Source organism: Pseudomonas sp. AB6, assembly GCF_034314105.1.
Lineage (GTDB): Bacteria > Pseudomonadota > Gammaproteobacteria > Pseudomonadales > Pseudomonadaceae > Aquipseudomonas.
Map to the genome: position 1 here is coordinate 3,637,843 of NZ_JAVIWJ010000001.1, position 115,343 is coordinate 3,753,185.

The window sequence follows — 115,343 nt, forward strand, 5'->3', positions numbered from 1 at the left end:
ATTGAGCGGCTATGTGACGAAAACCTTGACCGCGCTCAAGGAAAGCATTGATGGCGGACCGCTTGAACTGCGTTGAATATTTACCCATGAAAAACACCCCGGTAGTTGGATGGGTGTCCAACATTTGGGGCGCAGTTCATTCTGTGGGAGCGAATTCATTCGCGACGCCTTTTAAGCGATTCTCAACTCCTTGCGGATCAACTCCAGTAACCGCTGGTTATCAATCGGCTTCAGCAAAAAATCCACAACGCTCAAATGCATTGCCTCAATGGCATCTTTAACGTCGGCTTCGCCAGACACTATGATGATTGGCAACCCCGCCCTTGGCGATTCCCTAACCTGACGGATCAGGTCCAGACCACTGCAAGGCGCCATACGCAAGTCAGTGATCAACAGCCCAATGGACCTGCGGTGTTCAAGCAAACTAAGTGCCGACGTACAATCGCTAGCGGTAAGGCAACTAATGCCATTCAAATTAAGAAATTCGGCAAGCAGCCCCCGTTCGTCTTTGTTGTCATCGACGATAAGCACTCGTTGTTGCTCGAGCGGATCGGACGTTTGCATCGCCTCGTTGATCGCTTCGCGCTCTTCTTCACTCAACAGGTCGAGCTCAGTCATACAGGTCTCATTGATTCCTCGCACTTATAGGACAGCGAATCAAAGATGATGCGCTGTACGCTTCGCCCGCTTTGTACCTGATCTTCACTCAAAACTCACGCAAAAATCCAAGCACACGAGTCAGGTATTCATACTCTAGCCCATTACTCGACCCTAGACTTACGTCCAATGGGCACTTGCCCGCTAGCGGTCGACCATGAGTGTCGAAAACCGACTCTAAAAATTGTTCTACATAAGCGGTCATGGTCATGAGCAAGGCAGATGCTTTCACCCAGGCAGGAAAGACAGCGGTGCTGCAAAACATACACGGCACCATTCAATTCCTGCAAAAGTTTCCACCGTTCAACCAGATGGAAAACGCCCATCTCGCGTACTTGGTCGAACAGTGCCAACTGCGTTTTTACGCGGCTGATGAAAGCATTATCAAACCCGCAGACGGCCCGGTAGAGCATTTTTACATTGTTAAAACCGGCCGGGTCGTAGGCGAGCGTACGCACCCTGCGAAAAGCGGAACCGAGACCACATTCGAGATTTCCACCGGGGAGTGCTTCCCGCTGGCTGCGTTGCTAGGCGAACGCGCCACCCGCACCGAGCATCTGGCGGCTGAAGACACCTTTTGCCTACAACTGAATAAATTAGCGTTCATCAAATTGTTCGCACTTTCCAGCGTGTTTCGTGACTTCGCTTTACGTGGCGTCAGCAGCCTGCTCGATCAGGTCAACCAACAAGTTCAGCAACGCGCCGCAGAAGCACTTGGCACTCAATATTCGCTGAACACTCGACTCGGCGAACTGGCCATGCGTCACCCCGTGACGTGCAGTCCGGGCACCCCGCTACGCGAAGCGGTCAAGCTGATGCACGAGCAACAAGTCGGCAGCATAGTGATCGTCGATGAACGCAAGGCGCCGCTGGGTATATTCACTCTGCGCGACCTTCGCCAAGTAGTGGCCGACGGCACCGGCGACTTCGGTTTGCCCATTGAAAAAAACATGATTCAGAAACCGTTTTTTCTGAGCCCCGATGCCAGCGCATTCGACGCCGCTATCGCGATGACCGAGCGGCATATCGCACATGTCTGTCTGGTCAAGGAACAGCGCCTGTGCGGCGTGGTATCCGAGCGCGATTTGTTTTCTTTGCAACGTGTGGACCTGGTGCATTTAGCGCGGACTATTCGTAACGCACCGAAAATTGAAAGCCTGGCCAATTTGCGGGGCGAAATTGTTCAACTGGTCGACCGTATGCTGGCCCACGGCGCTTCGTCGACACAGATCACCCAGATCATCACACTGCTAAACGACCACACAGTGTGCAGAGTTATCGAACTGACGGTGTTGGAAAAAGGCGACCCTGCAATCCCCTTCAGTTGGTTGTGTTTTGGCAGCGAAGGTCGCCGCGAGCAAACGCTGTTCACGGACCAAGACAACGGCATCCTATTTGAAGCCAGTGACGCAGCAGAAGCTGCGGCCATACGCGCGAAATTGCTGCCCTTGGCGCAACAGATCAATCAAAGTCTCGCGCAGTGCGGATTTACCCTGTGCAAAGGCAACATCATGGCCGGCAACCCTGATTTGTGTTTGTCGCGCTTAGAATGGTCACGGCGGTTTGCGGCGTTTATCCGGGAGGCGACACCTGAAAATCTGCTGGCCTCCAGCATCTATTTTGATCTGCGGGTGGTGTGGGGCGATGAACGCAGCGTTGATCAACTGCGCAGCGCCATTCTTGACCAGGTGGCTGACAACAGATTATTTCAACGCATGATGGCCGAGAACGCGCTCCGCCAGCGGCCGCCAGTCGGGCGCTTTCGTGAATTTGTGCTCGCTCGTAAAGGCAGTGAAAAAGCCACACTGGACCTCAAAACCCAAGGTTTGACGCCGTTTGTCGACGGCGCCCGTCTGCTCGCGCTGGCCAATGGCATCGAAGCCAACAACACCCTCGAACGCCTGCGCCAGTTAGTCGACAAAGAAGTCATTGAGCCGCTGGACGGCGCGGCCTATGAAGAGGCGTACCATTTCATTCAGCAAACCCGGATGCAGCAACACCAACTGCAAAGTCGGCAGAACTTACCCTATTCCAATCGTGTCGACCCGGACATTCTCAACCAGCTGGATCGGCGTATTTTGCGCGAGTCGCTGCGTCAGGCTCAACGCCTGCAGAACAGTCTGACGCTGCGCTATCAGCTATGAATTTATTTGCGTGGCTACGCGGTGCTACACCTTCTCTCGACGCCCGCCAACAACAGCGCCTGGAGAATCTGGCGACCTGTGCAACCGTCAATGATCATCCCTTGCGCCAACAACGTTGGGTCGTGCTTGACCTGGAAACCAGTGGCCTGAACCTGAACCGTGACGTGGTGTTATCCATCGGTGCAGTGGTAATCGAGGACGGCGCCATTGATTTGGGCCAGCAATTCGAACGCACGATTCTGCGGTCGGATCACAAGCTCAGCCCCAGCGTGCTGCTGCATGGCTTAGGCCCCAGCGCTATCGCGGCGGGGAGCGACCCTGTCGATGCTTTGTTGGACCTTATGGAGTTTGTCGGCAACAGCCCGTTAATGGCCTTTCACGCCTCATTCGACCAACACATGCTAGGCCGTGCGTTGAAAGATAGTCTTGGGTATCGCTTGCAGCACCGTTTTTTTGACGTGGCGCAAATGGCACCGATGCTGTTCCCTCACGCGAATATCCGGCAAGCAGGCCTTGATGACTGGACCGCATTTTTTGGTTTGCACGCGGGCGAACGTCACCACGCCAGCGCCGATGCGTTGGTCACTGCCGAATTGGCATTGATCCTGTTCAGCCATGCTCGCAAGCAGCAAATGGACAGCTCTGCACGCTTGGAACAAAGCCTCAGCCACTGGCGCAGACGTCAGCAATCGCATTCGTTTTAGGCCCCGCACTGGCGGACAGGAAATTTCCTACGCAACCTATCTGACGCGCCCGATATACATCTTCGACATCGCCTCGCAAAGTTGCCGCATCTTTTCGACACGAAGAAATGCGTATGTCCCAGGCCACCGCTCCAACCTTCACCCTAAGCATCAAAGGTCTTGAAGATCCTCGCTTGCAGGTGCTTGCGTTCGAGGGCGCCGAAGCCGTCAGCACGCCCTACGCCGTTACCGTCGAACTGGTCAGCCGGGCGGGGGATATTGAGCTTTCAGACCTGCTGCACAAGGCCGCTTTTCTCAGTTTCGGCCCGGACGGCGAAGGTCTGCATGGGCACATCCACTCGATCCATAAAAGCAACTCCGGCGCGCGGCTGACGCACTACGTCGCGGTGTTGAAACCTTATCTGGCGTACCTGGAACACAGCAGCCATCGCCGCTCGTACCAACAGATGAGTGTGCCGGACATCATCCTTGAAGTGCTCAAGGAACACGGCCTGTTTAGCGGCTTGGATGTGCAGTTCCACGGGGACGTGAGCCGCGCCACGTCGCGTGAGTATTGCGTGCAATACGATGAAAGCGACCTGCACTTCGTGAATCGACTGTGCGAAGAAGACGGCTGGTTCTATCGTTTCGAGCATTCGGCTGACGGCCATCGGTTAATTTTCGCCGATGACGAAGGGATGTTTCCCCATAAAGCAAAGGTGGCGCTGCCGTTCAAACCGCTTAGCGGCATGGTGCCCGAAACGTATTCGATCCATGAGTTTGGCGTGCGCTTGGCGGCGCGCACCAGCCATGTGGTGCATCGGGATTACGATTTCCAAAAAGCCGGTTCTCTACTGGAAATCTCGAGAAAACCCTGGCCGACCCAAGCCCAAGCGCAAAGGGGTGAAGCCCTGCATGTCGAGCCGAAACTTGAGCATTACGTCTATCCCGGGCGCTTTCTGGAGGACGATCACGGCAAAAAACTATCCACCCACGACCTGCAACGCCACCGCACCGACTTTCAACTGGCTGACGGCACCAGCGATCAACCGCTGTTGCGCAGCGGGACGGTGATCCAGCTAGAAAAGCATCCGCAGTTCAAATGGAATAACCCGTGGGTGCTGATTTCGATCCGACACGAAGGGCGCCAGCCGCAGGTGTTGGAGGAATTGGGCGCGGATGTTCCGGTCGCCGCCGGAAAAATCACTCAGGGGTATCGGAATTCCTTTACCGCCATCCCGGAAACGATCCAGTTTCGTCCCGCCCTGCGCCATCCCAAACCGCGGATTCACAGCACCCAAACCGCCAAGGTCACGGGTCCTGAAGGCGAAGAAATCCACTGCGATAAATTCGGCCGGGTGAAGGTCAAGTTTCACTGGGATCGTCTTGGGCCGGAAGACGAAACCAGCAGTTGCTGGGTGCGGGTGGCATCAAGCTGGGCAGGCAACAATCATGGCGCGGTGACCCTGCCTCGGGTCGGCATGGAGGTGTTGGTTTCTTATCTGGAAGGCGACGCCGACCGGCCAATTGTCATGGGCTGTTTGCCGAACAGCCGAAATCCAGTGCCTTACGAGTTACCGGCGAACAAAACCAAAAGCGTGTTCCGTAGCCGCAGCTCCAAGGCCAGTCAGGGCTTTAACGAAGTCTCCTTTGAAGACCGCAACGGCGCTGAGTTGGTCTACCTGCGTGCCCAGCGCGACATGCAGCAACTGGTCCAGAACGACAGCCGCTTGGAAGTACGTGGCCAGCGCTTGGAAACGATCAAGGGCAACAGCGTTTCAGTGCTCGAAGCCGAACACCACCAAACCATCAGCAGCGACCGCAAAGTGCAGTTGTCCGCGGGGGATCATTTGCAAGTCGCAGGCTCCAGCCATACCCGCGTGGCCAGCGCTTTGGTGATCGAAGCCGGGCAAGACGTGCATTACAAGTCTGGCGTCAATTTCATCGTTAACGCCGGGGTCACCCTGACCTTGGCGGCGGGTGGGCAGCATCTGGTCATCACGCCGGCGGGCATTTTCTCCAGCGTGCCCATTATGCTGGGTGGCGCGCCGCTGCCGGGCATGCCCGCGGCTCCAATGGCGCCGGGCGGTATAGATGGGTTGGAGGCTGCAGTACTTGCCCCAGTCGCTATGCCCGATCCGGCTATTCAGCAAAAGCTGTCTGGCACAGACACGATGATCGAATTGTGCCAAAAGCCCAAAGACGGCACGCCGATGGACTGCCCGCTTGCAGACTGTCCTTGCCGAGAAGCCATGAGCAAGGGGGCGCACGCATGAGCATCTGGATGCTGCTGGAACCTAGAAAATCGCTGCTGGCCGAGCTATTTCGGCAGGTCGACCATCCGCAATTAACGCCACTATTTGCTTCGACAGAGATGGCTGCATACGTGGATTCAAGCCCACTGTTAGTAACGGACGACGCTAAACAGGCACTCTCGCACTCAGTGCGGCAGGCGCCTTGTGATTGGCCAGGGCTGATTATCGAAAGCGAAAATTCCCACGACGCGTTGCTGGCGCACTTGCGACACCTCCTCATCGTCCGCTTTGAGCAGACCCGCATAGGCATGTTGCGCTACTGGCATCCCGCTGTTGCAGAGCGGCTCTTTTCAGCCTGTACCGATGAAAATATTGCCGACTGGCTCGGCCCAATTGACCGTGTGCATTGGTACTCGGCCGACGCGACCAAATGGCAAACCCGCAACAACCCTCATGCCGCTCATTGGCTCCCCGCCAACACCCCCTCCTGGTTATCGATCAGCGTCGAGCAAAGCCAATCTTTGAATCAGCCACTTCAATCAACGATTTCCAACGGACAGGAGTCCTGACATGACGCAGAGCACACTGAGCAGCGGCCCTTGCTGCGAAGTCAACAAGCTGATCGTGCAGGTCACCGGCAACGGCCATCCCGATACCCAGCGGCTGGCGTTTTATGAGCACGACAGTTTGAAACGACTGGATGCCCTGACTGATTCGGACCGCCCCGAAACCCTCACCGGCGAGTATTTACTGAACAGCGCTCTGCACGTCTGGAGCTGGTCCAGCACCTTCAAACACCGCGTGTGGCTGGAGATCGCCAGCGTCGAAGGCGCACCGATTCGGGTGCCGCTGCCCCCGGTCTCAATCACTCCACGTCAGTTCGACGGCCAGTGGAATCAGATCGTCCCGGTGGTGCCCTTCGTCGCGCTGCCCGGTGTCAACAGCACCCACGATAACGGCACCCCAGTGTTGTGCCGCGCGGGTTTCATCTACGTGTTCCTCAACGGTCGAGTGTGGCGCGAGCTGGAAGTGCGGGTCGACGATGAACGGACCACCTACCACGACGTCGATTTCAATGAATACCGCATGGGGGACGAAATCGAACCCCGTTCACGGCTCGCGACTGGCCAAGCGCTGGAAGATATCTGGCTGCCGTCTAGCTGGAATAACCTGCCGGTAGCGCCTCAACTGTGCTTCAGCGAAATCCAATTGTCCGGTCCGCGATTGCGCTGCCTGGAGAACGACTCGGCGCTGCGCAGACAACGCTGCCAAAGCCCGAACCTGCGAAGTTCTCTTGCCACGTTCGAGCGGCTTTTTCACAACAAACCCGATGGCACTGCAATGCTTGAGGCATTGGGTGCACTTAACGCTCACGATAACGTGCGCCCTCAAGCAGCCGCCGATGCCCACGTCAGTTGGCTACATTACGACACTCACGCATTTCCAGTCAGCAGGGTCGCGCCACAACGGGCACGCCAGCCAGGTTATGAGTGGCTGCTGGACCAACCGGCGCGTTATCTGTGCGACTTGAGTGGACAGTTTCCGGTTATTGCGCTGAGCGAAGCGCACGCCCACGTCACCCGCTCTGAGCGCGGTGAGGCGGCCTACCAAGCGACAGCCCTCGAAACCGGTGCGTGGGCGCATTGGATGGGAGAACTGTGTACGCCGCAGCTTGGCGACGAGCTCTGGCACGAACAGCCCGAAGTCCCGGACGTGCTACACCGCGCACGCCAACGCAATCTGTACGGCGTTATGCTGCAAGACCCGCATTATCGGCTGCGCCACCTGCACACCCGAATCAATGATCAACAGAATCTGCTGCAACTCTGCGCCGCCCGCGCCAGCCGCTACGCGCATCACGCCAGCGCCTTGCTGGTGCAACAACTGGTCGTACCATCCACCCTGGGCGGCGGTATCAATCCGCTGCATAAAAACCTGAATGCACTGAAGCTTCAAGGTCGGATCGACGTCAATCGGTTCACCGCCAGCAGTGAACGCCAGCAGCTCTGGCGGTCGCTGGAGATGAGCCAGGCACTGCTGAGCGAATGCCTGACAACCCGGCGAACCCAACAGACCCTTGCTGATCACCTGAGCATGGAAGGCTTCGATTATGTCGCCGCGCTGCATTTTGTCAGCCAACTGTTTGCCAGCTTGGCGACCCGGCCCTCTCAGACCGACCCCCTGGCAGTCAATGGTGAGGTCGGCGACGCCGTGACGGGTCTGAGCAAAAGCGACTCAGACCCCAGCGACGGACAACGGCTAATCCAACACATTGCCAATGATGAAACCCATCCGCTGCATCGGATGTTATGGCCAGCGCTTGAGTCCCAGGATACGAACGCGCCGTATGTTCAATCCGCCGTCCCAGACATCAACAGTGGCGATGGGCTGTTTCGGCCCAATGCACTGCTGGCCGCTGTCAGTTGTGAGGTCATTGACCCGAAGCAACTCAATACGCTCGACGCTTATTTACTGGCCGGTCTGGTGGAAAGCGGCAGCCTCAACAACACCCTCACCGGCACCCTAAAAGCAGCGGCCGCCGCGCTGGGAAATCTTTTTGAAAACCTGCAAGGCTCGGTGGATACCGCAGAGCGCGCGGTGCAGGCAGCACGAAATATTCCAATATCGACCACATCCCCAGCCCCAGTAGTAAACCTGACGCAGCAAAAGCGAGCCGTGGCGCAATTGCGCAGCATGCTGCCGGGTGGTTTCGGTGCCCTGCACTTCCTCACCCATCAAGAGGCCAGAAACAAGAATCTGTACATCTTTGGCTTGACCGACCTGCCGGAAATCCCGGAGCGCCTGCGCAGGCCGAGCCTTGACTATCGATCCGCGTCCGACATATCGATGGTTGAACCTCAGCACTATCGCAACGGCGGCGACCTACGCCCCAACACGATCGTCATTGCCATGCCCCGCGAGCATCGGGTTGCCCAGCTGGTTAGTAGCGTGAACCAACGAGTAAATGCGGCGTGGCAGGAGAATATGGCCGAACAAGAAAAGGTCAGGGGCAATGCGATTCAGCAGGCGGTTAAACACCAACAGGCATTGAAGAGCGAGTGGATGTACAAGGCGCTGAACTCCACACCGTTTGCCGCGATGGTGGGGATGTTAGAGGTTTGGAATTTGAGGAATGAGTGGGTAGCGTGGGATGCCGTCGAGCGAGAAAAGGGACAGTTGAGGGCTGTAGGTGGCGCAGCCGGAGCGGGATTGGACTTATTAATCGCTATGGAGGCGTTAACTGTAAAGTTAGCAGGTAGCCAACTCATTCTCTCAGCGGCCAATAAAACCCTATTTGTCATTCCCGAAGCATTTGGCACCCGAGTACTGGGTGCAAAGCTCGCCCAACGTCTGGTCAAAAATATAACCGCCAGTCTGCTCGGTAGAATTACAGCCGGATCAGTCTTCGTCGGCCTCAACCTGTATGACGCATGGTATGCCCATCAATGGGGAGATGATGCCAAGTGGGGCCACCTGCTGATGGCCGCCGGGGGACTAACCGGTATCGCAAGTACGATGACCGTCGGTGGCGCCACGCTCCTTGGATTAGGCCCTTTGGGCTGGATTACCCTGATATTTGTCAGCATCGGTCTCAGCTTGGTGTACTGGCTGGGTTCGACCCCCATCGAAGACTGGCTAAGCGCAGGCCCCTTCGGTCCAAACGCTGATCGCGCACCCCATCTCCAATCGCCGGAACCGGCCTTCTACTACTTGGTCAGCCTAATCGCCGACATTCGTATCACCGTTGAACGCAACCCGGAATACACCGTCCCCGCCTACAGCGAACACTACAATCCGGTACCCAAGTATGTGCGTGAGGCAGACACGCGTATTCGAATAGAAAGCAACTTGCCCGGCCTCCTGACGGGACCGGGCGACCTCAGCACCAAAGCATCGTGTGCGCTGATGATGGTCCGTCGATTCCAGACTCGTTTTGATGGCTCCCCTCGCGTAGAAACCCAGCTATATCCCGAGACCAAACCGATTACGTATCGGCGGACAATTAACGGCTTAGAAATCTTTATCGTGACACCGTGGGAGAGGTACGCCGAAACAGCTCGCTCTAACGATGCAGTGTCGGCGCATATCGAATGGCAAGTCCGTGCCCAACTGACATTAAGCGATGGCGATTCGTCGTGGGTATTCCCGGCGCCAAAGCCTAAAGACCCGACGCCGTTCAATTCCACCCACGCAGCACCTAACTTCAAGGAAGTTGGACAACTCTACTGGGCTGATGAAACCACCCATAGGGCAAGGGGCGACAATTGAAGTCGCTCAACTCGCCTTACTACGCGGCGACAGCGTATCGAGTAGATTGCATCCCCAAGCAACAACCATCAGCTGAGCGTTCGTGGATACGGCGCTTTTCCAAGGTGCGTTTGCCGTGGGGACTAACTCAACAAGTCGCACCCGATGATTTTTTGACAGAGGCGTCACCTGAGGATCTCCGACGGGTAGAAAAAGGCTTGCAGGAAAAAAAGGAAAAGGTGGCTTTAGGTACTTATGTACCAGCGCCATACGAACACGTGGACTTCCATGATCGGCACGATAATGAACGCTTCAGGTTTTCGTTGTGGTCAAAAAGATCTCAGTTTTGGATCTATCTAAACCTATTCGGAAAGTGGGGATTCATTATCGTACTTCCCGTGTATTTAATGACTATCTTCGCTGGTGCCACTAAATCTAGAGAACCCTATCTAGACGCATTAGTTTCGTTATTCGAAGCATCAGCGCATGTACTTCTACTGCCGCAACTTTTCTGCTGGGCAATCGCCGCCCTAGTCATTCGCTTCCTCCCCCACCTCTGGGTCAAACCCTCCCGAGGCCCCATCTGGGAAATTAACCGCCGTACCGGTCTCGTCACACTCTTCGATTACGACAACAACGGCGAGTACAAAAACAACGGCACCATCGGTGAACTCACTGCGCCGTTTTACGAGTTCGACGCCTACATCGCCACCATCCCGGACCGCCAAGGCTTAGTGACGAACGTGCTGTATATCGCCCACCGCTACCGCGACATCGTGATTAACTTTCGTCCTTTGCTGGCACCCGGCGAAGGTCAGTTGTGCTGCGCGTTATGGGACTTTTTACAAAACTACATGGACACCAGCCGGCCGCTACCGGACTTGCCGCGCTATGAACAATACCGCCACCTCGATCCAACAACGGCTGAATACGACCGCAAAATCGGCCGCGACCCAAGGTTTTGGATCGATATGGACGATGCCGCATTCAAGCAAGCACTCTACGACATGCGCGGCAAGATCGATCAGATCGACACCTTCCAGCGCCCGAACTTGATGGCGCGGTATGTGGAGTATGTGGATTGAGTCCCTCGAATGCCATGTGGATTAGTGCGGGGCCCTTCGGCCCTAACAGTGACCGAGCGCCCCATCTGCAAGCCCCGGAAAATGCGTTCTACTACTTGGTCAGCCTGTTTGCCAACATTCGGATCACCGTTGAAGCCAACCCGGAATACTGCCTCCCGGCCTGCATCGAGAACTATAATCCGGTGCCCATGGATATACGCGCATCTGATACCCGCATCCGAATCGAGAGCAACCTGCCCGGCCTATTGACCGGACTGGGCGACCTCAGCACCAAAGCCTCGTGTGCACTGCTGAAAGTTCGCCGATCCCGCGTTCGCTTTGATGGGCCGCCTCGCGAAGAAACCCACCTATTTCCCGAGGCCAAGCCTAAGGCGTACCGGCCGAAGCCCGATGGAATGGAAATATTCTTGCAAACACCTTGGGAAACGCTGGTTGAAGTTTCACGCTCAAACGACACCGTGTCGGTTCACACACAATGGCAAGTCCGTGCCCAACTGACACTAAGCGATGGCAGTTCATCCTGGGTATTTCCCGCACCTAGGCCCAGAGACCCAACCCCTTTCGGCGCAGCCCACGCCGCACCCAACTTCAAAGAAATCGAACAACCGTTCTGGGCAGATGAAACCACCCATAAAGCGCATGACGACCAATGACTGCAATAAATTCGTCCTATTACGCCGTCACCGCATACCGCTCTGACCGGATGCCCAAACAACCACCTTCAGCAGAGCGCTCGTGGATACGGCGCTTCGCTAAATTTCGCCTCCCTTGGGGGCTAACGCAAGAAGTTGCGCTGGACGATTTTTTGAGCGAAGCAGCGCCGGTAAAATTACGTCGTGTGGAAAAAGCCGAGCAGGTAAAAAAGGAACAATTAACCCTTGGTACCTATGTGCCAGCGCCTTATGAGCATGTAGATTTCCATGACCGGCACGACCACGAACGCTTCAGGTTTTCTTTATGGTCAAAGCGATCGCAGTTCTGGGCTTACCTCCTAGTATTTGGAAAAGGAGGTTTTTTGTTTCTTCTGCCGATAAGCGTACTTTCATACGTTGTTCTAGGGTTGGTCTTAGACATGTCTTGGGGCGACTTGGCAATAGACGGATTTATTGGCGTTTACTCATGGTTTTTAGGAATCCCATTATTTTCTTGGGCAACCGCCTCCCTAATCATGCGCTATTTCCCTAAACTCTGGGTCAAGCCCTCCCGAGGCCCGATCTGGGAAATAAACCGCCGTACAGGTCTCGTCACCCTTTTCGATTACGACAACAACGGCGAGTACAAAAAGAACGGCACCATCGGTGAACTCACTGCGCCGTTTTACGAGTTCGATGCTTACATCGCGACTATCCCGGATCGTCAGGGTTTAGTGACGAACGTGCTGTACATCGCCCATCGCTACCGCGACATCGTCATCAACTTCCGGCCCTTATTCGCTCCCGGCGAAGGTCAGTTGTGCTGCGCGCTGTGGGATTTTCTGCAGAATTACATGGACACCAGCCGCCCGTTGCCAGACTTGCCGCGCTACGAACAATACCGACATCTCGACCCGACAACAGCTGAATACGACCGCAAGATTGGCCGCAATCCAAGGTTCTGGATCGATATGGACGACGCTACCTTCGACCAAGAACTCTACGACATGCGCGGCAAGATCGATCAAATCGACACCTTCCAGCGCCCGAACCTGATGGCGCGGTATGTAGAGTATGTGGATTGAGAATTTGGCCATTCCAGATTGCCACCCACTCCGGCGCCAATTAGTCTACTCAACTGTCTCGTCTGAGGATTTTCCATGTCCAGTCCCAGCACCACGCTGTTCTACAACGTGGCATCGCCTTTCGCTCGCAAAGTTCTGATCTTGTTGCATGAGACAGGGCAGTTTGAGCGCGTGACGTTGCTACAGACGCTTCCTACCCCGGTAAGCCCCGATGCTGTGCTCATTCAGGAAAACCCAACAGGTAAGCTCCCGACCTTGCGCCTGGCGGACGGAAATGTGATTGATGACAGTCGGGTGATTCTCGACTATTTCGATCATCAACATGCGGGCAATCCGTTGATCCCGCGTGATGGCTCTGCGCGCTGGAGAAGGTTGACCCTGGCGTCGCTAGCAGATGCCGTGCTGGATGCAGCGCTGCTGATTCGTTATGAAACCTTCTTGCGTCCGCCAGAAAAGCACTGGGATTTATGGCTGGATAATCAGGCAGAAAAAATCCAGAGGACGCTCGCCTATTTTGAGCAGGATGCGGTCGCTGAGCTCAGCTCGCAATTCGATATCGCCAGCATCGGCGTGGCCGCGGCGCTGGGCTATTTAGACTTTCGCCAGCCAGATTTAAATTGGCGCAGCAGTTACCCACGCCTGGCCAACTGGTACGCGGACGTAAGCAAGCGGCCGTCGATGCTGAGCACACAACCAAGCGTTTAGGCGCTCAATGGAAATAAACACCTATGCGTGCTGGACCGTGCGGGCTCCTCGCGGGCAAGCCTCCCAAATTATCCGTTGGCTTGCCGACGAAAAAAGTTCGAGCAGACTCAACAATCTGGCTTATCTGCGGTGTAACGCCGAGCCGGATTAACCGCCGCGCCAAACTCTCGCAGGGCTTTGGCGCCGATTAGTAACGGAAAGTTGAAATTACGACGGTCTACCAAATTGACCTCTACCGTTCGCTTGGCCTTGCCCAGGCATAGCTCAAGATCTACAACCGGACGCTTGGCTGGGTCGACCGACTCATCTTCCTCGTCGCCATCAAGACGGCCTTTGATACGGCTGATTCGTGCGACCTTATGTTCGTAAACTTTATCGCTGGCATCCTTGGTCGCCAGGCGGAAACGCACCCAGTCTTCGCCATCTCGCTTGAACAGTTGAATGTCTTTGGCCGACAACGAAGCGGTCAACGCGCCAGTGTCCATTTTGCCCTGGAGCACGACGCCGAATTCCGGCACACCGATGTACTCATAGCGACCATATAACGTTGGCTCCGCAGCCATTACAGGCAGCGCGAGCAAGGAAAACAGCGCCAGAATCGATTTCACGTAGGGGGATTCTCAAAATGAAGACAGCGTGCGGGCCGCCACCGTTAATAGACATCAGCATAAACATGCCGACGTGAAACATTCGTAAACAACGGCATTAATACTCCGCAACATCATGCGTTAGGCCTTTAGCTACCGACGCCCCAGATGCTGCTTAGACTTTTCAAAACCGTGCCGCTGGTGCCTTGGTCACCCAAGTATTTCAGGATCACTGGCGCAAACTGGCTCGCTGTGTCGCCACTAATGCCCAACTTGCTGAAGGCCGAGTTTACGTCGGTCATGCTCTTAACGTTATCTAACGTGCCTGAGACAGATGAACCGCCCGCATTGCCCAACAAACTGCTGAGTGCCCCCGCACCAGAGAGTTGATCGAGGCCCGGAACTGACTTGGTCAGCGCTGAGTAATCTCCACTGCTCAATTTGTTTTGGGCTAGTCCCATTAAAGCGCCCGTGCCGCCGACGGCTTGCGTCGGGGTCACGTTCAATTGACTGCCCAATGCACTCAGCAGACCGGAAGCTTGAGGCGTAGAGGCCGCGTTCTGATTAACTCCGGTGGAACCGGCAACCGCGCCAGCGACGTCACTCAGGTTGAAGGCGAATACCGGGGTCGCGGCCGAGACCATAAGCGTAGCGAGTGCAACAGCGCGTGTGATTTGCATCGATGTAACTCCTTGATTCATGTCCGGCCATGCCGGTAGAAAACTGCCGTTTTGACCGCAGCAGTTCCAGAATTGTTCCCTGGTGCCGGCGATGCCCTATTCCTTAAGTGCAAGAAAAATATAGTTCACGGGTATGCATCCATATCCGCAGGCGCTGCGTATATCAAGCACGGACAGACCTCTGGCCGATTTTCCAACCAATTAATAAGGATCACTCACATGACACGCACTTCGATTAAGGCGCCAATGATTGCCAGCCTCCTAACACTGGCGTTGTCCGCCGGTTTTATGTTTTCAACCGTGCAAGCGGCTGATATGTCGCACATGGTAATGGTTGGCGGCATGGGTATGTCGCCCAGCAAAACTATTGTCGATAACGCCGTCAACTCCGCAGACCACACCACTCTTGTCGCTGCAGTGAAAGCCGCAGGTCTTGTCGACACCTTGAAAAGTAAAGGCCCATTCACTGTGTTCGCCCCGGTCAACTCGGCGTTCGCCGCTTTGCCAGCAGGCACGGTAGACACCCTGCTAAAACCTGAAAACAAAGCCACGTTGACCCATATCCTGACCTATCACGTTGTCGCCGGTAACCTTGACATGGAGGAACTCGCCAAGCGTATCAAGGCGGGCGGCGGTAAAACCGAATTGACCACCGTCAGCGGCGGCAAGCTGATCCTGATGATGAACGGTCCGCATAACATCATCATCAAAGATGAAAAAGGTGGCGTTGCCGACATCAGCACATACGACGTTACGCAATCCAATGGCGTGATTCACGTCATCGACAAAGTGCTGATGCCTAAGAGCTAACGCCCCACTTTGTAGGAGCTGCCGAAGGCTGCGATGGGGTCGGAAACCGGCCGTTTTTTTAACAGCCGAACGTAGTGCCGACCTTATCGCAGCCTTCGGCAGCTCCTACATATCCCGTTGTTGAGGCACGGCCGCACTGCTTCGAAGACGGGACGACATCTCCTACAGGTCACGGATGCTTAGCCACAGCGCGTAAACCGTCCTATGAAGTGAGCATAAAAGGTGAATGGAACAGCGAAGAAACCTGAACTACCCTGCCATGAAGTTGCCAAAAAGCATGGTCAGCACCTTTATCTTGTTTGGAGAGCCACTATTTCTTCTGTCGATGCCGATGAACTCAGGCAATTATTGGCTCAATGTTCGCTGGGCAACCGCCGATCTTTTGAGAACCTGTACCGCAGCGTTTCCGGACGCTTATTCGCTGTCGCCTTGCGTTGTATGAGTCGCAACGATTTGGCCGAAGAAGTCCTGCAAGAAGCCTTTGTCCGTATTTGGCATCACGCCTCGCGTTACGATTCCAATCTTTCGGCTCCAATGACTTGGATGGTCAACATCACTCGTAATATGGCCATTGACCAACTGCGCAAGCACCGGGAAGTCCCGTTGACCGACGACCAAGCCGCTGCGCTTATGGACGACGGCCCATCCGCCCATGAACAACTCGACAGCCAGCGCGAAGCCAATGCATTGCAGCGCTGTCTAGATACCCTTGATGGGATGCAGCGCAAATCGATTATCACGGCGTATTTCCATGGAGTGTCCCACGCTGATCTCGCCACGCAATTGGCCGCGCCATTAGGCACGGTCAAATCGTGGATTCGCCGAGGCATGGAGCGCCTGCGCAGGTGTCTTGAATCATGAATTATCAACAACCCGCACTGCGCCGCGCCCTCGCCGCTGACTACGCCATCGGTTTGATGTCCACTGCCGCGCGCCTTCGTTTCGAGCATTTACTGTTGGATGATCCAGCATTGCGTGCTGAATTGGCTCATTGGCAAAAAACGCTTGCCAGCCTCACTGATCCATTGCCCGAGCAAGCCGTGCCAGAGCGCGTCTGGCTGGCCATTGTGGCGCGGATCAACCCGCAAACGCTGCATGTGCCGCACAAGCGGCCGCTCTGGAGTTGGCTGCGTATCGCTGCCGTCGCCTGCTCGCTGATGATCGCGATTGTTGTGGGTGTGCTCTACAACCGTGACACCCTCACTTACAACGCCACGTTGATGGCCTCAAACCAACAACCGGCGATCAGTGTCAACGCTTACAACCGACATCTGGAAGTGGAGCCATTGACACTGGCATCCGTCAATCCAGACCGCAGCCTTGAACTGTGGGCCATCCCGGCAAACGGCCAACCGGTTTCCCTCGGTGTTTTGCCAGCTAACGCTAAAGGTCGGCTCGACTTGAGCGAAAGCCAACAACGACTGCTGGACAAGCCAGTCACCTTGGCGGTCACTCTTGAACCTACAGGTGGTTCGCCGACCGGGAAACCGACCGGACCGATCTTGTATAAAGGGGCATTGGCAGGGTTGTAGAATTACCTGTAGGAGCCAATTGGTTGGCTCCACAAAAACCATCACTCACAAAAAAGGGCGCCTTCAGGCGCCCTTTTTGTTACCGACAAATCATTACGCCGCACTAAACAACTTATGCGGATCAATCACAAATTTCTTCGGCACACCGGCATCAAATTCGCCATAACCACGTGGCGCCTGGTCCAGGCTGATCACCTCAACGCCGACGATGTCAGCGATATGGATGCGGTCCCACATGATGGCTTGCATCAGTTGGCGGTTGTACTTCATGACCGGAGTTTGGCCGGTGTGGAAGCTGTGAGATTTAGCCCAGCCCAGACCGAAGCGAATGCTCAGGCTGCCCATTTTCGCAGCGGCATCGACGGCACCTGGATCTTCGGTGACGTACAAGCCAGGAATACCGATCTTGCCAGCCACGCGAACCACGCCCATCAGCGAGTTAAGTACGGTAGCCGGAGCCTCGTGCTTCGCGCCGTCATGGCCATGACCGCGAGCTTCGAAGCCAACGGCGTCGACGGCACAGTCGACTTCCGGCTCACCCAGCAGTGCGACGATCTGCTCGTGCAGTGGCGTGTCCAGGGACAGATCGGCGATTTCGAAGCCCTGAGCCTTGGCGTGGGCCAGGCGGACCGGGTTGACGTCACCGATGATCACCACCGCAGCACCCAGCAGACGCGCCGAAGCAGCGGCCGCCAGACCGACCGGACCCGCCCCGGCGATATACACCGAGCTGCCTGGGCCAACGCCCGCCGTGACAGCGCCGTGGTAACCGGTCGGCAAAATGTCGGAGAGACAGGTCAAGTCACGGATCTTTTCCATGGCCTTGTCGCGATCCGGCAGCTTGAGCAGGTTGAAGTCGGCATACGGCACCAGCACATACTCCGCTTGGCCACCGGTCCAGTCGCCCATGTCGACGTAACCGTAGGCACCGCCGGGGCGGCCCGGGTTGACGCTCAGGCAGACACCGGTGTGTTGCTCCTTGCACGAGCGGCACAGGCCGCAGGCTACGTTGAAAGGAACCGATACCAGGTCGCCGATCTTCAGGTTTTCGACGCCGCTGCCCATTTCGATCACTTCACCGGTGATCTCATGGCCAAGGACCAGGCCGACCTGGGCAGTGGTGCGGCCGCGTACCATGTGTTGATCGGAACCACAGATGTTGGTGGATACCACGCGCAGGATGACACCGTGCTCAATCTTCTTGCCGCGCGGATCCTGCATTTTGGGATAGTCGATTTTCTGTACTTCGACTTTGCCGCCGCCGAGATACACCACACCACGATTACCAGACATGCCGTCACCTCTGTATTTGTTGTTGTGAAGAGGAAGGGGGTGAGCTGCAAGTGCAAGCTCACCTCGTACTGCTGTTCTCTTATTGCTTGCAGCTTAAAGCTGCACCTAAAGCACCACCGTCCTGCTTGCGTTCAAAAACACCCGTCGTTCAATGTGATAACCCACTGCCCTGGCCAATGTTTGCGCCTCGATGTCACGACCTTTGGCAATCAGGTCTTCGGGGTAGTGGCTGTGATCGACCGTTTCGACGCCCTGAGCAATGATCGGGCCTTCGTCGAGGTCGTTGTTAATGTAGTGCGCGGTTGCGCCGACCAGTTTTACGCCTTTGTTGTAGGCCTGATGATAGGGTTTTGCACCTTTGAAGCCCGGTAGCAACGAGTGGTGGATGTTGATCGCCCAGCCATCGAGACGACGGCACAGCTCGGGCGACAGCACTTGCATGTAGCGCGCAAGCACCACCAGTTCGGCGCCGGCTTCCTGAATTACTTGCCACACCTGACGCTCTTGTGCGGATTTATCATGGGGATCAAGGGCGAAATGGTGATAAGGGACATCATGCCAGCGTGCCAAGGGTTCCAGGTCAGGATGGTTGGACACCACAGCAACGACATCCATGGACAGTTGCCCGATGCGTTGACGATAAAGCAAGTCATTCAAGCAGTGATCAGCTTTGGAAACCATGATCACCACTTTAGGCCGGTAGTTGGGCGCTGTCAGTTCGAACGCCATCCCGAAAGCCTCACCACGCGCCGCCAAACCTGCGCGGAATGCCTCTTCATCAAAGCCCTCCGGTTGGCGAAACTCGACGCGAATGAAGAACCGGCTCGACAGCCGGTCATCGAAGGAGTGGTGCTCGGTCACGTAACAATTCTGCTCGTACAGATAGCGGGTCACCGCGTCCACCGTACCTAAAACGCTCGGGCAATCGGCAGTCAAAATCCATGTGTCGGGGGCGCGGCTCATTTTCTGTTCCTTGTTTGCAAATTGACCCGTGGGACCGAATTCATTCGGAAGTGGAGCGCCGCGGTGCATCAGTCCAACCCAATTGCCCGCTTCCCGAATGAATTCGGTCCTACAGTGATTAGCCTTGGATACTCAACCCATACTCCGCACTGGCATCTTGCAGCCACATCCACCAGTAATCGGAGAACGAGCGGCGGATGACTAATTCCCAGGTCTGCTCGCCGGTACGACGAATCACCAATTGCGATTTGGCGAATACAGTGCCGATCGCCTTACCCACCGGGAAATTATTCGGGTGCACGTCGTAGCTGGTGGATTTCATCAGCAGTTCGCGAACCTTTGGTCCGGTGAGTTCCAGCAGGCTTTGTCCGCCGCTGACGTTGATGACGGCGATGTGATGCCCGACCAATGCGTCGCGCAAACGCTGCTCAGCGCCCATTTCTTCGCCGCTCGGAACAATCAGCAGCCATTCATCCGGACCGAGCCACTGCAATGAGCTTTCGCCGCTGATCACAACCTTGAGTGCGCCCGGTAACTCCATGCCCAAGGCTTTATGTACACCTGCGGCGAAGGCTGCGTCATGACCATCGCCACGAAGTGTCAGATGGCCCAACAATTTTTTCTCGCGCAGCGTCACGCCAGGGTTGTTGCGGCCCTTGCCGACCAAGCTGCCGAGGTCGGCGTGAAACAACGGTGACTCGGCTTTTTCACCGGTCGTTGGCCGTTGTTGGTAAACGTTGGCTGTGGTCATAGAGCACCTGTTTGAATTCTGTATTGTTGCCAAAACGCGCTCTGTAGAGCCAACTTGTTGGCGAAGCGGTAGATCTGGATTACCGCGTCAAACCTCTCGCCAAAAGTTAGCTTCTACAGGTTAAGCAACCCGCGTCAAACGTTCTGCTGTTCGCCTTTGGGATCGAAGAACACCGAGGAGCAAATTTCGGCTTCGATCACGCTGCCATCGGCCAACGGTGCGAACACCCTTTCACCCATGCGCTTCAAGCCGCCTTTGACCACACCCAGCGCAAACGAATAACCCAGCGTGCCGTTGGTGTAGCTCGACGTCACGTGTCCAACCATCGTCATCGGGATCGACTGTTTAGTGTCGAACACCAACTGCGCACCTTCCGGCAACCATTTGGTCGGATCAATCGGCTTGAGGCCCACCAACTGCTTACGTTGATCACGCACGCAATCTTCACGGTTCATGCCACGCCAGCCCAACCACGAGAACGGTTTGGTCCGGCCAACACACCAGCCCATGTTCAAGTCATCCGGAGTCATCGAGCCGTCGGTGTCTTGGCCGACGATGATGAAACCCTTCTCGGCCCGCAGCACGTGCATGGTTTCGGTGCCATACGGGGTCAGGTTGTACTGCTTGCCCGCTTCGATGATTTTTTCCAGAACGCCCATGGCGTAGTTGGCCTGGATATTCACTTCGTAGGACAGCTCACCGGTGAACGAGATACGGAACACCCGTGCCGGGACGCCGCCGACCAAGCCTTCTTTCCAGGTCATGAACGGGAACGCGTCCTTGTCTAGATCGATGTCGGTGACTTGGCTGAGCAGCTTGCGGCTATTCGGGCCGGATAACGTCAAGGTTGCCCAATGGTCAGTCACAGAAGTGAAGTACACCTTCAGGTCTGGCCATTCGGTCTGTTGATAGATTTCCAGCCATTGCAATACGCGTGCAGCGCCGCCAGTGGTGGTGGTCATCAAGAAGTGGTTGTCGGCGAGGCAAGCGGTTACGCCGTCGTCGAAGACCATGCCGTCTTCTTTACACATCAGGCCGTAACGCGCCTTGCCCACGTCGAGTTTGGTCCAGGCGTTAGTGTAGATGCGGTTGAGAAACTCACGGGCATCCGGGCCTTGAATGTCGATTTTGCCCAGTGTCGAGGCATCGAGCAGGCCGACGCTGTCGCGCACGGCTTTGCATTCACGGCTGACGGCTGCGTGCAGGTCTTCGCCGTTTTTCGGGAAGTACCACGGACGCTTCCACTGACCGACATCTTCGAATTCGGCACCGTTTTTAACGTGCCAGGCGTGCAGCGCCGTGAAGCGCACAGGCTCGAAGATGTGACCGGCGTGACGACCGGCGATGGCGCCGAAGGTGACCGGGGTGTAGTTCGGGCGGAACATCGTAGTGCCCATTTCGGTGATCGACATGTTCAACGAGCGGGCAGCAATCGCCAGACCGTTGACGTTGCCGAGCTTGCCTTGATCGGTACCGAAACCCAGTGCGGTATAGCGCTTAACGTGTTCAACCGACTCAAAGCCTTCGCGGGTCGCCAGTTCAATGGCGGCGGCGGTGACGTCGTTTTGCAGGTCGACGAATTGCTTGGGCGCCCGTGCCGTGGCTTTTTCGTGCGGCACCTGGAACAACGCCAGGGTCGGCTCTTCCAAACGGGTCAGCGCTTTGGGCAATGTGCCTTCAACGATCTTGAAGCCCGCTTCATTGGCTGCGCGAGCGCCGCCTTCAAAGCCATCGGCCAGGGCATCAGCCAAGCCGAACACACCATTGATACCGCCAACGCACACGCGTTTCTGCGGTGCTTCGCCCGGTACGAAACCGAGGATGTCTTCACGCCAGATCGGCTTGCCGCCCAAATGGGAGGCCAAGTGAACGATGGGGCTGTAACCACCGGAGCTGCCGACCAAATCGCAATCGAGCCACTCGCCAGGGCTGGTAACGCGATGGCCTTTGACGTCGATGGCGGCAATCCGCGCGGCAGTTACGCGCTTGGTGCCACGCGCTTCAACTACGGCGCTGGAGGTCAGAATCCGAATGCCTTTGGCCCGTGCTTCTTCAACCAACGCACCGCGTGGATTGCTCCGGGCGTCAGCGATAGCCACCACTTGCAGGCTAGCGTCGAGCCAATCCAATGCAACGCGGTAGGCGTAATCGTTGTTGGTCGACAGCACCAGTTTTTTACCCGGTGCCACGCCGTAACGACGCACGTAGGTGGAAACAGCGCCAGCCAGCATGTTGCCCGGCACGTCGTTGTTGCCGTAAACCAGTGGACGCTCGTGAGTACCGGTCGCCAGCACGACACGCTTGGCGCGAACCCGGTGCATACGCTGACGTACTTGGCCGATTGGCGCACGGTCACCGAGGTGATCGGCCAGGCGCTCGTGAATGGTCAGGAAGTTATGGTCGTGGTAGCCGTTGACCGTGGCGCGGGGCAACAGGATTACGTCCGGCAGGGTCTTCAGCTCAGCCAGCACCGTCGCAACCCATTCGGCCGCCGGTTTGCCATCCAGGCTTTCACGGCTGTCGAGCAGGCTGCCGCCGAACTCTTCCTGTTCATCGGCGAGGATGACCCGAGCACCGCTGCGACCAGCAGCCAATGCAGCAGCCAGGCCAGCAGGGCCGGCGCCCACAATCAACACGTCACAGTGATGGTTCATCGCATCGTAGGTGTCAGGGTCGTTCTCAGTCGGCGAACGGCCAAGACCCGCGGCCTTACGAATGTACTTCTCGTAGGTCATCCAGAACGATTGCGGGTACATGAAGGTTTTGTAGTAGAAGCCCGGCGGCATCAGCTTGCCGCCGACCTTACCGAGAATCCCCATCACGTCAGTGTTTACGCTCGGCCAGCCGTTGGTGCTGGTGGCGACCAAACCCTGATACAGCGCTTGTTGCGTGGCGCGCACGTTGGGAATTTGCGTGGCTTCGGTCGAACCGATCTGCAATACCGCGTTCGGCTCTTCGGAGCCGGCGGCGAAAATCCCTCGAGGACGCGAATACTTGAAGCTGCGGCCAACAATGTCGACGCCATTGGCCAGCAATGCAGCGGCCAATGTGTCGCCTTCATAGCCCTGATAGCTCTGGCCATTGAAGGTAAAATTCAGCACCTTACTACGGTCGATACGGCCACCGTTAGGCAGGCGATTGTTCTGGCTCATGCCTTGTCTCCCAATACCGGAGTAGCCGCTTTAGCGGTGAACTGCGGTTTCTCGCCGATCAGGTAAGTCTCGAGAATTTCGTAGGTCACGGTGTCACGGGTCGCATTGAAATACTGACGGCAACCGGCAACGTGGTCCCACAACTCGTGATGTAGGCCGCGTGGGTTATCGCGGAAAAACATGTAATCGCCCCACTCAGCATCAGTGCAGGTGTTCGGGTCCAATGGACGCGGGATATGAGCCTGCCCCGAAGCGTGAAACTCCTCTTCAGAGCGCAACTCGCCACAGTGAGGACAGAAGATGTGCAACATAGGGATTTCTCCTGTTAGTGGGCGACAGCCGCGGCGCCGTGTTCGTCGATCAGCGCACCGTTGTGGAAACGGTCGATGGAAAATGGTTTTGCCAAGGGGTGCATCTCGCCTTTAGCAAGGCTTGCGGCAAACACGTTGCCCGAACCCGGAGTGGCTTTGAAACCACCGGTGCCCCAACCGCAGTTGAAGAACATGTTGCCCACCGGGGTCTTGGAAATGATCGGACACGCGTCTGGCGTGGTGTCAACGATACCGCCCCACTGACGGTTCATGCGCACACGGGACAACACCGGGAACATCTCGACGATGGCCTGAATCGTGTGTTCGATCACCGGGTATGAACCGCGTTGACCATAGCCAACCCAACCGTCGATACCGGCACCGATCACCAAGTCGCCCTTGTCGGACTGGCTGATGTAGCCGTGAACCGCGTTGGACATGATCACGCTGTCGATAATCGGTTTGATCGGCTCAGACACCAGTGCTTGCAGCGGGTGTGATTCGATCGGCAGGCGGAAGCCCGCCAGTTTAGCCATGTGCCCGGAGTTACCAGCAGTGACGACGCCGACGCGCTTGGCGCCGATGAAGCCTTTATTGGTTTCCACACCGATGCACACGCCGTTTTCTTTACGGAAACCAATGACTTCGGTTTGTTGAATCAGGTCAACGCCCAAGGCGTCAGCCGCGCGGGCAAAGCCCCAGGCCACAGCATCGTGACGCGCAACGCCGCCACGGCGTTGAACGGTGGCGCCGATGATCGGATAACGGGTGTTTTTCGAGCAGTCCAGGTACGGGATTTCTTCTGCGACCTGTTTCTGATTGAGCAACTCGCCGTCCACGCCGTTCAGACGGTTAGCACTGACCCGGCGTTCTGAGTCGCGCATGTCTTGCAGGGTATGGCACAGGTTATAGACGCCGCGCTGAGAGAACATCACGTTGTAGTTGATGTCCTGCGACAAGCCTTCCCACAGTTTCATGGCGTGCTCGTACAAGTGCGCCGATTCGTCCCACAAGTAGTTGGAGCGCACGATGGTGGTGTTGCGCGCGGTGTTGCCGCCGCCCAACCAACCTTTTTCGACCACGGCCACGTTAGTGATGCCGTGCTCTTTGGCTAAATAGTAAGCCGTGGCCAAACCATGCCCGCCGCCGCCGACGATAACCACGTCGTAGACTTTTTTCGGGGTCGGCGTGCGCCACATCTTCTGCCAGTTTTCATGATGGCTGAGGGAGTGCTTGAAGAGGCCGAAGCCTGAGTAATGCTGCATGGATCTACTCCTGACTCAGCGATAAACCGGAAAATCGGTGCACAGCGCGGCAACTTGGCTGGCAACATTGGCCTCGACATCGGCATCGCCGAGGTTGTCGAGAATGTCACAAATCCAGCCCGCCAACTCGACGCACTGGGTCACTTTGAAACCGCGTGTCGTGACAGCCGGGGTGCCTATACGCAGGCCCGAGGTGACGAAGGGCGATTGTGGATCATTCGGTACCGAGTTTTTGTTCACGGTAATGTGCGCGCGGCCCAAGGCGGCGTCAGCTTCTTTACCGGTGAGGCCCTGACGAATCAGGCTGACCAAAAACAGGTGGTTGTCAGTACCGTCGGAAACGACATCGTAGCCACGGTCCATGAACACTTGCGCCATAGCTTGAGCATTGTCGATCACTTGTTGCTGATACACCTTGAAGCCTGGCTCCATAGCTTCTTTGAAACACACCGCTTTGGCGGCGATAACGTGCATCAATGGCCCACCTTGGCCACCCGGGAATACCGCCGAGTTGAATTTTTTCTCAAGTTCTTCGTTGGCTTTAGCCAGAATCAAACCGCCACGTGGACCGCGCAGGGTTTTGTGGGTGGTGGTGGTCACGACGTCAGCGTACGGCAGCGGGTTCGGGTAAAGACCCGCAGCGACCAGACCGGCAACGTGGGCCATGTCGACGAACAGGTAAGCGCCCACTTTGTCGGCGATGGCGCGAAAACGCGGGAAATCCAGAGTCTTCGAATACGCCGAGAACCCGGCGATGATCATTTTCGGCTTACATTCCATGGCGATGCGCTCGACTTCGTCGTAGTCGATCAAGCCCGTGGTGGTGTCGATGCCGTATTGCACTGCGTTATAGAGCTTGCCGGAGAAGCTGACCTTGGCGCCGTGAGTCAGGTGACCGCCATGGGCCAGGCTCATGCCCAATACCGTGTCGCCTGCATTCAACAGGGCCAGATAAACAGCGGCGTTCGCTTGGCTGCCGGAGTGCGGCTGAACGTTGGCGTAATCGGCGCCGAACAATTGCTTGGCGCGTTCGATGGCCAGCGACTCAACTTTATCGACGTGTTCACAGCCGCCGTAGTAACGCTTGCCGGGGTAGCCTTCGGCGTATTTGTTGGTCAGGCCGCTGCCTTGAGCTTCCATTACACGCTTGCTGGTGTAGTTTTCCGAAGCGATCAGCTCAATGTGGTCTTCCTGGCGTTGCTCCTCGGCATTCATCGCTGCCAACAGTGCATCGTCATAACCTTGGATTTGGTCTAGCTTGCTGAACATCGCGGTTCTCCCAGCGGCGGCGCTGCGCCTAGCTTATCGATAGGGCTTGTAAAGCGCCCTTTGGATGCGATGGTAGGTCCGACGCAGACAGGCCAAATGCCTATGGACGCCACGCAAAGGTGCGTTTACGACATGGGTTGGCGCGCAGAGATAATTGGTGGCTAAAGATGTAGGAGCGGGCTTGCCTCCGATGGAGCGCGAGGCGATCCCAAAGGCTGAATTCAAGGTTTACGACTGCTGCGCATCTGATCGCGAGCAAGCGCGCGGTAGGAGCCGCCGTGCGATGAATGTTCGATGCCTACTATTTATTCCGGGCCTGCCGAAATCCTGTGGAAGTGGGCTTGCCAACGAAAGCGTCAATGCAGCCGGCCCAGGTTTTCCGCTCGAAATCAGCGGGGGGGGGCCAGCTACAGTGGCCCGACTGCTGTCCGCAGGGCCAATAACAGCAAAAAATGCACGGGATAGATTGCGTACGCCCAGCGGCGCATGGGCCAAATCGCGATAGGTGGATGAGAGCGCAAGATCGCCAGCCCGATCAACGGCGCAGACAAGCACACGATAATCCCGCCAATCGAGATTGGGTCACCCCAACTGGCGCCGGCAAACATTTGCGGCCAGGCATTGCTTGCCAAACACACTGCCCCCGGCAACAGCGCGGCGTACCAGGGTCTGCGCAGCGCCCATAAAAACGACAACGGTAACAGTGCACCATAAAAGCCGAACATCAGCTGTTCGCGAAAAACCCATGCCAGCAGCAATGCCAAGCCTGCCAGCACCCACGCCGAAACCGTGCGATCAATCCAGCCCCGCGCCACCAGCAGCCCTACAGCCAACGTCGGCATCACGCTCAACGTCGTCGCATCAGCCGATATGTACAGGCGATACGGCAGTTCCGCCACACACGCGAACACCACCATCGATCCCAAATAACGCCACTGAACGCCCTGACCCGATCCTTTACGTGCAAGATTGGCGGCAATCGCCAGGCAAAACCACGGAAAGGCCAAGCGGCCCGGCACGTATAGAATGTTCAGCGACCAGCCTACATAGCGCAGATGATCGAGAACCATGCTCAGCACCGCCAACCACTTCAACAGGTCTAGCGCGGTGTCTCTTGTCATCGTTTGCGACGATCTCATAACGCTCCACAGTCGGGCAAAACCGAACAACCCATGACCTGAACCCGCAATCGTGGGTAAAGTGCGCCATCTTCGATCAAAGGGAATCGGCCATGACAGATAAAAGCCAGCAGTTTGCCAGCGACAACTACTCCGGGATCTGCCCCGAGGCCTGGGCCGCCATGGAACAGGCCAATCACGGCCATCAAAGGGCATATGGCGATGATGAATGGACCGCTCGCGCGTCGGATCATTTCCGTCAATTGTTCGAAACCGACTGCGAGGTGTTTTTCGCCTTCAACGGCACCGCCGCCAACTCTCTGGCGTTGTCGTCGTTATGCCAGAGTTACCATAGCGTTATCTGCTCGGAAACCGCCCACGTCGAAACCGACGAATGCGGCGCGCCTGAGTTTTTTTCAAACGGTTCCAAACTGCTGACCGCCCGCAGCGAAAACGGCAAGCTGACCCCGGAGTCGATTCGCGAAGTCGCACTCAAGCGTCAGGATATTCACTACCCCAAACCCCGGGTTGTGACCCTGACCCAAGCAACTGAAGTCGGCAGCGTTTATCAGATAGAAGAACTCAAGGCCATCAGCGCCACCTGCAAAGAACTCGGTCTGCACCTGCACATGGACGGCGCGCGATTCTCCAATGCCTGCGCCTTCCTTAATTGCACACCCGCCGAGCTGACGTGGAAAGCCGGCATTGATGTGTTGTGTTTCGGCGGCACCAAAAACGGCATGGCAGTGGGCGAAGCGATTCTGTTCTTCAACCACAAGCTGGCCGAAGACTTCGATTACCGCTGCAAACAAGCCGGGCAATTGGCGTCGAAGATGCGCTTCCTCTCAGCGCCATGGGTTGGCCTGCTGGAAAACGACGCATGGCTCAAGCACGCCCGCCATGCCAACCATTGCGCGCAACTGCTCGCGGAATTGGTGAAAGACATTCCCGGCGTAGAACTCATGTTTCCGGTGCAAGCTAACGGCGTGTTCTTACAGATGTCGGAACCTGCGATCAAAGCACTGACGAATAAAGGCTGGCGCTTCTACACCTTCATCGGCGATGGAGGCGCGCGGTTCATGTGCTCATGGGATACCGAGGAAGACCGCGTACGTGAATTGGCGGCGGACATTCGGTTAGTGATGCAGGCGGGATAAATGCAGATTGGTGGCTTTTCTGTGGGACCGAATTTATTCGGGAATTGGGCGGCGCGGACTGTCGGTAACACCGCGTTGTTTCCTTCCCGAATGAATTCGGTCCCACAGAGTTGCACCGCATTACCGGCTCGATTCAGCCCTGAGCAATAGTCTTGGATATCACTTCAACCGTGGCGCTGACTTGCTCTTGATAACGGTTGAGTTCCTTTTTGTGCCGCTGCTTGAGTTCGACTTGCTGCGAACACAGGTTCAACGCGGCCAACACCAGCAACTTGTCACCCATCAGACTGGGGTATTTGCGCTTGGTGTCTGCCAGGGCTGCCTTGAGCATAACCGCGGCTTCCAGGAGGGTTTGCTCTTCTCCAATCGGCGCCTTGATCGAGTAGTCGTTGCCCAGAATCGAGACGACCTTGATCCCGTCCCTGTCGTTACTCATGCGCTGACAGCGGTAACGCGGGTGGCACGATCAACCAGCGCCTGAATCCGGGCAGCGGTCGCGCCTTGTTTTTCTTCTTGCTCCAACACATTCAATTGAAGACTGTCATTTTCATCCTTCACTTGCGCCAGCTCTGCGCTTAGCTGCGAATTAGCGGCTTGCAGCGCCTGATTCTGCTGTACGAGGTCGCCGACCAGTTGTTCCAATTGACTCAGGGATGATTCCAACATTTTGATTTCTCAAGCAAATTTCAAGGGCGCACACGATAAAGAAAAGTCACCCCACCGTAAATGCATAACGAGTGCTACTGACTGCATTTTCCCACTCTGGTTCCTGCTGGTCGTCGGACCTATCCGAAAGACGACAAATACTCGGTCAACACACTCAAGACTTTAGTCTTGCGTCCGATAGGTGATACAGGTTGCTGTCTATTTGCTTCTCGCTGCGCGGAACGCGCCCCTGGAAATCCTATGTCTCTTCGAAATATCAATATCGCACCGCGCGCATTTCTCGGATTTTCTCTGATAGGCGCATTGATGCTGATTCTGGGTGTTTTTGCCCTGACGCAAATGAACAAAATTCGCACCGCGGGCGAGGTCATTACTCAGAACACCCTGCCCAGTATCCGAAACCTGGACAAGCTGATTGAACATAGCGTTCGCTTGCGTGTGCTGTCTTTTCGCCTAGCGCTAAACCGCGATCCGATAGTCCAGGAGAAAACTCTGGACTCAATGACCAAACGCGATCAAATGGTGACTGAAGCTCAAGCCAGTTACGAAAAACTCATCGAAGGTGCCGACGAAAAGACCACGTATAACCAGTTTTTGCAGTTGGTCGCTCAGTACCGGCAGCTTGAAGACCGTATGCGAAGTTTGAGCCGGGCCAATAAGATCGACGAGCTGGAAACGCTGCTCAACGCCGATCTTCAAGATAACTCGGACCAGATGAACGTCATCCTGACTAAATTGGTAGATATCAATACCCAACAGATGACCATTGCTAATGCTGAAGGCGCCGATCAGTATTCGCTGGCGTTCAACATGGTGGTCGGGCTTCTCATCATTGCAACTTTCCTGACGGTGCTGTTCGCTTGGTTGCTAACCAACAGCATCACGCACCCGGTTTCGGAAGCCTTATTGGTAGCCGAAGACATCGCTGAAGGTAACCTGACGCGCCAAATTAAAGTTGAAGGCAGTGACGAAATCGGGCGCTTGCTCAAGGCCATGCAAAAGATGCAGGCAAAATTACGCGACACGCTGCACCACATTTCAGGGTCCGCCACCCAGCTAGCGTCGGCGGCTGAAGAGCTCAACACCGTGACCGATGAAAGTGCTCGGGGATTGGCGCAGCAAAACAAAGAAATCGAACAAGCGGCAACGGCAGTCAACCAGATGACCACCGCCGTGGAGGAAGTCGCGCGCAATGCCGTCAGCACCTCCGACGCGTCAAAAAATGCCACCACATCGGCAAGCGATGGCCGCGAGTTGGTCATGGAAACCGTCGGCGCTATCGAACGCATGAGCGGCGACGTACAAAGCACCGCCGAACTGATCGGCAACCTGGCTAACGAATCCCGCGATATCGGCAAGGTGCTGGACGTGATTCGGGGCCTGGCCGACCAGACCAACTTGCTGGCCCTTAACGCAGCGATCGAAGCCGCGCGCGCCGGTGAAGCGGGCCGTGGATTTGCCGTCGTCGCTGACGAAGTTCGCGCATTGGCGCACCGCACTCAACAGTCCACCAGCGAAATCGAACGGATGATCGGCAGCATTCAGGGCGGTACTGAGCAGGCGGTTAACTCGATGCGCAACAGCACCGAGCGTGCTGAGTCGACGCTGAATATTGCTAAAGGCGCAGGCTTGGCGCTAGACACCATCAACGTTGCCATCGTGCAAATAAACGAACGCAACCTGGTTATCGCGAGCGCGGCAGAAGAGCAAGCGCAAGTGGCCAGGGAAGTTGACCGCAATCTGGTGAATATCCGCGACTTGTCAGTGCAATCGGCCACGGGTGCTACTCAGACCAGCTCCGCCAGCAACGAACTATCGCGCCTGGCGGTGGACCTGAGCAGTATGGTGTCGCGCTTCAGGTTGTAAGCCACTCGCGAATAAATTCTCATACACGTGAACTGCGCCCCGAACGTTGGACATAAGTCCAATTTCCAGGGTGCAGTTCAACGGGTTGGTAGAGCTGTCCACGTCTGAATATTGGCCCGTCTATAGGACCGGCCGAAGGCCGCGATCAGCTTTAAAAATCGATCCGCACATCGCCCTTCGGCACGCTGCAGCACGACAAGATGTAGCCCTCGGCAACGTCTTCGTCAGTGATACCCCCGTTGTGATCCATCTCTACTTCCCCGCCCAACTTCATCACCTTGCACGTGCCACAAATTCCCATACCGCAGGCTTTTGGAATCAGCAGACCGAGCTTGGCGGCCGCTGCGTGCACGGTTTCGCCCGGCGCGACGCGAATGCTCTTGCCGGAAGAAAGAAATTCCACTTGGTGCAAGTCCGCCAAATCAACTTCCGGGGCGTCAGCAGCGATTTCGGCTTGCTCCACCGCATCCGCGCGCGCTTCGGGCGGGGTCGCACCGAATGACTCTTCATGGTACTGAGCCATGTTGAAACCATTAGCTTCCAGCAAGCGTTTTACGGCAGTCATGTAAGGCGTCGGCCCGCAACAGAAAACTTCGCGATCCAGAAAATCAGGAACCATCAATTCCAGCATCTTCTGATTCAAGTAACCGCGATAACCGGCCCACGGCTCACCCAAACCATGCTTTTCACAAATCAGGTGCAGACTGAAGTTATCGATCCGCGACGCCATGTGCTCTAGTTCGCGGTGATAGATGATGTCTTTGGGCGTACGGGCGCTGTGCACGAAGACCATGTCGACATTGGCGTTGGTGTCGTAAAACCAGCGCGCCATGGACATGACCGGCGTAATACCAACGCCCCCGCTGAGGTAGAGAATCTTCGGGTTCGGGAAGTCCATGGCGTTGAACAGCCCCACGGGACCGTGTACTGCCAACTCCTGACCTTCATGCAGCGTGTCGTGCAGGTAATTGGAGACCTTGCCGCCGGGCACGCGCTTGATGGTGATCGAGAAGCTGTACGGCACGGACGGTGAGCTGGAAATGGTGTAGGAACGCATCACCGGCACGCCGTCTATCTCAAGCTCTAATGTTACGAATTGACCAGGCTTAAAGAAAAACAAGATTGGCTGGTCGGCCATGAAGCAGAAGGTTCGCACGTCCCAGGTTTCCTGGATCACCTTAACGACGCGCACTGGGTGACGGCCATTAGCCCAAGTCTGGGTAGTTACCGGATTAAGGAAAGTGTTGGACATGCTTATCTCCACGGCCGAATGTCGGCCTTATAGTGCGGATTTTGCTTAAGGAGCAGTATGACCACTTACCTATCTGCGACATTGACGTACTTATCGCAACCAGCCCCCAAAGACTGGGCTTAGCGCGTCGGGAACGGATTCGGCCATGTCGCCCATGGATAAGGATCAGTCAGCGCCCGACCGCACACTCGGCGCTAAGAACTTGTGTGCTTTTTATAAGAGATCTGTCAGAGCGCCATTCATAAGCATGGGCGGCAATCTACTGACACCTTGCGTGCTAACGCTATAAAGAACCGTATTAGCCCTATTCGCCGACCGCTCGAAAACGGTCATGAGGACTTGAAAGATGGACGTCACCGCAACCTTGAGCTTGGGCGATCCGCTGGAACCCGCACGTAAGGCCACCGCCGAGATGCTGCAGAACCGCGAGCGCACGTTTTCGCTGCCACAGCCTTTCTACAGCGATGAACGACTTTATGAAATCGACATGCAGGAAATCTTTCAAAAAGAGTGGCTAATTGCAGGCATGACCTGCGAGATCCCTGGCAAGGGTAATTACCTGACGCTGCAAGTAGGCAAAAACCCGATCATCGTGATTCGTGGCGCCGAAGGTCAGGTGCATGCGTTCCACAATGTCTGCCGCCACCGGGGCTCACGCTTGTGCACCAGCGACAAGGGCAAGGTTGCCAAGCTGGTATGTCACTACCACCAGTGGACTTACGAGCTTGATGGGCGTTTGTTGTTCGCCGGTTCAGAAATGGGCGACGACTTCGACATGAAGCAGTACGGCCTCAAGCCGGTGAACGTGAAAACTGCCGGCGGCTACATCTTCATTAGCCTGGCTGAAACACCGCCGGCCATCGATGAGTTCCTGCAGACGCTGACGCACTACATGGAACCGTACGACATGGAGAACACCAAGGTGGCGATTTCCACTACCTTGTTCGAAAAAGCCAACTGGAAGCTGGTGCTGGAAAACAACCGCGAGTGCTACCACTGCAACGCGGCGCACCCGGAACTGCTGAAAACCCTGCTGGAGTGGGACGACGTCACCGATCCACGGGCCGACCAAGCCTTCAAGGATCACGTTGCCGCGTCCGCTGCTGCGTGGGAAGCCGAGAAGATTCCTTACGCACATGCCAGCTTTGGCTTGCGTAACCGCATCGTGCGCATGCCGCTGCTTAAAGGCACGGTTTCGATGACCCTGGACGGCAAGCAGGGCAGCAAAAAACTTATGGGGCGGATCAAGAATCCTGATTTGGGCTCGATGCGTATCCTGCACCTGCCCCATTCGTGGAACCACTGCATGGGTGACCACATCATCGTCTTTACAGTGTGGCCGTTGGGCGCGCAGGAAACTATGGTCACCACCAAGTGGCTGGTACACAAAGACGCAGTGGAAGGCGTGGACTACGACGTCGAACGGATGCGCCAAGTGTGGGACGCAACCAACGACCAAGACCGTCGCTTGGCCGAAGAAAATCAGCGCGGTATTAACTCCGACGCTTACCAGCCAGGCCCTTATTCGAAGACGTATGAGTTTGGTGTGGTCAACTTTGTAGATTGGTATAGCGCTCGGTTGCTTGAAAATCTCGGCGCGGCGCCAGCGCCGTATTTGAAAGGTGTGGCGGTCAATCACGAGTGACTAAATGGCGCGGTGTCCCAGTTATACCGCGCCATTTTCTTCGTCAATGAGTTCGCTCACAGGAATTGCGTTTTCCAGCGAAGCAGAATCCTTTAGAAAGACCGTGGCTGAACACCAATAGATCAAAATTCAACCAACAGCCGCTAACACTAACCCCGCCGCCCTTTCCAGCCTTTCGCCAACAAGTTATCCACAGACCCACCCACAGCAATTGTGGGCAAGTCGGATTTTGCCTGTGGAAAAAGCCAAGAAAAACCGTGACTTATCTGAAAGCATACCTACAGAACACTATTGATCACTTTTTGATCATGCGCCGCAACGCCACGAGTAACGGGGCTTATAGAAGACCGTGAACATGTTATCCACAGAAGCGCCAACAGAGATTGTGGGCAAGTATTTCGATGTAGTACGGACCTTTTTTGTGGGCAGCTGCTCACAAGCAACTTCTACACTCAATCTCCATCAACAATAACGTCGCTATGACCTGTATTTACGATAATGTGCGCCTATTCCAAAGCCAGCCACCGCTCACGGAGCAACTGCATGCAGACGTATAGAAAGTTTGTCCTGACCGCCATAGCCGCGCTGGCGTTCGCGAACGGTGCGGTTGCTGCGGACAAAATGAAAATAGGCGTCCAGGCCGCTTACCCACCCTTCAATAACAAAGACGCCAGCGGTCAAGTCGTGGGCTTTGATGTGGATATTGGCAATGCACTGTGCGCTAAGATGAAGGTCGAGTGCGAGGTAGTAACATCCGATTGGGACAACATAATTACGGCCCTGAACGCTGATCAGTTCAATTTTCTGGTGTCGTCTATGTCGATCACCGAAGCGCGCAAACAAGTGGTCGACTTTACTGACCCCTATTACTCCAACAAGCTGCAGTTCATTGGCCCGAAAGCCACTGAACTGAACATTGATAAAGCCACCCTCAAAGACACTCTGAACGGTAAAACCATCGGCGCCCCACGTGGTACCTTGGCCGCGACTTGGCTAAACGACAACCTCGGCGTTGGCGCTGTCATCAAGTTGTATGACACCCAGGCGGATGCCTACGCCGACCTGAGCGCCGGCAATCTGGACGCCGTGCTTGCAGACAAGTTTGTCAGCTACGAATGGCTGAAAAGCGAAGCCGGAGAATCCTACGAGTTCAAAGGTGCGCCCGTCATCGACAACGACAAGATCGGCATCGCCGTGCGCAAAGGAGACCCGCTAAAGGAACAGTTGAACGCCGCACTGAAAGACATCATCAACGACGGCACCTACAAGAAAATCAATGACCGCTATTTTCCCTTTAGCATTCTTTGATCGGCGTACTTCAGGGCGACCAGATTCGGAAGCGGTTTCGCGAACTCGACGACTTTCTGGTGGCCCACCAAACACTCTGGCGGCCACGTCCGTTTACTCACCACCATTTGCCGTGGGAGCCTGAGCACGCCGAGCTGGCGACTTGGCTACGTTCGCGCTCACTGGCAGATGCTGAAGCCGCGCACAATCATCCACAGCGTTTACGCGCCCCAGCCCCGTTTGCACAATTGGCGGCACAGTCCATCGCACTAAGCGAGATAGGCGATTTACCATCCACCGCGCCGGGGCAATGGCCATCACGCCTAGGCACCGACGTGCCGGGGCGTAAATGGCAGCAGATCAAAGCGTTCGCCGATGCTTTGAATTTTCGACGCACTCCTGAGCATTGGCTCGACTGGTGCGCGGGCAAAGGCCACTTGGGGCGACATCTGGCACATAGTGGCCAAGCACTGACCTGCCTGGAGCACGATCCGCTGCTGGTAGACGCAGGCAATCAACTCAGCCGACGGCTAGGCATTGATGCCGAGCATCGCCAACAGAACGTTTTGGCCGCCGATGCCGCTGATCATGTTTACCCTCGGCATACGCCCGTGGCCCTGCACGCGTGTGGCGACCTGCATATGCAATTGATGCGCATCGCCGCCGACGCCGGTTGCCGGCAGCTCGCAATTGCACCGTGCTGTTACAACCGCATCAACGCCCCCGAGTATCAAGCAGTGTCAGCCCAAGGCAAGGCTTCAACCCTGCGGTTGTCCCTAGAAGATTTGAATCTACCGCTTAGCGAAACCGTCACTGCCGGGGCTCGCGTACGTCGCCAGCGCGACACCTCAATGGCGCGCCGTTTGGCGTTTGATCTCCTTCAGCGAAAGTTACGAGGCATTGACGATTATCTGTCAACGCCATCGCTGCCCGTCGCTTGGCTGGATAAACCTTTTGCTGATTACTGCCGTGAGCTGGCTGCGCTAAGGCATTTACCAGCCGTGGGTCAGCAAGATTGGGTGGCGCTGGAAACGGCTGGCTGGCAACGCCTAGGCAATGTACGCAACCTTGAACTGGTTCGCGGGCTGTTTCGCCGACCGCTGGAGCTATGGTTAGTGCTCGACCGCGCTGGCTATTTACAAGATCGCGACTACGCTGTCCAACTTGGAACGTTTTGCGAGACTCGCATCACTCCCCGTAACTTAATGCTGCTTGCAGAACGTCACTAGAGCAATGAAACACATCATCCTGTGGATAACTCTGTTGATGAAAATTTTAGGACCACTGAAAAACCTAGGTAGCTAGGGAGTCCGTTTGTCATCTATTTTTTTGACTGCTGGCTAATTTCAAGAAAAAACAGCAGCTTGCAGCCCGATGAATTGCAGCGACAAAGCCCACCCTGTTTTGGCCTCAACCCCTGCTCCGGCTGTGCATAAGCATCAGAGGCATCTCGAATGGCGCCCCGTATTCTGGTGCGCGCGAATTGGCCCTACAATTCGATTCTCCCTGCGGTCTGGGAAATGGTTGTCCGGCAGCAAGTTCTGGATAGAAACCAACCTTAAATGACGCATAGATATTTTTCTAAGCGAATCAGCTAGCTAGGGGTTTACAACTTAAAAAAACTGGATATAATCTGCGCCCACCACGCCGGTATAGCTCAGTTGGTAGAGCAACTGACTTGTAATCAGTAGGTCCCGAGTTCGACTCTTGGTGCCGGCACCATATCTCGAAGCCCCGCTACGCGGGGCTTTTTGGTTTCTGGGGTTTAATAAACCCACGCTCGTTTCCGCTTAAACGCCCACAAAGTGTCCACACCGGGCAGACGCCTCAAGATTGGCGGCTGCGTCTGGATTAACGCTTGGCCAATTTCGATCGCTCTTTTCTTCAGGGATGGGTTATACGTTTCGGATATCGCTGAAGGAGAGACCTTTACTTATCAAGATGCTCGTATGGCAACCAATGAAAGTATTGGCAAGCTCGATGAGCTTTCAGAGTTCGCTTGACCGGGCGAAACACCTGCTGAGCGCGATTAAATGCGTCGCCTAGGAAAGGCGGGTGAAGGGCCGCAACATTCAGTAGACGTAGCCTTAACCCTAGGCTGACTGTTACAAGTTTGAGTTCAGTACGGAATAGTTTGACCCAGAAAAGAATGATCTACAGCCCGGAATATGCGCAAATCGCACTCACAGTCCTGCTCTTTGACGAATCTATGAGGCGAGCGACCGTAGCGTCATCCCGATAGCGCGTTCGTGTGACATCGACACTCATCCCAGCGCTCACGACTTGGGAAGGCTATTTGACTGAAGGCAAATCCTGCGCGATCTATTTCTCTAATATGCTGTGCCGACGCAATTGGCGAACTTCATTGCCAATTTATGAAGGCTACAAAATCAACTTAAGTAGACGGTCTGTGCGCAAGTGTTCACTGCAAATAACAGGGCCAACAGCGTCCCGAAGAGCACTTTCCTTCTGTTTGCGAGTCGGATAAATCGGATACCGGTAAGCAAGGTCGACCATCTTTTTTGTTTCAAGTCTCAGTTTCTGGTCCTGCGCTTGACGGTCCACAACTTGGTAAACGCGAGCTTTGGGCATTCCGGCTTGCCTGGCCCTCATGAAACCAGTCAAAAGCTTGTGGTTTCTGCTGCATGGATCCGTGTTTTGTTTGAATTCGCTTGCTTGCACAGCGAATGAAATCGACAAGGCTGCCAATAGAAATATCACTCTCATTCGCTGCCTCTGGCAGATGAAGGCGTTTTAGCACCACCTTAAGATTTGGCCATCGCCCGTCGTATAGATAACTCCGGGAATAAAAAACCCGCATTAGTGGACGGGCTTTTCGCTCAATCCCCTAGACGCATAGAGGGCATATGGCGCGGGGTAACGTCGCCCTTTTGCCTATCATTGTCAATGTGAACTTCAGACGGCATCGCCGATCAGTTGCTACTGTTCAATCTCCGTGACATGCACCTCGGCACCCTCCAGATGAAGGAGTGGCTAGCCGACATTCAAGCTCTCAATAGCCCAAACGGGTATCTCACTGCGCTTATAGCCACTTCATAAAAGCCAACCGTTACTCTGCACCCACAAAATAATCGGGTCGCTTGGCCGTCTGCGAGATATCTCTGTACGTCTTGTCATCTGTAGCCGCCAGCAATTTCTTGCCGTCCTTTAGCGTTACCCAGAACGTAATCTCCGTCTGCTCATTCGCCAAAATAATCCCCGCCGCGGCTCCGAAAGGGCCTAGCACTAACGCGCCAGCCAACCCGAGGCTAATCGCGTCTTCAAGCTTTTTGTTCGATCCGGTAGTGGCAATTTCCAAGGACTTAACGGATGAAATCGGAATCGTAATTCCGGGCCATGGGTGGAGGGAGGTTTCGACAGTGATGAGGCCCGAATGGTAATCGCCCTCACCTTGGAGAAAGTCGCCTGCGAGAACTTTGATTTTGGCCATTTTTATATCTCTCCTGCGTCAGGTGGAGAACTTGTCCGCTTGATTTTGCCGCCCCATTTTCATTAGGGTCAACGGGTGGTGGACGAACTGCAGCCCTTACCAACCGGCGGTCGTGACGAAACGTTTCAGCACGTAAAAGCCGCATGTCGAATTAATGCTGGCGATGATGCGCACCCCGTATGTCGCATTCGGTATCCCCCGGTGGTTTGTGCGTACCCGCCGTCAGCGCCAGCTCTGCAGGGGCTTATGGAAAATACGAAGCGTGCAAGGACGACTTGGTTACCGATGCAAGCGCTGATGTTAATGCAAGCAATTCTTATTGCTGTATGATCAGCGTGCCTGCGACAAGGGAACTCCCAACAGGCGCTTTTCTAATTTTGCGGAGCTGCTTCACTATGACTTCCCGTATCCCCTCTTTTGCCAGAATGGCCCTTCTTGCTACCTCCCTTGTGGCTACCGGCAGCGTATTTGCCGCGCCGAGCGCTGACGGCATCACTGTCTACAACGCACAGCACGAGAGCCTGACCCGAGCATGGGTTGATGGTTTCACCCACGAAACCGGCATCAAAGTTACCGTGCGTAATGGCGACGACAGTGAGCTTGGCAACCAGATCATTCAGGAAGGCGCAGTCTCCCCGGCCGACGTGTTCTTGACAGAAAACTCCCCCGCTATAGCGCTGGTCGATAGCGCCGGTTTGTTCGCTCCAGTGACGCCGACTACCTTGGCCCAAGTAGACTCGGCTTATCGCCCGGCTCACGGCAAGTGGATAGGCATCGCGGCGCGTTCGACTGTGTTTGTTTACAACAAAGACAAAATGACTGCGGCTGATATGCCCAAGTCGTTGCTTGATCTGGCTAACCCTAGCTGGAAAGGCCGTTGGGCCGCTTCGCCGTCTGGCGCAGACTTCCAGGCCATCGTAAGCGCCCTGCTTGAGCAGAAAGGCGAAGTGGCGACGCTAAATTGGTTAAAAGCGATGAAAACCAACTCCACTGCGTTCCGTGGAAACGGGTCTGTAATGAAAGCGGTAAACGCCGGTCAAATCGACAGCGGTCTGATTTATCACTACTACCCAATGGTTGATCAATCAAAAACCGGGGAAAACAGCAATAAAATTGGTTTGTACTACTTCAAACACAAAGACCCGGGCGCGTTCGTCAGCATTTCTGGTGGTGGGGTCTTAGCGTCCAGCAAACATAAAGAAGAAGCTCAGGCTTTCTTGAAGTGGATCACCGGCAAGGAAGGTCAAGCGATCCTGAAAAACGGCAACTCGTTTGAATACGCCGTGGGCAAGGGCGCAGCGTCTAATCCCAAACTGACCCCGCTCGCCGAACTGGATGCACCCCTCGTAGACGCTTCCAAACTCGACAGCAAAAAAGTTGTTGAACTGATGACTAAAGCCGGGCTGCTGTAACGTCATGACGGAGCACATTTCAAGTGTCGTAGCCGAGGCATCGGAAGTTGTCGGAGTGACCGCGAAGGTCATTCCAGCCTCCACCCGTCAAGGCCGACCCCGCTCACCCGTTGGCCGTCCTGCTACATGGATTGTCGTGGCGTCCGTCCTCGTTTCATTGTTGGCGTTGTTACCCCTTGGATTCGTGGTCGGCATTTCTTTTCAGACCGGCTGGGCCACTATCGTGGAGCTGGTCTTTCGCCCCAGAGTCGGAGAACTGCTGGTTAATACCGTGTTATTAGTCGTACTCACGGTGCCCTTGTGCGTGGTACTTGGCGTGGCACTGGCATGGCTGACTGAGCGCAGCGACCTACCTTTCAGACGCGCTTGGTCATTACTCGCTGTCGCTCCCCTGGCCGTGCCGGCTTTTGTACACAGCTACGCCTGGGTCAGTCTCGTGCCATCGATTCACGGACTGTTTGCCGGGGTATTGGTCTCGGTCATTGCCTATTTCCCTTTTCTTTATCTGCCGGCCGCTGCTGCATTGCGCCGGCTTGATCCAGGCATCGAGGACGTAGCGGAGTCTCTGGGTTTAAAACCCTGGGCAGTGTTTTTCCGCGTAGTGTTGCCGCAGTTACGCCTAGCAATATGGGGCGGATCGCTACTGGTCGGGTTGCACTTACTGGCCGAGTACGGCCTTTACGCTATGGTGCGTTTTGACACGTTCACCACAGCGATTTTCGATCAGTTCCAGTCATCCTTTAATGGCCCTGCCGCGAATATGCTAGCCGGGGTTCTAGCGCTGTGCTGCCTCGCGATGCTGACCTTTGAATCGGCAACCCGAGGCAAAGCTCGTTATGCGCGGGTTGGCTCAGGCAGCGCACGTCCGCAACGGGTCTGCACCTTGGGCCGCAAAACTACTACCTTGGCGATGCTATTGCCCATTGCGGCAACTGCGCTGGCGTTGGGCGTGCCGCTGATTACTTTGGGGAAATGGCTGATAGCGGGCGGAGCAGCCGTTTGGCGCATGGATACTCTTCTTCCGGCGCTGGAGCAGACGTTGGTACTGGCCAGCACTGGCGCCATCCTTACTACCTGCGCGGCGATCCCCATTGCATGGCTGTCAGTTCGTTCACCGGGGCGCTTGCATCGCCTGTTAGAAAGCTGCAATTACATCACCAGCTCGCTGCCCGGCATCGTCGTCGCCTTGGCCCTGGTAACTGTCACCATCAAGTTCGCCCGACCGATTTATCAAACGGCAATCACCGTACTGCTGGCTTACATGCTGATGTTCTTGCCCAGGGCGTTGGTCAATCTGCGCGCGGGTATTGCTCAAGCGCCGGTGGAATTGGAAAATATGGCACGCAGCCTTGGCCGCTCGCCGTTCCAAGCGCTAAGGGTGATTACCCTGCGACTTGCTTCACCTGGTGCTGCCGCTGGTGTCGCCCTGGTGTTCCTCGCGATTACTAACGAATTAACGGCTACCTTACTGCTCGCGCCAAACGGCACGCGCACACTAGCGACAGGTTTCTGGGCCATGACCAGCGAAATCGACTACGCGGCTGCGGCGCCTTACGCACTGATCATGGTCCTGCTGTCGCTTCCGCTAACGGCGCTTCTCTACTATCAATCCAAACGCACGGCAGGCCGATGAGCTCACTTGAATTAAACGCTGTCTGCAAATCCTTTGGTTCGTTGCCGGCTGTAGATAACGTCAGCTTGTCAGTGCCTAAAGGCAGTCGCACCGCCATCGTTGGTCCTTCCGGCTCGGGTAAAACGACGCTGCTCAGAATGATCGCTGGCTTCGAGTTCCCCGACTCAGGCAGCATCACGCTGAACGGTACGCCACTGGTAGACGGCCCGACCGAAGTGCCGGCTCATCAGCGTTTGATCGGCTACGTCCCACAAGACGGCGCGCTGTTCCCGCACATGACGATCGCTGCCAACATCGGCTTCGGATTGCCCGGTAACGCCGCGTCGAAACAGCAGCGCATTCACGAATTGATGGACATGGTTGCGCTTGACACCCGCATGCTGCAGAGCTGGCCCCACGAACTCTCGGGCGGCCAACAGCAACGTGTCGCACTCGCCCGCGCTTTAGCTCAACGGCCGAAATTGATGCTTCTGGATGAACCCTTTTCCGCCCTCGACACCGGCTTGCGGGCGTCCATGCGCAAGGCCGTCGCCAAGCTGCTCTCGGACGCCGGGGTGACCACCATTCTTGTGACGCATGATCAGGCCGAGGCTCTGTCGTTCGCTAATCAATTGGCTGTTATGCGTCACGGAAAACTGATTCAGGTCGGGCCGCCAATGGACCTTTACCTGCGACCTCGCGACGAAGAAACCGCGTATTTTCTCGGCGACGCGGTGGTGTTACCGGCCATGATTGAAGGGGGTTGGGCTACGTGCGAACTGGGCCGAATTCCGGTATCAGATGGCGCGTTTCGAGGTACCGAACACATCATGCTGCGTCCGGAACAGATCGAACTCTCGGCCGCCCCTGCATCAGGCGAAGAGTGCTTGGGCGTGGTCACCGACAGTGACTTTGGCGGCAACGCGTGCCTGTTGACAGTCCAATTGAAGACCGCCTCGCCTGCGCGGGCGTTGTTGGTTCGTAGTTCGAGCATCCACGCGCCAATGGTGGGGAGCACAGTGGGGATTAGAGTTATCGGGCGCGGGCATGTGCTGGATAACGCTCTCTGACATCGCGCATCATTGATGGCTAGCAAGGAAGGAAGGCATATTTGGGCATCAACTATGCCTCCCTTTCTCTTGGGTCAGTTACTTCAAAGCACAAACACCACCTTATCCGCGCCGCCCTTATTCACCTCCTCATACCGCGCCAATCCTTCGTTCAACGGCGATTCCAAAATCCCGGTAGGCAACGGCAGCAAGCCTTCATCAAAGAACCGCCCGAACTGATTGAGCATCCCGGCGCAGGCTTCAGTTCCATAGAGCAGCGTGTTGATCCCCACTACCGAACCGCCTTTGCGATACAACGCTAAGGCCGGCATCTGCACGTGACCGTCCACCGGGGCCGCAATGATCGCAATACGGCCAAACGCGGCCAAGGCGGAAACGGCAGCAGGAAGCCAAAAACCCGTGGTATCGAAGATGACGTCGGCACCACCGGGAAAGACCTCGTTGACTTGGGCGCCGAGGTCTTCGTGTTTGTCCAAGAGGATGGCATCGACACCGTCTGCTTTCAGTGCCTTGATCTGCTCGGGACGACGCACCGCGCCGAGTACTTGGGCGCCGAGAATTTTGCCGAACGCCAGGGCCGCGCTACCCACTGCACCGTTGGCACCAATAACCAAAAGACGGGTGCCAGACGTGACGAGGCTACGCTCGAGGGCGTTCCACGCGGTAGTAAACGGTACGCCAAGGCTGGCGGCCTGGACAAAGCTCAAAGCTTCGGGTTTGAGCGCGACACCGTTGGCCGGCAGCGTCAGATATTCAGCATGGGAGCCGTCGCGGAGGAAGCCTGGCTCTCTTCCGGTGCCCCAGACTTCCTGGCCGAGCAATGCCTGCGGACCTTCGACGACGACGCCTGCAAAATCCCGACCGGGAATGCGCGGCATCGTGGTGTAGGGAAAACGACCGAGGACGTTTTTCACATCACTGGGGTTGAGCCCGGCGGCTTTTATCTGGATCAGCACTTCGTTTTCGGCAGGCACGGGTTGAGCAACGTCTACGTACTCCAGCGCTGCGAGGTCGCCAGTTTTTGCAAATTGCAGGGCTTTCATGAGGGCTCCATAAGCGAGGGGTTAACGAGTGAATGGCGACTGTAACTAAGTGTCTGGAGTTTGCAGGGTCGCAGCAATCGCCCGACGCAGGTAGATGCCGCGCATCTCAAGGAAAATTATTTATTTCATTCAATAGGTTATGACTGGCTGATCAGACCAACTTGTTAGCGAGACTGAAGCTACTCGCCGCCTCGCGAACGAGTTGGCTCAAAAATATCAGGGCGAAAGCCTAACCATCAACACTAATAAAAAACGCCCCGCTTGGGGCGTTTCATTCAACAGTGCTTCACACGCTCACGCGTTAAAAAATGCTGATTGGGTAATCAACGAAGACTCTGGTTTCGTTACCTTCGCTGTTGTAAGCACTGGCGTTGTCAGAGACGCGCAAGAACGAGTTCCGCAAACGCACCGAGAGGTTTTTCGCCGGGCCACTTTGCACAACGTATTTCAGTTGGCTGAAGATTTCGCGCTCTTGCCCGGCGCCTCGGCCAGTGCCGTCGTCGATATTGGTGCCCCGAACATACGCGGTGTGATAGGTCAGGCCGGGCAGCAAAAGGCCGCCGAGGTCGATGCCGTAACCCAACTGCCAAGAGCGTTCATCCTTGCCGTTGAAGTCGGACCAGTACGAGTTGGCGAGATAGATCGTGTTGCCGCCGTCACCGGTGCCACCCGCATTGCGATAGCCGCCGTATGCGTAGCCGATATCGCCGGTGCTGCGCTGGTGGGCGATAGTAAATGAGTGGATACCCCGAGCGTAAGTCGCGGCCAGGCTCCAGATTTTGTTGTCGCGTGCATTATCGACCGCAAAATCTCTATCCAGCTTGGTTTTATAGCCATTGAAATCGAACGTCAGCGACTGGTCTTTCTCGATGGCAAACACATAGTTCAGATTGATGTATTGCTTCTTCAATACGTCTTCGTCGTTAGAGCCATAAAAAGCGGCGCTGAAGGCGTCGGTGAACTTGTAGCTACCGCCATAGACATTGATCGACTTCAGACCGCCGCTGTCACGGCCTTCGGCGCTTTTACGCGACTCGGCGGTAAAGTGGCCGGCGTTCAGTTCAAGGCCGTTGATTTCTTTGGAGGTAATGAACGTGCCGGTATAGCTCTCGGACAATAAGCGCGAATTGTCGTAACTCAGTACCGGCAGTTCCGGCATCTGGTCGCCGTACTTGATCACGGTATTGGAGAAACGCGCCTTGATTGCGCCACCGCCTTTAGACAAATCGTCAGCGGCATTGCCATTGCTGTCTTTTTTGAAGAAGTCGATACCGCCAGCACCGCTTCGGCCTTTGCCGCCGTCGAGTCGCAATGCGTACTCGGCAAAGGCATCAATACCGAAGCCAATCGTGCCTTGGGTGAAGCCCGACGCAAAGTTAGCGATGACCGACTGGCCCCACTCAGCTTTATCCTGCTGGCCGTCTTTGTAATCGCGATTGATGTAGGCGTTGCGCAACGCCAGATTCAGGCTGCTGTCGTCGACAAAACCCTTGGAGTCATCCTGCCCACTGGCCATCGCCTGAGTAGCGCCTATGACGCTTAGTGCGATCATGCCAATACGTAGCTTCAACATCTTGTTTTCCTTATTACGAATTGATCACGCGCTGTGGCTCGCGCCTAACAGGCGTTTGCGGCCTTCACGTCTGGTCAAAAAAGACAGACTCACAAGACCCGCACGAAATCATCGCAGTGGACTACTGATGCTACGTACATGGCGGTTGCCACAGGCGGGGGGCGATCCTAGCGGGGGGTCGCCCAGGGTGTCAATTTTTACAATGCTTAGCGGTCCAGAATGCAGATCAACGCCTCAAGTTCTGCATCGCTGATGAGACCGACGGGATAACGCGCCAAGAGCAGTTGTCGAGAATCAATTTTAGGGGCGAATGGTGATTGGGTTGTCCTTAACCAGTCCGCCATCATCTGGGGTGATTCGCTGCTTGCAGACAAACCGCGAGCTAACTCCTGCCCAATACCTGCGTTCATGTGGACAACCTCTTGAGACGTGAGCGGCTAATTTACCCGTGCTTTGTGACAGCCCCGCGAAAAGCAATCAAAGCCATCAAAATGACGCCAACAAAAAGCCCACACGCGATGGGCTTAGGATTAGCAAAAACAGGGCCAACTCAAGCTTTGTGCGGGGCCGGTTGCTGCTGAGTCAAGCAGTGGATATTGCCACCGCCCAGTAACAGTTCACGGCCTGGCACCATGACTACCTCATGTTCGGGAAACAACTGCTGGAGGATTTCTCGCGCCACTTCGTCAAGCGGGTCGTCGAAACAGGGTGCAATAAGGCCGCCATTAACAATCAGAAAGTTGACGTAAGACCCGGCCAAGCGCACCAATGAATTGCGTTCCTGGCTGCCGCGCACCTGATCGACACCCGCGCATTCTTCCTCGGTGGCGAACAGCGGTCCGGGAATCGGCATTTTGTGCACGATCAACGGTCGCCCTTTAGCATCTCGAGTGTTTTCTAAAATCCCCATAGCAGCCTGGCAACGCGGAAAATTCGGATCTTTCGGATCATCTGTCCAAGCCAGTAAAACCTCGCCGGGCTGCACGAAGCAACAGAAGTTATCCACATGCCCATCGGTCTCGTCGTTGTACAGACCGTCTGGTAGCCAGATGATCTTCTCCACCGACAACTGATCCCGCAGCGTTGTTTCGATCTGATCGCGAGACAAATGCGGATTACGGTTGCGGTTGAGCAGGCACTCCTCCGTGGTGATCAGCGTGCCCTCGCCGTCCACATGAATCGAGCCACCTTCTAATACGAAACCCAAGGTTTCGTAACGAGGGCAACGTTCGATTTCCAGAATTTTGGTGGCGACTTGCTCGTCAAGGTTCCACGGCGCGTACAGACCACCGTCGAATCCGCCCCAAGCATTGAAGTCCCAATCTACGCCGCGTACTTCACCTTTATCGTTAATGACAAAGGTTGGGCCGGTGTCGCGGACCCAGGCATCGTTGTTGCTGATTTCCACGACGCGGATGTTCGGCATATCAAGGTGTGCACGAGCGTTATCGTACTGCGCCGCTGAAACACCTACGGTTACAGGTTCAAATCGCGCAATGGCTTTGGCCAGGGCAACGTGCGCGTGCTGGACCGGTTTTCCGCCCAGGCGCCAGTTGTCGGGCCGCTCGGGCCAGATCATCCAGGTTTGAGTCTGTTGAGCCCATTCGGCAGGCATGTAGAAGCCATCGGCACGCGGTGTACGTTTCAGCGTGGTCATGGCAATCAGGACTCCAAAGAACCGTCGAGGGTTTTTAACGCACCGTACAGGTTAGGCCGACGATCGCGAAACGTACCCCATGCGCTGCGGATGTGTTCAAGCTCGTCAAGGTCAAAGCTGTGAACAATTACGCCCTCTTCGGTTTCATTGAGTTCAGAAACTTTTTCACCAAACTGGTTGGCAATGAACGATGAGCCATAAAAGGTGATGTCGTAGCCGTCCTGTTCTTCGTTGCCGATACGGTTGCTTGCGACCAGCGGCATTAAGTTCGCGCCGGCATGCCCTTGCTGAACACGCTGCCAATGATCCCGGGAGGTAATGGTTTTGTCGTGGGGTTCGCTACCGATGGCGGTGGGGTAAAACAAGATGTCCGCGCCAAGCAACGCCATGCACCGGGCAGTTTCCGGAAACCACTGATCCCAGCAAATACCGACGCCGATTTTCGCGTAGCGGGTCTGCCAGACCTTGAAGCCGGTGTCGCCAGGATTGAAGTAGTATTTTTCGTGATAGCCAGGACCGTCCGGGATATGGCTTTTGCGATAAATCCCGAGGTTGGTGCCATCGGCGTCGAGAATAACGACGCTGTTGAAGCGTGCACGACCAGCCAATTCAAAGAAGCTGATCGGCAGAACGACCTGCAATTCTTTGGCGATTTTCTGGAAGTGTTTGATAGCAACGTTGTCTTCCATCGGTGTTGCTAGCTGCAGGTAGTCCGGGTTCGGTTTTTGGCAGAAATACGGGGCTTCGAACAACTCCTGGATCAGGATGATCTGTGCGCCTTTGGCCGCAGCGTCGCGCACCAATTTTTCGGCGGTCTCGATGTTGGCTTCGAGATCCCAAGAACAGGCCATCTGAGTGGCGGCGACGGTAACAATACGGCTCATGGAAATGCCTCCTGGGCAAATAAGATGGGACCATCACATTAGCAAACGACCCGTGACAGTAGAGGGGACTTTATAGCCGATAAAAATCGGCACTTAAAGTAAAATACGACTATTTTCGACATAAAAAACCGTTTATAGCAGATAAAAATCCATCATTCTTAGTAGTGAACTTGTTGGCGAGCCGCCCGATTAGCTTTCACCCAATCTCCTCCAACACCTTGGACACACTCTCAACAAAAAATTCCACGCTGCCCCGAGTGGTACACATTGGTGGCTTGATCTTCAGGATGTTCAAATAATCGCCCGTCGGTTGCATGATGATCCCCAGTTCACGCAGTCGCTCGCACAGGTAGGTCGTTTCCTCGGTCGCAGGTTCGAGGGTTTCACGATCACGCACCAACTCCACCCCCAGATAAAACCCCGACCCATGCACCGCGCCCACTAGGGGATGTGTATCGATCAACGCTTCTAGGCGTTTTTTGAAATGGTCGCCGACGACCCGGGCGTTCTCCCACAGCTGTTCCTTTTCCATCACATCGAGAACAGCCAACCCAATACGACAGCTGACCGGGCTGCCGCCCGACGAGGAAAAGAAATAGCCCTCAGCCTCTAGCGCTTCGGCAATTTCTCGGCGTGTAATCACTGCGCCTAACGGATGGCCGTTGCCCATGCCTTTTGCCATGGTGATGATATCCGGCACCACCCCCTGCTGCTCAAAGCCCCAAAAATAATGACCTAATCGGCCGTACCCCACCTGTACCTCGTCGGCGATGCACAGCCCGCCTTGGGCGCGAACCTTAGCGTAAACCTGCTGCAAATAACCCGGTGGCAACGAGATCCCGCCCGCGTTGCCATACACCGGTTCGCAGATGAAGCCCGCGACCTGGCGCTTCTGTTCAGCGAGGTTAGCCAGCGTCAGTTCGACGCTGCGTACATACCCCGGCGCGCTGTCATCACCTCGAAACTCGCCCCGGTAGGTATTCGGCGCCATGACCGGATGCACCCAATCAGGCCGGGTGTTAAGTGCTTGTGGGTTGTCGGCAATCGAGGTGGAAATTGCATCCGTCGCCACCGACCAGCCGTGATACGCCTCCAGCACGCTGAGCATGTCGCGCCCGCCGCTGTAGGCCCAGGCCAGACGAATGGCCAGATCATTCGCTTCGGTGCCGCTGTTGACCAGAAACACCCGGTCCATTGAGTCCGGCGCTAATTCAAGCAATTGCTCGGAAAACTCGGCGATGGCGGCGTAATGAAAGCGCGAATTAGTGTTCAGTAACGACCATTGTTTAGCGGCTTCAGCCGCCATGCGCGGATGGCCATGGCCCAATACTGCAACATTGTTGAGCATGTCCAGATAAGACCGGCCTTGCATGTCGATCAAGTGGTTGCGCCAACCGCGCTCAATCTGCGGCGGCGCTTGGTAATAATGCTTTTGTGAGCGGGCGAAACTGGCGTCACGTCGCGCCAACAGTTCCCCCGCGTCTTGAATGGGCGGCGCATCGCACTCAAAACCCAGCAGCGCCGCGGGTGAAGGACATAAGGCCTGCCATGCAGGAACCCAACTAGGCGCGCAGAACAACGGCGGGCTGAGTTCGGCGCAACGGCACAGTTGCACCATCAACGAACCGCTGCCCTCGCCCAACATCTGACCTGCATAAACAATTGTTCCTGAATCAATCGACGAGGCCATCCCCCATAGCCGCACCGTCATCTCATCGCCTATTAGCCAAAACGCTGCGTCGGCGGCCAAGCGCACGGTTCCGGCGAATGGCGCGTGAATCGGGGTGCCCGCCGGCAGGTACAACTCGACATGCAACGCGAAAGTGTCGGGTGCTTTGGCGGCGTTAATTTTGGTGCGCGATAGCCGATACTCGCCGTAATGAGTGGCCGCCAAACCGGTTTTAATCCCTAACTCCGTCAGCAGTCGCTCATCGATGCCGCTTTGCTCCCAGTTACCGGCGTCGAAATGCGGGCTGAGCACGCCCAAATCAATCCTCGCGAACTCGCGTTCGCCAAGGCTGGGCAACAAAGACAGAAACGTCGGCTTATCGACGTTAAGCGATTCAACGCCGACAGCCGCCAAAATAGCCGCCTCCATCAACTCAAGCGGCACCGATGTTGCCAGATCGAAAATGGCCCACTCGCTCTGGAGATTGGCCCGTATATAACTATTAGTCGGGTCAATGCTGGCTTGTTGTTCACTGCTCAGCACCAAAATAGCAGCGCGGAAAACGATCAAAGGCCACAGCGCCTGCAATTCCTCCAATTGCAGCGGGTTGATCGCCTGGTAAGCCTCGATCGCCGGGAGGATGTACAACGGATCGCCGCCGGCATGCGGCAACAGTGCCGCACAAGTCACTGACAGATCAGCTACTCGCCAAGTAGTGAGCAAATCGCCGAAGTCGATCAGCCCCTTTATTTGCCAATGACGCTGCACATCGCGTTGCCAGACCACGTTGTATTCGGTGATATCAAGATGAACTGCCTGCAACGGCAGCTTCGCCAGTAACGGCCGCAACCGCTGCTGCGCCTGCCTAGTCGCCAGGGTGAGAAACTCCCGCTCTTCTGGGTTCTTAATCACCGGCAATAGATACTTGATCAATGCTTGGGCATGTCGTGGGTCCCACTGCAAAGTGCGCTCCAGCCCCGGGTGCTGAAAGCTTGCCAACGCCTGATCGACACGAGCGCAAAGCTCACCGAGACCCACTACCACATTGAGACTCAAATGCGAGAGGTGGGCCAACGATTGACCGTCGATGAACTCAAGCAACCGCGCATGCACCGCCCGGCCATCGATCTCCATTGAGAGCATCTCGCTACCGTTGCCCGCAGTCACCACGTGCGGAACCCTAATCCCAGGCACCATAGCCAGATGAGCCAAAGCCGCATGTTGCGCCTCAAGCTCTAAGGGCAAATAGTCTGCATGGCAAATCTTCAGAACATAACGCCCCGCCTCGCAATCGATGAGGTAGTTACGGTCTTGCTGGCTACCGAGTTCTTTGAGGTTACCGCGCAGACCATAGTACCGGGCAAGCAAGTGCCCGGCCTGTTCGACACTGACCTCGGGGCACGGAAGACTGGATCGACGGATCAGCGTGGCGAAGGGCATACAGATACATCCATGGTGTTTGCCGCTTATATCGCCTGTTGAAGCCGTATTGCGCAAGTGGGACGTTTTGACTCGATGCGGGGACAATAAGCGCGATTGCAAAATATAAAATTCATATCAAATAAATCATAGTGTTAGTGACTGCACTTCACGCAACGGCAGTTTAATGACGTATTTGCCGACCCTCATCAGTTTATTTCATCACTTTCCCCGCGCTTCTTCATCAATCGCACTTGCACACGTCGCCCGCTGTCTACAAGCTATGTCTCATCCGCTTAACGTCTACCCAAGGAAGAAGGTCATTCCATGAACATACTTGTTACCGGAGGCGCCGGCTTTATCGGCTCAGCGCTTATTCGGCACCTTATCGACAACACTGATCACAACGTGCTCAATTTTGACAAGCTGACCTATGCTGGCAATCTTGAATCACTGCAAAGCATTGTGACCAACTCCCGCTACGAATTCGTCCAGGCCGACATCATTGATCAGGCCACAGTGCTGGCGGTGCTGAACCGCTTTAAACCGCACGCGATCATGCATTTGGCTGCTGAGTCCCATGTCGACCGCTCTATCGACGGGCCATCGGAATTCATTCAGACCAACATCGTCGGCACCTACAGCCTGCTTGAGGCCACTCGGTCTTATTGGAGCAAGCTACCTGAAGCCGAACGTGCGGCGTTTCGCTTCCATCACATCTCCACCGATGAGGTGTACGGCGACTTGCACGGCGTCGATGATCTATTCACCGAAACCACGCCTTACGCGCCAAGCTCGCCCTATTCTGCCAGCAAAGCGGCATCCGACCATTTGGTTCGAGCCTGGCATCGTACGTATGGCTTGCCAGTAGTGGTCACCAACTGCTCAAACAACTATGGCCCGTTCCACTTCCCGGAAAAGCTGATTCCACTGGTGATTCTCAACGCTTTGGCCGGTAAGCCGCTGCCGGTGTACGGCAATGGTCTGCAAGTGCGTGACTGGCTGTTCGTAGAAGACCATGCCCGTGCGCTGTTTAAAGTTGTCACCGAAGGCACGGTAGGCGAGACCTACAACATTGGCGGCCACAACGAGCAAAAGAATATCGATGTAGTGCGTGGAATCTGCGCATTGCTGGAAGAGTTGGCACCTGAACGCCCTGCTGGCGTAGCTCACTTTTCCGACTTGATAACTTATGTGACTGACCGGCCGGGCCACGACATGCGCTATGCCATCGATGCTGGAAAAATTGAGCGCGAGCTGGGCTGGACTCCAGAGGAAACCTTCGAGTCGGGCCTGCGTAAAACCGTGCAATGGTATTTGGACAATCTCGAATGGTGCCGCAGAGTTCAAGACGGCAGCTATCAAGGCGAACGACTGGGCTTCACCGACCTTAAGGATCTAATCGCATGATAAAAGGCATCGTTCTAGCGGGAGGTTCGGGCACTCGCTTGCACCCCATCACACTCGGCGTCTCAAAACAGCTGTTGCCGGTTTATGACAAACCCATGATTTATTACCCGATTTCGGTACTGATGCTGGCTGGCATCCGAGAAATCCTGGTCATATCTACCCCGACGGACTTACCGCAATATCGCAACCTGCTGGGGGATGGCAGCCAGTTTGGCGTGAATTTTCACTACGCCGAACAACCCAAGCCAGAAGGCTTGGCTCAAGCATTCTTGATTGGCGAAGAATTCATCGGCAACGATCCCGTTTGCTTGATCCTGGGCGACAACATCTTCCACGGCCAGCATTTCAGCGAGCAGCTGCAAAACGCATCTTTGCACCCGCAAGGCGCGACGGTATTCGGTTATTGGGTCAATGATCCTGAGCGGTTTGGCGTGGTCGATTTCGATGCGCAGGGGCGCGCGCTGTCCATCGAAGAAAAACCGAAAAACCCAAAGTCCAGCTATGCGGTAACCGGTCTCTATTTCTATGACAACAACGTCATCGAGATTGCCAAAGCAGTAAAGCCTTCCCCGCGTGGCGAGTTGGAAATTACTGATATTAACAATGCCTATCTGGAACGGGGCGACTTGCGTGTCGAGCGTTTCGGCCGCGGTTTTGCGTGGCTGGATACCGGCACCCATGACAGCCTGTTGGAAGCCTCACAATATGTTCAAACCATTGAGCACCGCCAGGGTCTCAAAGTTGCCTGCCTTGAAGAAATTGCTTACCAAAACGGCTGGATAGATCGCGCACATTTGCTTGAGCGCGCCGACGCTTTCGGCAAAACCGGTTACGGTCAGTACTTGTTCAAGCTTGCTGAGGAGCGGCAATGAACGTTATGAGCACCGAACTGCCCGGCGTCCTGATTCTTGAACCCAAGGTGTTTGGCGATGAACGCGGGTTCTTCTATGAAAGCTTCAATGCCCGTGGGTTTGAAGAAGACACCGGTATAAAAACCGCGTTTGTTCAGGACAATCATTCACGCTCGCAAAACGGCGTACTGCGTGGGCTCCATTATCAGTTGGAGCACGCGCAGGGAAAATTGGTGCGGGTGACGGCGGGCGAAGTTCTGGATGTGGCTGTAGACATACGCCGCAGTTCGCCCAACTTCGGACGCTGGGCGACGGTTCTGCTTTCAGCAGAAAACAACCGCCAGCTCTGGATTCCTGAAGGCTTCGCCCACGGGTTTGTCGTGCTGAGTGAGTACGCCGAGTTTCTCTACAAGACCACTGACTATTACCAGCCGAGCGCCGAACGTTGTATCCGCTGGGATGATCCTGATTTAGGGATCGATTGGCAGCTCTCAACCACCCCAACCTTGTCGGCCAAGGACCAAATGGGCAAGAGGCTGAAAGACGCGGACGTATTTCCATGAGTACGTCTTCGTTAAAGCCGTTGCGAATTTTAATCAGCGGTCAGCACGGCCAAGTGTCGAGCGAACTGCAAAAAAGTCTCGCAGGACTTGGCGAACTGCGGGTTTTGGGTCGCGAGCAACTGGACTTGAGTCATCCCGAAACCATTCGCGCCCAAGTGAGTTCGTGGCGTCCAGACCTGATCATTAATGCCGCTGCCCATACGGCCGTCGATCAGGCGGAAAGTGAGCCTGATTTGGCGTTCGCGATTAATGGCACCGCCCCTGGGGTTTTCGCTGAAGAAGCGAAAAAGCTTGGCGTACCACTGATTCACTACTCCACTGACTACGTATTCGACGGCAAAAAAAAGTCGCCTTATACCGAACGAGACACGCCTGCTCCACTGGGCGTATACGGCAAAAGCAAGCTAGCAGGCGAGCGCGCCATCACAGCAGTCGGTGGTGAGCATTTAATCCTGCGCACCAGTTGGGTCTATTCGCTGCACGGGCGCAACTTCCTGCTGACTATGCAGCGCCTGATGCAAGAGCGTGCGCATCTGCGTGTCGTATCTGATCAGATTGGAGCGCCAACCTGGGCAGGCACCATTGCCCTTAGCACACGTTTGTTGATAGATCGCTGGCGCGAGGGCAACCCTGGCGCTTGGGGCACTTACCACCTGACAGCGGCTGGCGAAACGTCTTGGTTCGGCTTCGCCCAAGCCATTGGCAAGCAATTGATCGAGCAAAACAAACCGTGCGCGACGCTGGAAGCGATTCCCACCAGCGCGTATCCGACCCCCGCCGAGCGCCCGCAAAACTCTCGTCTCGATTGCAGTCTTCTGCTGCGCGAATGGGAAGTATCGATGCCCGATTGGCACCGCGCGATGCTGGAGTGCTTAGCGGGTCAACGCTAAGGCATAATGCACCTGCGAAGAGCTCAACACACCGTGATGAGCTCTTCGCAGGCAGCCTGTTCCCGCAGGCATCCGTTTTCTCTGTGGGACTTGGTTCATTAGCAGGCATACCTGCTTGCGGCACCACTTGGCCAACAATCGCGTCATGACCCCTCCTCACACTATTGCCAGCCGCCCTCGTTGGCGCAGCCTTGCCCTGCTGGCGCTGTGCCTCGCGCCTTTGTTGTGGCCGCTGCAGCACTTGGCTGAACGTTATTACGGCAACGAACTGATCAGTCAAAATCGGCAGACCCTGGACCTCTACGTCGCTAACCTGCTTGGCACCCTGCACCGTTACGAAGTACTGCCGCAGATCCTTAGTGATCTTCCGGCCCTACGTGCTGTTTTGTTGGATCCGCAGCAACCCCTCACTCAGGAAAACGCCAACCGCCTACTCAAAGATGTTAACCAGCAAACCGGGGCCGACGTCATGTACTTGATGGACCCCAGCGGAAAAACGCTGGCGGCCTCTAACTGGGACCAGCACGACAGCTTCGTGGGCCGCAACTTCGCTTTTCGGCCTTATTTCATCGACGCTATGGCCGGCCGACTCGGTCGTTTTTTTGGCCTGGGAACGACGTCGGCCAAGCGCGGGTATTTCTTCGCCGCAGCGGTGCATGATCGTGATCGAGTGGTCGGCGCACTGGTAGTAAAAGTCGACTTGGACCGCACCGAAACCTTGTGGGGTAAAACGCCGGAGCAATTGCTCCTGACTGACCATAACGGTGTCGTTATTCTGACCTCCAACCCCGAATGGCGTTTTCGCGCTACGCGCCCGTTGAGTGAAGAGGAACAGAAAGCCATCGCCGCCATCCAACCGTATCCGACCCGAAACCCGAAACCGCTGAACATCAATGCAAAGGCGTGGATCACTCAAACCCAGCCAATTGGTGAAATCGGTTGGAGCGTAAACATTCTCGCGCCCCGCGCACTGGTGGATCGGCCGGTGCGGACGGTGGTCGCTGTCGGCGGTGCAGCATTGTTGGTGCTTATGCTGCTGCTGGGCTTAATAATGCAAAGACGACGCCATTATCTGGACCGAATTGCCTTCGAAGCCAAAGGTCGGCACGAGTTGGAAATGCGCGTTATTGAACGCACCAGTGACCTTGAAGGCTTGAACGGTCGGCTAAAACAACAGGTGCTAGAACGCGAACAGGCACAACAGGAGTTGGTGCGAGCGCAAGACGAACTGGTTCAGGCCGGCAAGCTCTCGGCGCTAGGCACCATGTCAGCAAGCATCAGCCATGAGCTGAACCAGCCACTGGCGGCGATTCGCAGTTACGCAGAAAACGCCGAGGTGCTACTCAACCATGAGCGCACCGACGACGCCCGCAGCAACCTTAGGCTAATCAGCGAACTGACGGCGCGCATGGCATCTATCATCGCCCACTTACGCGCGTTCGCCCGCCGTGACCGGCACGCGCCGGAAAGCGTAGCGCTTCAACCGGCACTGGATGACGCCTTGGCGCTACTCGCCAAGCGTCGTCAAGCGATGGAAGTCGAATTGATCCGCGACCTGCCTGATGCCACTTTATGGGTGCAAGCGGGTGAAACTCGCCTTCGTCAAGTGCTCGGCAATGTTTTAGCCAATGCCCTTGATGCCCTCACAGAAAAAGGGCCTCCCCGTAAACTCTGGCTCAGCGCCGAACAGACCGCAGACGGCGTTAATCTGTCGATTCGCGACAACGGACCGGGGTTTTCCAAAGAAGCACTAATGCGTGCTCGGGAACCATTTTTCACTACCAAGACCCGTACTCAAGGCCTAGGTCTCGGCTTGGCCATTTGCGACACCCTGATGCGCGCATTGGACGGCGAACTACTGATCACCAACCACCCCAGCGGCGGCGCAGTATTGACACTGCGACTACGCGCCGGTGCATCCGGAATTAGCCTTCAACCGCCAGAGGATTTATCTGCATGAGCACCGACCAGGCCGTCGATAGCCGGATTCAAGTGGTGCTGATCGATGACGATCCGCATTTAAGGGGCGCCCTCGGTCAGACCCTGGATTTGGCGGGCCTGAAAGTGCTACCGCTGACCGAAGCTACAGGATTGGCTGGACGGATCGAGCGCGATTGGCCAGGCGTCATCGTCAGCGACATCCGCATGCCGGGCATGGACGGCCTTGAGCTGCTTGCGCAATTGCGTATCCAGGATTCGGAATTACCCGTGCTTTTGATCACCGGACATGGCGACGTGCCACTCGCTGTCCAGGCGATGCGGGCAGGAGCCTATGATTTTTTGGAAAAACCCTTTGCCAGTGACGCCCTGCTCGACAGCGTGCGTCGGGCGTTGGACGTGCGCCGTTTGGTGCTAGACAACCGCAGCCTGCGCTTGGCCTTGAGCGACCGCCATCAACTGAGCGCGCGGTTGGTCGGCCAATCCGCACCGATTTTGCGCCTGCGTGAACAAATCGGCGCACTGGCCGCAACCAAGGCCGACGTGCTGATTCTCGGCGAAACTGGCTCAGGCAAAGAAGTGGTGGCCCGTGCGCTGCACGACCTGTCCAGCCGCCGAACAGGGCCGTTCGTTGCGATCAACGCTGGGGCACTGGCCGAGTCGGTAGTCGAAAGCGAGTTGTTCGGCCATGAGCCAGGCGCGTTTACCGGAGCGCAAAAACGCCGGATCGGTAAATTCGAGTTCGCCAACGGTGGCACCTTGTTTCTCGATGAAATCGAAAGCATGAGCCTTGAGGTTCAGGTCAAGCTGCTGCGCCTGCTGCAGGAACGAGTGGTCGAGCGCTTGGGTGGCAATCAACTCATCCCTCTGGACATCCGAGTGATTGCCGCGACCAAGGAAGACCTGCGTCAGGCCTCGGATCAAGGCCGCTTCCGCGCCGACTTGTACTACCGACTCAACGTCGCCCCGCTGAAAATTCCACCTCTGCGTGAGCGCGGCGAAGATGCATTGGTGCTGTTTCAGCATTTCGCCGAGTCAGCCAGCATCCGTCATGGTCTGCCTAAGCACGACCTGCAACCCAGCCAACGTGCCTTGCTGTTACGCCACACTTGGCCTGGCAACGTTCGAGAGTTGCAAAACGCTGCTGAGCGCTTTGCCCTAGGGCTGGAGCTGGCATTGGAAGGCAATGAACTGCCTAACATGCCTGAGGCCAGTGGAGGTCTGAGCGAGCAAGTTGAAAGTTTCGAGCGGTCGCTCATCGCTGCTGAGCTGGCACGGCCTCATACTTCGGTGCGCAGCCTCGCTGAAGCCTTGGGCTTGCCGCGCAAAACCCTGCACGACAAGTTGCGCAAACACGGCTTGAGTTTTGGTGACAGCAACAGCGCAGCCGATGAACTCGATTGATCGCAAGGACCCCGCATGAATACCCATAGCCACGCGCTAGAACAGGTGCTCCATCATGACATTCCGCTGACCCAAGAGATGGGTCTTAAGGTGCTGAGCTGGCGCAACCACCAATTACGCCTGCACTTGCCACTGGAACCTAACATCAACCACAAAAGCACGATGTTCGGTGGCAGCCTGTATTGCTGCGCCGTGCTCGCCGGTTGGGGCTGGATGCATTTGCGTCTGCGCGAAGCAGGGATTGAAGACGGGCACATTGTTATTCAAGAAGGACAGATCAGTTACCCGCTGCCCGTCACCACCGACGCCATCGCCACCTGCACAGCGCCGGAACCGGCCGTTTGGGAAAAATTTTTGCGAACCTATGAACGCTATGGCCGAGCGCGCCTGACGTTACCCACGCATATCGTCAATCAGGGCAGTGAAGACGTGGCGGTGAGCTTTAGCGGGCAGTTTGTGTTGCACCGCTAAAAGGCAACCGCGAACGACACCCGGTGTTTACTGCGCGACACGCGAAGTCGGAGACACAGGTTTAATCCCGGTTTTGGCCAATTCCAGTAATTTCCCGCGCCATGCCGCTTTAGCAGGCAAGGCCAGAAAAAACGGGTTCAGCATCGATTCACGCGGCGGATAGCTGAACGCCTCGCCGGACAATTCCAGCACTTCGCCGCCCGCGCCTTCCAGCACACCTTGTGCAGCGGCAGTGTCCCATTGCGAGGTGGGCGCCAGTCTGGGGTAACAATCGGCAGCGCCTTCGGCCAACAGGCAAAACTTCAAAGAGCTGCCAATATTCGTCAGTTGCAACTCGCCCAAACTTTCCGACAAACCGGCCAACAAACGCTCCTGCTCCGGGCTGGTGTGGCGGCGGCTCGCGACCACGGTGAACGCTTCGTCTGCTTGTAGTACGTCACGCACCTTGATCGGCATCAGATGGTCTTCATCATCGCTGCGCCATGCACCCAATCCCGCACCGCCGAAATAGCAACGGTTGTTGGTAGGCATCGATACCACGCCAAACACCACGCGGCCACGCTCAATCAAGGCAATATTGACCGTGAACTCTTCGCTGCCAGAAATGAATTCCTTAGTCCCATCCAATGGGTCGACCAGCCACCAACGCTCCCAGGTAGCGCGCTCGCTCAAAGGGATCGCGGCGTCTTCTTCAGATAACACGTGGATGTCCGGCGCCAACGCACGTAAACCTGCAACCAACAAATGATGAGCGGCCAAATCGGCTGCGGTCACTGGCGACTCATCGGCCTTGGTGATGATCGCAACGTCAGTTCGCCAGTGTGGCAGGATGACTTCACCGGCACGTCGCGCCATGTCGATAACAGGCGCCAGCAAAGGGTGTGGCAAATTGGAAAATAGACCAATCACGGCTGAAAATCCCCGCGCTGGGTCAACAAGTCCCGCACCAGGTACAACGCCGCCAAGGCGCGTCCTTCACTAAATTGAGGGTGTTGGATCAAGCTAGACAATTCTCGCAAGTTGACTCGATCAACCCGCATCGGCTCGGGTTCATCTCCTGGCAAGGTTTCTTCATACAGATCAGTGGCCAGCACCACTTGAATTTTCTGACTCATATAACCGGGGGATAACGAAAGCTCGGTCAAGTGCTCAAGCTGACGGGCTCCATAGCCCGCCTCTTCCTTTAGCTCACGATTGGCCGCCGCCAGAACGTCTTCGCCTGGCTCAATCAACCCCTTAGGCAGCGATAACTCGTACTCGTCCGTCCCGCCGCAATATTCTTCGATCAACACCGCGTGGTCAGCGTCGAGCATTGCCACAATCATTACGGCGCCATACCCCGTACCCCGGCTGACAAGACGTTCGTATGTGCGTTCGACCCCATTGGAGAAGCGCAACTGCAGCTCCTCGACGCGGAACAGACGGCTACTGGCGACGATTTCGCGGGCGAGTACGGTGGGTTTCTGACGCATGACGGGCTCCTTGGCGTTGACGAGGTACTATACCGTGGCTTTTCCGATTGTCTGTGTCGGAAATGACTATGCTATTTATTCACCGGCCGAGAATCCTAAATGCCCTCTTTACCCTGGCTCGACATTGATACCGTTCTGCTTGATATGGACGGCACCTTGCTGGACTTGCATTACGACAATCACTTTTGGATGGAGCACCTTCCACAGCGCTACGCCGACCTGCATGGGGTCAGCCGAGCCATGGCTGAATTGGAAATAAAACCGCTGTTCGAGCAGAACGCCGGCACGCTCAATTGGTACTGCCTGGACTTCTGGAGCGCCGAGTTAAAGCTGTCGCTGCGAGACCTGAAGCTGGAAACCGCCGACTTGATATCCCTTCGCCCTGACGCCGAAACGTTTCTGGCCGCGATCAAAACGGCGGGCAAACGCGTGATCATGATCACCAATGCCCACCGCGACTCGCTGTCGCTGAAGATGGAGCGCGTACAACTGGCGCCCTACTTTGAACGCATGATCAGCTCCCACGATTATGGTTTCCCCAAAGAGAACCCGCAGTTCTGGGCCGCGCTAGACGCCGACATTGACTTCCAGCCAAGTCGCAGCCTATTTATCGACGACACCCTGCCGATTCTGCGCAGTGCCAAACGATTCGGCATCGCTCATTTGCTAGCTGTGAGCGAGCCTGACAGCCATAAAGGCCCGAAGGACACTGAAGAATTCGCTGCCGTCGGAGATTACCGGGAGCTGATTGCCGGGCTTTGAACGATCATTTCATAGTGCGGGTCGGCCAGGGATTCCAATTGCCCATCACCCATCCGATAGCCAGAGCGAGTTAGAATCAGCCGCCTTGAAGCGCATCGGAGTGAAAATGGACATCAAACAGCTTAAGTTCCTGATCGCTCTAGACGAGACTCGGCATTTCGGTCAGGCAGCGGCGCGGTGTCATATCACCCAGCCAACCCTATCGATGCGCCTGCGTAGCCTGGAAGAAGAGCTGAATTTACCGCTGGTCAATCGGGGTCAGCGCTTCGAAGGCTTCACTGCACCGGGTGAACGGGTGCTGGCGTGGGCCAGAACAGTGTTGGCCGCGTATGAAGGTTTACAGGCCGAAGCTGCCGCTTGCCGGGGTCACCTGGTTGGCACCCTGCGGCTTGGCGTGGTGCCGCTGTCGAGCTTTGATCCCATGGTGTTGATGCAGCGCTTACACAAACTGCATCCGAATTTGCGCTTTGAATTGTCGTCACTCAGTTCCGAGCAGATATTTGAGCAGTTGGCGAGCAATCAGCTGGACGTGGGCGTGTCTTATCTAGAGCGGCTGGACAGCGAGCGTTTTGATTCCCTGTCTTTGGCACAAACTCGCATGGGGTTGCTGTACGACCAGCGTTACTTCAACTTTGGCGATGAACCGCTTAGCTGGGAAAGCTTAATCGAACTGCCGCTGGGCCTGTTAACCAGCGGTATGCATTTTCGCAAGTCCATCGACCATAACTTCCACAGCCGGGGTTTGAACCCACTGCCTTTGCTGCAAACCGACGCCGTGCATCAACTTCTGCAAGCGGTGCATGGTGGTTTTTGTTGCGCGATCATGCCCCTTCAAGGCGGTCTGGAAACCCTGACCGAGCACTTGGCCCTCCAACCAATCGCCGATGCGCAAACCCTGACCCAATTGGGTTTGATCATGCGGCGTAGCGCACCCAGGTCTGCACTGGCAGAAGCATGTTTCGCCATCTACCAAACAATCATCGACAAGCCTTGATCGACGACATCTATCAAGGCATCGGAACTAGCGATTAGACGGAGTTCGACAGCAGGCTTACGCTAGGGGCTGAATAATCTGCCGGTACTTCCCTATGCATTCCAAGCGCACGGTTAGCACGGCGCCCGCTTTGCAATTGCCCGCGCCTGCTGCCAGCCACTCCTACAGCTACTCGACCCTTGAGCGCGAAGATTTAACGCGCGCCGACTTAGCCGAAGAAGTCGCGCTGGCCATTGCTTATAACGGCATCAGCCAAGCAGTGATGCTAGTTACGCCCACCGATCTCGAAGACTTCATCGTAGGTTTTAGTCTAGGCAGCGGCATCATTGCCTCGCCTGACGAAATCTATGACTTGAAGCTCAGCGGCTCAGGCTCCGCGCAGCACGCGCACGTGGAAATTGCCAGCCGTGCATTTTGGAACCTCAAGCAACAGCGACGCCAACTTGCCGGTACCAGCGGCTGTGGACTGTGCGGCGTGGAAGCAGTGGAACAAGCCCTGCCAGAGCTCAACGTTTTACCCGGCGCGCCGCTGCCTCCGGCGATCTGGCTAGATGGACTGCGCCAACGAATCGGCGCATTTCAGCCGTTGGGCCAACATTGCGGCGCGGTCCATGCCGCTTTATTCATGGACAGCAAAGGCGAATTGTTACTGGGCCGCGAAGACATTGGCCGACATAACGCCCTCGACAAATTGATCGGTGCATTAATCCGCCAGAACATTTCCATGAGTGGCGGGCTCGCCATTGTCACCAGCCGGTGCAGCCTGGAGTTGATCCAGAAAGTGCTGCGCGCCGGTATCCAGACACTGGTCAGCCTGTCCTCGCCCACCGGCCTAGCTCTGCAATGGGCGCGTAGGCACAACCTAAATTTAATTCACTTGCCGCAGCACAGTGCGCCACGTGTTTATAGCCCTGCTGTGGAGAATCAAGCGTGAGCACTCATCACCAAGCCGACAAAGTTCCGGTCAAGCGCTACAAACCGTACAAAGGACCGGCCGGTGGTTGGGGAGCGCTCATGAGCGTGACGCAAGCGTGGCTGACCAGCGATAACGCGTTGAAAAACCTCCGCATGATGCTTAAGACCAATCAGAACGGCGGGTTCGATTGCCCGGGCTGCGCGTGGGGTGATTCGCCAGAAAGCGGCATGGTCAAATTCTGCGAAAACGGTGCCAAAGCGGTCAACTGGGAAGCCACCAAGCGCCGGGTCGATGCTTCATTTTTCTCGCGTTACAGCGTCAGTGCGTTGCGCGAACAAAGTGATTATTGGCTTGAATACCAAGGTCGTTTAACCGAGCCCATGAGCTACGACGCCGAGACCGATCGCTATAAACCGATCAGTTGGGAAAATGCGTTTGCCTTGATCAGCCACCACCTGCGCAATCTTCCTAGTCCAGATATGGCCGAGTTTTATACCTCCGGCCGGGCCAGCAACGAAGCAGCTTATTTGTATCAGCTGTTCGTGCGCTCATACGGCACCAACAATTTTCCTGACTGCTCGAACATGTGCCACGAAGCCAGTGGCGTTGCGCTGGCGCAGAGCGTGGGCGTTGGCAAAGGTACCGTTACCTTTGCTGACTTCGAACACGCCGATGCAATTTTCGTCCTCGGCCAAAATCCGGGTACGAACCACCCGCGCATGCTCGAACCGCTGCGTGAAGCCGTGACCCGTGGCGCGCAAGTAGTGTGCATCAACCCGCTGAAAGAGCGTGGCCTGGAACGTTTCCAGCATCCACAGCATCCCCTGGAAATGCTCAGCAACGGTTCTGAACCGACCAGTACCGCATACTTTCGTCCGGCATTGGGTGGCGACATGGCTCTGCTGCGGGGCATGGCCAAGTACTTGCTGCAATGGGAGCGCGAATCTCAAGCGGCTAACGCTCCTGCGGTCTTCGACCATGATTTTTTAAACGAGCACACTGATGGAGTGCTCGATTATTTAGCCGCTATCGATGACACATCTTGGGAAGAGATCTATCAGCAGTCGGGCTTGTCGTTAACCGATATTGAAACGGCTGCGCGGATGTACGCAAAAGGTACAAAAGTCATCATGTGTTGGGCGATGGGCATCACTCAGCACCGCCACTCAGTGCCGACCATCCAGGAAATCGCCAACCTGATGCTGTTGCGCGGCAACATCGGAAAACCGGGCGCCGGGTTGTGCCCGGTGCGTGGTCACAGCAACGTGCAAGGCGACCGGACCATGGGCATCAACGAGCGTCCGCCGACGCTGTTCCTTGATGCACTGGAAAAACGCTTCCAGTTCAAAGTGCCGCGTACCAATGGTCACAACGTGGTTGAAGCCATTCACGCGATGCTTGATGGGCACTCCAAGGTATTTATCGGCCTAGGCGGTAACTTCGCTCAAGCCACCCCGGACAGTTCGCGTACCGTCAAAGCGCTGAGCAATTGCGACCTAACGGTGCAAATCAGCACCAAGCTTAACCGCAGCCACCTGACTCACGGTAAACAGGCGTTGATCTTGCCGTGCTACGGCCGTACCGACATCGATGTTCAGGCCGACGGTCCGCAAGCCGTAACTGTCGAAGATTCGTTTAGCATGGTCCATGCGTCCAATGGCCAACTGCAACCTCTCTCCAAGCAGATGCGCTCGGAGCCGGCGATCATTGCCGGGATTGCAGCGGCAACGTTGGGCTCCGCTCCAGTGGATTGGTTGTGGCTAACCGCCGACTACAGCCGAATTCGTGACCTGATAGCCGACACGATTCCCGGCTTCAAAGATTTCAACGAGCGCATTAAAAATCCTGGTGGCTTCTACTTGGGCAACGCGGCGAGCGAGCGTCGCTGGAACACCACAACAGCAAGAGCTAACTTCAAGCCCAATGTCCTGCCTTTGGACCTTGTGCATGAAAATGTTCGCGCAACGGGTCAGATCCCGGACCTGATTATGCAGTCCATGCGTTCGCACGATCAGTACAACACCACCATTTATGGCTTGGACGATCGTTATCGCGGGGTAAAGGGTCAGCGTGACGTCTTGTTCGCCAACGAAGCTGACATCATCCGCCTAGGCTTTAAACCGGGGCAGAAAGCCGACCTGATTTCGATCTGGAACGACGGCCTGGAGCGTCGTGTCAAAGGCTTTACCCTGTTAGCATTCGACATCCCAGCCGGACAAGCTGCCGCTTACTATCCAGAAGTAAATCCCCTGGTCCCTCTGGAAAGTATCGGTCTTGGCAGTAGCACGCCCACGTCAAAATTCGTCGCCATTCGCCTGGAAGCAGCAAGCGCCAGCGTCCGAATTTTGTAACCGTTGCGATGTATTAGTGGGAGCGAATAAATTCGCTCCCACTAGGATGGAACTGCGTCTTCTCGTTAATGGGCTAATTGATCCAACGCCTCGCGCAACTTATCCGGAATTGGCGCCGGTCGATTCGACGCCCGGTCCACGAATACGTGTACAAAACGCCCTGCCGCGCAGGCCTCGTCTTCCCCGGCCTTGAACACCGCTAATTCGTATTGAACCGAGCTCTTACCCAGCTTGCCCACGCGAAGGCCTACGTCTATCAGGTCCGGGAAAGCTATAGATGCGAAATAATCGCACGACGAACTGACCACAAATCCCACTACGTCACCGTCATGAATACTTAGGCCGCCGCGCTCGATCAAATAGGTGTTCACTGCCGTGTCGAAATAGCTGTAATAGGTCACGTTATTCACATGACCGTAGATATCGTTGTCGTGCCAGCGGGTGGAAATCGGCTGGAAGTAGCGATAATCAGCGCGTTGCGGGTTTTGCTCGGACATAAGCAGACTCTGGTGATGGAAAGATGCAGTCTTACTCAATCATTGCGTCACGCGCCCAATCGCGTATCTGCGCGTAAGGGTAATTTTCCAGCGCCGCAAACCCTTTGATCCCTCGTGCTTTGAGTTTAGTAAAAAGCGGCACGCTGATACCACACAGGAATCGGGCCAAACAGTCTGCACTGGGATCGTAGCCACTGTAATCCAAATGCCTGCGCAGAAATTCACCGCACAGGTCTTCGAAACTTTGCACAGCCAAGGCGGGCAACGCGGGCGGAGACGGTAGTTGGGCAATATGTCCATGACACACCGAACAATGACCGCACTGCTCGGGAGCCTGAAGGTCGCCGAAGTACTCGGCGAGCCGGTAACTCAGGCACCGCTCGGTGGCGAACAGATCAAGCATGGCGTGGATCCGCGCAACTTCAGTGGCTTCATGCTGCTTGAAATAGTCATGTAACTCATGGCCCAGCGCATCGGGGTCGAAATTCATATCAAGCAAGCTGTAGACCTCCGTCATCAACTTGCTTTCTAACTCGATCCAGCCTTTTTCCTGGAAGTAATCCAACGCGGTCACCACTCGGCCACGCTCGGCTTGGTGCTGCTGATACAACGCGTCAAAGTTAACCGTGGCCCAGGTTCGTGCCCGGCCTGAGGTCTCGATAATTGCTTCAACAAACTGACGTCGCTCGCCTTCAAAACGCTGTAATAGAAGGCTAGGTTCGATCAGAAACTTGAAGCGATATTCTGCAAAATATGCAAAACGCGGAGCGATGATACCGCGCAACTCCAGCTGCACCAGCAAGGTCTTCAGCGGTAGTTGGCGAATATTGCTCTGATCGGCCAGTGGCCCCAACAGCAACTCCCACTGTCCGTCGTTGGTTGTATTCAGCAACTCATCGATGACATGCCGGATACCCAGGTACTCCGGCGTATCGCCGTAAACAAAATTTTCCAGGATATTCAAGCTGTCTCGGTTGGCCAGCACCAAACAGTCCGATGGACCGCCATCACGCCCTGCACGACCGATTTCCTGGCTGTAATTCTCGATAGATTTCGGCAGGTCGAAATGGACCACGTTGCGGATATCACTCTTGTCGATCCCCATACCAAACGCGATGGTGGCGACGATGCAATTCAGTTGCCCGCCCATGAATTGCCGCTGAATAGACTCACGCTTATCGTGCGGCAAACCAGCATGGTAGGCACTGGCCGCCAAGCCGTTCTGACTCAAATGTGCAGCGATATGTTCAGCGGTTTTCTGCAACGTGACGTAGACGATGGTTGGCTGGCCCACCCGCGGTGCGAGCCATTGGACCAATCGACGCCGCTTATCTCGACCCATAACCGGCTCAACCAATAGATTGAGATTGGGGCGATAAAAGCCGGTCGTCACGACGTCTTCCGGAGCGATAGCGAATTTGGCCTGCATATCAGCGATAACATTCGGCGTTGCCGTAGCCGTCAGCAGCAACGCTTGCGGGATATTGAACTGACGCTGGTAATCGGGAAGCTTGAGGTAGTCCGGGCGAAAATTATGGCCCCACTCCGAAATGCAGTGTGCTTCATCGATGACCAGCAACGAGATCGGCACCTGCTCAATGAAATGACGAAAGCGCTCGTTCTTCAAGCGCTCCACGGAAATCATTAGGATCTTCAGTTCGCCAGAGCGGGCTCGCGCCATCACTTGCGCTGAATCGTCGCGGCTTTGTGCTGAATCGATGCTTGCTGCGGCGATACCGTGGCGCTGCAAAAACGCCAATTGGTCCTGAATCAACGCCAACAATGGCGAAACCACCAGAGTCAGGTGTGGCAGCATCAGCGCCGGCAGTTGATAGCACAACGATTTACCCGACCCGGTCGGAAAAATCGCTGCCGCCGAACGCCCGGCTAACACCGCCGCGATTGCAGCCTCTTGCCCAGACCGAAAATGTGAATAACCAAACACGCGCTCGAGACGCTCATGCATAAGCCGCCACTCCATCGATTGCCAAGTAAGCACCAGACCATAACCCAAAGCCAGTGATTGAATACAGAGGGTGAAAAGTCGGGCTCGCCTCAGGAGATTTCATCATGTTCTCTGATTGCGCTCTGCTGGCAAAACGCCGCAGCGAGGTTTACCCTTCCCGCCCGAGTTATAGACGCTACCCCCATCAACCACAGAAACGGCTCCATTAACGGCGCGAATGCCGCAAAGGAGGAGCGCTTTTGCAGTGCCGCTAACGGGTTTAGTCCAAGGCGCTGAGTAGTTAAACACCGATACATACACTAACAGTAGCGCAGCCTCTCAATAAGCATCGTGGGTACTGCGCCTAAAAGCCGTTAGATCCTACAGACTAAATAAAAAAAATCCCTTTGATATCTCATTAAAATATTCAGTAATACACCTCAACATTACACCGAACTAAATTTGTTTATTCTCGCCGTTCAATCCACATACAGCGAGACAACAAAATGACTATTTTCACTGTTTATTTCTGCGGTACAGGCTCAAACAAATTTGACTCTATCAATAAAAATTTTTGGGACGGCGAGTTGATATCGACGCTCGCTAATAACAATGCAGGCAGGGAGTTTGCCGACTGGACTGTTATTGACGGGCCCGGAAGCGGTAACCTACAAGCCGATGAAATGTTTACCAAATCTAAAGAGTACGGCCTGTCAGGCACCCTCTTCGGCAAAGGCTGGCATGAGAACGTTTCTCATGCACTGCACATGATTAAAGGAAAGTGCGATTGGCAGCGCACGCAACTAACGGAAGCAAACTATAAAACGTTAAAGGCCGCAGGCATTCCAATTGACGAGGTCAAAATTACAGGAACGTATTTATGGAGAAAGTACAACTACGGCGACCGAAAGGTCACGCCACAAAATATACAGGAACAAATAATCAACATTTTTCGCAAGGGTTCAATCATACCCACTCAGGTCAATCTGGTGGGGTGGAGTCGCGGCGGCGTAAGCTGCCACATGCTTGCTAATGCGATGTTGGCAGACAGCGAGTTGAAACACATCAAGGTTAATATTTTTGCTGTGGACCCCGTACCTGGTGCGCTGAATTTCCAAGGTGAAAAAGTGACATTGGGTAGCAATGTTTCGGAGTACGTTGGCTTTTATGCCAGGGACGAACGCTCCAAAGGTTTCTCCTGCGTCATTCCGACAACCCATTCCTCCACTAACGTTCACATCTATCCAATGGCAGGCCGCCACGCAACGCTTGTAGGTAACGCGGCAGTAAATGGATCAGAAGGGCCGAAGGTATTGCACGAACCCGGTAGGATCGTCAGGCATTTTGCTGAAAAATGCTTAACGCGCTGGGGTGTCAAGTTGGATAAAAAATTGAACTTGGGCGCCGCCGAGATTGCTAATTTTCACGACGCTATCGTGCGCGGTGAACAATATTATGTAGCGATGCGCAAGCAGTCCTACACCGTGCTTACCGAGCAGGAAAGAGATCAACGGCTTGTAACGTTCGGGTCTCACGGCGTGCACTTCACGGCGATTGAAGGCGACCAATTCCAGCCAGCAAAAGGGCTTGCAGGCAGCCTAAGCGCCACTAATGACACCTACAAAAATCTTCACTGATTCGTTTAGAAATCTGCACCTGTAGCACAAAAGCCAGACCCAGAACTCTGCAAAAAAAACCGCCCTCTGGAGGGCGGTTTTTTTATTTATACAACTCTTAAACCACTTTTGGACCGGCCGCCTTGATCGAGTCACTCACATCGAACTTCTTAAAATTCTCAACAAACAGCCCGGCTAGTGCATTAGCGGCTTCGTCATAAGCCGCTTTGTCTGCCCAAGTGTTGCGTGGATTGAGGAGACCGGTGTCTACACCGGGTACCAGCTTCGGTACGTCGAGGTTTACAGTGGCGAGGTGTTCAGTTTCTGCGCCGATCAATGCACCACTCTGGATGGCTGCAATGACGCCGCGAGTTGTCGGGATGTTGAAGCGCTTGCCAACACCGTAGCCGCCACCCGTCCATCCGGTGTTAACCAGATAAACCTTCGAACCGAAGCCACGAATACGTTTGATCAGCAGTTCAGCGTATTCACCCGCCGGACGTGGAAAGAACGGTGCGCCAAAGCAGGTTGAGAAGGTCGACTTGATGCCGCTGCCTGACCCCATTTCCGTGGAGCCGACCAGTGCGGTATAGCCTGACAGGAAGTGGTAGGCCGCTTGCTCTTCACTGAGAATTGAGACCGGTGGCAACACCCCGGTCAGGTCGCAGGTCAGGAAGATCACCGCGTTCGGCTCGCCCCCGAGGTTTTGCGGCGCGCGCTTCTCGATCAGTTCACGCGGGTACGCGGCGCGGCTGTTCTGAGTAAGGCTGTCATCGGCGTAGTCAGCTTTCTTGGTCACCGGGTCAATGATTACGTTTTCCAGCACGGCGCCGTGCTGAATAGCTTTCCAGATGACAGGCTCGTTCTTCTCGGAGAGGTCGATGCACTTGGCATAGCAACCGCCTTCGATGTTAAACACAACACCTACGCCCCAGCCATGTTCGTCGTCGCCAATGAGGTAACGGCTTTCATCAGCGGAAAGGGTGGTTTTGCCGGTGCCAGACAGGCCAAAGAACAACGTGACGTCGCCGTCTTCACCCATGTTGGCGGCGCAGTGCATCGGCAGCACGTCAACCGCTGGCAGCAGAAAATTCTGTACCGAGAACAATGCCTTCTTCATTTCACCGGCGTAACGCATGCCGGCGATCAGCACTTTCTTGGCGGCAAAGTTGAGGATCACGGTACCGTCGGAATTGGTGCCGTCACGCTCAGGCTCGCAGACGAACTCTGGAGCGTTGATTACTTGCCATTCAGTTTTAGCGGCAGGGTTGTACTTTTCCGGGTTAATGAACAGGCAACGCCCGAACAGGTTGTGCCATGCAGTACCCGTGGTCATTTTGACCGCCAGGTAGTGCGCCGGATCGGAACCTACATGGACGTGAGAGACGAAGCTTTCGCGCTCACCGAGGAAAGCTGCAACCCGATTCCACAGTGCGTCAAACTTGTCAGCCGGAAATTTACGGTTGATCGGGCCCCAAGCGATAGCGTCCTGAGTGCTTGGCTCCTCAACAATAAAACGGTCAACCGGCGAGCGGCCAGTTCGATGGCCTGTTTTCACGACCAGCGCGCCAGTATCGGAAAGCTCGCCTTCACCGCGGTTCAAGGCTTCTTTAACCAGATCATCGATGCTGAGATCGGTGTATACGGCATTATTAGCTTGCGTCATGAGGTTCCCCGTCGGCCCAGGCCGGTGCTCCAAACATTTTGTAGTAGAAATTCTGACACTACTACAGCGGAAAAAGTGGGCCGGATTATGCCAGAACTGCTTAAAAAAGGTAGAACCCTCCGGTCAGAACGGCAATAACGCGACCCTACGGGCATTTCAGGTACATTCTGCCCCACTTAATGCCGCGTATTAGAGGGTGAATCCACACCGCCACCGGCAAATATCTGCGCCACGTCAGTGGCATCAAATAGGTAACGCTGATTGCAGAACTGGCAGTCGATTTCAATGGCGCCGTGATGCTCGATCACCAGTTGCTGCGCATCTTCTTCACCGAGGCTCACCAAGGCATTGGCCGAACGCTCGCGGGAACAGCTACAACGGAACTGCAGAGGCTGGATGTCAAACATGCGTACTGCATCTTCATGGAACAAACGGTGCAACACGGTCTCATTATCCAAACTGAGTAGCTCTTCAGCGGTCAGAGTTCCGGCCAGCGCCGTAACATGTTGCCAACTGGCATCGCGATCTTCCGGATCGGTTAAACGGTCAGCGGGCAATTGCTGCAACAGCAGGCCACGCGCACGGGAGCCGTCCGCGCTGAGCCAAAAACGCGTTCCCAACTGCTCGGACAGGGCGAAATATGACGTCAGGCTTTCGGACAAATCAGCACCGTCCAACGCCACGGCACCCTGGTAGCGTTTGCCCTGACGCGGATCGATGGTCAACGTAAGAATGCCATCCGGCATCAGGTCGCGAAGCCCGGCACCCGACACGATCTGGTCTTCCTCGTAGCGAGCTATACCACGTATCTCACGGTCACTTGAGCATTCGACCATCAACATGGGTACGGCACCGCTGGAATTGGCCTGTAGCACCAACAAACCATCAAATTTCAGCGTACCCACCAGCAGCGAAGCAGCCGCGAGCATTTCACCCAGCAACTGTGCGACGGGTTCGGGATACGGGTGCTTGGCCAGCACCTCGGCATAGCTGCGCTCAAGCGTTACCAGCTCTCCGCGAACGTCGCTTTCATCAAAAATGAAACGCTGTGTGTAATCAATATCCGGAAAATCATGCATGAGAAAAGGTATCTGAAGTGATGGCAAGGTAATGACGAGCGCCTAAAAAACGCCGCCTGACAACTAACATTTTTTCCGCTGTAATCATGCCGATGGGGCGTATTTTATGAACAACGTCAATTGCTGAGTAGCTCACCGGCAGACAATTCAGTGTGGCTCTAAATCTGGACAGTCGCCATTATGTGACTGTTATACATAATCGTCGGTTTGGTTCGCTGACGTCGATGATCATTCACACCCTATTGAAAAAAGCGTTAGACACAGAGCTGCCGTACGATTTTCAACCGACTGGGGTTATTAGTCGTCACCTGAACCACGAAACTGATGAAGCTGTCGACGTTGCTTCTTGGTGGGCCGCCCTTCGGTGCTGATGCCAATGCTGCCCGCCTTGCGCATGGCCACGGCGTTTTCACGCTTTTGGACGCTTTCCGGGGTTTCGGTGTACAGAGTTTGCGCCTCAGAGGCGCCTCGCCGTACTGCCGATAGCGCCTGAATGATCACCGTACGCTCATCAAACCCTGCGCGGATTTGGAACTCGTCACCTACACGTGGCTCCTTGCCTGGCTTGCATCGTTCGCCACGCCAGTGGACTTTACCGCTTTCAATCGCGGCCTTGGCCAATGCTCGTGTTTTAAAAAAACGCGCAGCCCATAGCCATTTGTCCAGCCTGACTTTGTCATCCTCTTCCTGTTTTTGTGCCATTGGGATTCCTTAATAAGCAACGGTCCGAACTTTACTACGTCACGTATAGCAGGCGTCAAACCGATCATGGGACTAGAATGCCCTCTCTATCGACGGCTCCCTTGGCGCAGGAATGCTACGTGACTGAATTTCCGATCTCGCTCACCCATCCTAAAGTTAAATGCGAAGGCTGCCAGAACAGCATCGAACTGGATTTCGACTTTGCATTTGCCTACCAACCCATCGTCGACTTGCGTGATCGGTCGGTGTTCGCTCATGAGGCCTTGGTACGCGGTACCCATGGCGAAGGTGCCCTGTCGATTTTGAGCCAAGTCAATGCCCAAAATCGCTACCGCTTCGACCAACGATGTCGTACTGAAGCGATTGCTGGAGCAGCGCGATTGGGAATGCGCGAGCACCTGTCGATCAATTTTCTACCCAACGCGGTATACCGGCCAGAGCTGTGTATTCGCAGCACGTTGGAATCAGCCAAGGCGCACAACTTCCCCTTGAGCCAACTGATTTTCGAAACCGTTGAAAGTGAGCATTTGGATAACAATCATCATTTGACCAACATTCTGCGCGAATATCAGGAGTTTGGCTTCAAGACGGCCATTGATGACTTCGGTGCCGGCTACTCAGGGCTGACATTGCTGGCAGATTTTCAACCGGACTTGATTAAACTCGACATGGCACTGGTTAGGGATATTCATTTGGATCGCGCCCGTCAGGCTATTGTTCGAGGCGTTGTCATAATGTGTGAAGAGTTAGGTGTTGCAGTCATCGCTGAAGGCATCGAGCATGCCGAAGAGCGCAATTTTTTGGCCGACTGCGGAATATTTCTCATGCAGGGCTACTTGTTCGCCAAGCCTGCATTCAAAGCTTTAGCCCAGATAAATCCTGGCGCCTGGCAGACTGTTTGAAACATTCGGGATCGCTTTGAAAATATTTGATCATTTGACAGTCGTCGGCCTTCGCGAGTGGGTAGCGCTGCCCCATCTAGGCGTGGCCGGCTTGCGCGCAAAAATCGACACCGGGGCGAGTACATCAAGCCTTCACGCGACTGAAATCGAACCTTTCGAACGCGATGGCCAAAAATGGGTACGCTTCAACGCGCACCTAGGCACCGTGGTTCAGCTACGCCATCGCCGTTGCGAAGCGCTGTTGGTCGCGATGAAAACCATAAAAAGTTCTAACGGGCATACGCAGGTCCGCTACGTAATCCGAACCACGCTGGCGCTGGGTGATCGGGTATGGCCTGTGGAATTTACACTGGCTTGCCGCAAAGCCATGCGCTATCGCTTGTTGCTTGGTTCCAAAGCCCTTATCGACGGCCATTTGGTAGTTAATCCGGGCGCTACATACGTTCAAGAAAAGCCGGTATTTCCGGCATCTATTACTTCTGTCACAGGTGTTGCATGAAGATCGCTGTGCTGTCGCGTAACCCGCGTCTGTATTCCACACGACGCTTGGTCGAAGCAGGTACCGCCCGCGGCCATGAAATGGTGGTGATCGACACCCTGCGCGCATACATGAACATCGCCAGTCATAAGCCGCAAATCCACTATCGCGGCAAGCCATTAGAGGATTTCGATGCAGTGATCCCGCGAATCGGTGCCTCGGTAACGTTTTATGGCTGCGCGGTGCTGCGCCAGTTTGAAATGATGGGCGTATTCCCGCTGAACGAATCAGTAGCTATTGCTCGCTCGCGGGATAAGTTGCGTTCGTTGCAATTGCTTTCACGCCGAGGCGTTGGTTTGCCCGTCACCGGGTTTGCTCACTCACCCGACGACATCCCAGACTTGATCCGCATGGTCAATGGCGCTCCGTTGGTCATCAAAGTCTTAGAGGGCACCCAAGGTATTGGCGTGGTGCTATGTGAAACGGCGACTGCTGCTGAGTCGGTGATTGAAGCGTTCATGGGCCTTAAGCAAGACATTATGGTCCAGGAGTACATCAAGGAAGCAGGCGGCGCCGATATTCGCTGTTTTGTCGTGGGCGACAAAGTTATTGCGTCGATGAAGCGTCAGGCCAAGCCCGGAGAGTTTCGCTCAAACCTACACCGGGGTGGCAGCGCTAGCCTGATCAAGATCACACCTGAAGAACGCATGACAGCCATTCGTGCAGCCAAGGTGATGGGCTTGAGCGTCGCCGGCGTGGATATCCTGCGCTCCAATCACGGTCCTCTGGTTATGGAGGTGAACTCATCACCGGGGCTGGAAGGCATCGAAACCACCACCAACAAAGACGTGGCCGGGATGATCATGGAGTATCTGGAAAAGAACAGCGGCCCGCACATGACGCGGACCAGAGGGAAGGGTTGATAGGCCCTACAGGGTATTCGTCTTACACACTTCAGCTAAACCGCCCCCCTTGGCAACATCAATCCCAGAGGCAAACGCACACGGGCTTCAAGGCCGCCTCCGGATCGATTTCGGAGCTCTACGTTGCCGCCATGCATGGCGGCAATTCGCTTGACGATCGCTAATCCCAACCCGGTACCTTTTCCACTACGCGCCCGGTCGCCACGAATAAAGGGATTGAAGATGATCTCCAGCTCGGATGGATCAATACCCATACCGCGATCCAGGACACTCAGCACTACGTAAGGCGCACTGGCATCTCCAGATACATAAGCGGCGACTTCGATCCCATTGCCCGCGTGATGCATCGCGTTACCAATCAAGTTGTTCAACAACCGCTTAAGCGAAACTCGGCGTAGCGGAAAAGGCGGTATTGGTTCCAGACATAATCGAATTTGCTCCACGGGATGGTTGAAGGGAGCTACCACCTCCCGCACTAAATCACCCAAGTCGACTTCTTCGATTTTTTCATCGCGACCATCGCGAATGAACGCCAGGAATTGATCGAGAATCGCATCCATGTCTTCGATATCGCGAACCATACCCTCCGTTAGCTCGTTTTCATCAGTCATCAACTCCAGCGACAGACGTAAACGAGTCAGAGGTGTGCGCAGGTCATGAGAAACTCCAGCCAACATCAATTCCCGCTCTTGCCCGGCCTGTTCAACGTCTTCGGCCATTTGGTTGAACGCGCGATATACCTCGGCCATCTCACTGGGCGTATCGCTAATCGGCAAACGTACGCTACGTCCCTGGCCGAGCTGGCGGGCGGCGAACACCAAACGCTTAAGCGGTTGATTAAGCTGCCTCACGAAAATCCACGCCGACGCAGTGGATAACAAACCAATGGCTAGGAACCAGCCAAGTACGCTCCAGATCTTCTGACCGCGTAACGGATGCGGGTACAACGGCACTTTGAGCCAACCGTCCCCTAGGCTGGGCGCTCGAACCCAAAGTGCCGGTGGCGCATGCACGCGCAAGCGCACCTCAGTGTCTGCACCTAGCTCAGCCTGCATTTGCCGTTGATATATCTCACTGTAAGGCCAATGTTGCTCGCCCTCCGGTACCCCACCGCCAACCACGCGGATTAGCCCCGCAGCTTCGGCAATTGCCGAGCGGTCTTGCTCATCAGCAGCCCAATAGGCACGTAACGTCAGTGCGACACCGTGGCTGTATTGTCTGTCGACCAGCACGTCTTCGTTCATCAGCAGATAAACCAAGGTCAGTGCTTTGGAAAACAGGACGACAATCAGCACCAGCCATAGGGTGCGAGAGAAGAAGCTTTGCGGGAACCAGAGCGGCGTTTTCATGGCAGTAGCTACACACTTTGCAGGTGCGAGTCAGGCTCGCATAAATGGTGAATCGCGAACAGCGCCAGTCGCGTGAACGCCCGCACCAAACCAGCCGATATCCCGCAATGGGCTATCGACTGTCGGGGCGAGGATCGGCGCGCTTAACAGCTCACTCCTACAAAATGCAGATCACTTGTTTCCAGTACCATCGGGAACGAATACGTAACCCACACCCCATACTGTCTGGATATAGCGAGGCTTGGAAGGGTCCGGCTCGATCAAGCGACGCAAGCGTGAAATTTGTACGTCAATGGAGCGCTCCAGCGCATCCCACTCACGACCACGAGCCAAATTCATTAATTTGTCGCGGGTCAGTGGCTCGCGTGCATGCATGACCAAAGCCTTGAGCACGGCGAATTCACCCGTCGTCAGCATATGCACTTCGGTGCCGCGTTTGAGCTCGCGAGTTGCCAGCGACAGCTCGTAATCACCAAATGTGACGGACTCGTCTTCACTGCCGGGCGCGCCAGGTACGGGTGTGGTCTGACGACGAAGCACAGCCTTGACTCTCGCCATAAGCTCATCGGGGTTGAATGGCTTGGACAGGTAATCGTCCGCACCCAGCTCCAGGCCGCGGATACGGCTCAACTCATCGCCCTTGGCAGTTAACATGATAATCGGCACTTGATTGTTGGCAGCACGCAAACGGCGGCAGGCAGATAGCCCATCTTCGCCGGGCAGCATCAAATCAAGTACGACAAGGTGAAAAACCTCCCGAGCCAGCAGGCGATCCATTTGCTCGACGTTAGCTACAGCACGGGCGCGATACCCTTTGCTCGTAAAAAAGCGCTCTAGCAGGCTGCTTAACCCTGGGTCGTCGTCAACAATGAGGATTTTTTCCCCTTCAGCAGTTTGTGCAATGCTGCTCATTAGATGCTCCTTTGATCTCGGCGCGCATTATGGCGTAGCCGCCGAGTTACGTACTGTAAGCATTGTTAGCAGATTTTACTTGAACCGCCAGTAACTGTTACACCCAACGCCCGTTAGAGGCGCCAATCCCCTTTATCGCAGATCGCCGGGTATAATGCGCCGCCGCGAAGTCAGGCACTCTGGCCGACGCTGCTTGTAAACAGTCGTATATTTTTTGTTCACAATTTGCCAGGTGGTTTTATGGACAGCATCAACAGCCGCATCGCCGAGGAACTCGGTGTACGTCCACAGCAGGTCGCAGCGGCCGTCGCTCTGCTCGATGAAGGTTCAACAGTGCCCTTCATCTCTCGCTACCGCAAAGAAGTAACCGGCAGTCTTGATGACACTCAATTACGTCATCTGGAAGAGCGCCTGCGCTATCTGCGTGAACTCGACGAGCGACGCATCAGCATTCTCGCCAGCATTGAAGAGCAAGGAAAACTAACCCCCGAGCTGGCTCGCGATATTAAACTTGCTGACACCAAAACTCGCCTTGAAGACTTGTATCTGCCCTATAAACAAAAACGCCGCACCAAGGGCCAAATCGCTCTGGAAGCGGGCCTAGGCGAATTGGCCGATGGACTGTTCAACGACCCGAGCCTGACCCCTGAAAGCGAAGCTGCCCGTTTCGTCAATGCCGAAAAAGGCGTGACTGATGCGAAGGCTGCACTCGAAGGCGCCAAATACATTCTGATGGAGCGTTTTGCCGAAGACGCCCATTTGCTCGACAAGCTGCGCAGCTTTCTTAAGCAGGAATCGGTGATCAGTGCTCGGGTGGTGGCTGGCAAAGAAGAAGAAGGCGCGAAATTCCGCGACTACTTCGAACACGACGAGCCGCTAAAAAGCATGCCATCGCATCGCGCCTTGGCTATTTTCCGCGGTCGTAACGAAGGTTTTCTCAGTTCCTCGCTGAAGGTTGGCGAAGAGCTGCCAGGCGCCATGCACCCGTGCGAAATGATGATCAGCGAACGTTTCGGACTGCAAAACCAGAATCGCCCTGCTGATAAGTGGCTGGCCGAAGTGGTGCGTTGGACCTGGAAGGTCAAGCTCTATACCCACTTGGAAACCGATTTGCTCGGCGAGCTACGCGAAGGCGCAGAAACCGAAGCCATCAACGTATTCGCGCACAACTTGCACGACTTGCTGTTGGCCGCGCCCGCCGGCCCCCGCGCCACATTGGGCCTCGACCCTGGTTTGCGCACCGGCTGCAAAGTGGCGGTGGTTGATGCAACCGGCAAGTTGCTGGATTACGCCACGGTTTATCCCCACGTACCTAAGAACCAGTGGGATCAAACCATTGCCGTATTGGCCGCCCTGTGTGCTAAACACGCCGTGGACTTGATCGCCATCGGTAACGGCACCGCCAGCCGGGAAACAGATAAACTGGCCGCCGAACTGATCAAGAAATACCCAGGCTTGAAAATGACCAAGGTGATGGTCTCAGAAGCCGGCGCTTCGGTGTATTCCGCCTCAGAACTGGCTGCCAAAGAGTTCCCTGACCTGGACGTGACCATTCGTGGCGCGGTGTCGATCGCCCGGCGCTTGCAAGACCCGCTGGCTGAGCTGGTGAAAATCGATCCGAAATCCATCGGCGTCGGCCAATACCAGCACGATGTATCGCAGCTAAAACTGGCCCGTGGTCTGGATGCAGTGGTTGAGGACTGCGTGAATGCCGTCGGTGTCGATGTGAATACCGCGTCTGTGGCCTTGCTGGCACGTATTTCTGGCCTCAACTTTACGTTGGCACAAAATATTGTCGCCCACCGCGATGAAAACGGGGCGTTCAAGACCCGCGCCGCGCTGAAGAAAGTCAGCCGTCTTGGCGAAAAAACATATGAGCAAGCTGCCGGGTTCCTGCGTGTCATGAACGGTGATAATCCGCTGGATTCCTCCGCCGTTCACCCGGAAGCTTATCCGCTGGTGAAGCGTATTGCCGCTGAAACCGACCGCGATATCCGCTCGCTGATTGGAGACGCCAGCTTCCTCAAGCGTCTGGATCCGAAAAAATACACCGATGAAACCTTCGGCTTGCCAACCGTGACCGACATTCTGCAAGAGCTAGAAAAACCAGGCCGTGACCCGCGTCCCGAGTTCAAAACCGCCGAGTTCCAGGACGGCGTCGAAGAACTCAAGGATCTGGAGTTGGGCATGATCCTTGAGGGAGTGGTCACCAACGTGACCAACTTTGGCGCCTTCGTCGATATCGGCGTCCATCAAGATGGCTTGGTGCACATATCGGCGTTGTCGGAGAAGTTCATCAAAGACCCCCGTGAAGCAGTGAAAGCTGGCGATGTGGTGAAGGTCAAGGTCATGGAAATTGACATACCGCGTAAACGGGTTGGGCTCTCGATGCGCATGGGTGATACCCCCGGCGAGAAAATTGATGGCGCACGAGGCGCACGTCCCGGTTCGGCTCCGCGCTCGCAACAAAGTAGCCCGCGCAAAGAGGCTCCGACCGCCGCGATTCCGGCCAGCAATGCCATGGCGTCTTTGTTCGCCAACGCCAAGCAGTTGAAGAAGCGCTGATGGATATCCCGGAAGGTCTCACCCAAAGTGCATTTTTTAATACGCTCGGCTGCCGATTGGCTCTTTTGGACCACGGTGTTGCGCACGTCGCGTTGCCGCTAGAGCCTCATCTGCGCAATCGCGGCAACGTAATGCACGGTGGAGCAATCTTCAGCTTGGTCGATATCACCATGGGGCTAGCGTGTTCCAGCTCCCACGGTTTCGATCAACAAAGCGTGACCATCGAATGCAAAATCAACTATGTGCGTTCGGTTTCCGAAGGCGAGGTGCTCTGTATCGCCAAGGTGCTTCACGCCGGGCGACGCACGCTGGTAGTCGAAGCAGAAGTGGTCCAAGGCGATAAATTGATCGCTAAAGCGCAGGGCACATTTGCCGTCATCTAGCTGTCGAGCGTGGATTTGAGTTAATTTCGACACTGCGTAACAGTGTCGAAATTAACTGTTTGCTGTGCGACGAATCTTGCAATGGGGCTTCGGCGTTCCAAACCACAACCAGGCGAAGACATCAGTTCTTCTTTCACCCTTGTAGATGGTCATACCCACCCCCATATTGGGGCGACTGACGCGTGAAGGAATCCAACTTGAGCGAACTTCTCAACCGCCGCCTGGCTTTGCTTAGCGAGCCTACTCACCTCTCCTTGCTGGAGCAGTGCCTACACGGTATTGAGCGTGAATGCTTGCGCGTAACCGACCAGGCACGCTTGGCACAGACCCCACACCCTGAAGCATTGGGTGCCGCGCTGACCAACGAGCAAATCACCACCGACTACTCCGAGTCATTGTTAGAGTTCATCACTCCGGCACTGGCTGACCCGGCTGACACACTGAACAGTCTGGACAAGATCCATCGCTACGCCTACAGCAAACTCGGTGCCGAATACCTGTGGAGCCCGTCAATGCCTTGTCCATTGCCGGCTGAAGAAGATATTCCGATTGCCTACTACGGTACGTCAAACATCGGTCAACTCAAGTACGTCTATCGCAAAGGCCTTGCCTTGAGATACGGCAAAGCGATGCAATGCATTGCGGGGATTCACTACAACTTTTCGCTGCCGGAAAAACTTTGGCCTGTGCTTCGCCAGGCTGAGGACTTTGTCGGCACGGACCGCGACTTTCAATCGTCGTCCTATATCGCTCTGATCCGTAACTTCCGCCGCTACAGTTGGCTATTGATGTACCTGTTTGGCGCATCCCCGGCCTTGGACGCAGGCTTTTTGCGTGGCCGTTCACATCAACTGGAACAATGGGACGCCGACACTTTATTCCTCCCGTACGCCACCAGCTTGCGCATGAGCGATTTGGGCTACCAGAGTAACGCTCAAGCAGGATTAACACCGTGCTACAACGATTTGACCAGCTATATCGACAGCTTGCGTAAGGCGGTAGGCACTCCGTACGCGCCTTATGTCGAGATTGGTACCAGCAAGGACGGTGAATGGATCCAGCTCAACACGAACATTCTGCAGATCGAAAACGAGTACTACTCCAATATCCGTCCGAAACGCGTGACGCACTCGGGCGAACGGCCAATTCAGGCGTTGATGGCCCGTGGCGTGCAATACGTTGAAGTTCGCTGCCTGGATATTAACCCGTTCTTGCCTTTGGGTATCGACTTGCAACAAGCGCGGTTCATTGATGCGTTTGTGCTGTATTGCGCGCTACAGGACAGCCCTCAACTGACTGACAACGAGTGCACCAACGCAGGCTCGAACTTCTTGACCGTGGTCAAGGACGGTCGTCGCCCAGGTCTCGAACTGCGCCGCAATGACAGCACCATCGGCCTGAAAGCATGGGCAACGGAGCTGCTGGAAAAAATCGCTCCATTGGCGCAGTTACTCGATCAAAGCTATGGTGGCGACGAACACTCCAAGTCCCTTGCTTCACAGCTAATAAAGGTCAACGACCCGGCGCTGACTCCATCGGCACAAGTGTTGGCGAGCATGACCAGCCACTCGGAAGGCTTTACCGCATTTTCGTTCCGCCAGAGCCAAGTGCACGCGGAGTATTTCCGCAGCGAACCGCTGAGCGTCGAAGATCAGGCCCACTTCGAAACGTTGGCCCACACCTCAATTGCCGAACAGGCAAAGCTGGAAAAAATCGAAGAAACTGTTGATTTTGATACGTTCGTTGGTTCGTATCAAGCGAGCATTTTGGCGATTAATAACTGAAATAAAAGAGTTTTTGGGACTGAATTCAGTTATTTGGGAAGGAAACGGCGCAGTCATTTAGAAACCGCGCCGCCTGCTATATCGCCACCCAGTGGGCTGCTATTGGCGAAGTGATCTCTGAAAAACCTACAACGCTTTTTCGAATATCTTCGAGTTGCGTTGATAGTTGTAGAGCGAAGCCCTGGCGCTGGGCAGTCGATCGACACTGCTAGGCTCAAATCCGCGCTCACGGAACCAATGCGCTGTTCGAGTAGTGAGTACAAACAGGGTTTTGAGACCCTGTTCCCGCGCACGTAATTCAATCCGCTCCAACAGCACATCGCCGCGACCGCCGTGGCGGTACTCTGGGTTAACGGCTAGGCAGGCCAGCTCACCCGCGTCTGAGTCGGCGATCTGATACAGGGCGGCACAAGCAATGATTAAGCCTTCGCGTTCAACCACGCTGAATTGCTCAATCTCGCGCTCCAAGACTTCCCGCGAACGACGGACTAGAATCCCTTGCTCTTCCAACGGGCTGATCAGGTCCAGCAAACCACCGACGTCTTCAATCGCTGCCTCGCGCACCTGCTCGAACTGCTCCTGCGCGACCAATGTGCCGCCGCCGTCGCGGGTAAACAACTCTGTCAGCAGCGCACCGTCTTCGACGTAGCTGACGATGTGACTACGGCCAACCCCGCCGCGACACGCTTCAGCAGCCGCACCCAACAACTCAGCCTGATAGTTACTGCCTAAACGCTGCATGTGCGCGGGAACCTGCTGCGGACGCAGTTCACGTACCAAACGACCCTGCTCATCCAACAGCCCACGTTCGGCACCGAACAGCAGCAGTTTATCAGCACCCAGATCAATCGCAGCCCGGGTGGCAACGTCTTCACAGGCGATGTTAAAAATCTCGCCCGTTGGCGAATAGCCCAGCGGCGACAGCAACACAATGGAGCGCTCGTCGAGCAAGCGGTTGATACCCTTACGATCCACCCGGCGCACTTCGCCGGTGTGGTGGTAATCCACGCCTTCAACCACGCCAAAGGGCCTTGCTGTGACAAAGTTTCCGCTGGTCACCCGCAGTCGAGAGCCCTGCATCGGGGACGCCGCCAGGTCCATGGACAGACGGGCTTCAATGGCAATACGCAAATGGCCAACCGCGTCGATGACACACTCCAGCGTGGCGGCATTGGTAATGCGTAAATCACGATGAAAATGCGGCGTCAGGCCGCGCGCCGCAAGGCGGCTTTCTATTTGCGGGCGCGAACCATGGACCAATACCAATCGCACGCCCAAGCTGTGCAACAGCACCAAGTCATGGACGATATTGCCGAAATTAGGGTGTGCGACGCCATCGCCGGGGAGCATAACAACGAAGGTGCAATCGCGATGAGCATTGATGTACGGCGAAGCGTGGCGAAGCCAGTTAACGTAGTCGTGCATAACGTGAAGAGCCTGTAAAAATTGGACGAAAGCGTAAGAACACACACAGCCTTGTGGTGGTTATCGTCGGAACAGGCATGGCAACACGCGCACTCTCCTTCTGGTTAAAGGCCTTTCGGCGGCGGCCGGACTCACTGAGCGGCCACCGATTTCAAGCAATAGTAGTCAACCAACTGCCGCAGTAACAGCACCGTAGGCTCCAAGCGTGACATTTCAAGGTGCTCACCGGGCTGATGAGCGCAGGCGATATCACCTGGACCCAGCACCAGCGTCTCGCAACCAAGGCGCTGAAGATAAGGCGCTTCGGTGCCAAACGCTACTGCTTCAGCCCTGTGACCGGTTAATCGCTCCGCGACGCGTACCAGTTCTGCATCAGCGTCTTGCTCGAACGGCGGCGCCTCTGGGAAAAGTGGCGCGTAGTCAATCTGTACCTGATGCTGCTCGGCCAGCGGTTGCAACTTCTGGAGGATCGCGGCGCGCAACACTTGCGGGTCCATGCCGGGCAAAGGCCGCAAGTCGAACTCCAGCGAGCATTGACCACAAATTCGATTAGGGTTGTCGCCCCCATGAATGCAACCGAAGTTCAAGGTCGGGCCGGGAACGCTGAACTGCGGATTACGGTAGTCGAGCTGCCATTGCCGGCGTAAGCCTTTTAACTCAGTGATGGCGTCGTACATCGCTTCTAGTGCGCTATGGCCCAGGCTTGGGTCCGAGGAGTGACCGCTGCGCCCGACAATATTAATACGCTCCATCATCACGCCTTTGTGCAGACGAATTGGCTTCAACCCGGTTGGCTCACCAATCACCGCCGCACGGCCCAGCGGACGACCGGCCTCAGCCAATGCGCGCGCTCCAGCCATGGAGCTTTCTTCGTCGCAAGTGGCAAGGATCAGCAACGGTTGTTTGAACGGTTTATCCAGCAACGGCTGAATCGCTTCGATGACCAACGCGAAAAAACCTTTCATGTCGCAACTGCCCAGCCCTACCCAACGGCCATCGACTTCAGTGAGCTTCAGCGGATCGGTTTTCCACAACGCCTCATCGAACGGCACGGTGTCGCTGTGCCCGGCCAACACCAGGCCACCCGGTCCGCCGCCGAAACTTGCCAGCAAATTAAACTTACCGGGGCTTACTTGCTGAATGTCGCAGGCAAACCCTAAATCGCCCAACCATGTCGCCAAAAGATCGATCACGGCGCGGTTGGACTGATCCAGTGCGGGCTGAGTGCAACTCACCGAAGGCGTAGCGATCATGGCGGCGAATTGTTCTTTCATGGTCGGTAAGCGCATACAGGGTCTCCTAAAAGCGGTGCGACATTCTGTCCATCATAGGGCTATCGCGCCCCACTAATAAACCGTGACTACTCATGTCCTGTACACTGCTCGGCCTTGGCAGCCGCGTAATTGAAGGCTGCACTCCCGTTATTAGCGATTAGCTTGGATTTCCGGCCATGCAGAAAGAAACTGAAATCAAACTCCGCGTCAGCCGCGAAACCCTCGCTGCATTGCGCGAGCATCCGTTATTAAAAAAACGCAACAAAAGCGGTTGGGAGCGGCTTGAGCTGTTCAACCAGTATTTCGATACCCCGGAGCGCGATCTGGCGACCGCCAAAGTGGCTTTGCGCATACGCAAAGATGGCGACGCGATTATTCAGACGATGAAAACTCGTGGTCAGAGCATTGCCGGACTGTCGGAGCGCAATGAATACAACTGGGACATTCCCAAGGCCAAGCTCGACCTGAAGAAACTCGACGGCGAATGCTGGCCAGAACAGCTGGCCGAGCTGGACAAGAAAACCATCAAACCGGTATTTACCACCGATTTCATTCGCGAGCGCGCAGAAATCGCATGGGGTCGTGGCAAAGCTAAAGTCGTGATTGAAGCGGCGCTGGATTTCGGCAAAGTCGTCGCGGGCAAGCAGCAGGAAGAAATCTGCGAACTGGAACTCGAACTGCGTGATGGCGAACCCGCAGCTCTGCTGGAGCTGGCCGCAGAACTGGCCGCCACGCTTGCACTGATGCCATGTGATATCAGCAAAGCTGAGCGCGGTTATCGACTGTTTGACGCCGACAGCTATTCACTGAGCCTGCCAGTGCCGGAACTGACCGCAGAGATGCCACTGGACGACGCCTATTGCGCACTAGCCTGGCATTTGTTGGGTAGCAGCCAGCGTCTTGCCGAACAATATCGTTTCAACGGCCATTGGCGTTTGTTGCAGGACTGGGTGGCGCTGCTCTCCGAATTGCGCGCATTGACCGGGAGCCTCGGTCAAGCCGCGCCCCGGACCTCGACGCATGAGATGCGCGTTTCATTGGATGCGTTGCTTGAAGATTGGCGCCCACTGGTTCAAGCCGGTCAGGACGATCCCGATGTACGTAACGCCGCGCACGAACAATTTGCCGAAGAACTGCAAGACACCCGTTGGGGAGTATTTTCTTTAAACACGTCGCGCTGGCTGTTGGCCCGTAGTTGGACCGCTGATCGCAATACCCGTGGCAATCGCCAAGGCGACGCACAACTGGCCAACTGGGTGCCTCGCCTTCTGGCGGAAGAAGCGACTTCGTTACAATTGGGTCGCTATCAGCAACAGCCAGAGGACTTGGCAGAACAACTGCCGCGTATAGAGCGCATTCAGGCTTGGCTGCATTTGGCACGCGGCTCGCTGAACCTGCCTGAATTGGACCGTCTCTACGGCGAGCTGAACAAGCTTGAGCAACTGGCCCATCAGCCCATCAGCGATGAAGTTCTGGATGCTCGGGTGCAACAGACTGTAGTGGTATTCCAGAGCCGCGCGTGGAAAACACTGTTGCGCCTATAACATTTTCGAATGTCCTGTTGAAGGGGCGGCTACGTCTTCGACGCCGCGCTGGCACAGCAAACAGGGAACATCTGGAGTAGCTCGCCCGCGATCGGCTGCGCAGCAGTCGTAGAACCAGCCACTTTATTCTTCAGTTTGAAGCCGGGCGGCCTGCTATGACCGCTTCGCGCTTCATTGCGGGCAAGCGCGCTCCTTCCAGCATGTATCGCCCTTACCACCGGTTGATTCCAGAACAAACTTTCGTAACCTTTATACTCGGTTCAGGTATCGCAGGCGCCGCGCCGCGGACTACTCTTATCTAGCCGTTTACCGGTCAGAGCAAAGACTGTCCCAAGGAGCCCGAATGTCTGTCCTCGCCTCAGTGAACCCAGACCGTCCGCTGGATTTAAACGATCTACTGCACGACTTGATTGCTCAAGGTTTTACCGACCAGAACTGTGCAGAGGACGCTGTAAAACTGCGTCGCACTACCGTGAATCTTCAGCTGCATCCGCTGGAGTTTCTCGCAGCGCAGCAGTTCGATAACCTGCAGCGTCCCGGAAAAAAACTTGACCTGGAAACCCTTACTGCTTGGCTCGCCCAGCAATCAGGGCAGCCTTACATGCGAATCGACCCGCTGAAGATCAATGTGGCGGCGGTCACGCCGTTGATGTCCTACGCCTTCGCCCAGCGGCACAAGATTCTTGCCGTGGCCGTGGATCGCGAAGCCGTGACCATCGCTAGCGCCCAGCCCCATGTCAGTGCGTGGGAAGCAGATTTAGCTCATGTCTTAAAGCTGCCCATCAAGCGCGTGATCGCCAATCCGGTAGACATTCAGCGACTGACTGTGGAGTTTTTCAGGCTGGCGAAATCCGTCAGCGGAGCCAGCGCGACCGATCAACGACTAAGCAATATGGGCAACTTCGAACAGTTGCTTAAGCTAGGCGCCAGCGATCAGGAGCCCGACGCCAACGACGCGCACATCGTCAATATCGTGGATTGGTTGTTTCAATACGCGTTTCAGCAACGCGCCAGTGACATCCACATCGAGCCGCGCCGCGAGCAGGGCACTGTGCGCTTTCGCATCGATGGCGTGTTGCACAACGTGTATCAATTCCCGGCACAAGTGACCATGGCCATCGTCAGCCGCCTTAAAAGCCTGGGCCGGATGAACGTGGCCGAGAAACGTAAGCCACAAGATGGCCGAGTCAAAACCACTACCCCGGACGGTGGCGAAGTGGAACTGCGGTTGTCGACCCTGCCGACGGCGTTTGGCGAAAAGATGGTAATGCGGATTTTCGACCCGGAAGTGCTGCTGAAAAATTTCGATGAGTTAGGTTTTTCCAGCGATGACCTGCGCCGCTGGCAAGATATGACGCAACAGCCCAATGGCATCATTTTAGTCACCGGACCCACCGGATCAGGCAAAACCACCACGCTGTACACCACGCTGAAAAAGCTGGCAACTTCAGAGGTCAATCTCTGCACTATCGAAGACCCCATTGAGATGGTTGAACCTGCGTTCAATCAGATGCAAGTTCAGTACAACATCGACCTGACCTTTGCCAGTGGCATTCGCGCACTGATGCGTCAAGACCCTGACATCATCATGATCGGCGAGATTCGTGATCTCGAAACCGCCGAAATGGCAATCCAGGCCGCCCTTACCGGACACCTGGTGCTATCGACCTTACACACCAACGACGCGCCCAGCGCCATCAGCCGCCTGCTTGAGCTAGGGGTTCCTCATTACCTGCTCAAGGCGACGATTCTTGGCGTTATGGCCCAGCGATTGGTTCGGACATTGTGTCCGCATTGCAAAGCGCCGATTGAACTGGAAGAAACTGATTGGCAGACCCTCACCCGACCGTGGCAAGCTCCATTGCCCACCGGAGCTCATCGCGCAGTGGGTTGCGCAGAATGCCGAGACACAGGATATCGGGGCCGAGCCGGGGTTTACGAAATCATGCTGATGTCCGATAACGTCAAAGCGCTTATTGCCGCCGACCTAGACATCACAGCAATGCGTCGCCAGGCTTTCAAGGAAGGCATGCGCAGCCTGCGGCTGTCGGGCGCGCTAAAAGTTTCGTCAGGCCTGACCACCCTGGAAGAGGTATTGCGGGTGACACCGCAAAGCGAACAAAAATGATTTTCGCAGCCCCTACCGTGAATTGGCGTAACCGAGGGCGAGGGTTTGCCACATCTTGTGGCAGATCTATGCTCAGTTAAATCGCCCCTGAACATGTATTTCTGCCTAAATGCCCGTTAACCATCAAAACAGGGAACCGTTATGCAAATCGGTAGTGTGCTTTTACTGTTCGTCGCGTTGGCCATCGCCATCGTGTTCATGGGCTTCAAGGTTGTCCCACAGGGCTATCAATGGACGGTTGAACGTTTCGGGCGTTACACGAATACGCTGAAACCGGGCTTGAATATTATTGTGCCGGTGATGGACCGTATCGGCCGCAAGATCAACGTCATGGAAAGCGTGCTCGATATCCCGCCACAAGAAGTCATCACTGCTGACAACGCTACGGTGCAGATAGATGCGGTATGTTTCTTCCAAGTGGTCAATACCGCACAAGCGGCGTATGAGGTGAATAACCTTGAGCACGCAATTCGTAATCTGCTGCAAACCAATATCCGAACTGTATTGGGCTCTATGGAACTCGACGCGATGCTCAGCCAGCGCGACGGTATTAACGAAAAACTCCTGCGCACTGTCGATGAAGCGACCGCGCCGTGGGGCATCAAGATCACCCGCATCGAAATCAAAGACATCAGCCCACCTGCGGACCTGATGGCCGCGATGTCTGGCCAGATGAAAGCCGAGCGGATCAAGCGCGCGCAAATTCTGGAAGCGGAAGGGCTTCGGGCGTCGGCCATTTTGACTGCCGAAGGCAAGAAGCAGGCACAAATCCTTGAAGCTGAAGGCGGTCGTCAGGCGGCTTTCCTTGAATCCGAAGCCCGTGAGCGTCAAGCAGAAGCAGAAGCGCGGGCAACACAAGTGGTGTCCGAAGCCATTGCGTCTGGCAACGTGCAAGCGATCAATTATTTTGTCGCACAGAAATACATTGATGCCTTAGGCAAGTTGGCATCAGCCAACAACAGCAAAGTTATCCTGATGCCGCTTGAAGCCAGCCAAGTGATTGGTGCGGTCGGCGGAATTGGCGAGATTGTCAAAGCCACCTTTGAAAGCAAAAAAGTCTAAGGCGTGACCATGTGGGACTACCTGCAACACCTATCGTTTTGGGATTGGCTGGGGTTGGGCACGGTCTTATTGATTCTTGAAGTTTTTGGCGCTGGTGGCTACTTGCTGTGGATTGGCGTAGCGGCGGCAGGCGTGGGCATTCTTAGTTTTCTGATTCCGGCAATGCCCTGGACACTTCAATTCGTGCTGTTCGCCGTGCTCTCGGTACTAACCGCAGTGTATTGGTGGCAACGTCAACGCAGCGCGATCAGGGTGTCGGATCAACCGGGTTTGAACATGCGCGGTCAGGAGTTGATCGGGCGCACCTTCATCGTTCAAAGCGCAATCATTGGGGGGCGCGGAAAAATCAAGGTCAATGATGGCGTATGGATGGTGGTGGGCCCTGACTTACCGATAGGCAGCCAAGTAAGAGTAGTCAGTCAAGACGGGGCCGTTTTAAAAGTTGAAGCGGCTTCCTGAGGGCCTTACGGAACTCCGACATGGCTTGGGCAATCCAACACATCAGAACAACCACGTCGGAGTTACCCATCATGCGTCTTAAGTTCGCTGTAGCCACGTTAGCTCTGCTTTCACTCCCGGTCGCGTCCGCGATGGCCGACGGTTTTTGGCACGATGTAATCTCATCCGGCGCAACAACCGGCTCCACGTATCTAACATTCAGACACGACCGTAAGTTGATCGTCGCGGCCCAAGACGATGCCGATAGTTTTGTCGCCAGCGATGGTGGTATTCGCGGCCCGTTTCTGGAAGCGGCCATGCAACAAGTGCGTACAGACAACCCGGGCTTGAAAGCGACGGACATGGAACTGGCCAACGCGATCTTGGCTAAAAATCTGGTCGCCGAGAAATAACCCGAAACGGCTACATAACAGCACTCAAGAAAAAGCCTCGACTAGTCGAGGCTTTTTCGTCTATCGAAATCGTTATTCGCCGATAGCAGTCTTATACGCAGCCGAATTCATTAGATTTTCCAGCTCCACAGTATTGCTTGGCTTGAGCTTGAAAATCCACGAGTCATAAGGTGCAGTATTCAGCGCCTCTGGGGTACTGCCCAGCTCTTCGTTAACTGCAACTACTTCGCCAGACAGCGGCGAGTAGATGTCAGATGCGGCTTTGACGGACTCAACCACGCCAGCAGCGTCGCCTGCGGTGAAGAGTTTGCCAATTTCTGGCAACTCTACGAATACTACGTCGCCCAATGCTTCTTGTGCATGGTCGGAGATTCCAACAGTCACCATGCCATCGGCTTCAAGGCGAGCCCATTCGTGACTCTCGGCAAAACGCAGATCAGCGGGGATATTGCTCATTTAGTCATCCTCTACATCAGGTCAGCGGAAAACCCGCCAGAGAAGTTAAATCAAGGCTTTGCCATGACGTACGAAATTAGGTTGTACCACGCGAACTGGATACCACTTGCCGCGGATCTCGACTTCAGCACGGTCGGCGGTTGCCATTGGCACACGAGCCAATGCAATCGACTTGCTTAGCGTAGGCGAGAAACTACCACTGGTGATCTCCCCTTCGCCAATTTTTGAGATTCTAACCACCTGATGCGCCCGTAAAACCCCGCGTTCTTCCAACACCAGCCCGACCAGTTTTGATTTCACCCCAGCGGCCCGCTCAGCTTCCAGTGCACTGCGGCCGATGAAGTTGCGGCCGGCAGGCTCCCAGGCGACAGTCCATGCCATGTTGGCCACCAAAGGTGAAACCTGTTCATCTATGTCTTGGCCATACAAGTTCATACCGGCCTCAAGACGCAATGTGTCGCGGGCTCCCAAGCCAATAGGCGAAATACCTGCGCCGACCAAATCGTTGAAAAAACCACAGGCTTGGTCAACCGGAAGGATGATTTCAAGTCCGTCTTCACCGGTATAACCGGTGCGGGCAATGAACCAGTCGCCCTCGCTGCACCCTTCAAAAGGCCGCAGTTGTTGAATTATTGCGCCACGCTCACCGGTAACCAATTCGGCAATCTTGTGCCGAGCGTGGGGTCCCTGAATAGCCAGCATTGCCAAATCATCGCGTTTGACCAGTTGCACATCGAAGTCAGCCTCATTAGCGCGCATCCAGGCCAAATCCTTTGCGCCAGTAGCGGCATTGACGACCAGACGATACCCGCTGTCGGTGAGGTAGACGATCATATCGTCGACTACACCACCGTCAGGACTGAGCATCGCGCTATAGAGGGCTCGGCCTGGCAGGATCAAACGGCCGACGTCATTGGCGAGCAAATATTGAAGCCAGACCTTTGCCTGACTCCCAGTTATATCGATAACCGTCATGTGGGATACGTCAAATACCCCACAATCGCGGCGCACCTGATGATGCTCCTCGACCTGTGAACCGTAATGCAACGGCATGTCCCAACCGCCAAAGTCGACCATTTTTGCGCCAAGAGCGAGGTGCATGTCAAAGAGCGGCGTACGCTGTCCCATGGGTTTCTCCTTCCGGGCGTGGCGAAGATGCGGAGCGGCGCGACACTGGGAAAGCCTTATAAACATTAGCTTTAGACAGATTCAACCACCCGATTAGTCTGACAGACCGCACCGATTGCGGCGCATTGTAGCCGCATGGTGATAGACCCGCACCTAGCCGATCTGACGGGCTGAACGCCTTATCAAACCGATGACTGGTAGAAGCCCTACTATCACAAGTGTCAAGGCCGGCAACGATGCCCTTGACCACTCGCCTTCGCTGGTCATTTCGAAAATCCTGACGGCCAAGGCATCCCATCCGAATGGACGCATAAGCAACGTTGCAGGCATCTCTTTGAGTACATCTACAAACACTAACAATCCTGCGCTTAGGGCTCCAGGCAGCAATAGAGGCAGGCAGCCATTGAGCGGCGCGTATGCCACTGCAATGAAGCGCACTAGATAGGCCAATAGAAGCGCAAACAGACTACCCAGCAATAAGGGTTTGCCGGCCCCTCCCACCGCCGTCGACAACGGAATGACCCACGCTCGATCCAGGTAGCTAAAGCCCAACATGATCGACACGGCCAGCACCGATCCCGGCAGCGCATAACCGAGGTTGGCCGCACTCAACGCAGAGCGCACCGCCGGGGTTGGAGACAGACGCCGGGCGATGTGAATGGCTGAAGAATACCCATTTGCTCAGCCTGCCACAGGTTGCCGGCATCAACGGTCAGCAGTAAATCAGCCGTGGCGTTTTCGCCTTCGGCCTTGATTCGCTGCATCAAAGGCGCTTCCTTGTCCGTAATGAATTTGATTCTGACCCCAGTTTCGAGGGTGTATGCATCAAATACCGGCTTGATCAGCTCATCAATGCGCGATGAGTACACCACAATCTCGTCGGCGGCTTGTTAGCGAGCACTGTCAGGATCAGGGTCGATAGAAGACGCTTGCTTACCTGCATGGGCATGGCCTCGTGTCAGAATTGAGGCGAAAGGGTAAGAAATACCTTTTGCGATCTCAACCAAACTCACAACAGAGGCGTTACGGAATATCGCACGGGACCATTGAATCGAATAATTGCTCTGCGAGAGCAAATTCATGCACGAATGTCATGATGCGGTATGCCTTAGAGACCGAGCCACATGCCTCTGAAGTGGATTCGATCTCACACGACTCACTGTTTAAACCTGCGCTAACGCAGGCAAATCACCCGTCAACCCCAGCGCCTGACGCACAAACAGAGCTTTAGCATCTGGTAGTCGGTCGACCCATTTCAGGCCGGTGTTGCGCAGCCAGCGCAAGGGCAACGGATTAGCTTGGAACAAACGCTCCAACCCTTCCATTGCGGCCATCAACGCAAGGTTATGCGGCATCCGGCGGCGTTCGTAACGGCTAAGCACCCGCACATCGGCTAAGCGCTCACCGCGATGAGCAGCATGTAACAGAACCTCAGCCAACACGGCGGCATCAAGAAAACCCAGATTGACGCCCTGCCCGGCCAGCGGGTGGATGACGTGCGCCGCATCGCCGATCAGCGCCAAGCCTTCAGCCACGTAGCGTTTGGCATGCCGCTGGCGCAGCGGCACGCAAAGCCGTGGGTCAGCACTCAACACCTCACCGAGACGACCTTCGAACGCTTTTTCCAGCGAGCGACAGAACGCTTCATCGCTTAGCGCCATAAAGCGTTCGGCTTCGGCCGGGGTGACGGACCAAACGATCGAGCACCAATGTTCGCCCTCGCGCTTCAACGGCAGAAATGCCAGCGGCCCCTCATCGGTGAAACGCTGCCAAGCGGTCTGCTGATGCGTGTCAGCGGTGCGCACGCTGGTGACGATGGCGTGATGCAGGTAATCCCATTCCCGAGTGGCGCAGCCTGTCAGGCGACGTACCGCGGAATTGGCTCCATCTGCCGCGATCACCAACGGCGCGCGCAAGGTACGCCCGTCAGCCAGTGTCAGCAGCCAATCGTCCCCGGAACGACGCATCTGTTCCAACCGCGCGTTGGCCAGAAGGCCAATATTGCTGTCGTGCAGCCGCTCCAATAGTGCATCTTGAACCACGCGATTTTCGACAATATGGCCGAGTACGTCAGCGTGCACACTGGCTGCCGAAAAATGGATTTGCCCAGTGCCGCTGCCGTCCCACACCTGCATCTCGCCATAGGGACTAACGCGCCGCGCGGCCATGCCTTCCCAAACATTCAGGCGTTCCAAAATGCGCTGACTAGCGGCAGACAACGCACTGACCCGAGGTTCAAATGCCGACTGCGGATCGAACGGTGTAACACTCATCGCACTACCGTCGAGCAGCACGATATTCAGGCCGCTGCCCTGCAACGCCAGCGCAAGGGCGCTACCCACCATTCCAGCCCCGACAATCAGAAGATCTGCGCGTGTTTCCATGCTTTAAATCATTCCCGCGAATGGCGTAAGCCGTGATGTAAGGGTTCGGGCATCAAGCATCGGGGCGAGTTCCCAGCCCCATGGCTTGACGGGCAAACCAACGTTTTGCGGGGGGCAACAGGTCCAACCCAAGCAAACCCAGATTCCTCCCCGTACCGACTAATGGCTGAACGCTGCCGAACAGTCGTGTAACTTGATCGGAGAAGCCTACGGTCAATAGCTGATCCAAACGCTGGCACTCGCGATACGCCTGCAAGGTGGCAAAATCGCCTGGCAGGCATTCACTCGCCAGCAGCGCTTCGGCCAATGCGTTAGCGTCGCGCAACGACAAGTTGAAGCCTTGCCCAGCAATCGGATGCAGGCTATGAGCGGCGTTGCCCAACACTGCCAAATGCGGACGGACTTGCTCTTGCGCCTCGACGAGTTTCAGCGGATACACATGCCGCGCACCCACCTGTCGCAATGCGCCCAAACGATAGCCAAACGCATTCTGTAGTTCGCTGAGAAAACTGCGCTCATCCAGCGCGATCAGACGCTCGGCGTCCGTACCTCCACGGGTCCAGACCAGAGCGCAACGATTCTCGGGCAGCGGCAATAACGCCATCGGGCCGTCATCGGTGAAGCGCTCGAATGCTTGCCCGCAATGGGCTTCACTCGGCGTGATGTTGGCGATCAGCGCGCTCTGGTTGTAGGGCCGCTCAGTGACGCCGATCCCCAATTGCTCGCGCAGCCCCGAACGGCCGCCATCGGCGAGTATCGCCAGGTCGCATTCCACTTCGGTTTCGTCATCGAGGGTAAGTCGATAGCCATCGCCCAAGGGTTGCATGCGCTTGACCTCGGCCGGACAGCGCCAACTGATCACGTCGCTGTCCAGGCCCTGCCACAGGCATTGACCCAACCAGGCGTTTTCCACCACGTAACCCAATGCCGGCACGCCCTCTTCCATTGCCGACAATCGAGCTGCGCCAAAGCGCCCGCGGTCAGAAACCTGAATTTGCAGGATCGGCTCAGCACGACGGCTGATGTGCTGCCAAAGGCCTAAGCGCTCGTAAATTTTTCGCGCACCAAAGGACAATGCGGACGAACGTGCATCATAGCTCGGTTGATAAGAATCACCGGGGGCGAAGGGTTCAATCAGAACGATCTTCCAGCCCCGCGCCTTTGCTCCTGCTTGAAGGGCCAAAGCCAGGCTTGCCCCGACTAGACCGCCGCCGACGATTGCAATATTGACCCGGCTCATGCTGCCTCGGCTCTCGCAGCAGCCATCAAGGCCTCGATAGCCGCGACCGTCTTGGGCACGCCATGGGAGAGCACTTCACATCCTTGCTTGGTCACCACTACGTCATCCTCGATCCGCACACCGATTCCTCGCCATTTCTTCGCGACGTTTTGATTGTCCGGGGCAATATAAATCCCCGGCTCAACAGTCAGCGTCATGCCGACTTCTAAAACACGCCATTCGCCGCCGACTTTGTAATCGCCAACATCATGTACGTCCATGCCCAGCCAATGACCGGCACGGTGCATGTAAAACGCTTTATAGGCTTCGCTGACGATCAATTCCTCAACGTTGCCCTGCAACAAGCCCAACTCCAACAATCCGGTGGTAATCACTAAAACCGTGGCTTCGTGAGCCTGATTCCAATGCTTGTCGGGCCCAATCGCTGCAAACGCCGCTTCCTGGGATTTAAGCACCAATTCGTAGATCGCTTTTTGCTCGGGCGAAAACGTACCGCTGACCGGAAACGTACGGGTGATGTCGCTGGCGTAGCAATCGATCTCACACCCTGCATCAATCAGTACCAAGTCGCCATCCTTAAGCACCGCGTCGTTCTCCTGATAGTGCAGGATGCAGGCGTTGCGACCCGAAGCGACGATGGAACCGTAGGCCGACATCTTCGCCCCGCCTTTGCGAAATTCATAATCCAGCTCAGCTTCGAGGCTGAATTCATGTAGCCCGGCACGACTGGCCTGCATTGCTCGAACGTGGGCACGCGAAGAGATTTCGGCGGCGCTACGCATAACTTTGATTTCTGCCGCAGATTTATACAGGCGCATGTCATGCAGTAAATGATCTAGCGCAACAAATTCGTTCGGCGGCTGCGCGCCCATATTCGCTTTGGAACGGATGACGTTGATCCAGTCCATCACATGGCGATCAAACTCAGGGTTGCTGCCCATGGCCGAGTACACCCGATCACGGCCTTCGATCAGGCCGGGAAGAATATCGTCGATATCACTGATCGGAAATGCATCGTCGGCACCGAAATCACTCAACGCCCCCTCTTGCCCTGCACGCAGACCATCCCACAGCTCACGCTGGGGATTTCGTTCACGACAGAACAACACGTACTCGCCGTACTCACGGCCGGGTATCAGAACGATGACTGCTTCGGGCTCTGGAAAACCGCTGAGGTACTGGAAGTCGCTGTCCTGACGATAGACATGCTCAACATCGCGGTTGCGAATAGCCACCGCAGCAGCCGGTAAAATCGCGATGCTGTTGGGGACCATTTGCGCCATCAGGGCTTTGCGACGACGGGCGTATTCCGACTTCGGGATATGGATCATAAACAGGTGAAGTCCCCTTATGAGTGCTTTGCGCGGCCGGCCTGACTCGCCGGCAAACGGCCGCAAGCTGAGCGATCAATGCAACGACGGTTTCGGTTCGAGTGTCGCAGGCTTGTTGCATTCAGTGAATAGCAGCAGCGGAGCGACGCGCAGGTATTCCATCACTTCCATGTAATCGCCTTCGCCATCTTCGGACTCTTCCAGCGCGTCCTGGACTTGAGCGATAGCCGATAGATCTTGAAGAACTTCCATAGCTTCAGCACTGATTGCAGTATCACGGGCAGTCAGACCAAAACCGGCAAGAAAGCCTTGGCACCACTGGCCAAGCGCAATGGCGCGCTCAGCCAACGGGGCGTCGTCAGTAGGCAACAACAGCACGACAGTCATGTCGTCACTGGTCAATTCACCTTTGACCATCTCTTGCAGACCAACCAGCGCCTGGCGAATAGCGTCTTGCGGTGCTGCGCCGAGCATTTCGCTGGCATCGACCATCCAGCTATCGATGTCGAAACCAGCGCCAGCACAACTGCGGCCCAACAAAAGGCCATGCAGCTCGGCAGGAGACACAGGATAGCCACCGGCATTGAGCAGGGCGGCAAAAGCTTTATACGGAGAATTCTGAATAGGCATGGGTAACTAGGCGCCAAGCGGCGCAATGTCTAGAATGGAGGCCTTGTATCGTAGGGCGTGCGCTCATTTATTTCCAGCAGTTGCACCAGTAAACGCGCCGAGACTGCCCTGCAAGCCCTTTTGAACGACTATTAACGCGCCTGCACCTACGCCATTCATCAGAAAGTATTCAGTGGGACACAATGGAAGATACCGATCTACAAGCGTTGATGGCTCGACTGGAGTTGCTAATCAAGCGTGTCGAGCAACTAAAAAGCCAAAATGGACTCTTAGTAGCTCAGGAAAAATCCTGGCGCGAGGAACGCGCTCATCTCATTGAAAAAAATGAAATCGCCCGTCATAAGGTGGAATCCATGATTTCGCGCCTCAAGGCCCTGGAGCAAGACTCATGAGCTCAAGTAACAGCGTAACTGTTCAGATTCTCGATAAAGAATATTCGATCATCTGCCCTCAGGAAGAGCGCACCAATTTGGTCAGTGCTGCGAAATACCTGGATGGCAAGATGCGTGAAATCCGTAGCAGCGGCAAAGTCATTGGGGCCGATCGCATTGCCGTGATGGCTGCGCTCAACATCACCCACGACTTGCTCCATAAGCAGGATTTGCCCGACGTTCAGGCCAGTGGGTCGACCCGCGAGCAAGTGCGCAATTTGCTGGAAAGGGTTGATCTAGTGCTGGCCACTGATCCGGAACCCACCCAAAAGTGAATCTTTGGACAGGTTTCGGGTATACTTGCGACCGCTCCCTGGAGTGCTAGCCAGTCGGTCATGTCCCTGAGCCGATACGCACAACCACGGGGGTTGCACGTTGGGGACGGTGTGCATGTCCGCTTGACGGAAAGCCTTAAGTCCTCCTGCAATCTCCACCTTGAACTTTCGGGTTCAAGGGCTACACCGACAGCGGTTCGTCGGGGAGTCTTTATTTTTATCCATGGCCAGTCTTGCTGTCTGGCGATGGTCTTTACGATTCGGCGCCCAGCCAAATTGACTCTGGATCTACCTGAATGACCAGTCCCGCGCCACTTTCGCGGCAACAACTGCGTACTCAGTTGCGCAAAACTCGTCGCGCCTTAAACCCCAGCCAACAACGCCAAGCCGCTCGCGGTCTGTATCGCCAGCTCGCACAAAACCCACTGTTCCGCCGCGCCAGACACATAGCGCTATATATCCCCAACGACGGTGAAATCGACCCGCGCTTATTGCTGCGTGCAGCTCAACGACGCGGCAAGAAAACCTACCTGCCGGTGCTCAGCGCCTGGCCACGCACCAAGATGGTTTTTCAGCGCGTCATTCACGGGGAAACGTTTAGACCTAACCGCTTTCGCATCCCCGAGCCGCGATCAAATGTCGCCCGGCAGCGACTCGTTTGGACACTGGATCTGATTCTTCTACCGTTGGTGGGTTTTGACGATGTGGGGGGGCGACTGGGCATGGGCGGTGGTTTTTATGACCGTAGCCTAGCGTATCAGGCCCGAAGAAAAGCCTGGCAGAAGCCGGTTTTGCTTGGGCTGGCCCATGAATGTCAGAAGATCGATCAATTGGCGCAGGCGAGCTGGGACGTGCCGTTACAAGGCACTGTGACCGATAAGCGCTGGTATCAAGGAGTCAATAAGGATCGAGGCTAGACGCTGCTTATGATTGCAGCGTCGATAGGATCAATCAGTGCTGCGGTGGCTTTTGATGGTGCTGCTGAGAAATTTCTACAGGCGCATCAGACTTATTCGTCCACAAACTCTGTGCGTAGCCGGTGGTTACTACACCCAAACCGAACAAAAAAGCCAAAACCCATAAAATATCCGGTTTGCGTTTCATCGATTGCCCCCCTTGGGCAAATCAATGCGTCACTGACTACGGTTTATAAAGCCGCTGCAACAACGCGATGCTTAAAATCACGCGCATTCTCCGACAACTATCACTTTCACGCAAATGATGGCGTCAACCGAACGTCGGTTTGTCATAAAATCGCATCACTTTTTTCAACCCCGATTCAGGAGCAACACCCATGGCCTATTGGCTGATGAAATCCGAGCCGGAAGAACTCTCGATCAAAGACCTTCAACGCCTAGGCGAAACTCGCTGGGACGGCGTACGCAATTATCAGGCGCGAAACTTCATGCGAGTTATGGCGCCTGATGACACCTTTTTCTTTTATCACTCCAGCTGCGCGCAACCCGGGATTGTCGGCATCGGACGTATTGTTGATGCAGCTTATCCGGACCCCACCGCACTTGATCCGGGTGGCGCTTATTTCGACCCGAAATCCAGCGAGAAAAAAAATCGCTGGAGCGCCGTCAACGTCAGCTTCGTCGAAGCTTTTCCACACGTGCTAAAAATCAGTTACCTGAAGCAGCAAAGCGCACTGGAACAATTGCCTCTCGTGCAAAAAGGTACCCGGCTTTCAGTCATGCCAGTATCCGCCGACCAATGGCAAGCGATACTGGCGCTGCTTTAAATCCCGGTTCAAGTACGTCATTGAATGATTAGGTTGTTGAAGAGCAAATCTTCAACAACCGGCTTACCCTCCTCATCGCTCATGATTTGCTGGGTTTGCTTGAGCGCTTCCTGACGCAATTTTTCCTTCGCATCGACGTTATTCATGGTGTCGACGGTTTGTTGCGAAAACAGCGCCACCAACTGATTGCGAATCAGCGGCTCATTGTGTCTGACCGCCTTTTCAGCGTCGGCACCTGTAACCCGCAGCGCAATATCAGCTTTGTAGACGTGCAGCTTCGGCCCGCCATCAAGGCCGTAGTTGCCCACTAGGGCAGGACTGAGGGAAACATAAGCCACCTTGCTGGCATCGCTTTCTTTAGACTCTTCAGCCGATGCCACGACGGGCAGCGACAAAGCCAACAACATGATGATCCACGCTTTCACAGTCCACTCCTCATCCGATTTGCTGCGTAGCTTACTGCACTTATGTCTGCTTATTTGGCTCCGGCATTCTGATTGACCCAGAAATCTGCCTACCTACACTTATCGGCTATAACTAAAAAAGGAATAGTCCGATGAAAGCCCTGCTGTGCAAAGCCTTCGGCCCCGCCGAAACATTGGTGCTGGAAGAAGTCGCCAGTCCAGAAGCAAAGAAAAACGAAATTGTCTTGGATGTGCACGCAGCGGGGGTCAATTTTCCGGACACGCTAATTATTGAAGGTAAATATCAGTTCAAACCCCCCTTCCCTTTCTCTCCGGGCAGTGAAGCATCGGGCGTGGTTTCGGCCGTCGGTGAAAAAGTCAGCCACTTGAAAATCGGCGATCGGGTCATGGCGTTGACCGGCTGGGGCAGCTTTGCTGAACAAATATCAGTAGCTGGCTACAACGTTTTGCCTATCCCGGATGCGATGGATTACATCACTGCTGCTGGTTTTAGCATGACCTACGGCACCTCCATGCACGCCCTCAAGCAGCGCGCCAACCTGCAACCCGGCGAAACCCTGCTAGTACTTGGCGCCTCAGGCGGCGTAGGCCTCGCCGCCGTCGAAATCGGCAAAGCCATGGGCGCCAAAGTCATCGCCGCCGCCAGCAGCGCGGAGAAACTTGCCGTAGCCAAAGCAGCCGGCGCCGATGAGTTGATCAACTACAGCGACACTAATCTCAAAGACGAGATCAAACGCCTCACCAATGGGCTGGGCGTTGACGTTATTTACGACCCGGTGGGCGGGGATCTGTTTGACCAAGCGGTGCGGTCAATTGCTTGGAATGGCCGGTTGTTGGTGGTGGGGTTCGCCAGCGGGCGTATTCCTGAACTGCCGGTAAACTTGGCGCTGTTGAAAGGTGCTTCGGTGGTTGGGGTGTTCTGGGGATCTTTTGCGCAAAGACAGCCGTTGGATAACGCGGCTAATTTTCAGCAGTTGTTTGCGTGGTATGCGGAGGGGAAGTTGAAGCCGTTAATATCGCAGGTTTATCCGCTGGAAAAGGCCGGAGAAGCGATTGACTCGTTGGCGCAGAGGAAAGCAGTTGGGAAGGTAGTTGTTGGAGTTAGATGACGGGAATTAAGAACCCGGGCCGCTGCGATGGTGGCTCGGGAGTCCAAAGCCATAACTATTACCCTGCACTACCCTGTGAGGCCGAATTCATTCGTTTGAGCTTCGCTTCCAGATTCAGGTCCGGCATGGCGTGGCTGCGCAAGCAGTTAGCGGTTTGTTCGACGTAGTCGCGCGTGCTGCCGTTGCGGCCGCAGGCATTGGCGAGGACTTGGCTGAGGACACTGTCGGGCAAGTTGCCGGCGTAGCTGGGCAGGTGGCGTTCGAGTACGAAACCCAATGCTTGAACCCGAGTGCCGTCTTCAAGGCGGCAGCTTAGCCAGTGAGGTCTATACGAGGGGTAAGGCATTTCGCGCTGCCAAAGGGCGAGCAGTGATTCTTGCAAGCATTCTGCGGGCAGGCGATAGGCGAACCCGCTGCAAGAACCCCCGCGATCAAGACCGAACACAAGACCAGGAAGTTCTGGTGTGCCACGGTGTTCGTGGGACCAAAGATACAAACCGCGATGATAACCGTGCACTCGTCCGCGCTGACGCTCTACGGCGGAGCATTCCGGCCGCCAAATGAGCGAGCCATAAGCGAATAGCCACACAGGGCCACCTTGATGCAGCTTCATGGTGTCTTGCATAGAGCTGAGCAGTTGTTCGCGCGTTAACTGCGGGCCGAGGTCAATTACCGGTGGGTAACTGATCTCCAGGCCGATGTGGGCAGCCGCGATCAAACTGTTGAGTTCATTCCCCATTGCTTTCCCCCTGGCCTTACCACCCCAGTTGTCGCTGACCTGATGCATATCATGCAATTTGTAATCCACTACCGAAGCTGATCTTCCGAGCGGTAGTGAACACAAAGACGCTGCGGGCGCCTTTGCGGTCACCGTTATAGCTTAGAAGCCTTGGTCAACTATTCTAAATACCGAAATCGAATAGCGAGTGAGGCTGCTGAAAGGCTAACGGAACTCTTCTAATCCGACCGCCTAACACTGTCAGAAATTTCCGACACATCCTGTAGGCATCTCACTCTTTCAAGCCTCACTACAGCGCTGTATAAAGCCGCCCCTTGGCTTTAAATGCTCAGAGGAAAATGATGAACGTTAGAGAAATCAAACGCTGGGCGTCATTGACGCTACTGACGGCGCTCACATCTGTAGGGGCGAGTGAAGCCATGGGCAAGGGTGAAGATGGCTTCTGGCTGGTCCAGACCAGTGTATATACACGGCATTTTTCTCCAGACCCTAAACACAATAATCAGCAGCAGCTGATTGGCCTAGAGCGCAACGAAGGGTCTGGTTTGCTGTATGGAGCAGCCACGTTTCGCAATTCGTACGATCAGCAATCAGCTTACGGGTATGTCGGCAAACGCTTTGAGAACGCAGATTATCCGGTGTACGTGAAAGTTTCTGGAGGCCTAATGTATGGCTATCGGGGCCAATACCGCGACAAGATTCCGTTCAACCGATTTGGCGTTGCGCCGGTGATTATCCCATCGGTGGGCGTCCATCTCGGCCCTGTCACGGCCGAGGCGGTTTTGTTGGGGTTCTCGGCGACGATGGTGAACGTCGGGGTTCGTTTCTGAGGCTGACTCAGCCGCGAGGCGCGTAGGCAAAAACGTCGGCGTGCATCTGGTGCGCGTCCATTCCGGCATTGACCAAGGCGTCGAGCGTTGCGTAGACCATTGCCGGGGAGCCACTGGCGTAGACAATCACCGACGACAAATCGCTGATGTCCTGGCTTACCGCTTCATGCAACATGCCGCAGCGCCCTTTCCAACCGCATAGGTCGCTGACTACTTTATGCAAATACAAGTTTGGCATCTGTTTCCACTCGTCCCAATGGGGCATGTCGTAAAACTCTTCAGGGCGTCGAACCCCCCAGTACAGATGCACGGGGTGTTGAAAACCCGAAGCACGGCAATGCTCGATCAAGCTTTGCATTTGCCCCATGCCAGTGCCGGCTGCAATCAATACCAGCGGCCCAACAGGTAAATCGGCGAGGTGTGAATCGCCATAAGGCAGTTCGACGTTGACCATGCTGTTGCGCTGCAATTGTTCAATAAGGCTCAATGCACTGGCTTCACGAGCCAGTATGTGCATTTCAAGATCGCGCCCGCGGTGTGGGGATGAGGCCATGGAGAATGCCGATTTCTCGCCGTTTTCGCGTTCGATCATCAAGTATTGTCCGGCGTGATAGCGCGGTGGCTTACCTGCGGGCGCTCGCAGCCGAATGCGCCATACGTCCCCGCCAACTTCAACGCACTCGGTAATCTGGCAGGCCAGCTTGCGTAACGGCAATTCGTTACGCGCTAACACGCCATCCCACATCACCACGCAGTCTTCCAGCGGCTCGGCCAGGCAGGTGTAGAACTCGCCATGATCACGCTCCTCACCCGCTTGCATGACTCGACCTTCGACCAACAACGCAGAGCAAATATGGCAATTGCCATTGCGGCAACTCTGCGGGCAGTCATAGCCAAGACGTTGTGCAGCGTCGAGTATTCGCTCGCCGGGCAACATCTCCAGTACCGCACCAGACGGCTGCAAGGTTACACGCATCAATCTATTCCCAACTCATTCCAAATATCGTCGATCCGGCGTGTTACCGCTTCATCCTTGACGATAACCCGACCCCACTCACGTGTGGTCTCACCCGGCCATTTATGCGTTGCGTCCAGACCCATCTTCGAACCCAGACCGGAAACCGGGGAGGCGAAATCGAGATAGTCGATCGGCGTATTTTCGATCATCACCGTATCGCGCTTGGGGTCCATGCGTGTGGTAATCGCCCAGACCACATCGCTCCAGTCCCGAGCGTTAATGTCATCGTCGGTGACAATAACGAACTTGGTGTACATGAACTGTCGCAGAAACGACCAGACACCCAGCATTACGCGCTTGGCGTGGCCGGGATATTGTTTCTTAATGGTCACGATGGCCATCCGATAGGAACAGCCTTCAGGCGGCAAGTAGAAATCGGTGATCTCCGGAAACTGTTTCTGCAGAATCGGCACGAACACTTCGTTTAGCGCTACGCCAAGGATAGCCGGTTCATCAGGTGGCCGACCGGTGTAGGTGCTGTGGTAAATCGGTTTGATTCGATGGGTGATGCGCTCCACCGTGAACACCGGAAAGCTATCGACTTCGTTGTAATAACCGGTATGGTCCCCATACGGCCCTTCATCGGCCATCTCGCCGGGATGAATCACGCCTTCGAGGACGATTTCCGCACTAGCTGGAACTTGCAGGTCGTTACCACGGCATTTAATGAGCTCAGTGCGGTTACCGCGCAGCAAGCCAGCGAATGCGTATTCGGACAAGCTGTCAGGCACCGGCGTCACTGCGCCGAGAATCGTCGCCGGGTCAGCACCTAACGCCACGGCGACCGGAAACGGCTTGCCGGGATACTTCTCGCACCACTCCCTGAAATCCAGCGCGCCGCCACGGTGACTCAACCAGCGCATGATGACCTTGTTGCGGCCGATTACTTGCTGACGATAAATACCCAGATTTTGGCGGTCCTTGTTCGGACCTTTGGTGACGGTCAACCCCCAAGTGATCAGCGGACCTACATCGCCCGGCCAGCAAGTCTGGACTGGCAACATGCCAAGGTCGACATCATCACCTTCGATAACCTGTTCCTGGCATGGGGCATCTTTGACGATCTTGGGTGCCATTGCGATGATCTTGCGAAAAATCGGCAGCTTCGACCACGCGTCCTTCAAGCCTTTAGGCGGCTCAGGCTCTTTGAGAAACGCCAGCAGCTTGCCGATTTCACGCAGTTCGCTGACGGCTTCGGCGCCCATGCCCATGGCCACCCGTTGCGGCGTACCGAACAGGTTACCGAGTACCGGAATGTCATAACCGATGGGGTTTTCAAAGAGCAATGCCGGGCCTTTACTACGCAAGGTCCGGTCGCAAATTTCGGTCATCTCAAGCACCGGCGAGACGGGCACCTTAATGCGTTTTAACTCTCCGCGCTGCTCAAGCTGCTGCACGAAATCCCGAAGATCCTTGAATTTCATTGATCAGGCCATTCCTAAAATAGACGCACATCCTACCTGCTCTGAAGGTTGAATAGGCGACGTCAGCGGGCATTTTCGCTCAAGAAAATCGGGTCGAACAATGGGGTAAGGCGTTCGCCACCTTGATCCGATAAGTGATTTTCATCCATGTACAACGGCGCGCCGTTTATCTCGGCCCGGCAAACACCGCTCGAGCACAACAGCGCGGCCGGATCTAGCACGCGCACTTGACCATCGGCAGCGCTCAATTCAGCGAATAAACTGTCGATAAATCGCTGTCGTGCTTTATGCTCAACAACCGGGCGACCAACCATCGAAGCAGAACGCCCGATCATGGCCAAACTGCTCAGTCGACCGATAGTGCCCGGACGCTGCATCGGCACTTCCTTGAACAACCATACCCGTGCGCCGGTTTCACGCACACGGGCGACCATCTTGCGCAGGTCGTCCGCCATGTGTTGCTCTGCGCTGCCACCGTCGTCAGCTCGGAACACCACGTACTTCTGGTCGCCGTCTTCTTCCCCATACAGATATAGACTCCAGCGACCCGCGAGTACGACATCGCGAACCTTTTTTCGGCGCACCAGCGCCAACGTTTGCCGATTGAAGTCTTCGCATTGCTGACGAACGTGAGCACCAATGATGGGTGGGCAACCCGCCAAGCTGACAAGCCAAACAGATTTACCATAACGCTCTGCGTCGGCCCGGAGCGCAGGCGTCAGCGCGGCAGCATGGCTATCACCCCACACAAATTGCAGAGGCGATGTGTCGGTGGCCCCGCCAAAGCGGCACACGGTGTTCAAATCAGCGCTTTGCGTGTCCATCAAACATGCTATCTGCCCTTGAGTCCAATGACTCGCCTGAGCATATCGCATGGCTTGATCGGATAAACGCTCAGGCATACCGTCCGTCCAGCGTAATGATTGGCCCAGCATGGCCAGCGCCAACATGCTGATAGCGGCAGCACCCACCATTGACTCGCGAGTCGCCATTAGCCGCTTTTGCCTGAAAGGCAGTTCTACAAAACGCCAGCTCAGACATGCCAACCCCATGCTAACTAGCACCCAGGCGCAGGCTTCGGTCAGTGACAGGCCATCGACCGATACCGCATTGGCGTAGACGAAAATCGGCCAGTGCCAGAGGTAGAGCGAATATGAAATGAGCCCAACTCCTACCAGCATCCGAGTGCCCAGGAGTCGGCCCACCCACGTCGGTGACTGGCCGTTGGCCCACAACATCGCTGTAGCACCCAGTACCGGAAGCAACGCCGCCCAACCCGGAAACAACGTATTTTTGTCTAACGTACACACCGCCAGGATCACGGCCGCAAATCCCGCCACGCTCACGACCTGATAAACCCACGGACGCAATCCGCGTGGCTGCGCAGGTAGCGCAGGTAGCGCAGCCAGCATTGCGCCGCACAGCAACTCCCATGCCCGCATCGGCAATAAAAAGAAAGCGGCATCGGGTTGCCGGGCCACAGTCCAAATATTGAGAAGAAACGACACCACCAGCAACGCGAACAACACCCAACGCCAGCGCCGGATATAACGCGTAAGCAGAACCATCAACAAAGGGAAGAAAATGTAGTACTGCTCTTCGACAGACAGCGACCAAGTGTGCAGTAACGGTTTGAACGCCGAAGCCGCCTCGAAATAGCCGTCTTGATGCATGAAAAGAATGTTGGAAACGAACATCGCCTGGTAACGAACGGCTCGGCCCAACTGCGCATAATCGTTAGGGGGTAGTAGCAACCAGCCGACTAACAGAACGGCGCCTATCACTACACTTAACGCTGGGATAATGCGTCGAGCGCGCCGCGACCAAAACTCATAAAAACTGAACCGCCCAGCTTCGATTTCACGACATATGATTGATGTAATCAGAAATCCTGAAATAACAAAAAACACGTCGACGCCTACAAAGCCGCCGCTGAAGCCATTGAACCCGTAATGAAACAGGACGACTGGAATAACGGCCAGCGCCCGTAATCCGTCGATGTCACGACGATTGCCAAGGATGTAATTCACTTCCGTGTCCCAAAAAAAATGGTGTCCCTAAGGACACCACTCTTTTCACACGGTTCAGCCAGATTGAGTCAGCGGCTTATTTGCGCTTCATCGACAGGAAGAACTCGTCGTTGGTCTTGGTCTGCTTCAGCTTGTCGATCAGGAACTCGATAGCCGCGACTTCGTCCATAGGGTGCAGCAGTTTGCGTAGAATCCACATCCGTTGCAGCTCGTCATCAGCCGTCAGCAACTCTTCACGGCGGGTACCGGAACGGTTGATGTTGATAGCTGGGAACACGCGTTTTTCAGCGATTTTACGATCCAGCGGCAGCTCCATGTTGCCCGTGCCTTTGAATTCTTCGTAAATCACTTCATCCATCTTCGAGCCGGTTTCAACCAGCGCGGTAGCGATGATGGTCAGCGAGCCGCCTTCTTCGATGTTCCGTGCAGCGCCGAAGAAACGTTTCGGTTTCTCCAGGGCGTGAGCATCGACACCACCGGTGAGTACCTTGCCGGAGCTAGGAATCACGGTGTTGTAAGCACGAGCCAGACGGGTGATGGAGTCGAGCAGAATCACCACGTCTTTTTTGTGTTCGACCAAACGCTTGGCCTTCTCGATCACCATTTCGGCAACCTGTACGTGCCGGGTTGGTGGCTCGTCGAAGGTCGAAGCAACCACTTCGCCGCGCACAGTGCGTTGCATTTCGGTCACTTCTTCCGGGCGCTCATCGATCAACAATACGATCAGATGGACTTCCGGATTGTTACGCGTGATGTTCGCTGCGATGTTCTGCAGCATGATGGTTTTGCCGGCTTTTGGCGGCGCAACGATCAGGCCACGCTGGCCTTTACCGATCGGGGCGCAAAGATCGATCACCCGGCCAGTAAGGTCTTCAGTTGAACCGTTACCGACTTCCATCTTCATGCGAATGGTCGGGAATAACGGCGTCAGGTTTTCGAAAAGAATCTTGTTCTTCGCGTTTTCCGGACGGTCATAGTTGATCGTGTCGACCTTTAGCAGAGCGAAATAACGCTCGCCTTCTTTAGGCGGACGGATCTTTCCGACGATGGTATCGCCAGTGCGCAGGTTGAAACGGCGGATCTGGCTCGGCGAGACATAAATATCGTCAGGACCGGCTAGGTAGGAGGCGTCTGCAGAGCGGAGGAAACCGAAGCCGTCCTGGAGAATCTCCAACACGCCATCACCGGAAATTTCCTCGCCACTTTTGGCGTGCTTTTTCAGCAGGGAAAAAATCACATCCTGCTTACGCGAACGGGCCATATTTTCTATGCCCATCTGTTCGGCCATTTCGAGCAGATCGGTAATCGGCTTTTGCTTGAGTTCAGTCAGGTTCATATAGGAATGACGTAATCATGTATGGGAGGGGAAATTAAGCTTTTGGCTTAATGAGGCCGCGCCGCAGAGAAGGCGACAGGATCGCGTACTAATTCGAAAGGATAAGCGTCGGCGACGGCTAGCAGGGGGCAATGGAGAAGCCATTGCGGGGCCGAATGTAACACTGCACTTTCAGGGCGTCTAGTCCTGGCTTCATAAAAAACCCCGCTTTGTGCGGGGCTTAGGTGCTTCAGATGTTGCTATCGAGAAATGCAGTCAGTTGCGACTTCGACAGAGCGCCTACTTTGGTAGCTTCAACGTTGCCGTTTTTGAACAACATCAGGGTCGGGATACCGCGAACGCCATGCTTGGCAGGAGTTTCCTGGTTTTCGTCAATGTTCAACTTGGCAATCGTCAACTTGCCCTTATACGTCTCGGCAATTTCGTCCAGGACGGGGGCAATCATCTTGCATGGGCCACACCACTCGGCCCAGTAATCTACTAGTACCGCGCCTTCAGCCTTGAGGACTTCTGCTTCGAAGCTGGCGTCACTGACGTGTTTAATAAGGTCGCTACTCATGGAAAGTCTCCGAGGTCGTAGGCTAAAAATCGTGCTCCATCATAGCGGGACTCACCGGGTTCAGGAAGCCGAGGTTGATTGAGTCTTGCTATGGTCCTGCATCAATTGCGCAATAGGTCGGCACCGGCAAGCATAAAAGTCGGTGCAAAGTCGGTGCGAAACAGAGCTTCAAAAGAAGGCCAGGTGGTGCCGAAGGTGCCCAAAGCCAAAGCGGCGCAACTTGCGCGGCAGATGCTGGAGCGCGTTGGGGGGGGAATTCGATGCATTCCCTGATCGCTTGTCAGGCGGTCAGCAACAGCGCGTGGCGATTACCCGTGCGTTGGCCATGTCACCCAAAGTGCTGCTGTGCGATGAATCCCCTCGGCTCTCGATCCCGAAGGGTCGGTCGATCACGGGGGCTGAGGGAACTGATTTGATTTTCGATGAAGCGCTAAACATAAATCAATCCCCTCACTGCCATAGAACTCGACAACGACACGCCATTAATAGCGGTAATAGCTGTTCACTATCCGCACTGAAAGGCTCGATCTTTTCGATGTCACCGGGAAATTGCCAAACCCTTGAGCATCGACTCGTCGTTGGCCTGACTCCCCATCAAATTCGCCAAAGTAACTTTGGCTAACAATAAATTCCTCTGTTTCTGTGTCAAACAGACGAAATATCAGTTTAGGGGGGACTATTTGAGGCGGTGGGTTCTCTAAAGCCGCCAGCATCCTTCGGTGGCGAGCGTGCGGCTCGTAATCCCCCCAGTCAAACGTGCGCGCCTCAGGCTTGGTCAGCACCCACTCGCCGCGCTCAATCTGCTCCCAGACATAACGATCGTGAAAGACCATCGAGGCGCGTCGCAATTCGGCCAGACCTTCGATTTTCCGATGCCCTGCTAAAAGTCTTTTGACTATCACCAAGGCTTCAGCGGGAGAATGGACGTATTTTTCTTCTCCCATGTTGAGTTTACGACGATGCACCAACTTCATGCCGACGCTCCCTCATTCCAGTAGTCGGAACCCGTCGTTCCGCAGGTTTCATGAGTCGAGCTGTTGTTCCGATACGTAAACGTAACAGTTTCCAATTGAGTGATATGAGCAAATGCAGGATCGCGCCAATGTGGCATTGCGATATGTATATCGGTAATCAGGGCGTCTTTATAGACCATGGTAAAAAAATGCTCATGAAAACCATTAGGTGAAATTCGATACCAGTCAAACTTGCATTGGCTCAGTGTTTCACCCGTGCGCCACGCTTCAAACAGTAATGGGGTCGACTTATCGAGCATCTTGGTAATGGTGAAGGGCCCATGAACCCGATGGCCGGGCTGCGCCCCTTGGGGTCGACCAAAATGCTGATCAAATGAATCCACCAGAATTTGATCTTCTCGCCCGAGCTGGTAGTTATTGCCAATTGACTCTAACGACGAACAGCCTTCAGTAATCAATTTTTGTTTTTCGCCGATGATGGTCAAGTAGGGTGGCATTGGCATGGGTGTACTCCTTGGCTAGATAGGGTGTTTTTTAGATTGGGTAGTTGAGGTGGAACTTGCCCACTGATTGTGACGAACTCAGTTGAATCTATAAGGCAGCTCCAACGACGCCGAGTCATGGGTAAGGCGTCCAAGGCTTGGCAACTTCAAGGGTGATCTTATAGCGCTCTTCTTCGGGGCGTTTGCGATCTTCAAAACGATGCACTGTGAGCATGGCCTGATACTTGTCGCCGGCATACCAATAAGTTATGCCTCCCTTGTCGCGCAATTGAGCGCGCCATTGGGGCGTATCGGCAAAGGGTGGATATTTTTTGTGATTTCTATCTATCCATCCGCCGCGGCGCCATTGTTCCTGAAGGTCCAGCACTACCTTTAAGGCATCATCCAGTAACAAGGGCTCGGTCTGCGGAGAGATACGAACATCGCCAATGGTGTTGCCCTTGAATCCCATAGTGAAGGACGTACCAATGGGGGTGATAAATCCATATTGCGGGTCGAGGAACCGTAATCGGGCGTTGGATTTTGCACCGCCCCACGATATTCCCCCGTCTGGATAAGGTGGACTAAAGCGGGCTGACGACTGCTTTCGCATATTCTCGTAAGTTCCACCGATCTCCACGACGATCTCCCGCTCGTACCACGACCTCGCGACGAATGCTGCCCATGCCGTCAGAACTATCATTAGCGTCCAACGACGCCAAGTCATGGGTAAGGCGTCCAAGGCTTGGCAACTTCAAGGGTAATCTTATAGCGCTCTTCTTCGGGGCGTTTGCGATCTTCAAAACGATGCACTGTGAGCATGGCCTGATACTTGTCGCCAGCATACCAATCAGTTGTGCCTCCCTTGTCGCGCAATTGAGCACGCCATTGAGGCGTATCGGCAAAGGGTGGGTATTTTTTGTGATTTCTATTTATCCATCCTCCGCGACGCCATTGGTCCTGAAGGTCCAGCACTACCTTCAAGGCGTCATCGAGTAACAAGGGTTCCAGCTGCGGAGACATTTGGATGTTTTCAATAACGTTGTCATCGAATACAACGAATACGTCAGCGCTTTTTGGCGTGATAAATCCATATTGCGGGTCGGTGAATCGTAATTGTACATTTGACTTTGGCATGCCCGGCCATATTCTCCCACCGGGAAAAGGTGAACTAAAACGGGCTGACGAAGCCTTGAGCATCTCCTCGTAGGTTCCACCTATCACCAGGGCGATCTCCCGCTCGTACCACGACCTCGCGACGAATGCTAACCATACTGTCAGCAGGGCCAGGCAGAACCAGTATCGCCGCTTCATTGGACACCTGACCCTTCGGCGATATCTCTTATTGATTGCTCCAGCAAAGGTCGATTTCCGTCACCCAGCATCTCGTCAAAACGCGCCGCTGCTTGCATCACGAAGGCTATGCGCTGCGTGTAATCTGACAAGTCTGCAAACGGGTTGCTGCTGAATTCGAGGGTGCGTCCATCCTCGACGGGATGGCATTGGCTCGCCAGCGTCAACTCAATCGCTTGAGCCACCCCCAAAGGAAAACCGGTGACATAGGAGGCATGGTTTCCGCGCAGTAGCCGTTTAAGTTGTGGGTCTTCGTAAATAGTCGGTTGCAGGATATTGCGTTGTTCATGTACAGCCAAAAGCTCCACGCTTTTGGCAATATTCCCTTTTTCTATCGCAGCGAAACCCTCCAGGATTTGTCCATGCCGAACACCGAACTCGAGCTTTTTCTGCCCCACAGGTCACAACACTGGAAACTTCGGATGACCAAAAATGCCCGCTCGCTCGCCAAGACAAATCCTTAGTTCATCAAGCCCACGCTTTTTGTAAAACGCATGCAGCGGGAAGATATCGAGAAACAACGTGGTATTACCCAGGGCCATCATGTCGTAGACGTGTCGGAACTGTTGTTGCATCAAGGAGGGTTCGCCGCCTAACGTCGAGAACGGCACAGGGTTGTTTTTGCTGGCGGCCTCATAATCCTCCATGGCGTGTTTATCCAACGTCTTGATATTAATCAGGCCCTTGATACCTACACTCGAGTCCGAGCCGCTGTCGAACATCCGGCGCCCGGCGTCGACTTCAGCTTGAATGACCTCATTCGTATTCGCTGCATGCAACAACCCGCAGCCGACTTGCTTAGATGCAAAGGCCGCAAGCCCTGCCCATTGGAAACGATTGTCGTGCAGCCACAACCGGGCATAGGCAGCGTTGATGGCGCGGTTGCGTTCGATGGAGTCGGCGATCAGGACACCGCCGGGGGCGACAATTTCTTCAGCTTCGCGCTGGAAGACTCGCCAGATTCCCGAGCAGGTCAGCACCGGGACGTCGGTGCATTCAAAGGTGGTGTCGTAAGCGCTCACCATGTGCGTTTTACATTCGGAGAACGGCTTGGTGTTCTGATTCAACTTCTGCGTGTCGCATTCGTGGTCTTTGAAACACTGGGTCATGGCGCTGGCTCCTGGCTGGAATAGCCGCACCCTACCAACCAAACACCAGCAAAAAATCGGCAAAACACACAATCAGAAAAGCCCTACATACCTACCACCAAGATCCTACAAATCGCAGAAGCAAAAAAATCAGAAATGCACGAAAAAAGCGGGCCGTCGCGCAGCAATACGGGGCTTTAGGAGGACGCTTGCCCGCGATCGGTTACGAAGCAGTCGTAAATAAGCGATGCTTGAGGGGAACCAACTCGTTGACTAGGGCATTAACGCGGTACCGGAAAACCTCTTTGCCTGATTAATCGCCAACAAGTTGGCTTCTACAGGGCGCCACACGACGCTTCGCGTTGGCGGCGGGGAAGGATCGTGGCACGATGACGGGGTTTTCGACCGAGACTCTTTAATCATGCCGCTGTCCCCTAGAAAAAATCATTCTTTGATCGCCGCCATCGACTTGGGCTCCAACAGTTTCCATATGGTCGTGGCCAAAGCCAATCTGGGCGAGATCCGCATTCTAGAGCGGCTCGGCGAGAAGGTTCAGTTAGCCGCAGGGATCACTGATGAACGCCAACTCACCGAAGAGTCCATGCAACGCGGTCTTGATTGTCTTAAGCAATTTGCTCAACTAATCAGTGGCATGGAGTCCGGCGCCGTCCGCATCGTCGGTACCAACGCCCTGCGTGAAGCGCGTAATCGGGGAGATTTCATTCGCCGGGCCGAAGAGATTCTCGGCCACCCGGTGGAGGTGATCTCAGGGCGTGAAGAGGCCCGCCTGATTTACCTCGGCGTGTCGCACACGCTGGCTGATGCTCCTGGCAAAAGGCTGGTCGCTGATATCGGCGGCGGCAGCACTGAGTTCATCATCGGCCAGCGCTTTGAACCGCTACTGCGCGAAAGCTTGCAAATGGGCTGCGTGAGTTTCACTCAACGGTATTTTAAAGACGGCAAAATCACCCCGGCGCGCTACGCCCAGGCTTACACCGCTGCGCGCTTGGAAATCATGAGCATTGAACACGCGCTGCATCGCCTCACGTGGGACGAGGCCATTGGCTCGTCCGGCACCATCCGCGCCATCGGTCTGGCCCTTAAAGCAGGCGGCCACGGCACCGGTGAAGTAAATGCTGAGGGCTTGGCCTGGCTCAAACGCCGAATGTTCAAGCTCGGTGATGTCGATAAAATCGACTTTGAAGGCATCAAACCTGACCGTCGGGCCATTTTTCCGGCAGGCCTGGCGATTCTTGAAGCTATTTTCGACGCACTGGAACTCACCCGCATGGATCACTGTGAGGGCGCGCTACGTGAAGGCGTGCTTTATGACCTCATGGGTCGCCATCATCATGAAGACGTGCGTGAGCGCACCCTCAGTTCGCTGATGGAGCGTTATCACGTCGACCTTGAACAAGCCGCCCGTGTCGAAGCCAAAGCGCTGCACTCTCTTGAGCAAGTGGCCGTGGCGTGGGGGCTGGAGGATGAGCCGTATCGCGAGTTATTACGCTGGGCGGCCAAGGTTCATGAAGTGGGCCTGGATATCGCTCACTATCATTACCACAAGCACGGCGCTTATTTGATCGAGCACTCGGACTTGGCCGGATTTTCCCGCGAAGACCAACAAATGCTGGCACTGCTGGTGCGAGGCCATCGCCGAAATATTCCCAAAGACAAGTTCGCTGATTTCGGCGAAGAAGGCATCAAGCTGATTCGTCTGTGCGTGCTGCTGCGCTTTGCGATTCTGTTCCACCACATCCGTGGCACCCAAGCGATGCCTCAAGTGGTGTTGCACGCCAACGATCAGAGCTTAGACGTATTGTTCCCGGACGGCTGGCTGGAAAACAACCAGCTGACTCAGGCCGACTTCGCACTGGAAGCCGAGTGGTTGGCCCGAGTTGGGATCGTCTTCAGCGTACGCTGAGTATTGGATTGCTCAGGCGCTCTAGCAGCGTCGCCTGGGCACTGCGAGGGTTCTGGTTACCGGTCGGCGTGCTGCGTGTGTAGCGGCCGTCTGAATGCAGAATCCAGGCGTGGGTATTATCCGTCAGATAACTCTCCAACTCCTTTTTGACCCGCAGAATCAACTTCTTGCCTTCGACCGGGAAGCACGTCTCTACGCGTTTATCGAGGTTGCGCTCCATCCAGTCGGCGCTGGAAAGAAACATCTGCTCTTCACCGCCATTGAGGAAGTAGAAGACCCGTGTGTGTTCCAGGAAGCGACCGATGATCGAGCGCACATGAATGTTGTGCGAAACACCCGCGATTCCCGGCCGTAAACAACACATACCGCGAATCACCAAATCGATACGCACGCCAGATTGGCTCGCCTTGTACAACGCACGGATAACCTTAGGGTCGG

Annotated in this window: 102 protein-coding genes, 1 tRNA gene, 1 other RNA gene and 5 pseudogenes (2 of these 109 only partly in view); 54 read left to right on the plus strand and 55 right to left on the minus strand. The window is 55.4% G+C overall.

Annotated elements, in window-relative coordinates:
• Both RGW60_RS17210 and RGW60_RS17215 read right to left on the minus strand, forming a co-directional pair.
• Window positions 1-88, minus strand: a protein-coding gene (locus tag RGW60_RS17210; protein WP_416194835.1) for an IS3 family transposase (it extends 1,279 nt beyond the left edge of the window). Within the gene, window positions 1-88 belong to an annotated coding region that runs on past the window's edge; the region does not span the whole gene.
• An 83-nt stretch (window positions 89-171) separates the two neighbouring features.
• Window positions 172-618, minus strand: coding sequence for a response regulator (locus tag RGW60_RS17215; RefSeq protein ID WP_322205704.1), 447 nt, complete (start codon window positions 616-618; stop codon window positions 172-174).
• Window positions 619-866: 248 nt separating this feature from the next.
• On the opposite strand from RGW60_RS17215, the gene RGW60_RS17220 reads away from it, so the two are divergent.
• The 9 genes from RGW60_RS17220 (at window position 867) to RGW60_RS17260 (ending at window position 13,494) form a co-directional block, all read left to right on the plus strand.
• Entirely contained in the window at window positions 867-2,801 is a 1,935-nt protein-coding gene (locus tag RGW60_RS17220) for a putative nucleotidyltransferase substrate binding domain-containing protein (RefSeq protein WP_322205705.1), read from the plus strand.
• Window positions 2,798-3,505, plus strand: a complete 708-nt coding sequence (locus RGW60_RS17225; RefSeq protein ID WP_322205706.1) for a 3'-5' exonuclease — start codon at window positions 2,798-2,800, stop codon at window positions 3,503-3,505. Before RGW60_RS17220 ends, RGW60_RS17225 begins: the two co-directional genes overlap by 4 nt.
• A 113-nt stretch (window positions 3,506-3,618) precedes the next feature.
• The gene (locus RGW60_RS17230) at window positions 3,619-5,760 is read left to right on the plus strand and encodes a type VI secretion system tip protein VgrG (RefSeq protein WP_322205707.1); all 2,142 of its coding nucleotides are present in this window, start codon (window positions 3,619-3,621) and stop codon (window positions 5,758-5,760) included.
• A complete protein-coding gene (locus tag RGW60_RS17235; RefSeq protein WP_322205110.1) occupies window positions 5,757-6,308 on the plus strand; it encodes a DUF4123 domain-containing protein in 552 nt (183 codons plus the stop codon). Before RGW60_RS17230 ends, RGW60_RS17235 begins: the two co-directional genes overlap by 4 nt.
• A 1-nt stretch (window position 6,309) precedes the next feature.
• The gene (locus RGW60_RS17240) at window positions 6,310-10,008 is read left to right on the plus strand and encodes a hypothetical protein (RefSeq protein WP_322205708.1); all 3,699 of its coding nucleotides are present in this window, start codon (window positions 6,310-6,312) and stop codon (window positions 10,006-10,008) included.
• Window positions 10,005-11,072 carry a hypothetical protein gene (locus RGW60_RS17245; RefSeq protein WP_322205709.1) on the plus strand — a complete coding sequence of 356 codons (1,068 nt, stop codon included), beginning with the start codon at window positions 10,005-10,007 and terminating at the stop codon, window positions 11,070-11,072. The genes RGW60_RS17240 and RGW60_RS17245 overlap by 4 nt, the downstream gene beginning before the upstream one ends.
• Window positions 11,069-11,725, plus strand: a complete 657-nt coding sequence (locus tag RGW60_RS17250; protein ID WP_322205710.1) for a hypothetical protein — start codon at window positions 11,069-11,071, stop codon at window positions 11,723-11,725. The genes RGW60_RS17245 and RGW60_RS17250 overlap by 4 nt, the downstream gene beginning before the upstream one ends.
• Window positions 11,722-12,789 (plus strand): hypothetical protein, encoded by a 1,068-nt coding sequence (locus tag RGW60_RS17255; RefSeq protein ID WP_322205711.1) that lies wholly within the window; start codon window positions 11,722-11,724, stop codon window positions 12,787-12,789. Before RGW60_RS17250 ends, RGW60_RS17255 begins: the two co-directional genes overlap by 4 nt.
• Window positions 12,790-12,864: 75 nt before the next feature.
• Window positions 12,865-13,494, plus strand: coding sequence for a glutathione S-transferase family protein (locus tag RGW60_RS17260; RefSeq protein ID WP_322205712.1), 630 nt, complete (start codon window positions 12,865-12,867; stop codon window positions 13,492-13,494).
• 107 nt (window positions 13,495-13,601) lie between these two features.
• Here the strand turns inward: RGW60_RS17260 and RGW60_RS17265 are convergent, their stop codons facing one another.
• Both RGW60_RS17265 and RGW60_RS17270 read right to left on the minus strand, forming a co-directional pair.
• Window positions 13,602-14,102: an ATP-dependent zinc protease gene (locus tag RGW60_RS17265; RefSeq protein ID WP_322205713.1), complete on the minus strand. Its 501-nt coding sequence runs from the start codon at window positions 14,100-14,102 to the stop codon at window positions 13,602-13,604.
• A gap of 128 nt (window positions 14,103-14,230) precedes the next feature.
• Window positions 14,231-14,761, minus strand: coding sequence for a DUF2780 domain-containing protein (locus RGW60_RS17270; RefSeq protein ID WP_322205714.1), 531 nt, complete (start codon window positions 14,759-14,761; stop codon window positions 14,231-14,233).
• Window positions 14,762-14,980: 219 nt separating this feature from the next.
• Between RGW60_RS17270 and RGW60_RS17275 the strand changes: the two genes are divergently transcribed.
• The 3 genes from RGW60_RS17275 (at window position 14,981) to RGW60_RS17285 (ending at window position 17,103) form a co-directional block, all read left to right on the plus strand.
• Window positions 14,981-15,571: a fasciclin domain-containing protein gene (locus RGW60_RS17275; RefSeq protein WP_322205716.1), complete on the plus strand. Its 591-nt coding sequence runs from the start codon at window positions 14,981-14,983 to the stop codon at window positions 15,569-15,571.
• A gap of 222 nt (window positions 15,572-15,793) precedes the next feature.
• Entirely contained in the window at window positions 15,794-16,432 is a 639-nt protein-coding gene (locus RGW60_RS17280) for a sigma-70 family RNA polymerase sigma factor (RefSeq protein WP_407074106.1), read from the plus strand.
• Complete coding sequence (locus tag RGW60_RS17285) at window positions 16,429-17,103, plus strand: anti-sigma factor domain-containing protein (RefSeq protein WP_322205717.1); 675 nt, start codon at window positions 16,429-16,431, stop codon at window positions 17,101-17,103. Before RGW60_RS17280 ends, RGW60_RS17285 begins: the two co-directional genes overlap by 4 nt.
• Before the next feature lie 93 nt (window positions 17,104-17,196).
• On the opposite strand, the gene fdhA is transcribed toward RGW60_RS17285, so the two are convergent.
• The 8 genes from fdhA to RGW60_RS17325 all read right to left on the minus strand — a co-directional run bounded on the left by fdhA (window position 17,197) and on the right by RGW60_RS17325 (window position 27,246).
• The gene (fdhA, locus tag RGW60_RS17290) at window positions 17,197-18,396 is read right to left on the minus strand and encodes a formaldehyde dehydrogenase, glutathione-independent (protein ID WP_322205718.1); all 1,200 of its coding nucleotides are present in this window, start codon (window positions 18,394-18,396) and stop codon (window positions 17,197-17,199) included.
• 105 nt (window positions 18,397-18,501) lie between these two features.
• A complete protein-coding gene (gene purU, locus RGW60_RS17295) occupies window positions 18,502-19,359 on the minus strand; it encodes a formyltetrahydrofolate deformylase (RefSeq protein WP_322205719.1) in 858 nt (285 codons plus the stop codon).
• 118 nt (window positions 19,360-19,477) lie between these two features.
• Window positions 19,478-20,110 (minus strand): sarcosine oxidase subunit gamma, encoded by a 633-nt coding sequence (locus RGW60_RS17300; RefSeq protein WP_322205720.1) that lies wholly within the window; start codon window positions 20,108-20,110, stop codon window positions 19,478-19,480.
• Between the two features lie 134 nt (window positions 20,111-20,244).
• Window positions 20,245-23,262, minus strand: a complete 3,018-nt coding sequence (locus RGW60_RS17305; RefSeq protein ID WP_322205721.1) for a sarcosine oxidase subunit alpha — start codon at window positions 23,260-23,262, stop codon at window positions 20,245-20,247.
• The gene (locus RGW60_RS17310) at window positions 23,259-23,573 is read right to left on the minus strand and encodes a sarcosine oxidase subunit delta (protein ID WP_322166486.1); all 315 of its coding nucleotides are present in this window, start codon (window positions 23,571-23,573) and stop codon (window positions 23,259-23,261) included. The genes RGW60_RS17305 and RGW60_RS17310 overlap by 4 nt, the downstream gene beginning before the upstream one ends.
• 14 nt (window positions 23,574-23,587) lie before the next feature.
• A complete protein-coding gene (locus RGW60_RS17315; protein ID WP_299833178.1) occupies window positions 23,588-24,838 on the minus strand; it encodes a sarcosine oxidase subunit beta family protein in 1,251 nt (416 codons plus the stop codon).
• Window positions 24,839-24,853: 15 nt separating this feature from the next.
• On the minus strand, window positions 24,854-26,107 hold the full coding sequence (gene glyA / locus RGW60_RS17320) for a serine hydroxymethyltransferase (protein WP_322205722.1): 1,254 nt from the start codon (window positions 26,105-26,107) through the stop codon (window positions 24,854-24,856).
• A gap of 407 nt (window positions 26,108-26,514) precedes the next feature.
• Window positions 26,515-27,246 carry a TraX family protein gene (locus RGW60_RS17325; RefSeq protein WP_322205724.1) on the minus strand — a complete coding sequence of 244 codons (732 nt, stop codon included), beginning with the start codon at window positions 27,244-27,246 and terminating at the stop codon, window positions 26,515-26,517.
• A gap of 92 nt (window positions 27,247-27,338) precedes the next feature.
• Here RGW60_RS17325 and RGW60_RS17330 point away from each other — a divergent pair, with 92 nt between their 5' ends.
• The gene (locus RGW60_RS17330) at window positions 27,339-28,382 is read left to right on the plus strand and encodes a low specificity L-threonine aldolase (RefSeq protein WP_322205725.1); all 1,044 of its coding nucleotides are present in this window, start codon (window positions 27,339-27,341) and stop codon (window positions 28,380-28,382) included.
• A gap of 133 nt (window positions 28,383-28,515) precedes the next feature.
• Here the strand turns inward: RGW60_RS17330 and RGW60_RS17335 are convergent, their stop codons facing one another.
• Both RGW60_RS17335 and RGW60_RS17340 read right to left on the minus strand, forming a co-directional pair.
• The gene (locus RGW60_RS17335) at window positions 28,516-28,818 is read right to left on the minus strand and encodes a cell division protein ZapA (RefSeq protein ID WP_322205726.1); all 303 of its coding nucleotides are present in this window, start codon (window positions 28,816-28,818) and stop codon (window positions 28,516-28,518) included.
• Window positions 28,815-29,048 (minus strand): hypothetical protein, encoded by a 234-nt coding sequence (locus RGW60_RS17340; protein ID WP_322205727.1) that lies wholly within the window; start codon window positions 29,046-29,048, stop codon window positions 28,815-28,817. Before RGW60_RS17340 ends, RGW60_RS17335 begins: the two co-directional genes overlap by 4 nt.
• 240 nt (window positions 29,049-29,288) lie before the next feature.
• On the opposite strand from RGW60_RS17340, the pseudogene RGW60_RS23850 reads away from it, so the two are divergent.
• Together RGW60_RS23850 and RGW60_RS23855 are read left to right on the plus strand one after the other, a co-directional pair.
• A pseudogene (locus RGW60_RS23850) lies at window positions 29,289-30,059 on the plus strand (MCP four helix bundle domain-containing protein); the annotation flags it as partial.
• Window positions 30,051-30,914, plus strand: coding sequence for a methyl-accepting chemotaxis protein (locus tag RGW60_RS23855; RefSeq protein WP_407074108.1), 864 nt, complete (start codon window positions 30,051-30,053; stop codon window positions 30,912-30,914). The pseudogene RGW60_RS23850 and the gene RGW60_RS23855, both read left to right, overlap by 9 nt.
• A gap of 151 nt (window positions 30,915-31,065) precedes the next feature.
• Here RGW60_RS23855 and gbcB read toward each other — a convergent pair whose 3' ends face one another.
• Window positions 31,066-32,166, minus strand: coding sequence for a glycine-betaine demethylase subunit GbcB (gene gbcB / locus RGW60_RS17350; protein ID WP_322205729.1), 1,101 nt, complete (start codon window positions 32,164-32,166; stop codon window positions 31,066-31,068).
• Between the two features lie 346 nt (window positions 32,167-32,512).
• Here gbcB and gbcA point away from each other — a divergent pair, with 346 nt between their 5' ends.
• The 4 genes from gbcA (at window position 32,513) to RGW60_RS17370 (ending at window position 36,820) form a co-directional block, all read left to right on the plus strand.
• The gene (gbcA, locus tag RGW60_RS17355) at window positions 32,513-33,811 is read left to right on the plus strand and encodes a glycine-betaine demethylase subunit GbcA (RefSeq protein ID WP_322205730.1); all 1,299 of its coding nucleotides are present in this window, start codon (window positions 32,513-32,515) and stop codon (window positions 33,809-33,811) included.
• A 543-nt stretch (window positions 33,812-34,354) separates the two neighbouring features.
• Window positions 34,355-35,119 carry a transporter substrate-binding domain-containing protein gene (locus RGW60_RS17360; protein ID WP_322205731.1) on the plus strand — a complete coding sequence of 255 codons (765 nt, stop codon included), beginning with the start codon at window positions 34,355-34,357 and terminating at the stop codon, window positions 35,117-35,119.
• A gap of 59 nt (window positions 35,120-35,178) precedes the next feature.
• Window positions 35,179-36,327 (plus strand): methyltransferase, encoded by a 1,149-nt coding sequence (locus RGW60_RS17365; RefSeq protein WP_407074510.1) that lies wholly within the window; start codon window positions 35,179-35,181, stop codon window positions 36,325-36,327.
• A 417-nt stretch (window positions 36,328-36,744) separates the two neighbouring features.
• Window positions 36,745-36,820, plus strand: a tRNA-Thr gene (locus tag RGW60_RS17370).
• Between the two features lie 1,348 nt (window positions 36,821-38,168).
• On the opposite strand, the gene RGW60_RS17375 is transcribed toward RGW60_RS17370, so the two are convergent.
• Window positions 38,169-38,549: a hypothetical protein gene (locus RGW60_RS17375; RefSeq protein ID WP_322205733.1), complete on the minus strand. Its 381-nt coding sequence runs from the start codon at window positions 38,547-38,549 to the stop codon at window positions 38,169-38,171.
• 395 nt (window positions 38,550-38,944) lie between these two features.
• Here RGW60_RS17375 and RGW60_RS17380 point away from each other — a divergent pair, with 395 nt between their 5' ends.
• Genes RGW60_RS17380 through RGW60_RS17390 form a run of 3 tightly spaced genes read left to right on the plus strand, consistent with a single transcriptional unit; the run spans window position 38,945 to window position 42,643 of the window.
• Entirely contained in the window at window positions 38,945-39,961 is a 1,017-nt protein-coding gene (locus RGW60_RS17380) for an iron ABC transporter substrate-binding protein (RefSeq protein ID WP_322205734.1), read from the plus strand.
• Window positions 39,962-39,965: 4 nt separating this feature from the next.
• Complete coding sequence (locus RGW60_RS17385; protein WP_322205735.1) at window positions 39,966-41,594, plus strand: iron ABC transporter permease; 1,629 nt, start codon at window positions 39,966-39,968, stop codon at window positions 41,592-41,594.
• A complete protein-coding gene (locus RGW60_RS17390) occupies window positions 41,591-42,643 on the plus strand; it encodes an ABC transporter ATP-binding protein (protein ID WP_322205737.1) in 1,053 nt (350 codons plus the stop codon). The genes RGW60_RS17385 and RGW60_RS17390 overlap by 4 nt, the downstream gene beginning before the upstream one ends.
• 83 nt (window positions 42,644-42,726) lie before the next feature.
• Here the strand turns inward: RGW60_RS17390 and RGW60_RS17395 are convergent, their stop codons facing one another.
• The 6 genes from RGW60_RS17395 to RGW60_RS17420 form a co-directional block, all read right to left on the minus strand.
• A complete protein-coding gene (locus tag RGW60_RS17395; RefSeq protein ID WP_322205738.1) occupies window positions 42,727-43,686 on the minus strand; it encodes a zinc-binding alcohol dehydrogenase family protein in 960 nt (319 codons plus the stop codon).
• 301 nt (window positions 43,687-43,987) lie between these two features.
• The gene (locus tag RGW60_RS17400) at window positions 43,988-45,259 is read right to left on the minus strand and encodes an OprD family outer membrane porin (RefSeq protein WP_322205739.1); all 1,272 of its coding nucleotides are present in this window, start codon (window positions 45,257-45,259) and stop codon (window positions 43,988-43,990) included.
• Window positions 45,260-45,465: 206 nt separating this feature from the next.
• Entirely contained in the window at window positions 45,466-45,669 is a 204-nt protein-coding gene (locus tag RGW60_RS17405; RefSeq protein ID WP_322205740.1) for a hypothetical protein, read from the minus strand.
• A gap of 140 nt (window positions 45,670-45,809) precedes the next feature.
• Window positions 45,810-46,916, minus strand: a complete 1,107-nt coding sequence (gene aguA, locus RGW60_RS17410) for an agmatine deiminase (protein WP_322205741.1) — start codon at window positions 46,914-46,916, stop codon at window positions 45,810-45,812.
• A 5-nt stretch (window positions 46,917-46,921) separates the two neighbouring features.
• A complete protein-coding gene (gene aguB / locus RGW60_RS17415) occupies window positions 46,922-47,800 on the minus strand; it encodes an N-carbamoylputrescine amidase (protein WP_322205742.1) in 879 nt (292 codons plus the stop codon).
• 196 nt (window positions 47,801-47,996) lie between these two features.
• On the minus strand, window positions 47,997-50,909 hold the full coding sequence (locus tag RGW60_RS17420) for an aminotransferase (protein WP_322205743.1): 2,913 nt from the start codon (window positions 50,907-50,909) through the stop codon (window positions 47,997-47,999).
• Window positions 50,910-51,215: 306 nt separating this feature from the next.
• Between RGW60_RS17420 and rfbB the strand changes: the two genes are divergently transcribed.
• From rfbB to RGW60_RS17455, 7 genes are all read left to right on the plus strand, one after another.
• A complete protein-coding gene (gene rfbB, locus RGW60_RS17425; protein ID WP_322205744.1) occupies window positions 51,216-52,298 on the plus strand; it encodes a dTDP-glucose 4,6-dehydratase in 1,083 nt (360 codons plus the stop codon).
• Window positions 52,295-53,170 carry a glucose-1-phosphate thymidylyltransferase RfbA gene (rfbA, locus tag RGW60_RS17430; protein ID WP_322205745.1) on the plus strand — a complete coding sequence of 292 codons (876 nt, stop codon included), beginning with the start codon at window positions 52,295-52,297 and terminating at the stop codon, window positions 53,168-53,170. The genes rfbB and rfbA overlap by 4 nt, the downstream gene beginning before the upstream one ends.
• Window positions 53,167-53,712, plus strand: a complete 546-nt coding sequence (gene rfbC / locus RGW60_RS17435) for a dTDP-4-dehydrorhamnose 3,5-epimerase (RefSeq protein ID WP_322205746.1) — start codon at window positions 53,167-53,169, stop codon at window positions 53,710-53,712. The genes rfbA and rfbC overlap by 4 nt, the downstream gene beginning before the upstream one ends.
• Window positions 53,709-54,602, plus strand: coding sequence for a dTDP-4-dehydrorhamnose reductase (gene rfbD / locus RGW60_RS17440; RefSeq protein WP_322205747.1), 894 nt, complete (start codon window positions 53,709-53,711; stop codon window positions 54,600-54,602). Before rfbC ends, rfbD begins: the two co-directional genes overlap by 4 nt.
• A 145-nt stretch (window positions 54,603-54,747) precedes the next feature.
• Window positions 54,748-56,562, plus strand: coding sequence for a sensor histidine kinase (locus tag RGW60_RS17445; protein WP_322205748.1), 1,815 nt, complete (start codon window positions 54,748-54,750; stop codon window positions 56,560-56,562).
• On the plus strand, window positions 56,559-57,944 hold the full coding sequence (locus tag RGW60_RS17450) for a sigma-54 dependent transcriptional regulator (protein ID WP_322205749.1): 1,386 nt from the start codon (window positions 56,559-56,561) through the stop codon (window positions 57,942-57,944). The genes RGW60_RS17445 and RGW60_RS17450 overlap by 4 nt, the downstream gene beginning before the upstream one ends.
• A gap of 15 nt (window positions 57,945-57,959) precedes the next feature.
• A complete protein-coding gene (locus RGW60_RS17455) occupies window positions 57,960-58,415 on the plus strand; it encodes a thioesterase domain-containing protein (protein WP_322205750.1) in 456 nt (151 codons plus the stop codon).
• A gap of 27 nt (window positions 58,416-58,442) precedes the next feature.
• Here RGW60_RS17455 and cysQ read toward each other — a convergent pair whose 3' ends face one another.
• Both cysQ and nudE read right to left on the minus strand, forming a co-directional pair.
• Window positions 58,443-59,324: a 3'(2'),5'-bisphosphate nucleotidase CysQ gene (cysQ, locus tag RGW60_RS17460; RefSeq protein WP_322205751.1), complete on the minus strand. Its 882-nt coding sequence runs from the start codon at window positions 59,322-59,324 to the stop codon at window positions 58,443-58,445.
• Window positions 59,321-59,887 carry an ADP compounds hydrolase NudE gene (gene nudE / locus RGW60_RS17465; RefSeq protein ID WP_322205752.1) on the minus strand — a complete coding sequence of 189 codons (567 nt, stop codon included), beginning with the start codon at window positions 59,885-59,887 and terminating at the stop codon, window positions 59,321-59,323. The genes cysQ and nudE overlap by 4 nt, the downstream gene beginning before the upstream one ends.
• Window positions 59,888-59,986: 99 nt before the next feature.
• Between nudE and yrfG the strand changes: the two genes are divergently transcribed.
• The 4 genes from yrfG to RGW60_RS17485 all read left to right on the plus strand — a co-directional run bounded on the left by yrfG (window position 59,987) and on the right by RGW60_RS17485 (window position 64,910).
• A complete protein-coding gene (yrfG, locus tag RGW60_RS17470; protein ID WP_322205753.1) occupies window positions 59,987-60,649 on the plus strand; it encodes a GMP/IMP nucleotidase in 663 nt (220 codons plus the stop codon).
• 106 nt (window positions 60,650-60,755) lie between these two features.
• Window positions 60,756-61,643, plus strand: a complete 888-nt coding sequence (locus RGW60_RS17475; RefSeq protein ID WP_322205754.1) for a LysR family transcriptional regulator — start codon at window positions 60,756-60,758, stop codon at window positions 61,641-61,643.
• 94 nt (window positions 61,644-61,737) lie between these two features.
• On the plus strand, window positions 61,738-62,577 hold the full coding sequence (gene fdhD / locus RGW60_RS17480) for a formate dehydrogenase accessory sulfurtransferase FdhD (RefSeq protein ID WP_322205755.1): 840 nt from the start codon (window positions 61,738-61,740) through the stop codon (window positions 62,575-62,577).
• Entirely contained in the window at window positions 62,574-64,910 is a 2,337-nt protein-coding gene (locus RGW60_RS17485) for an FdhF/YdeP family oxidoreductase (RefSeq protein WP_322205756.1), read from the plus strand. Before fdhD ends, RGW60_RS17485 begins: the two co-directional genes overlap by 4 nt.
• 65 nt (window positions 64,911-64,975) lie before the next feature.
• Here RGW60_RS17485 and RGW60_RS17490 read toward each other — a convergent pair whose 3' ends face one another.
• Both RGW60_RS17490 and RGW60_RS17495 read right to left on the minus strand, forming a co-directional pair.
• Window positions 64,976-65,407, minus strand: coding sequence for a thioesterase family protein (locus RGW60_RS17490; RefSeq protein WP_322205757.1), 432 nt, complete (start codon window positions 65,405-65,407; stop codon window positions 64,976-64,978).
• A 31-nt stretch (window positions 65,408-65,438) separates the two neighbouring features.
• A complete protein-coding gene (locus RGW60_RS17495; protein WP_322205758.1) occupies window positions 65,439-67,373 on the minus strand; it encodes a RecQ family ATP-dependent DNA helicase in 1,935 nt (644 codons plus the stop codon).
• Window positions 67,374-67,858: 485 nt separating this feature from the next.
• Between RGW60_RS17495 and RGW60_RS17500 the strand changes: the two genes are divergently transcribed.
• A complete protein-coding gene (locus tag RGW60_RS17500; RefSeq protein ID WP_322205759.1) occupies window positions 67,859-68,989 on the plus strand; it encodes a hypothetical protein in 1,131 nt (376 codons plus the stop codon).
• Window positions 68,990-69,086: 97 nt separating this feature from the next.
• Here RGW60_RS17500 and RGW60_RS17505 read toward each other — a convergent pair whose 3' ends face one another.
• The 3 genes from RGW60_RS17505 to RGW60_RS17515 all read right to left on the minus strand — a co-directional run bounded on the left by RGW60_RS17505 (window position 69,087) and on the right by RGW60_RS17515 (window position 72,415).
• Complete coding sequence (locus tag RGW60_RS17505) at window positions 69,087-70,634, minus strand: phosphoenolpyruvate carboxykinase (protein ID WP_322205760.1); 1,548 nt, start codon at window positions 70,632-70,634, stop codon at window positions 69,087-69,089.
• 176 nt (window positions 70,635-70,810) lie between these two features.
• Complete coding sequence (gene hslO / locus RGW60_RS17510) at window positions 70,811-71,713, minus strand: Hsp33 family molecular chaperone HslO (RefSeq protein ID WP_322205761.1); 903 nt, start codon at window positions 71,711-71,713, stop codon at window positions 70,811-70,813.
• A 297-nt stretch (window positions 71,714-72,010) separates the two neighbouring features.
• The gene (locus RGW60_RS17515) at window positions 72,011-72,415 is read right to left on the minus strand and encodes an RNA-binding S4 domain-containing protein (protein ID WP_322205762.1); all 405 of its coding nucleotides are present in this window, start codon (window positions 72,413-72,415) and stop codon (window positions 72,011-72,013) included.
• A gap of 119 nt (window positions 72,416-72,534) precedes the next feature.
• Between RGW60_RS17515 and RGW60_RS17520 the strand changes: the two genes are divergently transcribed.
• The 3 genes from RGW60_RS17520 to rimK are packed head-to-tail and all read left to right on the plus strand — an operon-like array spanning window position 72,535 to window position 74,718.
• A complete protein-coding gene (locus tag RGW60_RS17520; protein ID WP_322205763.1) occupies window positions 72,535-73,317 on the plus strand; it encodes an EAL domain-containing protein in 783 nt (260 codons plus the stop codon).
• Between the two features lie 16 nt (window positions 73,318-73,333).
• Entirely contained in the window at window positions 73,334-73,816 is a 483-nt protein-coding gene (locus tag RGW60_RS17525; RefSeq protein ID WP_322205764.1) for an ATP-dependent zinc protease, read from the plus strand.
• Window positions 73,813-74,718 carry a 30S ribosomal protein S6--L-glutamate ligase gene (gene rimK, locus RGW60_RS17530; protein WP_322205765.1) on the plus strand — a complete coding sequence of 302 codons (906 nt, stop codon included), beginning with the start codon at window positions 73,813-73,815 and terminating at the stop codon, window positions 74,716-74,718. Before RGW60_RS17525 ends, rimK begins: the two co-directional genes overlap by 4 nt.
• 35 nt (window positions 74,719-74,753) lie before the next feature.
• On the opposite strand, the gene RGW60_RS17535 is transcribed toward rimK, so the two are convergent.
• Together RGW60_RS17535 and ompR are read right to left on the minus strand one after the other, a co-directional pair.
• Window positions 74,754-76,067 (minus strand): ATP-binding protein, encoded by a 1,314-nt coding sequence (locus tag RGW60_RS17535; protein WP_322205766.1) that lies wholly within the window; start codon window positions 76,065-76,067, stop codon window positions 74,754-74,756.
• 171 nt (window positions 76,068-76,238) lie between these two features.
• Window positions 76,239-76,979 (minus strand): two-component system response regulator OmpR, encoded by a 741-nt coding sequence (gene ompR / locus RGW60_RS17540; protein WP_322205767.1) that lies wholly within the window; start codon window positions 76,977-76,979, stop codon window positions 76,239-76,241.
• A gap of 240 nt (window positions 76,980-77,219) precedes the next feature.
• On the opposite strand from ompR, the gene RGW60_RS17545 reads away from it, so the two are divergent.
• The 3 genes from RGW60_RS17545 to gshA all read left to right on the plus strand — a co-directional run bounded on the left by RGW60_RS17545 (window position 77,220) and on the right by gshA (window position 81,711).
• Window positions 77,220-79,544 (plus strand): Tex family protein, encoded by a 2,325-nt coding sequence (locus RGW60_RS17545; protein WP_322205768.1) that lies wholly within the window; start codon window positions 77,220-77,222, stop codon window positions 79,542-79,544.
• Window positions 79,544-79,927: a PaaI family thioesterase gene (locus RGW60_RS17550; RefSeq protein ID WP_322205769.1), complete on the plus strand. Its 384-nt coding sequence runs from the start codon at window positions 79,544-79,546 to the stop codon at window positions 79,925-79,927. Before RGW60_RS17545 ends, RGW60_RS17550 begins: the two co-directional genes overlap by 1 nt.
• Before the next feature lie 197 nt (window positions 79,928-80,124).
• Window positions 80,125-81,711: a glutamate--cysteine ligase gene (gene gshA / locus RGW60_RS17555; RefSeq protein WP_322205770.1), complete on the plus strand. Its 1,587-nt coding sequence runs from the start codon at window positions 80,125-80,127 to the stop codon at window positions 81,709-81,711.
• A 126-nt stretch (window positions 81,712-81,837) separates the two neighbouring features.
• Here gshA and argA read toward each other — a convergent pair whose 3' ends face one another.
• Window positions 81,838-83,136, minus strand: a complete 1,299-nt coding sequence (gene argA / locus RGW60_RS17560; protein ID WP_322205771.1) for an amino-acid N-acetyltransferase — start codon at window positions 83,134-83,136, stop codon at window positions 81,838-81,840.
• A 131-nt stretch (window positions 83,137-83,267) separates the two neighbouring features.
• Complete coding sequence (gene argE / locus RGW60_RS17565) at window positions 83,268-84,425, minus strand: acetylornithine deacetylase (RefSeq protein WP_322205772.1); 1,158 nt, start codon at window positions 84,423-84,425, stop codon at window positions 83,268-83,270.
• Between the two features lie 161 nt (window positions 84,426-84,586).
• Here argE and RGW60_RS17570 point away from each other — a divergent pair, with 161 nt between their 5' ends.
• From RGW60_RS17570 to RGW60_RS17590, 5 genes are all read left to right on the plus strand, one after another.
• The gene (locus tag RGW60_RS17570; protein ID WP_322205773.1) at window positions 84,587-85,954 is read left to right on the plus strand and encodes an inorganic triphosphatase; all 1,368 of its coding nucleotides are present in this window, start codon (window positions 84,587-84,589) and stop codon (window positions 85,952-85,954) included.
• A gap of 343 nt (window positions 85,955-86,297) precedes the next feature.
• Window positions 86,298-88,082, plus strand: a complete 1,785-nt coding sequence (locus RGW60_RS17575; protein WP_322205774.1) for a GspE/PulE family protein — start codon at window positions 86,298-86,300, stop codon at window positions 88,080-88,082.
• 141 nt (window positions 88,083-88,223) lie between these two features.
• A complete protein-coding gene (locus RGW60_RS17580) occupies window positions 88,224-89,144 on the plus strand; it encodes an SPFH domain-containing protein (RefSeq protein ID WP_322166567.1) in 921 nt (306 codons plus the stop codon).
• A gap of 9 nt (window positions 89,145-89,153) precedes the next feature.
• Window positions 89,154-89,603, plus strand: coding sequence for an NfeD family protein (locus RGW60_RS17585; protein ID WP_322205775.1), 450 nt, complete (start codon window positions 89,154-89,156; stop codon window positions 89,601-89,603).
• 71 nt (window positions 89,604-89,674) lie between these two features.
• Window positions 89,675-89,995, plus strand: coding sequence for a DUF2388 domain-containing protein (locus tag RGW60_RS17590; RefSeq protein WP_322206956.1), 321 nt, complete (start codon window positions 89,675-89,677; stop codon window positions 89,993-89,995).
• A 72-nt stretch (window positions 89,996-90,067) separates the two neighbouring features.
• Here RGW60_RS17590 and gcvH read toward each other — a convergent pair whose 3' ends face one another.
• From gcvH to RGW60_RS17630, 8 genes and pseudogenes are all read right to left on the minus strand, one after another.
• Window positions 90,068-90,451, minus strand: a complete 384-nt coding sequence (gene gcvH, locus RGW60_RS17595) for a glycine cleavage system protein GcvH (protein WP_322205776.1) — start codon at window positions 90,449-90,451, stop codon at window positions 90,068-90,070.
• Window positions 90,452-90,496: 45 nt separating this feature from the next.
• The gene (gcvT, locus tag RGW60_RS17600) at window positions 90,497-91,579 is read right to left on the minus strand and encodes a glycine cleavage system aminomethyltransferase GcvT (protein ID WP_322205777.1); all 1,083 of its coding nucleotides are present in this window, start codon (window positions 91,577-91,579) and stop codon (window positions 90,497-90,499) included.
• Window positions 91,580-91,732: 153 nt separating this feature from the next.
• Window positions 91,733-92,230 (minus strand): annotated as a pseudogene (locus RGW60_RS17605) (iron ABC transporter permease); the annotation flags it as partial.
• A pseudogene (locus RGW60_RS17610) lies at window positions 92,230-92,522 on the minus strand (iron ABC transporter substrate-binding protein); the annotation flags it as partial. The pseudogenes RGW60_RS17610 and RGW60_RS17605, both read right to left, overlap by 1 nt.
• Before the next feature lie 220 nt (window positions 92,523-92,742).
• On the minus strand, window positions 92,743-93,963 hold the full coding sequence (locus RGW60_RS17615; RefSeq protein ID WP_322205778.1) for a 2-octaprenyl-3-methyl-6-methoxy-1,4-benzoquinol hydroxylase: 1,221 nt from the start codon (window positions 93,961-93,963) through the stop codon (window positions 92,743-92,745).
• A 52-nt stretch (window positions 93,964-94,015) separates the two neighbouring features.
• Window positions 94,016-95,203 (minus strand): 2-octaprenyl-6-methoxyphenyl hydroxylase, encoded by a 1,188-nt coding sequence (gene ubiH / locus RGW60_RS17620; protein ID WP_322205779.1) that lies wholly within the window; start codon window positions 95,201-95,203, stop codon window positions 94,016-94,018.
• A complete protein-coding gene (gene pepP, locus RGW60_RS17625; RefSeq protein WP_322205780.1) occupies window positions 95,200-96,534 on the minus strand; it encodes a Xaa-Pro aminopeptidase in 1,335 nt (444 codons plus the stop codon). The genes ubiH and pepP overlap by 4 nt, the downstream gene beginning before the upstream one ends.
• Before the next feature lie 75 nt (window positions 96,535-96,609).
• On the minus strand, window positions 96,610-97,164 hold the full coding sequence (locus tag RGW60_RS17630; protein ID WP_322205781.1) for a YecA family protein: 555 nt from the start codon (window positions 97,162-97,164) through the stop codon (window positions 96,610-96,612).
• A 182-nt stretch (window positions 97,165-97,346) separates the two neighbouring features.
• Between RGW60_RS17630 and RGW60_RS17635 the strand changes: the two genes are divergently transcribed.
• The 4 genes from RGW60_RS17635 to RGW60_RS17650 all read left to right on the plus strand — a co-directional run bounded on the left by RGW60_RS17635 (window position 97,347) and on the right by RGW60_RS17650 (window position 98,787).
• Window positions 97,347-97,556, plus strand: coding sequence for a TIGR02449 family protein (locus RGW60_RS17635; RefSeq protein WP_322205782.1), 210 nt, complete (start codon window positions 97,347-97,349; stop codon window positions 97,554-97,556).
• The gene (locus RGW60_RS17640; RefSeq protein WP_322205783.1) at window positions 97,553-97,870 is read left to right on the plus strand and encodes a cell division protein ZapA; all 318 of its coding nucleotides are present in this window, start codon (window positions 97,553-97,555) and stop codon (window positions 97,868-97,870) included. The genes RGW60_RS17635 and RGW60_RS17640 overlap by 4 nt, the downstream gene beginning before the upstream one ends.
• Before the next feature lie 32 nt (window positions 97,871-97,902).
• Window positions 97,903-98,081, plus strand: a non-coding RNA gene (gene ssrS / locus RGW60_RS17645) — 6S RNA.
• 85 nt (window positions 98,082-98,166) lie between these two features.
• Complete coding sequence (locus RGW60_RS17650) at window positions 98,167-98,787, plus strand: 5-formyltetrahydrofolate cyclo-ligase (RefSeq protein WP_322205784.1); 621 nt, start codon at window positions 98,167-98,169, stop codon at window positions 98,785-98,787.
• Window positions 98,788-98,821: 34 nt separating this feature from the next.
• On the opposite strand, the gene RGW60_RS17655 is transcribed toward RGW60_RS17650, so the two are convergent.
• On the minus strand, window positions 98,822-98,974 hold the full coding sequence (locus tag RGW60_RS17655; protein ID WP_322205785.1) for a hypothetical protein: 153 nt from the start codon (window positions 98,972-98,974) through the stop codon (window positions 98,822-98,824).
• Between the two features lie 190 nt (window positions 98,975-99,164).
• Between RGW60_RS17655 and RGW60_RS17660 the strand changes: the two genes are divergently transcribed.
• Entirely contained in the window at window positions 99,165-99,614 is a 450-nt protein-coding gene (locus RGW60_RS17660) for an EVE domain-containing protein (protein ID WP_322205787.1), read from the plus strand.
• 17 nt (window positions 99,615-99,631) lie between these two features.
• Here RGW60_RS17660 and RGW60_RS17665 read toward each other — a convergent pair whose 3' ends face one another.
• Complete coding sequence (locus RGW60_RS17665; RefSeq protein WP_322205788.1) at window positions 99,632-100,039, minus strand: flagellar basal body-associated protein FliL; 408 nt, start codon at window positions 100,037-100,039, stop codon at window positions 99,632-99,634.
• A gap of 131 nt (window positions 100,040-100,170) precedes the next feature.
• Here RGW60_RS17665 and RGW60_RS17670 point away from each other — a divergent pair, with 131 nt between their 5' ends.
• Entirely contained in the window at window positions 100,171-101,148 is a 978-nt protein-coding gene (locus RGW60_RS17670; protein ID WP_322205789.1) for an NADPH:quinone oxidoreductase family protein, read from the plus strand.
• A 58-nt stretch (window positions 101,149-101,206) separates the two neighbouring features.
• Here RGW60_RS17670 and RGW60_RS17675 read toward each other — a convergent pair whose 3' ends face one another.
• Window positions 101,207-101,887 (minus strand): gamma-glutamylcyclotransferase, encoded by a 681-nt coding sequence (locus RGW60_RS17675; protein WP_322206957.1) that lies wholly within the window; start codon window positions 101,885-101,887, stop codon window positions 101,207-101,209.
• 341 nt (window positions 101,888-102,228) lie between these two features.
• Here RGW60_RS17675 and RGW60_RS17680 point away from each other — a divergent pair, with 341 nt between their 5' ends.
• Window positions 102,229-102,717, plus strand: coding sequence for a sn-glycerol-3-phosphate transporter (locus tag RGW60_RS17680; RefSeq protein WP_407074091.1), 489 nt, complete (start codon window positions 102,229-102,231; stop codon window positions 102,715-102,717).
• 7 nt (window positions 102,718-102,724) lie between these two features.
• Here RGW60_RS17680 and RGW60_RS17685 read toward each other — a convergent pair whose 3' ends face one another.
• The 5 genes from RGW60_RS17685 to trxA all read right to left on the minus strand — a co-directional run bounded on the left by RGW60_RS17685 (window position 102,725) and on the right by trxA (window position 109,084).
• Window positions 102,725-103,693, minus strand: a complete 969-nt coding sequence (locus RGW60_RS17685; protein ID WP_322205790.1) for a CDP-6-deoxy-delta-3,4-glucoseen reductase — start codon at window positions 103,691-103,693, stop codon at window positions 102,725-102,727.
• A complete protein-coding gene (gene ubiD, locus RGW60_RS17690; protein ID WP_322205791.1) occupies window positions 103,693-105,159 on the minus strand; it encodes a 4-hydroxy-3-polyprenylbenzoate decarboxylase in 1,467 nt (488 codons plus the stop codon). Before ubiD ends, RGW60_RS17685 begins: the two co-directional genes overlap by 1 nt.
• A 62-nt stretch (window positions 105,160-105,221) precedes the next feature.
• Window positions 105,222-107,189 carry an acyltransferase family protein gene (locus RGW60_RS17695; RefSeq protein ID WP_322205792.1) on the minus strand — a complete coding sequence of 656 codons (1,968 nt, stop codon included), beginning with the start codon at window positions 107,187-107,189 and terminating at the stop codon, window positions 105,222-105,224.
• A gap of 76 nt (window positions 107,190-107,265) precedes the next feature.
• The gene (rho, locus tag RGW60_RS17700) at window positions 107,266-108,525 is read right to left on the minus strand and encodes a transcription termination factor Rho (protein WP_322166589.1); all 1,260 of its coding nucleotides are present in this window, start codon (window positions 108,523-108,525) and stop codon (window positions 107,266-107,268) included.
• 229 nt (window positions 108,526-108,754) lie between these two features.
• Window positions 108,755-109,084, minus strand: a complete 330-nt coding sequence (trxA, locus tag RGW60_RS17705) for a thioredoxin TrxA (protein ID WP_322166590.1) — start codon at window positions 109,082-109,084, stop codon at window positions 108,755-108,757.
• Window positions 109,085-109,352: 268 nt separating this feature from the next.
• Here trxA and RGW60_RS17710 point away from each other — a divergent pair.
• Window positions 109,353-109,462 (plus strand): annotated as a pseudogene (locus RGW60_RS17710) (ATP-binding cassette domain-containing protein); the annotation flags it as partial.
• A gap of 104 nt (window positions 109,463-109,566) precedes the next feature.
• On the opposite strand, the gene RGW60_RS17715 reads toward RGW60_RS17710, so the two are convergent.
• From RGW60_RS17715 to RGW60_RS17735, 5 genes and pseudogenes are all read right to left on the minus strand, one after another.
• Window positions 109,567-110,058, minus strand: a complete 492-nt coding sequence (locus RGW60_RS17715; RefSeq protein ID WP_322207007.1) for a hypothetical protein — start codon at window positions 110,056-110,058, stop codon at window positions 109,567-109,569.
• On the minus strand, window positions 110,055-110,561 hold the full coding sequence (locus tag RGW60_RS17720) for an Hcp family type VI secretion system effector (protein ID WP_322205794.1): 507 nt from the start codon (window positions 110,559-110,561) through the stop codon (window positions 110,055-110,057). Before RGW60_RS17720 ends, RGW60_RS17715 begins: the two co-directional genes overlap by 4 nt.
• Window positions 110,562-110,676: 115 nt before the next feature.
• Window positions 110,677-111,267 carry a hypothetical protein gene (locus RGW60_RS17725; protein WP_322205796.1) on the minus strand — a complete coding sequence of 197 codons (591 nt, stop codon included), beginning with the start codon at window positions 111,265-111,267 and terminating at the stop codon, window positions 110,677-110,679.
• Window positions 111,264-111,740, minus strand: coding sequence for a hypothetical protein (locus tag RGW60_RS17730; protein ID WP_322205798.1), 477 nt, complete (start codon window positions 111,738-111,740; stop codon window positions 111,264-111,266). The genes RGW60_RS17725 and RGW60_RS17730 overlap by 4 nt, the downstream gene beginning before the upstream one ends.
• 110 nt (window positions 111,741-111,850) lie before the next feature.
• Window positions 111,851-113,002 (minus strand): annotated as a pseudogene (locus RGW60_RS17735) (DUF2515 family protein).
• 400 nt (window positions 113,003-113,402) lie between these two features.
• On the opposite strand from RGW60_RS17735, the gene ppx reads away from it, so the two are divergent.
• Window positions 113,403-114,905: an exopolyphosphatase gene (gene ppx / locus RGW60_RS17740; protein ID WP_322205799.1), complete on the plus strand. Its 1,503-nt coding sequence runs from the start codon at window positions 113,403-113,405 to the stop codon at window positions 114,903-114,905.
• Here the strand turns inward: ppx and ppk1 are convergent.
• Window positions 114,892-115,343: the end of a polyphosphate kinase 1 gene (gene ppk1, locus RGW60_RS17745; protein WP_322205800.1), read on the minus strand. It continues 1,762 nt past the right edge of the window; the window shows 452 of its 2,214 coding nt (coding positions 1,763-2,214); the start codon falls outside the window, past its right edge; its stop codon occupies window positions 114,892-114,894. The genes ppx and ppk1 overlap by 14 nt on opposite strands.

Coding starts and splice junctions, on each gene's coding strand:
- RGW60_RS17215 (WP_322205704.1), bottom strand. CDS start 618: ATGACTGAGCTCGACCTGTTGAGTGAAGAAGAGCGCGAAGCGATCAAC.
- RGW60_RS17220 (WP_322205705.1), top strand. CDS start 867: ATGAGCAAGGCAGATGCTTTCACCCAGGCAGGAAAGACAGCGGTGCTG.
- RGW60_RS17225 (WP_322205706.1), top strand. CDS start 2,798: ATGAATTTATTTGCGTGGCTACGCGGTGCTACACCTTCTCTCGACGCC.
- RGW60_RS17230 (WP_322205707.1), top strand. CDS start 3,619: ATGTCCCAGGCCACCGCTCCAACCTTCACCCTAAGCATCAAAGGTCTT.
- RGW60_RS17235 (WP_322205110.1), top strand. CDS start 5,757: ATGAGCATCTGGATGCTGCTGGAACCTAGAAAATCGCTGCTGGCCGAG.
- RGW60_RS17240 (WP_322205708.1), top strand. CDS start 6,310: ATGACGCAGAGCACACTGAGCAGCGGCCCTTGCTGCGAAGTCAACAAG.
- RGW60_RS17255 (WP_322205711.1), top strand. CDS start 11,722: ATGACTGCAATAAATTCGTCCTATTACGCCGTCACCGCATACCGCTCT.
- RGW60_RS17260 (WP_322205712.1), top strand. CDS start 12,865: ATGTCCAGTCCCAGCACCACGCTGTTCTACAACGTGGCATCGCCTTTC.
- RGW60_RS17270 (WP_322205714.1), bottom strand. CDS start 14,761: ATGCAAATCACACGCGCTGTTGCACTCGCTACGCTTATGGTCTCGGCC.
- RGW60_RS17275 (WP_322205716.1), top strand. CDS start 14,981: ATGACACGCACTTCGATTAAGGCGCCAATGATTGCCAGCCTCCTAACA.
- RGW60_RS17285 (WP_322205717.1), top strand. CDS start 16,429: ATGAATTATCAACAACCCGCACTGCGCCGCGCCCTCGCCGCTGACTAC.
- fdhA (WP_322205718.1), bottom strand. CDS start 18,396: ATGTCTGGTAATCGTGGTGTGGTGTATCTCGGCGGCGGCAAAGTCGAA.
- purU (WP_322205719.1), bottom strand. CDS start 19,359: ATGAGCCGCGCCCCCGACACATGGATTTTGACTGCCGATTGCCCGAGC.
- RGW60_RS17300 (WP_322205720.1), bottom strand. CDS start 20,110: ATGACCACAGCCAACGTTTACCAACAACGGCCAACGACCGGTGAAAAA.
- RGW60_RS17305 (WP_322205721.1), bottom strand. CDS start 23,262: ATGAGCCAGAACAATCGCCTGCCTAACGGTGGCCGTATCGACCGTAGT.
- RGW60_RS17310 (WP_322166486.1), bottom strand. CDS start 23,573: ATGTTGCACATCTTCTGTCCTCACTGTGGCGAGTTGCGCTCTGAAGAG.
- RGW60_RS17315 (WP_299833178.1), bottom strand. CDS start 24,838: ATGCAGCATTACTCAGGCTTCGGCCTCTTCAAGCACTCCCTCAGCCAT.
- glyA (WP_322205722.1), bottom strand. CDS start 26,107: ATGTTCAGCAAGCTAGACCAAATCCAAGGTTATGACGATGCACTGTTG.
- RGW60_RS17325 (WP_322205724.1), bottom strand. CDS start 27,246: ATGAGATCGTCGCAAACGATGACAAGAGACACCGCGCTAGACCTGTTG.
- RGW60_RS17330 (WP_322205725.1), top strand. CDS start 27,339: ATGACAGATAAAAGCCAGCAGTTTGCCAGCGACAACTACTCCGGGATC.
- RGW60_RS17335 (WP_322205726.1), bottom strand. CDS start 28,818: ATGAGTAACGACAGGGACGGGATCAAGGTCGTCTCGATTCTGGGCAAC.
- RGW60_RS17340 (WP_322205727.1), bottom strand. CDS start 29,048: ATGTTGGAATCATCCCTGAGTCAATTGGAACAACTGGTCGGCGACCTC.
- RGW60_RS23855 (WP_407074108.1), top strand. CDS start 30,051: ATGCAGGCAAAATTACGCGACACGCTGCACCACATTTCAGGGTCCGCC.
- gbcB (WP_322205729.1), bottom strand. CDS start 32,166: ATGTCCAACACTTTCCTTAATCCGGTAACTACCCAGACTTGGGCTAAT.
- gbcA (WP_322205730.1), top strand. CDS start 32,513: ATGGACGTCACCGCAACCTTGAGCTTGGGCGATCCGCTGGAACCCGCA.
- RGW60_RS17360 (WP_322205731.1), top strand. CDS start 34,355: ATGCAGACGTATAGAAAGTTTGTCCTGACCGCCATAGCCGCGCTGGCG.
- RGW60_RS17375 (WP_322205733.1), bottom strand. CDS start 38,549: ATGGCCAAAATCAAAGTTCTCGCAGGCGACTTTCTCCAAGGTGAGGGC.
- RGW60_RS17380 (WP_322205734.1), top strand. CDS start 38,945: ATGACTTCCCGTATCCCCTCTTTTGCCAGAATGGCCCTTCTTGCTACC.
- RGW60_RS17385 (WP_322205735.1), top strand. CDS start 39,966: ATGACGGAGCACATTTCAAGTGTCGTAGCCGAGGCATCGGAAGTTGTC.
- RGW60_RS17390 (WP_322205737.1), top strand. CDS start 41,591: ATGAGCTCACTTGAATTAAACGCTGTCTGCAAATCCTTTGGTTCGTTG.
- RGW60_RS17395 (WP_322205738.1), bottom strand. CDS start 43,686: ATGAAAGCCCTGCAATTTGCAAAAACTGGCGACCTCGCAGCGCTGGAG.
- RGW60_RS17400 (WP_322205739.1), bottom strand. CDS start 45,259: ATGTTGAAGCTACGTATTGGCATGATCGCACTAAGCGTCATAGGCGCT.
- RGW60_RS17405 (WP_322205740.1), bottom strand. CDS start 45,669: ATGAACGCAGGTATTGGGCAGGAGTTAGCTCGCGGTTTGTCTGCAAGC.
- aguA (WP_322205741.1), bottom strand. CDS start 46,916: ATGACCACGCTGAAACGTACACCGCGTGCCGATGGCTTCTACATGCCT.
- aguB (WP_322205742.1), bottom strand. CDS start 47,800: ATGAGCCGTATTGTTACCGTCGCCGCCACTCAGATGGCCTGTTCTTGG.
- RGW60_RS17420 (WP_322205743.1), bottom strand. CDS start 50,909: ATGCCCTTCGCCACGCTGATCCGTCGATCCAGTCTTCCGTGCCCCGAG.
- rfbB (WP_322205744.1), top strand. CDS start 51,216: ATGAACATACTTGTTACCGGAGGCGCCGGCTTTATCGGCTCAGCGCTT.
- rfbA (WP_322205745.1), top strand. CDS start 52,295: ATGATAAAAGGCATCGTTCTAGCGGGAGGTTCGGGCACTCGCTTGCAC.
- rfbC (WP_322205746.1), top strand. CDS start 53,167: ATGAACGTTATGAGCACCGAACTGCCCGGCGTCCTGATTCTTGAACCC.
- rfbD (WP_322205747.1), top strand. CDS start 53,709: ATGAGTACGTCTTCGTTAAAGCCGTTGCGAATTTTAATCAGCGGTCAG.
- RGW60_RS17445 (WP_322205748.1), top strand. CDS start 54,748: ATGACCCCTCCTCACACTATTGCCAGCCGCCCTCGTTGGCGCAGCCTT.
- RGW60_RS17450 (WP_322205749.1), top strand. CDS start 56,559: ATGAGCACCGACCAGGCCGTCGATAGCCGGATTCAAGTGGTGCTGATC.
- RGW60_RS17455 (WP_322205750.1), top strand. CDS start 57,960: ATGAATACCCATAGCCACGCGCTAGAACAGGTGCTCCATCATGACATT.
- nudE (WP_322205752.1), bottom strand. CDS start 59,887: ATGCGTCAGAAACCCACCGTACTCGCCCGCGAAATCGTCGCCAGTAGC.
- yrfG (WP_322205753.1), top strand. CDS start 59,987: ATGCCCTCTTTACCCTGGCTCGACATTGATACCGTTCTGCTTGATATG.
- RGW60_RS17475 (WP_322205754.1), top strand. CDS start 60,756: ATGGACATCAAACAGCTTAAGTTCCTGATCGCTCTAGACGAGACTCGG.
- fdhD (WP_322205755.1), top strand. CDS start 61,738: ATGCATTCCAAGCGCACGGTTAGCACGGCGCCCGCTTTGCAATTGCCC.
- RGW60_RS17490 (WP_322205757.1), bottom strand. CDS start 65,407: ATGTCCGAGCAAAACCCGCAACGCGCTGATTATCGCTACTTCCAGCCG.
- RGW60_RS17495 (WP_322205758.1), bottom strand. CDS start 67,373: ATGCATGAGCGTCTCGAGCGCGTGTTTGGTTATTCACATTTTCGGTCT.
- RGW60_RS17500 (WP_322205759.1), top strand. CDS start 67,859: ATGACTATTTTCACTGTTTATTTCTGCGGTACAGGCTCAAACAAATTT.
- RGW60_RS17505 (WP_322205760.1), bottom strand. CDS start 70,634: ATGACGCAAGCTAATAATGCCGTATACACCGATCTCAGCATCGATGAT.
- hslO (WP_322205761.1), bottom strand. CDS start 71,713: ATGCATGATTTTCCGGATATTGATTACACACAGCGTTTCATTTTTGAT.
- RGW60_RS17515 (WP_322205762.1), bottom strand. CDS start 72,415: ATGGCACAAAAACAGGAAGAGGATGACAAAGTCAGGCTGGACAAATGG.
- rimK (WP_322205765.1), top strand. CDS start 73,813: ATGAAGATCGCTGTGCTGTCGCGTAACCCGCGTCTGTATTCCACACGA.
- RGW60_RS17535 (WP_322205766.1), bottom strand. CDS start 76,067: ATGAAAACGCCGCTCTGGTTCCCGCAAAGCTTCTTCTCTCGCACCCTA.
- ompR (WP_322205767.1), bottom strand. CDS start 76,979: ATGAGCAGCATTGCACAAACTGCTGAAGGGGAAAAAATCCTCATTGTT.
- RGW60_RS17545 (WP_322205768.1), top strand. CDS start 77,220: ATGGACAGCATCAACAGCCGCATCGCCGAGGAACTCGGTGTACGTCCA.
- RGW60_RS17550 (WP_322205769.1), top strand. CDS start 79,544: ATGGATATCCCGGAAGGTCTCACCCAAAGTGCATTTTTTAATACGCTC.
- argA (WP_322205771.1), bottom strand. CDS start 83,136: ATGCACGACTACGTTAACTGGCTTCGCCACGCTTCGCCGTACATCAAT.
- argE (WP_322205772.1), bottom strand. CDS start 84,425: ATGCGCTTACCGACCATGAAAGAACAATTCGCCGCCATGATCGCTACG.
- RGW60_RS17570 (WP_322205773.1), top strand. CDS start 84,587: ATGCAGAAAGAAACTGAAATCAAACTCCGCGTCAGCCGCGAAACCCTC.
- RGW60_RS17575 (WP_322205774.1), top strand. CDS start 86,298: ATGTCTGTCCTCGCCTCAGTGAACCCAGACCGTCCGCTGGATTTAAAC.
- RGW60_RS17580 (WP_322166567.1), top strand. CDS start 88,224: ATGCAAATCGGTAGTGTGCTTTTACTGTTCGTCGCGTTGGCCATCGCC.
- RGW60_RS17585 (WP_322205775.1), top strand. CDS start 89,154: ATGTGGGACTACCTGCAACACCTATCGTTTTGGGATTGGCTGGGGTTG.
- RGW60_RS17590 (WP_322206956.1), top strand. CDS start 89,675: ATGCGTCTTAAGTTCGCTGTAGCCACGTTAGCTCTGCTTTCACTCCCG.
- gcvH (WP_322205776.1), bottom strand. CDS start 90,451: ATGAGCAATATCCCCGCTGATCTGCGTTTTGCCGAGAGTCACGAATGG.
- gcvT (WP_322205777.1), bottom strand. CDS start 91,579: ATGGGACAGCGTACGCCGCTCTTTGACATGCACCTCGCTCTTGGCGCA.
- RGW60_RS17615 (WP_322205778.1), bottom strand. CDS start 93,963: ATGGAAACACGCGCAGATCTTCTGATTGTCGGGGCTGGAATGGTGGGT.
- ubiH (WP_322205779.1), bottom strand. CDS start 95,203: ATGAGCCGGGTCAATATTGCAATCGTCGGCGGCGGTCTAGTCGGGGCA.
- pepP (WP_322205780.1), bottom strand. CDS start 96,534: ATGATCCATATCCCGAAGTCGGAATACGCCCGTCGTCGCAAAGCCCTG.
- RGW60_RS17630 (WP_322205781.1), bottom strand. CDS start 97,164: ATGCCTATTCAGAATTCTCCGTATAAAGCTTTTGCCGCCCTGCTCAAT.
- RGW60_RS17635 (WP_322205782.1), top strand. CDS start 97,347: ATGGAAGATACCGATCTACAAGCGTTGATGGCTCGACTGGAGTTGCTA.
- RGW60_RS17640 (WP_322205783.1), top strand. CDS start 97,553: ATGAGCTCAAGTAACAGCGTAACTGTTCAGATTCTCGATAAAGAATAT.
- RGW60_RS17650 (WP_322205784.1), top strand. CDS start 98,167: ATGACCAGTCCCGCGCCACTTTCGCGGCAACAACTGCGTACTCAGTTG.
- RGW60_RS17655 (WP_322205785.1), bottom strand. CDS start 98,974: ATGAAACGCAAACCGGATATTTTATGGGTTTTGGCTTTTTTGTTCGGT.
- RGW60_RS17660 (WP_322205787.1), top strand. CDS start 99,165: ATGGCCTATTGGCTGATGAAATCCGAGCCGGAAGAACTCTCGATCAAA.
- RGW60_RS17670 (WP_322205789.1), top strand. CDS start 100,171: ATGAAAGCCCTGCTGTGCAAAGCCTTCGGCCCCGCCGAAACATTGGTG.
- RGW60_RS17675 (WP_322206957.1), bottom strand. CDS start 101,887: ATGGGGAATGAACTCAACAGTTTGATCGCGGCTGCCCACATCGGCCTG.
- RGW60_RS17680 (WP_407074091.1), top strand. CDS start 102,229: ATGAACGTTAGAGAAATCAAACGCTGGGCGTCATTGACGCTACTGACG.
- RGW60_RS17685 (WP_322205790.1), bottom strand. CDS start 103,693: ATGCGTGTAACCTTGCAGCCGTCTGGTGCGGTACTGGAGATGTTGCCC.
- ubiD (WP_322205791.1), bottom strand. CDS start 105,159: ATGAAATTCAAGGATCTTCGGGATTTCGTGCAGCAGCTTGAGCAGCGC.
- rho (WP_322166589.1), bottom strand. CDS start 108,525: ATGAACCTGACTGAACTCAAGCAAAAGCCGATTACCGATCTGCTCGAA.
- trxA (WP_322166590.1), bottom strand. CDS start 109,084: ATGAGTAGCGACCTTATTAAACACGTCAGTGACGCCAGCTTCGAAGCA.
- RGW60_RS17715 (WP_322207007.1), bottom strand. CDS start 110,058: ATGAAGTTGGTGCATCGTCGTAAACTCAACATGGGAGAAGAAAAATAC.
- RGW60_RS17720 (WP_322205794.1), bottom strand. CDS start 110,561: ATGCCAATGCCACCCTACTTGACCATCATCGGCGAAAAACAAAAATTG.
- RGW60_RS17725 (WP_322205796.1), bottom strand. CDS start 111,267: ATGACTTGGCGTCGTTGGACGCTAATGATAGTTCTGACGGCATGGGCA.
- RGW60_RS17730 (WP_322205798.1), bottom strand. CDS start 111,740: ATGCTCAAGGCTTCGTCAGCCCGTTTTAGTTCACCTTTTCCCGGTGGG.
- ppx (WP_322205799.1), top strand. CDS start 113,403: ATGCCGCTGTCCCCTAGAAAAAATCATTCTTTGATCGCCGCCATCGAC.